This window comes from Hyalangium versicolor, assembly GCF_020103695.1.
GTDB classification, from domain to species: domain Bacteria; phylum Myxococcota; class Myxococcia; order Myxococcales; family Myxococcaceae; genus Hyalangium; species Hyalangium versicolor.
The window spans coordinates 173,015-288,357 of record NZ_JAHXBF010000001.1 but is presented as its reverse complement, the minus strand read 5'-3'; the positions used below and the strand labels follow the sequence as shown (position 1 = coordinate 288,357).

Here is a 115,343-nt window from a genome sequence, read left to right as displayed (position 1 = left end):
CCCTTGGAATCCCGGATCCCTGCTGTTGGCATGGGACGTGTAACGAGAGGAGAAAACTTCCACTCCTTTCAAACGCGAGCCAATCCCATGAAGCGCTTCAACATCGGTGGTCTCGGTAACATCAACCCCTTCCGCGGACCGAAGATGGATGCTCCGCGGCCCTCCACGCCGACGTCCCCGTCCGTCCCCACCGCCAGACCGACCCCGCCTCGGGATGGCTTCCAGACGCCCACCACCACGTCACGAGGGCTGTTCGGGCCCTCGGCGTCGAAGCCAACGGGCCCCCAGAACGTCACGGACGACTTCAAGCAGAATCCAATGGGGTTCGCCACGAACAACCTCCTCAACGTCTTCAACGCGGAGCCGCCGCCGGGCCTGCCCGTGGGCAGGCCCAACGCGCCCTTCGTGCCCGCCTCGCAGTCCATCGTCTCGGTCAACGCCCACCAGCGGCCGGGCGGCAATGCGAACCTGACCTTCAACCCTGCGACGACCCCGGGCATCCCGGCGCACTACCTGCCCTACGAGCCCCAGGGGAGTGGCCGCTTCGCGGGAATCAATGGAGTGCCCCAGCGCCCGGGGCCCAACGATCCGAATATGATCGTCACGGGGCAGCTCAACGGTTGCGCGGTGCACGCCTTCCACGACAAGAACGACCAGACGCTGTCTTTCATGCACCACGCCAACTACTCGGCCAATGGCCCGAATGAGCTGGAGGGCTTCATGCAGCAGAACCCGAACCTGCGGCTTGCCGCCACGCTCGATCCCAAGGATTACGCGCAGTGGAATGGCAAGATCGTCTCCACCTATGACCCGCCGCGGAAGGAGCAGACAGGCGCCACGGCCTTCGCCCATTTCGACCAGCGCACCCAGCAGTGGAGCCTGGTGGCCCAGATGAATGACATCAAGAATGGCGCGGGCCCGGATGGGCGTCCCGAGCTCAAGCGTCCGGACTTCAACCTGGCGCATCAGCCCACGCAGTTCCTGCAGATCCCCATCCTCCCGCCCCCGCTCTAGTCATTCCCTCGAGCGGCGGTGGAGCCCGAGGCGGATGCTCGATCCTGCGAGTCATCCGCCCCGGCTCTTGCACACTGTTGGACCCCTCTCAGAGCGAGTTCACGAAGTCGATCAGCTTGCCGCGCTCTTCCTTTGACAGGGCCTTGAAGCGGTCCCGGCTCGCGCCGCCCTGCCCTCCGTGCCACAAGATGGCCTCTTCGATGGTGCGGGCACGACCATCGTGGAGGAAGCGCACACCGGGATTGGTGTGCTCGAGCAGACCCAGGCTCCACAGCGGCGCCGTGCGCCACTCCTGCCCGGTGGCGACACCTTGAGGGAAGTTGTCTCCCAGCTCAGGCCCCATGTCGTGCAGCAGCAGGTCCGTGTACGGATGAATCGTCTGCTCCCGCAGCTCGGCATAGCGGTGTTCGGTTCCAGTCGTCAGCGTCGCCACGTGGCACGCATTGCAGCGAGCCTGCGTGAACAGCGCGGAGCCAGCGGCGACGCGCTCCTGCATCTGATTCTCGGCCGCCTCGTCCTCGCGCATCTTCGCCAACTCGGCCTGGAGCTTGGACTGGTCCGGATCCTTGACCAGGTCTCCGAAGTCCACGGCGTAGTTCCGGAGCGGCTGCTCACCGGCGAAGTGGCGCTGGGGCGGAACCGCCAGGAGGCTCGTGTAATCCACGATGAGGCGCACGTTCTCGTTGCTGATCTCCGGAGTGGTGGAATTCGCATTGCGGCACTCCACGTCGTCCTTGGCCAGGCCGCAGTTGTGGGTGGGCAACATCGACGTCGTCACGCCCATGTCGTTGTTCAGGGCGCCTGAGACCTGCTCCTCCACGGTCGAAGCCGTGCCGCGCCAGCCGAAGCGACCCACGCGGGTGACCGACGGGGAACGTGGATCCGGAATCAACTGAAGCTTGCCGACCGCACCATCGAGATCGTTTCGGCTCGCTTCGGCAAGGGCCTTCAGCTGCTTCTCCGGCACTGCCTCCAGGAGGCCCATCCCCACCATGTGCGGAGCCGTGTGCACCGACATACGGGCAGGCATCTCCAGCGGCTGGCCCGCCCGATCCGTCAGCGCATAGATGGGCTCTTGCAGCGTGTACGCGGTGCCATCTGGATACTTCCCCGGAATCTCTCGATACGAGGAGATCTTCAGGACCGCGTTGCGTCCGTCGTACTCGGTCTTGCCGTCTTTCACCAATCCCTGCCAGAGGTGCCCACCGAAGCGGCTGTCCGGCACGAGCTTGCCGGTGGCGTCCACGTCCGCGGTGAGAACCACCATCGTCGACAACGGCGTGTTGAGCGCAGGAGAGCTCTTGCCGTTGTTCACGTGGCAGTCGATGCATGAGGCCTGCTGGAACCTGGGGCCCGCCTTGTTCATGGCAGCCGTGACAGGGGGATTGCCAGGCTCGTGGTGGCCACCGGTGATGAAGGAGGTATGGATCAGACGTCGCCCTTCAGTGAAGGCCTGGATGTTGCGACCCGCGATATTGAGGCTCGCCTGCATGAAATTGATGTGAGTGAACCCCGAGGTGTTCTCCTGCAAGGTCATCATCTTGCCGCCAGCCAGAGCACTCTCCGGGATGGCAGTCGAGTCCCAGGGAATCAAGGGGGCATCACAGCAGGGGCCTCGGTACCAGGGCACGATGCCGGGAGAGCCGACGCGGTAGACGAGCGCATCCGAGTAGTAGTTGAAGCGACCGAGCTCGTCGCCCTTGGTGCCGTCCAGGAAGATGCCGAGCTCGAATTCATACAGGTCACCCGCTCGCAGATCCCGATTGAGCGCGGGAGAGCGTGTGATCTGCTTCACCAACACGAACTGGCCATCCGCGAGTGGAGCATTGAGATCCCGATAGGTGCTGGGGCTGTTGTTATCCGGCAAGGCGTCGTAGTTCTCGATCGGAGTCTTCAGTTCCTGGTCCTTCAAGAGGGTCCCGGCAGGCCATTGCTTCATGCCACCGTTGTCACCGTAGAGCGCCACCGACATTGGCAGGTAGGGCTCCTCTCCGCGCCTCCCAATGTACCCACCGCGGAAGTTCGTCCCGTACAACCACCATTGCGGACGCACGACGAGCGTCAGGATGCGGGTACCGGGCTTCTTGGGGTCGGGATTGGGATTGTCGTAGATGGTGATGTCGTGGGTGCGGCGCTCGAAATAGTGCGCCGCGAAGGTCATGTAGTTGTCCCCGCCCATCGGATCGCCCTTCGGTGGCATCTCGCGGGCGTGGCGGTCGCGCGTGCGTCCGCCAACCTTCGTCACGAGAGTGCCACTGGGGAGCGTGTAATGGGTCGTGGGCTGCTGATCGGGCCAGGTCAGCTCGGCATAGCCGTCAGGCCCATTGCCGCCAGGTCCATTGCCGCCAGGTCCATTGCCGTCACCTCCATTGTCCGGCTCTGGCCCGTTGCCGACCTGCGCGCTGCTAGGGCTGCAGGCGGCAACCGCCAGACATACCCAGGCAACCGCCACGAACAGCGCGGGGCGGATGCTCACTCCCTGCTTCGGACTCCGACAAGAGATGGCCATCTGCGAGGAACTGCCCGCGGGGGCGAACACTTCAGGAACGCTGCTCACATTCCGACTCCTTTCAAGACAACGTGCAGCCACAACGACAAGACGCCTGAGCACAAACATCAGCTCAAGGCGCATAGAGGTTCTTGAGCGCCTCGTACGCGGGCCGCGTGTTTCGGTCGACGTCAACGACACCCCACCACTCCTCATTGAAGGTGCTGTCCGGGTAGGGGCCACCGCCGGGGGCCGTGCCACCGTTGTCGTGCTGGGAGGGATTCCCGGACTTCCACCACTCGTCCGACCACTCGAAGATGGTGCCGCCGGAGCACACACCGCCTTTGTTCGCGGTCGAGTGGTCGAGTATCTCCTGGGTCAGATCGTAGGTCGCCTTGCGCTGGCTTTCGGGATCGTATCCGGGGATCTTCGCATTGAAGGCATCCGCACCGTACTCGGCGACAAACATGGGCTTCTGGCTGAGGCCCGTCCACTTGGTGAAGGCGTCTCCGAACGTGATTCCGCGATACATGTTCAGGCCCCAGACGTCGATGTCTGGCATTGCATCGATGGTGGCCTTGGAGGGCACCTCGCCGTAGACGGTCGCGATGGGGTGCTTGGAATCGAGGGCCTTGATCGCGGCGGCGATCTGGTTCAAGCGAGCCATCGAGTCATTGAAGGACAGATTGTTATACAGGCCGTTGTAGTTCCACTCATTGCCAAGGGACCACATGAGGATGGACGGGTGATCCTTGAGCGCCGTGACGTGCTCGGAGGCGCGAGAAGCGGGGTCTCCGCCGTAGGCGTACACGCTCATGATCACGCGGATGCCCGCTGCGTGCAGCTTGTCCAGCACCGTGGTGTCTCGGATGGTGTCGTAGGTGCGGACCACGTTGATGCCCGCGGCCTTCATCAGCGCGATATCCTGGTCAGCGAAAGCGGCGTAATCACCGCTGGGAGGGTGGTTGTGACCCTTGCCGACAGGATTCCAGCAGACGCCCTTCAACTGGACGGCCTTGCCACCTACCTTGATGGCTCGCCCATCCACCGAGATCGCACCGTTGCCCCAGTTGTCTGTGCCACCATCACCGGAACCACCGTCGGGAACTCCGCCATCCGCACGTGGGATCCCGCCATCCGCACTCGGGAGCCCGCCATCCCCGAGAGGCTCGTCCGGCTCGTTGGGAGCGGACGAACAGGACTGGATTGCAACCATCAGGAGGCTCAAAACGAGGACACGAAGCATCATGGGCGCCTTTGAAGTGGTTTGGGTCGGATCTGAAAATACGCGTCAGAAGGATGCGCCTACTGTCCAGGTGAGGCCGGAATAGCTCTCCTGGGAGATGCCTCCCTCGGTCCAGTCCGTTCCCGCTCCTGAGAATGTGTCCGCGTATTTCTGGAAGCGGTAGCGAACGCTGTAGTCGAGCGGCCCGGAGAGATCGCCGCCGACTCCCACCTCGAGCCCGAAGCCGCTGCTCGACACCTCGGGGCCATAACGGTCCTTCTGCTCATGGCCCGGCTGCGGCCGGATGAAGTACAGGAGGCCTGCCTCGACCCGGGCCAGACGGGCCAGGGTCACTGACACATCCAGGCCCAACGACGCATGTGTGCGGCTCGTATTGGGAAACAGCGCCTGGTACTCCTCGGCCACCACGAACGAGTGGGAAATCAGCCCCCCCCGAAGCCCCACGAATGCGGGGATGGGCGTGGCCGTAAACGACAGCGGGAAGTACAAACGGTAGGTGCCAAAGAGCGACCAATACATGTCCGCGGCGCTCGCGGTTCCCCCGAGTCCGCCTCCCTGGACACGGACCTGGGGCCAGCGACGCGACAGCTCGGCGGTGACGCCCAGGCCCTTCAGCGCCGTGTCTCCCAGGAGAACCAGCGGAAACACATCGAGCCTGGCGCTCAAGCCCGAGTACGGACTCGGCGTTCCGAACAACAGGTAGTTCCCCGGCCTCGCTTCCTCCGGCTGCGATTCCAGTTGACCGCACGACGCGATGCCGGGGGCCGCGCAATAGGAGCGCCAGGTGGTGGCCCCACCGAGCCTCACGGAGACCCATCGAGGCCCCATCGTCGGCGCAGGAGCCTTCACCGGCGGCACATCCTCGCCTGGAGCTGCTGGAGCTGCTGGAGCTGCCTCGACCTTGGCCGTGGGTTCACCGAGTGCTTCCGCCGTGGCAGAGGGCTGAGGAGGAACGTCCTGCGGCTTCGAAGCAGCCGGCTTTGCCGCCGCCACCGACTCCTGGGGGGCAACCTCCTCTGTGCCTCCGCGCAACGTCGCCAGGATCGCTTCCGCAGCGCGGAGGGCGTCCTTCTGTGAAAGCTTTCCCTTCTTGAGCGGGTATGTCTCGGTTCCGAGCAACCTTCCCGAGGTGCTCACCACTTTCACGGTGAGCTTGGATCCCGACACGGCTCCCCGGACGGTCGCCGCGAGCCCCAGTTCCCGCGAGAGCGCGGCGATGGCCGCATCCGTGTAGGCCTCGCGTCCCCGGAACCCCAACCGTCGCGCACGGGTTTCATACAGCTTGCCCTTGACGACCTCGGAGCCCTTGGCCTGCAACGAACGTTCGAGCTGTTCCCGAACCGCGTCCCGACGATCCCCGATGAGCTCGAGAACCGTGACCCCCTGCTCCGCCCGAGCCCAGGAGGACATCAAGAGCACGCAGAGGGAAACCACCGCATTGAACCACTGGCCGCGAAGAGTCACTCGTCCCATACCTCTGTCTCGTCGCCTTCAAAAGTGCACCGAACTCGCCGATCACCTGGGCAGCCGCAAGGTCCGGACTGCTTCGACGGTGGACGCTTCCATCTGGGCCGGCAATCCGGGGAGCAGCGCGCCGACCGAGGCGGGAACATTGAGCGGATGGATGACCGCCAACTGGACGGTCCGGCTCGGAACGTCGAGGAGGATCAAGAAGTAGCGATAGCCGGACACCGGACGGCGGAGAGCCGCACCCGGTCCACGAGTGGGGCTGGCGACCGCACCCCGCGCCGCTTCGGCACTCGTCGATTTGTCGATCAGGTCGGCTTCACCGCCCAGAGAGCTGACTTTGCACTTCGAGCCACAGGGGCCCTCGCCGACGTAGCCCGCGTAGCCGAACATGTTGGTGCTGAAGACGTCGAAGTTCCGGAAGTCGTTGTTGTCGTTCACGACCTCGAAGACGTTGAACTGACCGCAGCCGTCAGCCAGGTACCACTTGTCAGGCGCCTTGGCATAACAGTGGCAATCGCCAAAGGCGCCAGCGCGCACGAGCTCTCCATGGCTGAGGCCCACCCACGGGGCATCGAACCAGTTTCCGCTCGAATTCTGCGAGCAGGCATGACCCAGCGAACCTGCGTGGGGCATGGTGGCGAGCATCACGAAGAGCTTTGAGCCAGACCAACCCCAGGTCTTCTTCTTTCCGCTCCCCTGCGGCGGGCAGTACGGCTCGCTTCCCGGACCACACGCGAAGTCCTCGCTCGTCGCGACGTCGACCAGACATTCGGTCCCGATGATGCCGTCGAACCCCTTCTCCTCGGTGCTGTTCCCCTCGAAACGGAGGCCTTGCAGGCTCTTCGGGCTCCGATCGTCCCAAGAAGACACCAGGTTCCAGGGACTCTTCGAATCGCCCGCCGGTTGATACACGGCAAACTGCTTGACCTTCATCGGACCCCGCAGGGTGACGATAAGATCCTCGTCCCACGGGGTCAGCGCATTGCCTTCGATCGTGTGCTTGCTGAGACAACAACCCGAGGCCTGGTAGGCGTCACAGGGCCCCGTCTCGGGATCACGCCGGCTCGGGTACCACCCTGGCGCACCGATGGACTCGAAGGTGATGGTACCTCCATGCGAGGCCGGGTCCTGCTCCGAAGGATCCAGGTCCGCTCCCAAGCCACCATCGACAGGAGCCGGCTTGGGACCGGCATCCGGCGTCTGCGAACCGCCATCCGGCGTCTGCGAACCGCCATCCGGCGTCTGCGGACCGGGACCTTGCGAACATGCACACAGCAGCGCCAGGAGCAGACTCTTCACTTTGAAGTTCATTTGGGTTTCCTCAGCGCTGGCTGCGCCGACGACTCTGGAGGACAACCACCGTGGCGCCGATCAGCGCGAAGGTGGAAGGAGCCGAGGCGGCCGTGCATCCAAAGCCATAGTGAATGGGGGGCGCATCCGATGGCACTTCCCCCGGCGTGCCGCCATCCGTGGGGGCCCCGTAGAAGAGGTCTGAGCTTCCATTCGAGGAGGCCACGTTGGGATTACGACCCGCCGCCAGTTCGTCCCAATCACCGGTGCCGTCGCCATCCGTATCCACGCGATCCTCTTTGATTCCGTTGAGCGCCGTCTGAAGAGACTCAGCGTCGAACGCGCCGGTCAGTCCGTGCTGCCGCAGCGTCTCCACGAAGGGCTGGGTGGCGGTCCCCTTCCCACCAACGGCGGTGGCGTGACAAAGGATGCAGGGCGGCGGGTTCTGCATCCCCGTCGCCGTCCTGACCACGGAGGGGAAATTGCTGGTAGCCCCGGCAGTGGTGCCAAGAAAGAGCGCGACCGTCACCATCGGCCGGGCAAAACGGGAAAGACACAAGGCGCTCGACACTTTCGGGCTCACAAGTAGAAGTGCAGCAGGAGGACGCTGCCCAGGTTGGAGATGGAGGGCTGCCCCTGGACAGGAATCTGCCGGGCAAACCCGTCGAGCCGGACCTCGAAGCCACGCGCCGCGAACCAGCTCATGCCCAGCCATCCACCGAGTTGTGTACCCGCCGCTCCGCGCTGGTCCTCTCGAAGGAGCTCGACAGTCCCCAGGAGGTGCAGGCCACGGACGACCTCCAGATCCGCCTGGGCGTACCCCACCATGCCTGCCCGAAGCCCTCCCTGCTGGCTGCTGCGCACCAACGCGTCCAGCTCCGCTATCAAGGCGAGGTCGGGGGACGGCGCATAGCGGGCAAACAGTCCATGTGCTTGACGCAACGTGTTCGCCTCGGAGTTCAGGCGGTCGTAGCGGGCGAAGGTCACCAGACTGGACACACCGGCGGTCAGGTTCGGCGCGAAGACGTACTCGAAGTAGCCGGAAACCCCTCGTTCGCGATACTCGTCCGGGCCCACCTGGAAGTTGCCGGCAATGGCCATCGCCTCGGTGCGGAAGCTCTCTCCCGAGTAGGCCACTGCCACTCCGTGCTGCTGGCTGTCGTTGAAGTCGGTGCGGGTCACCGTCCTGGCCCAAAGCGTGTGCTCGACCGAGCGGATTCCGAATGGAAGTGTCAAACGCCCTGCCCGGATGAACAGCGCATCATCCAGCAGGGCGGCTCCCAGCCAGTAATCGCGACTGATGAGCTTCGGCCCGTCTACGTCGCCGACAGGGGTCAGGCTGGCCGCGAAGGCGCGGCGGGGTGCCACACCGAGCGAGGCCATGGCCCGGAAGGCTCCCACCACCACCGCGGCGCGAACATCGGAGGCCATCACCACGGGGACCAGCAAGTCGCGGACCTGGCCCTCGTTGCTCGAAGCTCCGAGATTCACCGAGCGCGTGAAGAGGCCACCCGCGCGCACCGACAACTCTGGCAGCAACCACTCCGGGCGCGAGGAACCGAGCGCGCCATAGAGGAACTGGGTGTTGGGGTTCGCTTCACCCTCCAGGTTGGGCGTCCCCCATTGGGTCTCGAGAAGCGTTTGCTGCTGCGCGCGCCCGTAATCAGTCATCACGCCGCCACCGCTGGGGTCGACGTGACACGACTGGCAGCTCGTATAATTGTGCTTGATCATCCAAGGGAACGCCCAGGCTGCCTGCGGATGAATCAGCAGGAACACCGCAAGCGTCCACGTGAGCACTCGAACAGACACGTCTGAGCCCTTCCCTCTGTTCTCAAGCCTGGGTGACTTCGAAGGCAACATCGACGTCGATGTCTGGCTTCACGGTGATGCCCATGTAGTTTGGGACGGCGACGCCGAAGTCCTTGAAATTCAGCTTCACCTGCGACGTCACCTTCGTCGTCTGATCGGCCGCTCGCACCGCGCGGTACTCCAGTACCACCTCTCGCGTCTCGCCGTGCAGGGTGAGCATTCCCTTGGCCTGGCCGGACTTCGTCTCGCCCTTGGCCGGCACCAGCAGCTCGCTACGCTTCACCACGAGTACGGCCTGGGGGAATTTGGCCGTCTCCAGGTACTTCTCCTTCATGTGCCGATTGCGTAGCTCGATGCCCGTATCAAGGGAGTCCAGCGGCACCGTGAGGGTGATGGACTGGCCGTCGTCCTGGAGCGACAGCTTCTCGGTGGTCCCCACCAGCTTGAATCCGGCGGGCCCCTTCCCTACGAATGAAACCTTGGTCGCGCCCTGAAGGGTGAACCCCGCGGCGAAAGCGACACTCGGAGTTCCCAAGGAAAGCCCCAGGGACAGCACCATCTGAACAACCATCGATCGCTGACGCATCATCAGTCACTTTCCGGCCAGTCACGGTGTTTGAAAGCAAGCCGCTGGCAGCGGCGCTCGCAACCCGCGGCGCCGTGCTATCAAGCAATCTCTACAGCGAGTGTTCCCTCGAGGCGGCTCCGTGGTTGAAGGCACGCCCCAAGAGAGAGGTTAGGCGAGGATCTCGGTGAGCTCCGCGTTCGCCACGCCTCGGGCGTCCTCTCCAAACGAGGTCACAGGCATGCCGAAGACATTCCGCATGAGGGTGTACCACATATCGCGGAGCTGCCGGTCGTTGCCCACCGAACCATAAGAGATGTGCGTGTTTTGCTTCAGGGCACCGTTGCCGCCGACGATCAGGACCGGCAGATCGAACGCATCGTGGTCGTGCGTGCGCATCTCGCTGAGGAACACGAGCGTGGTGTGATCGAGCACGGTGCCATCACCTTCAGGGATGGCATCCAGCTTGAGAGCGAGCTCCGCCACCTTGCGGCCCATCCAGGCGTTGATGGCCGCGAAGTCGCGGTTGCTCGGCTTCACGATCTTGTACTTGCCATTCTCCGTCGTATCGGCCAGCTCGCCCTCTCCGTGCTGGCAGCCGTGGTAGTGGAGGCTGGAGCCCGCATTGTACGCGAGCCCCACGCGCGTACGGTCCGCAGCGGGGATGTTGCGATATTCGAACTCGGAACGCGCGTCATCGAGCAGGTGGGTCACCACGCGAGTGCGATCGCACTCGAAGGCGAGTGTGATGAGATCGTTCATCACGTCTGCGTGGAGCTCGTGATCGTACCCGTCCTGCCCCTGGGACAGCCCCTGCTGCGGGCCGGGCGGCTCGGGCACTGCGCTGGGCACGGCAAGCGTACGGCATGTGGCCGCGACCTGATCGGTGGCGATCTCAAGGCTCCGCACGGTCGTCAGGTACTGGTCCAGCACCTGCTGGTCGCGGCTGCTCACGCGCTTCTTGATGCGATTCGTGTCCTCGCGGACCGCGTCCAGCACGCTCTTCTCTCGCGCCTTGAGCCTGGCGAGCTCCGCCGGAGTCTGAGCGCTGCCGCTTCCGACCAACGCGTCGAAAATGACACGCGGATTGACGTTCCGCTTGAGCGGCTCGGTCGGCGACTTCCACGACAGCACCTGGTTGTAGGCGTAGCTGCGGTAGTCGAAGAAGCCGGGCTTGACGCCCAGGCCGGTCTGCATCGAGTTGAGGCCGGTCTGGCCCTGCAGGGTCTGCGCGATGAGCTGATCCACCGAGGTGGTGCTTCGCACCGCGGAGTCGAGGGGGAGTTTCGCCTTGCGCGCGACCTCATCGGCGTCGATGCAGGTGGTGACGGCCGACATGCAACGCGCGTGCGACGGCTCGACGCTCGGGGTCGGCTTGTCGCCGTCGTTGCTCCACGTGTAGTTGCCCAGTCGGCTCACCATCATCAGCTTGTGCTTGATGGGCTGGAAGGGCGTGAGCACGTTGGGCAGCGTGAACGCGTCACCCGAGACGGACGTTCCGAACGCGGGAGCCGTGCTCCACCAATCGTGCGGGGCCCCGTTGGGGAAGGCGCAGATCAACAGACGGCGAGGAATGCTCCCGCCCGCGGCATGGGCGACGCGAGGCGCGAGCGCCTCCAACCAGGGAAGGGAAAGCACGACGCCTGCTCCACGCAGGAGGGCTCGGCGCGACAATGGGGTCTTCATGGAGTCTCCTTGGCGTGCCCACGGAAGGCGGGCGAAATCACGACCTGGTGAAGGAGTTCGCGGAGCGTTCCTGCATTCCAGGTCGATGCCAACCTGGTGACCTCCGGCTCGTCGTCCAGCGCCAGACTGCGACGCATGGCGAAGCTGTACAGCTTCCGCGGTGCGCAAGCACCGAGCCGCGAATCCTGCGCAAGCAGCGGCAACAACTCCGACACGTTGTTGATGGGCGTGCCCTCGTAGACGCCGCTCGCGTCGATGGGCTGCCCCTCGTCCAGGGTGCGGTAGCGCCCCACTGCATCGAAGTTCTCGAGGCTGAGTCCGAGCGGATCGAGCATGTCGTGGCAGCCCGCGCAGGACGGATTGCGCCGGTGCACCTCGAGTCGCTCGCGAACGGTTTTGGGCGTCGGGCCATCCTGCGGCGGAAGCTCCGTGACGACTCCTGGCGGAGGCGTCATATCGGTGCAGAAGAGCGACGTGACGACGCCCTTGGCACGGGCGGTGGGCGAGGTGCGATCGCTGTGGGAGCTGAGCGTCAGGAAGGCCGGCAGCATCAGGAAGCCGCGCCGCTGCAGGGTCGCCGGGTCAGAGGCGAGCAGCGGCTGGACCACTGTGTTCGCCGGGAGAGGGGCCAGGAACAGATCCTTCCAGGGGGTGGTCCCGGTCACGAAGGCAGACAAGAAATCGTTGGCCTGTGCCTCGACCGCCTTTGCCACTGCCGGCGTCCATTGGGGGAAGCGGCTGGTGTCGACGTTGTGGCTCGAGAGACGCACGGTGCCGAGCCACTGGCCGAGGAATTGGGAGACGAAGCGCTGTGATCGAGGATCCTCGAGCATCTTGTCCGTCATGGCGATCAGCGCCGCGTCATCGTCGAGCTTGCCGCTCTCGGCGATATCGAGCAGCTCATCATCGGGCATGGAGCCCCAGATCAGGTAGGAGAGGCGGCTCGCCAGCGCCGTGGACTCGAATGAGCTATTTCCCTTTCCGGGGCGCTCGATGCGAAGGAAGAACGACGGGCTGCTGAGCATCACCCGAAGCACGTGCGCGATCGCGTCCACGTGCCCCATCTCCAGCGACTGCCTCGCCTTGTGGTAGGTCGCCATGTACGCGTCCACCTCTTCAGCGTCGAGGGAGCGGCGGAACGCGTGGCGCCCCAGCGTCTTCACAAGAGACTTCGGACATTCATCATCCGTGTCACTGGTGGGAGTGCAGGTGACCAGGCGCGCGGTGAGCTCGGGCGACTCGAAGGCCTTGGCCACCACGTCGCGGGCGGCGTTGAAGACCGCTTCACTTTGAACCTGCGACAGGGAGGCGAGCACGCCCACGTTCGCGTCGAACTCGGACGCTGAAACCGCTGGGAAGTAGTCAGCCGGCCGAGACGTGACTCCGAGCAGATCCTGAACCGTTGCGTTGTATTCCGACGCGGTCAGCAGATGCGCCGACATCGTCTCGCGCTCGCTTTGACCTTGGTTCGACAGAGTTAGAAAGGAAGAACCCTCGCATGCCGCGAGCCCGAGAAGAACACAGACTCCAACACGTTTGAGAGCCAGGCCTGGACGCATGGTCGCTCCTTGCAGAGACGCCGAAGTGGGCTCTGCCATCACGCGTGTAGAGACTCGTGCGGCTGTATTCGGCTCAACAAATCGACACGACGTGTTCGTTTGCTCGAGGCGTGGAGGCAGGTGGCGCCTGGTGTAGGCGAAGGGAGCACTTGCCCTGCCCTCCACAGGCCTCCCATTCGAGGTTGGCGTGACCTGCTTTTGGGCGGTAGGGTCTCTAAAGGGTCATGTCCGTACCCGGGCGACTCATTCCACTGCACCAGGACGCCACCGAGCGGGAGGTCGACCCGGCCGACTTCACGGCCGTGGTCCGGGCGTACCGCCCTTATATAGCGGGGGTGGTGAGGCGCATGTTGGGGCGTGACGACGAGGTCGACGACATCGTGCAGGACACCTTCGTGCGTGCCCTCGATGGCCTCAAGCGGCTCGAAAACCCCCTACGGGTCAAGCCCTACCTTGTGTCGACCGCGGTGCGGCTGACGTTGAGGCGGCTGAAAAGGCGGCGGCTGCAGCGCGCTTTCGGCCTGTGGGAGCTTTGGCACCCCACGCTGCTCTCCACGCCCCGCGCCAATGGCGAGCACCGAGCGCTGTTGAACGACGTGTACCGGGTGCTCGACGGCAGGTCGGCGGACGAGCAGGTGGCGTGGAGCCTGCGCTATCTCGAGGGTGAGCAGCTCGAGCGCGTCGCCGAGCTCTTGGGCTGCTCGCTCTCGACGGCCAAACGACGCATCTCCGCGGTGGACGCGGCGATGGAGGAGGCGCACCGTGACTAACCTGCATCAGCGTTGGGCTGAGGCGGCGCGCTCGCTCGAACCGCAGTACTCGACCCACGAGTCGACCCTGTTCGAAGCCGAGGTGCGCCGGCGCTACCGCCAACGGGCGGTGCGCCGACGGGTGGCTGTAGCCGGGCTCGGCGTTGCGGCGCTCCTGCTGGCCGGGATTTTCATCCCGTCGAAGCTGCGCGGGCCCGGCCTTCCCGAGGTCGCGATCGGTGAAGACGCGCGGGTGGTGATGCCCATCGGTGCGCCGGTGCGCACCCTCCACTCGGAGCCGGGACTCTTGTGGCTTGAGCTCGAGCACGGCTCCATGCGCTTCCGTGTCGCCCCGCAGCACGGGCGGCTGGTGCGGGTGTCGGCTGGCGCGGTGGAAGTCGAGGTGGTCGGCACCGCGTTTTCGGTCACCCGCGGTGACGAGCAGGTGAGCGTGGTGGTCACCGAGGGCCGCGTTCGGGTGCGCACCGGAGCTCGGGAGACACTGCTGGCGGCGGGCGAGCAAGGCACCTTCCGCGCCGAGGCACTCGCCCCTGAAGCTGTCGGCGCGCCCACCGGGCCTGCCGAGGTGACGACCGAGGCGAGCGAGGACGGGGGTGGGCCCGCGATGCCCCCGGCACCGAGCGTGGCGCCGACACCGCGGCCCCCTGGCAAAAAAAGCGTGCGTCGTCCGGTCACCTGGCGAGCGCTCGCGGAGCAGGGCGATTTCCAGACTGCATGGTCGGCGCTGCAGCGCGAGGGCGCTCCCGATGACGAGCCCGGCGACCTGCTCCGCGCCGCCGACGTGGCCCGTCTCAGTGGCCACCCCGAGGCTTCGCTCGCCCCGCTCCGCCGGGTGCTGTCGCACTTTCGCGGTGACCCGCGCGCGTCGCTCGCCGCCTTTACCCTCGGTCGGGTGCTGCTCGACGACCTGGGCAACCCGCGAGAGGCTGCCGACGCGTTTCTCGAGGCGCACGCGCTGGCCCCGAAGGGCCCGCTCGCCCCCGACGCGCTTGCCCGCGCCGTCGAGGCCCAGGCCCGGGCGGGAGACGCCGCGGCCGCCCGCAGCACTGCCGAGCGCTTCGTCGACGAGTTTCCGCAGTCGCGGCGGGTCGACGCCGTGAGACAATGGGGGAGGCTCGAAGCACCGTGATGTCCCCTCTTCCGTCCGGGTCCCCCGGCGCTGCGCAGGTGGCCCAGGCGTGATGGTTGCTGTGGTGTGGTTGGTGGTCGCCGTCTCGATGCCTGGCTCGGGGCGTGTGGCGATGAGCGCCACCAGTTGCCCACCCGGCGTCGAACCTGAGCTGCGCCGGCTGCTGGCGATCGAGCTCAAGGTGCCCGTCAACGCGGAGTACAGCGAGGGTGACACGCGGGTGACCGTCGACTGCACGGCGCCGCGCTACAGGGTGGCGCTCGAGATGTCGAGCCGAAAGCCCGAGCAGTTCGAGGTCGACATCTCCGACGTCAGCACGTTGGCCGTTCCCCGGACAGTCGCGTTGGTGGTGGCCGAAGCCGTCGCGCGGCTGTGGTCTTCCCCCCCAGCCGAGCCGCCCCCCCCGCCGGTCGAGGCTCCGCCTCCCCCACCGGCCCCGCCCACCCTACCGGCCCCGCCCGCCCCACAGGCTCCGCCCGCTCCCATCGCCGAGCCGGGCCGGGTGCAGCTCGGCCTGTTCGGCGTCGGCCGCTCGGGGGCGGTGCCGCTGTTTGGCGGGGGACTCGCGGCCGACGTGCGGCTTGGGAGCTGGGTGGGCATGCGCCTCGACGTGGCGGCGCTGCGGGGAGAAGCACAGCGAACCTCGGGCTCGGTGTTGGCGACGCTGGTCGATGGGGGTTTCACCTTCGACGCGCGGGCCGAGCGGGCGCGGTGGATGATTCGAGGCGGCGTCGGGCTGCGCGGCGGGATCGGGGTGCTCAAGGGCCGGCCGGCGGAAGGGCATGTGGGGGCTGTCACGCAGGGCGTGCTCTGGGGTCCCCAGGCGGGGGTGAGCGGCGAGTGGCGGCCGTCGGGGTGGCTTGCGCTCGGGCTGGGCCTCGATGGAGTCGTCTGGGCCCCGCGCCTCGAGGGCACCGTGGTGGGCGAGTCGCCCGTTCGGGTCGGCGGTGCCTTCGGCGCGCTCTGGTTCTCGGGCGGCGTGCGCGGGTGGTAGATTGGCGAAGCCGATGCGCAGACGGTCGCCCGACATGCTGGTGCTGGTGCTGGCGCTGGTGCTCGCGGGGTGCGAGCCGATCAAGCTCGGTGGCGGTGGTGGGGTGGTGCTCGGTCCCGACCCGCAGCAGTGCCGGCAGGCATCGCTCCCCCAAGTGACCCCGCTGTTCGCCGAAGGCCCCGCCGAGACCGGCCCCATCATCCTCCACCGGGAGGACGGCGTGCTCGTCACCGAGGTCGCCGGGAGGGTGCGCGGCCGTCATGAGCGCGAGGAGCGCTTCGGTTCCTTCGACACGCGCTCGTTCGAGAACCGGAGCTACCGGCTCGTCGTCGAAGACGCGGTCGCGGCCGGCCGTTCCGAAATCAAGATCACGTACTACCCCAACGCCGACGTCTCGACGTACGGCCCAGTCACGAACTTCCGCAGCTGGAAGATGTACGGCCCTGAGGGAAACCAGAACGGGGGCTACACCTTTCACGTCAACCAGCAGATGCGTCCGGTGTCGCCGCGCCAGCTCGATCAGACGGTGACCAACAACACCCGAGAAGGCCGGCCGCTCCGCGAGGGTGACATCCTCGACTTCGAGCTCGGCATCTACCTTGCCGGCGCCGATCCCATGGACCCCTCCCCCATTGCCGGCGGGTCGGCCTATTTCTCCGACACCTTCCGCTACCAGGTCGGCCGCGGCGGCCTCACGCCCGAGAACTTCGACTCCGCCGGCATGTTGGGGCCTCCTCCCGACGCCCGCCTCGGCGGAGGCACCACCGTGCCCTTCGTCGCCCTCGCCGATGGCACCCCGGTCGCGCCGAAGTACGCGCTCTCGCAGTTGGCGCTCAACATCCAGTGGCCACACCCTCAAGGGTTTCTCGAAGGCCGCCGGCTCTTCTACACCGAGCTCGACACGGGCGCCCATGTCGAGGCGGGCAACCCGCCCCTCCCCTTGCAGGGCGTGCTGGGGCCGATGTTCAACGCCAAGAGCTGCGTCGCCTGCCATGACTTCAACGGCCGCGGCGTGTTGCCGCCGGTGGGAGAGCAGGTGCAATCGCTGGTGCTCAAGCTGACCGGCGAGCCGGAATTCGGCGACCAGCTTCAGCCCCAGGAGGCCCCAGTGCGGCTTTCGCGCATCGAGCCGCAATCGGTGACGCTCAGCGACGGCGAGGTGGTGACACTGCACCGGCCGGTGTTCGACGCCGGCCGGCCACTGCACGCGTCGGCGCGGCTGGCGCCGGCTCTGGTCGGCCTGGGGCTGCTCGAGGCGGTCGACGAATCGACCATCCTGGCGGCCGCCGACGAGACCGACTGCGACGGGGATGGCATCTCGGGCCGCCCTGCGCTGAGCAGAGGCGCGCCGGATGAAGAACCGCGGCTCGGCCGCTTTGGCTGGAAGGCCGAGCACCCGTCGGTCTCCGCGCAGGTCGATGCCGAGCTCGAGGCCCACCTCGGAGTGAGCGTGGCGGCGAGCACGCTCGGCAGCGAAGACCGGAATCGCCTCGTCAGCTATCTGCGGCTGCTCGGGGTCATTCCGCAGCGAGTGACTCCACCGGAGCAGGTCCATCGCGGCGCCGAGGTGTTCGCCGCGGTGGGTTGTGGCGCCTGTCACCTGCGCGAGCTGACGACGGGTGGGCGCCACCCGTTCGAGGAGCTCCGCGCACAGACGGTGCACCCCTACACCGACCTGCTCCTTCACGACATGGGCGCGGGGCTAGCGGACGACTCCGGCCTGCCCGAGGCGAGTGAATGGCGGACCGCACCACTGTGGGGCCTGGGCTTCACCGCGCAGGTGTCTGGCGCCGTCAACCTGCTGCACGATGGGCGGGCCGGCTCGGTGCTCGAGGCGGTGCTGTGGCACGGCGGTGAAGCACAGGCGGCACGGGACGCGGTGGTGGAGCTGCCGCGAGAAGACCGCCTGGCGCTGCTCGCCTTCCTCGACAGCCTCTGACGCGCCGGAACGTGCACAGGCACTGACCCGAAATTCATCCCTTCGAACCAGGTTTCCTAGCCAGGGAGACGGGGCAGATGGCACGCAAGTGGATCCGATGGTGATACACAACAAGATGGTATTCACCCGCAATCGTGATGAAGACCTGACGTGGCGGTTCGGGCTGAAGTGAAAGCCAAGCCTCCGCCTCGTCGCGTGTCTGGAAGGAAGCATGCGGAGCCGGGAGCCCTCCCCGCGTCATTTCGTCCAGATAGAACTCGAGTGCCGGGTGACGAAGCAATCCCCTGAGGTTCCGCTCAGGAGAATACATGACGATGTGGTACTCCCCCGCAATCAGCACATAGGCTTGATCGGGCGGGCGGGGATGAGCGTTGAGCCAGGCCTCCGCCTCCTCGCGTGTCTGGAAGGACGCGCTGAGCAGCGGAGGAGCATTCGCGTCAAGGCTCCTGCGGTACTCTTCAAAATCGGATGACTGACCGGTGGATGTGATGAACCTGAGAGCATCAACCGCCATGCGCAGCTTTTCCTTCTCCTCTGCCGATGAAGCTTGTTCCCAGAGCTGCCCCAACAACTCCTGTGCATCTAGAGAGCGCATTGACATGCCTACCGAACTCCTCCCTCTACCGTGAGTTCGAGCCCAGGCTCCGCTCTTGCCAAGAGCACCACTGGTGCGAGGACGACGAGTCCGGCCCCTGCGGAGACAACGATAAAGGTCACACCCGCGATCACAATGACGCTTCCCACGAGTATGGATTTGCGGTTGCGTTTCAGCCAATCCATCGCACCATCCCAAGCAGAGAATTCTTGGGGCTTGAGCCTTTTCAGCTCTTCACAGTCGTTGTATGGCTGTCTGCACCGCTCCTGGCAGTATTCCAGCTTCCCACCGAGCCCACGTCCCGCAGTGATATGCCCATAGCCCCGAGGAAGCGGGCGGCTCATGCACTCTTCAATGCATTCAAGGTACTCTGCATGGCAATCACGAGGTTGAGCTGCGGTGTGGACGATGCGCCCATCCAGGCCTCCAGGAAGTGACTGAACCGGGTACTGCCCGAGATTGAGTTCCTCGGCACGGAGCCAAGCGTAGGAGACCTGTCCATCAGGATGCTCCCTCATGACGAGCACGAAACGAGAGAGTTCCTGTCCTTCGGCGGGGAGGGAGAGACGGGCGGCACTGCAGGCAACAAGCACCGCCCCCAGAAGAGCGGCGGCCAGCCTTCGCATGATCACACCTCCGCACACCCCACCGACGACGCCTCTGTGCTGCATGGATGCTCTCCTGCCCGGATATGGAACGCGGTGCCGGACACATGTTCGCTACGCTGAGCGAGGGCAGGGATCGTACACGGTGCACGTGGCGCTAGAAACGTCAGCAGCCTGCACCTTAGGGGATGGAAAGACCTGAAGCAGGACGCGCCGTTATCCACCATCCCCTCGATTTTCCTCGGATTCTTCACCCCTGCTGCCCGCCACCACGAAGGGCGCCCTGCCCCAGCGCACGGGAAACAAGACCATCGGGTGGGTTATGGAGCGTCCGCGACGTGATTTCGGGCGGTATCATCATCCAGGCAATGCCCCTCTCGCCTTCCGTAGGACGAATGACAGCATGACCGAAGCCACCGGGCCGTTTCTGGAAGGAGACTCGACCGATCACCCCAGGGAGCTTTTCCGCGCCCTACAGGGAGATGCCGCATGAGCGCCCGGCAGCGGCCGTACTGGCCCTGGGTGCTCACGATCGCCGTGGTCGCCACGTTCGCTGTCATGCGCTGGCAAACCAAGGTTGCCGAGACCGCGCCCATCGACTCCGATCTGGTAGTGACCGCGAAGCGGGAAAACCTCGTCCTCGATGTGCTCGAGACCGGCAGGATCGAGGCCCGGACGAAGATCGAACTCAAGTCCAAGGTGGCCGGCCAGGTGACCCAGGTGCTTGCCGAGGAAGGAGCCCGGGTCAAAAAGGGCGAACTGCTCCTGACTCTCGATCCGACGGACTTTCAGCGGGACATGGAGCGCGCGGAGGCAGAGCTCACCCAGGTCAAGATAGACATCGACTACTCAAAGACCGTCCTCGAGCGGGCGACATCTGGGGCCGAGATGAGTGTGGTGCCCCAGGCAGAATTCGACAAGGCCAAGCACGACTACGCCGCGAAGGACGTCACGGTGAAGTTGGCCCAGATCACGCTCGCCGCAGCACAGCAGCGCCTCAGGGATACGAAGATCGGCTCCCCCATCGACGGGACCGTCGTCGAGCGCAACATCGAACCCGGCGAGGTGGTCACCCCCGGCGTCGAGTCAACCTGCGACGGCAAACCGCTGCTCACCGTGGCCGATCTGTCGAGCTTGATCGTCAAGGTAGACCTCAACCAAATCGATGTCGTGAAGGTCCGGATCGGGACAACCGCGACACTGACGATCGAGGCCCTACCCGGCAAGACATACGAGGCCAAGGTTTCCAAGATCGCGCCTGCATCTGTGCGTCTGCCAGGGAGGGAGGTCGATTTGTTCCCCATCGAGTTGGAGCTCTCCTCCGTGGACGGTCTCCTCAAGCCCGGAATGACCGCAGACGTGCGCCTCTTCATCGAGGAGAAGCCCGGAGTGATTTCACTCCCGGTCGAGGCCTTTGTCAGAAAGAACGGCAAGGCGTTTGTCACCCGCGTCCTCTCCGCACCCGACGGTCAAGTCGCGACCGAGAAGATTGAGGTGACCACCGGTGCGCGCAACGAGCGCGCGGTCGAGGTGCTGAGCGGCATCGAGGAGGGACACCGGATCCTGCTCACGCCTGCCTCCGCTGCCCCTGGGGCGCAGCTGTGATCTGGCTGAGCTACCTCGGGATTGCCGCGAAAGCACTCGCGGCGCACCGGCTGCGCACGCTCCTGACCACGCTCAGCATCACCATCGGAGCGTTTGCGATCGTCCTCATGTCGTCATTAGCCGAGGGCGGTATCACCACCCTGAACCGCGGTATCGAGGAGATCGGCGGCACGAGGCTGATCTTCGTGGTCCCCACGGTGCCCGAGCGCAAGCAGGGGATGTTCACGACCGGCTTCGAACAGCGGGATGCGCGCTGGCTCCTCGAGGGGGTCCCGCACGTCGCCGAGAGCACGGTGTTCGCGGCACTCGGCATGCGGGATGTCACCTCCAACGAGGGCCAGCAGGATCGCACGCACCTGGTCGCTGGCAGCAGCAGCTTCTTCGAGGTGTTCCGGATGCGCGTGGACCACGGAAGGGCGTTCTCCGAGGACGAGGACCAGCGCCACGCCAGGGTCTGCGTTGCTGGCCCCAAACTCGCCGCGAAGCTCTGGCAGGGCGATGCGCTCAACCGGGTCGTCACGATCGGCGGGCTGCGCTGCCGGGTGATCGGAGTGCTCGCGCAGAATGAGCGGTTCGGCATCGATTTCGGCTTCGACTGGTTGGACGTGCTCGTCGCTCCCCTCGGAGCGATCACGGACGTAGAGGCCAGGACCCGGGATGAGACGACGATCGTCGCGAAGACGGTCGACGCCCGCGCCAATGCCCACGTGCAGCGCATCCTCAACGCGCGGTTGATGGAGCGTCATCACGGAGTCATCGATTTCAAGGTCCACGACTTCAGCTCGATCATCTCCCAGCTCGATACGATCTTCGGCCTTGCGCAGGTGCTGGTCGCCGTGATTGCCGGCATCGCGTTGCTTATCGGTGGCGTCGGGGTGATGAACATGATGCTCATCAGCGTGTCCGAGCGAGTGAGCGAGATCGGCATCCGCAAGGCGCTCGGCGCGGCGCAGAGGGACATCAGCGCGCAGTTCCTCTGCGAGGCGGTGATGCTCTCTGGCTTTGGAGGATTGCTCGGAACTCTGAGTGGCGCACTGGCCGCTGCGTTGGCCGCCGCCCTGGTCCGCAGCGCCCTACCAACGTGGGTGGGCTCGGTCTCGGTGCCCGCCGTGATGGTGGCGATGGCGGTGTCGCTCGGTGTGGGCATCAGCTTCGGGTGGCTGCCAGCGCGCCAGGCCGGGCGGCTCGATCCCGTGACAGCGATGCGTCCATGAGGCTCCTCGACCTGCTCCGCTCCATTCGCTTCGTGATCGCGGGCCGCCTCCGAGCCTTGCTGACACTGCTCGGTATTGTGATCGGCACTGGCTCGATCGTGTTCCTCGCATCCGTCTTGCGCGGTGGTGAGGAGGCGCTGATCCGGGCGAGCCAGGAGGTCGTCGAGGCTGACATCATCCAGATACGGCGGGATCAGGTGAGCATTGGGGATCGGAATCGTACCCGAAGGGATCTCTCGCGTGACGACGCGCGCTCACTCGCTGCCTCACCGGTCTTCGGCGGAGCCCTCAGCGAATCGGCGCGGGTGACAGAAGCGCACGTGCACGGAAAGAAGAAGCGAGTCCGCCTTGTCAGTGCCGCGCCGGAGACTGCCGTGCTCTACCGCCTGGAGGTCTCGCAAGGGCGCTTCCTCGACAGCACCGACCTCGACGATCGCCGGCGGGTATGCGTCGTCGGTCACGAGGTCTGGAAAGAGCTCTTCGCCAGCCGCGTCGCACTCGACCCGGCGGCGCCAGGCCCCCGCCTGATGGCTGGGGGCCATACCTGGACGGTCATCGGCGTGCTCGCGAATCGCCCCATGCTGGTGACAACGGACAGCACCGACATGTGGAATCGGAAGGTGATCGTCCCGGAGACGACGTACGACGCGCTCTATGCGCCCTCGCACGAGGTCCATCGCCTCTACATCCGCCGAAACCCCGGCGATATTCGCACCCCGCTGGCGGTGCTCCGCGCCACGATCGAATCAACGCTCCTCCAGCGTCACCTCGGCGTGAAGAACTTCGTGGTCGGTGACGACAACGGCGCGAGCCAGGAGAGGCTCATCATCAGCGTGATCAAGGTGCTCCTCTTGAGCACGGGCTTCATCGCGCTCCTCGTGGGCGGCATCAACATCATGAACATCATGCTGGTGACCGTCACCGAAAGAACGAAGGAGATTGGAATTCGCCGCGCGGTCGGCGCTTCCCGGCGCTCGATCCTGGCTCAATTCCTCATCGAGGCTACCGCCGTCTCGCTCCTGGGAGGCGTGCTCGGGGTGCTCTCCGGCCTCGCCCTCTCCTGGCTCACGATCACGGTGCTCTCGAAGCTCGTAGCCCCCTGGGCCTTCCACTTGGAGATCCGCTCGATCGCCCTCGGGCTTTGTCTCTCGGTGGTGACCGGGGTGGTCTTCGGCTTCTATCCGGCGTGGCGCGCGGCGCACCTCAATCCGATCGACGCGCTCCGCGCCGAGTAGGGCTCACGGCCCCGCGGCGTAGCTCTTGACCCAAGCCGCCACCTGCTCTGGCCAGCCGGTCGGGTCCATTCCCTTCTGACTTAGAAAGCCGTACACCCAGCGCTCGATACCAAAGCCCATACAGGCCGTCTCGGCGACCGCGCCGTCGTGCTGCCGGATATCGTACACCGATGCGTAGAAGTCCCGGTGCAAGTTGAACGAGGCCGCGGCCACATCCATCTCGCGGTGAGGGATCCGCAAGAGCAGCTCGTATTTGACCTCGCCCAACCGCTGGTAGACGATCTTGTGCGAGCTCTCGCCGAGGAAGAACGGATCGTTTGCGAGCGCGAGGCGCGCCGTCAGATCGAGCTCTTCGCAGAGCGCCATGATCGCATCCATGGCCTCCTCGCGGAGGGCCTTGACCTCCTGGTAGGAACCCAGGAACACGATGTCCCGGACCTGGAAGTCCCACAGGCGAGCGAGCGCGTCGTAGCGATTGCCCTCGTGGCGGAACACATGGTTCTGCATGGTGATCCGCACGGCACCGTCGACAGGGAGCCTCGTGCCGCGAAATTGCCCATAGCAGGGCAGGCAAACGGCAGGCTTGAGCGCATGGTGGGCGGCCTCAACGCGCTCCCGCATCTCCTGGGCCAGCCGCCCCTTGTTCGCGGCCACCGACCGGGCAACGGCCTCCAGGATCGGCAGATCCTCGGGAAAGTGGCTGCCGAAGGTGACCTGCTGCGGGAAGTGGCTGAAGTAACCGACCTCCTCGAGGGTCTGCAGCGGCAAGAGGACAGGATAATGGCGCTCCTCGGCGCGGAAGCGGCGCGCCAGGCGCAGGAAGGTATGCTCGAAGAAGCGGAAGAGGCCGAGCACGTTCCCCCGCAGAGCCACGAGCCCGGCGCCGAGGGTATGCACGTCCGCGGAGGCCATGAGCGCTTCGTCGCCCGCAAGGCCGGCGCCACCTGACGCCACGTGCTCGCGCAGAATTTTCGTCTGGTAGGCGCGCTGGGCCGTGCTCATGCCGTCCCCCCAGCCATCGCGTCGGCGCAGCCCAGCTTCGCGATCATGATCTCCAACATCTGGGTGCTCCCCTCGATGATCTCCATGATGCGCGCGTCCCTGAGGTAGCGCTGGATCGGATACCCACTGCCGCACCCATTCGCGCCGTGGATCTGCAAAGCGTGATTGGCCACCTCGTTGAGCATGGTCGACGCCTGGTATTTGGCGATCATGGCCTCGTACGAGGCGCTGTAGAGGCGCTCCGCCCTGGCATGCCCAGCGCGCCAGCAGAGGAGGCGCGCCCCTTGGACGCCCACGAGCATCCGGGTCAGGAGGCGTTGGACGAGCTGGAAATCCTTGAGCGGGGCGCCGAACTGCTTTCGTTGGCCGGCGTAGGCAAGGCTCGCGTCGAGGCATGCCTGTGCCTGTCCGACGCAACCCCACGCCAGATTGTACCGCCCGTTGTCGAGGCCCGCGGCCATCACATGCGAGATGCCGAAGCCTTGTGGGCCGATGCGGTTGGCTCCGAGAATGCGGCACCCGTCGAGCTTGAGACTGGCCAGCATGTAGCCGCGGCAGCCGAGGATGTCCCGGATGGGGTCTCGAGAGAAACCTGGCGTGTTGGCCGGGACGACGAACGCCGTGGGCGCATCCCCCACGCGGGCGAAGAGGACGAACACGTCCGCGATGGCCCCACAGGTGATCCACTGTTTGACGCCGGTGAGCAGATACCCGTCGCCGTCCGGCTCCGCGCGGGTCTCGACCTGGGCGTCGCTCCCAACACCAGGCTCCGTGAGCGCGAAGGCAGCAAGGAGCTCGCCGGAGGCGAGCCGGGGAAGCCATTGCTGCTTCTGCTCGGGAGTGCCCCAGCGCGCGATCGCCGAGCCCGCCATGTGGTGGACATTCACGAGCCCCTGCACAGAGGCGCTCGCATACCCGAGCGCCTCATGCATCGCGCCGTGAACAATCGGATCGGGGTGGCGGCCACCGTACGCCTCGGGCAGACCACTGGCCAGATAGCCCGCCCGGGCCAGCTGCTCGATCACGGTTCGCGGGATCCGCTCCTCGCGATCAATGAGATCCGCGTGGGGCTGGATCTGCTCCTTCGCGAAGGCTTGAAACTCCCGCTGCGCCTGCTCCTGCGCATCGGACAGCGCGACCTTCACGAGCCCCCCTCGCTCCCTTGACGGCCGCCGGACTTGCGCTCGACGAGAGCGGTGACCGCGTTGATGCTCCGGAAATTGTTCATATCGAGATCCTCTGGGCCGACCTCGATGTTGAAGCGCTTCTCGATGAACTCGACGAACTGCATGGCAAACATCGAGTTCACCAGTCCCATGACGAAGATGTCGTCTCCATCCTTCACTTCCACGCCGCGGACGTGCCGTGCGAGGAACGCCTTGACATCAACCTTGATCATATTCTGCGACATACGCCCCCTCTCGGTGCGCGACTCGTGCGGTTACAGAACGTCGTATTGAAAGAAGCCCCGGCCGCTCTTACGGCCCAGGAGTCCCTGCGCCACCATCTCGCGCAACAACGGACAAGGGCGGTACTTGTCATCCTTGAACTCTCGGTGCAGCACCTCGATGGAGTAGAGCACGGTGTCGATCCCGATCAGATCCGCCGTAGCCAGGGGCCCCATCCGGTGGTGGAAGCACGATTGAAAGAGGCTGTCGATGTCCTGGGCTGATGAGACCCCCTCCTGGAGGAGGAAGACCGCCTCATTGACGGTGAGCATCATGACCCGGTTGGTGACGAAGCCAGGGGAGTCCTTGACCACGATGCACTTCCTGCCCATCTGCTCGATGAGCCGCCGGGCGGCGCTCAAGGCGTCCTCACCGGTCGCCTCGCCACGGATGACCTCGACCATCGGCATCAGCGGAACCGGGTTCATGAAGTGCATGCCCACGATGCGCTGCGGCTGCGCATGGAGCGCGGCGAAGCGGGCCATCGGGATGGCCGAGGTGTTGACCGCGATCGGGACCGCGGGCATGTCGAGCCGGTCGATCCCGGCGTGGACCTCTCGCTTGATGTCCCACTTCTCGGGCACGTTCTCGATGATGAAGTCGGCTGCGCGAAGCGCCTGAGGATCGGTGGTGGTCTCGATCCGGGCGAGAGTTCCATCGTCGCTCGCTCCTGCGCCTGTCGCCGACTCCGAGGAGCGCGGCTGCCAGAGGCGATACATGCGCAGGTTCTTGCGAATGTTGCGGCGGGCCTTCTCGAGCTGCTCTCCGCCTACGTCGACGAGGATCACCCGGTGCCCGGACTCGGCGAGCGCGTGGGCGACGCCCGTGCCCATGACACCCGCTCCCAGTACTCCGACGGTCTTCAGATTCGTCACGCTTCCTCCAGTTCTCCAGGCGTTCGCACCACCCAGCGGCTCATTCACTCCCCTCCTCCAAGGCCAGCTCGACGCCGAAGTGCTTCGCGAAGAGCTGGCGGTAGCCCTCCTGGCCCGGTACGCCAAGCTCGAGCCACTCGTCATCGGTCATGGCGAGGCGAGCCGCGAGCAGCGCATGCGCATCAGGCCCCGCAGGCCACCTCAGGCGCGGCGCCTCGCTCGTGAGCGCCTGGTGGATCACCGCGGCGATCACCTCGGGGCGCGAAGCCTTCTTGAGCAGGACAGTGTAGAGGGCGGACATACGCTCGTAGATCGGTCCATAAGCGGAGCCAGCGGGGATTTTCGTCTGCTTGCCGAAGATCGGCGTCACCGTTACGCCCGGCTCGATGATGGAGACGCGGATCTGGAAGGGCGCGACCTCGTTCGCCAGGAGTTCGCTGAAGCCCTCCAGCGCGAACTTGGATACCGAATAGGAGGCCTGGCCCACTGACGCCATGCGCCCAGCCACCGACGAGACGTTGATGATGTGCCCCGCACACCGCTGTCTCATCCTCGACAGAACAGCCCGGCAGCAACGAACGGCACCGAAGAAGTTGGTCTCGAAGACCGCTTTCCACTCCGCGATCGGCGCGTCCTCGGCCGTGCCAATGCTGCTCACGCCAGCGTTGTTGACGAGCACGTCGATCCTGCCATGGGCCTCGTGGATATGCGCGAATGCGCTGTCGACCGAGCCCTCATCATCGACATCGAGCGCCGCGATCTCGATGGCGAGGCCTTCGTCACGAACGGCCTTCCGCAGCGGCTCACCTCTCGCGACATCGCGCATGGTGGCGACCACCTGGTGCCCTTGGCGAGCCAGATGGAGGGCCGTGCAGCGGCCAATCCCGGTCGAGGCCCCGGTGATCACGCTGATTGGCATGCGGGCCCTCCGTTCTCATGTGAGGGTTTCCGGCTCTCCTGAATCTTGCCGTTGCTGAGCCGGATCACGACGTCGGCAAACTGATCGTAACGGTCGTCGTGCGTAATGACCAAGACTGCCTTGCCCTGCGCCCTCAGCTCGGGCAGGAGCTCACGGTAGAAGCGCTCGCGAAAGGGCGGGTCCTGGTTGGCAGTCCATTCGTCGAAGATATAGAAGGGGCGGTCCTCCACGAGCGCGACGCTCAAGAGGAGCCGCTTGCGCTGTCCCTGAGACAAGGCCGTGGTGGAGAAGGCACCGCCCGTCACGTGCACCCACGGGCGAAGCTCGAAGCGCTCAATCTGCTCGCTCACCCGCCCCTCGTCGAGCCCGAGCAGGGGCTGGAAGAGGTGCCCGTCGGTGAACGAGACGGCGAAGAGCTGGCGATAGTCGTCCCATTCACTCTCGCCGACGGGCTTGCCGTCGAGCCGGATCTCGCCAGATGCAGGCGCGTACAGACCGACGATGACCTTGGCCAAGGTCGTCTTGCCACTGCCGTTCCCTCCCGTAATGAACACGATCTCTCCGGGACGGAAGCTGAGATCAATCGGCCCCAGGAGGAAGGGGCTATCCTTCTCGCGACCGACGACATACGTGACACCGGCGAGTTCGAGAGAACTCCACCGTCGGCGCTCAGCACGGGGCGCTGGGACAGGAGCTTCTGCCTCATGGAGCTCGAGTTCGAGCCGCTCCACCTGCTCGAGCGCGATCTGCGCCCGGCGGAAGGCGGGAAGAACCTCGAGAATCACTCCGATCGCCCCGATGATCTGGATGATCCCGAGCACGTAGCCGCTCAAGACGCTCGCTTCGAATGTCTGAAACCGGGGAACCACGAAGAGGACCATGCCGATGAGGAGCACTGTCACGGTCTGCGCCCAGCTCGTGGCGAGAGCGTAGAGCCCACCCCCACGAATGTTCTTGTCGCGCACTGTGTCGAGATTCGGGAGCAGGTACTCGGACACGAGCACCTGCCGGCGGGACCGGCTGAGCTTCAGCTCGCGATTGCCAAGAATGAGGCCATCGAAATCCTTGGCCAGGCGGTCCATCGCCTCACGCGCCACCCGGAGGGCGGCTGAGGCCCACCCGTCGAGAATCGCGTAGATGACGACGACGGCCACCAAGAGGACTACCAGCAGCGCGAGGAGGAGCGGCGAGAGGATCCCGAGATAGACGAGCGTGCCGGCGACGATGACCGTGTTGATGCAAAGCGAGGGCACCAACGCGAGCGCGGAGGTGATCGCCGTGCTGTCCTCGGTCAATGTGGCGAGCAGCCGGGGCGCCCCTGCCGCCTCGATCCGCGAGAGAGAGGCCGCGAGGATCCGCTGGCAGAGCTGCTCCCGGAGATGGTGGACGGCGCGATGCAGTAGCCCGACGAGGAGCAGTCGCGAGAAGAGATACGAGAGAAGCATCGCCATCGCGATGGCGGCGAAGGCGATCACCAGCCCCCACGACGAGGTGCCCGAGGAGGCGAGGCGCTCATTGACCACCGCAAGGAATGCGATGTTGGTGGCCCCCCCGACGATGCCGCACAGGACGGCTCCAAGCAGTGCACCGCGCGCACTCCGGGCGAGGACCATGAGGATCTTCATGCGCCCTCGTTCCCTCGGGCCAGCAAGCTGTAGGACGCCTGGTCAGAGCCGAGCTTGCGCATCATGTGGCCTCGGCGGTGGCGGCGTATGGGAGCGCCTCTAACATCCCGAAGAATGCCTTCATCTCGCGCAGCACGTCGTCGCGGTTGGTGATCCAGATGTAGTGATCCGCGCGCTCGAGCTGCACCAGCCGCCAGTTCGGTAGGCTCTGGATTTCAGCCTCCCGCTGAATCATTCGGGGGTGCACGGTCCGCAGCTTCTCCTGCTGAGGGGGAGGCATCTGGGCGAAGCCATTGTAATCCTCCGCTCGCTCGGGCACGCGATCTCCCGTGTGGATGAAGAGCACGGGCGTCCGGATGGCCGCGAAGTCCACCTGCGAGGCGCTCTTCGACACCTGGGCATCCGCGTCCGGCCGCTTGCGATTGCGCAGGAAGCGCCCGGTCTTTGGATCGAAGTCGACCATCTCGTCGATCTCGTGTTCGGGGAGTGGCCCGCCGATGCTTCGCGCGAGCGCAGCGGCCACCGTGGCTCGCGAGACCAGGTCCGCGGAGCTGGGCTCGAGCGGCGTCGGCTCGGACAGGTCCTTCCGGAGCTCCGCCACCAGATCGCCATTGATCTGGATGTCCAAGAAGACCACCTTCGCCACGCGATCCGGATGGTGGGTCGCCACCCAGGTGATCTCTTCCCCCGCGCGGGAGTGGCCCACGAACACCGCCTTCGCAATTCCCTGGCTGTCCAGCACCCGGACGATATCCGTGCCCAAGGTAGCGGTGTCGTAGCCCTGCTCGGGCCAGCTCGACGAGCCGTACCCCCGGCGGGTGACGGAGTAGACGTGATACGCCGAGGTGAATTCCGGCGCGAAGGTGTCGAAGACGTGGGCCGTGTTGCCCCGGCCCGTCATGAAGACGAGCGCGGGCCCCTGGCCTCCGAAGTCGAGCACCTCGAGTTCGACGCCCTCGGCAACCTTCACCCGCTTCACCTGATGTAACGCGCTGGCACCGACCGGCGCCGCAGCCGCTGAACACGACGAGCCCCTGGCCTCGATGGCCAGGGCCAGTCCGGCGACAGTGGGTGCATCGAAGAGGGTCCGGATCGCGATGTCGATGTGAAGCACTTCTCGTACGCGGGCGAGCACTTGAACGGCCAGGAGCGAATGCCCCCCGAGCCCGAAAAAGTTGCTGTGGATTCCTACCGGTGGCACACGCAGGACTTCGGACCAGATGCCAGCAAGCAGCTGCTCGGTCGGCGTGCGCGGCGCGACGTAGGCATCCGAGATACCCAAAGCAGCCGCATCCTCTGCAGGCAGGGCATTGCGATCCACCTTGCCGTGCGGAGTGAGCGGCAGCGCCGAGAGGGCTACGAACGCCGACGGCACCATGTACTCGGGCAAGTGTGCGCGCAACGCTTGCTTGAGCTTTTCGGGAGCAAGGGCTGGGTGTCCGTCGCGGGGGACGAAATAGGCGACGAGCCGCTTCTCACCCGGTACATCTTCACGCCCGACAACGACGCAGCTCTCGACTCCAGGCAGCCGCGCGAGGGCCACCTCGATCTCTCCGAGCTCGACGCGGAAGCCGCGCAGTTTGATCTGATGGTCCAGCCGGCCGAGGAACTCGAGGGATCCGTCACGGAGAAACCGCCCCTTGTCTCCTGTGCGGTACATGCGGGCGCCCGGTTCGTCGCTGAAAGGATCTCGCAGGAATCGCTCGGCGGTGAGCGCCGGATCATCAAGGTAGCCCCGCGCTACGCCGGCCCCACCAATGAACAGCTCGCCCGGGGTGCCGACTGGGACCATCTGCTGATGGCGATCGAGCACGTAGACCCGCACGTTGGCGAGCGGCTTGCCCAGCACGGGGCGCGGGTGCTCTGGCTTGACATGACAAACCGTCGCATCCACCGTGCACTCAGTGGGGCCGTAGACATTGAAGAAGTCGATGGGCGCGCGGCTGAGTTGCTGCCACAGGGCTTCGTCGATGGCCTCGCCGCCCACGAGCACGCAGCGAAGCGCTCCCGGCGCCGAGAGGATGCCCGCGGAGACCAGTATCCCGAGCTGCGTCGGGGTGCAGTCGAGCACCTCGATGCCGCGCCGGCGGATATGGTCGCAGAACCCGGCTCCATCCAGGCGCAGCGCCTCGGGGACAATGTCGAGCGCGTGGCCGTGGAGGAGCTGGATGATCTGCTTGACGGACGTGTCGAAGGCGATCGTGCCATTGACGCTCACGCGCAGGGGGCGGCCAGCGTAGCGTGAATAGATGGCCGTCTGGAGCGCGTGGAGCAGGTTGACGACAGAGCGGTGCTCGACGACGACGCCGCGAGGCTGGCCGGTGGAGCCGGAGGTATAGAGGACGTACGCAGCGTTCCGCAGTGCGGCGCCTGCCGCGGGAGGCGTATCCGCATAGGCCGCCAGGGTGGACCCGAGCTGTTCGATACACAGCGGCCGAACCGCAAGGGGCACCGTGAGGCGCGCGAGGAAACGCGCGTCCGTGAGCAGCAAGGAGGCCTTGGAGTTCGAGAGGATGAACGCCACGCGCTCGGCAGGGTGGTTCGGGTCGAGGGGCACATAGGCACCACCCGCCTTGAGGATCGCGAGCACCGCAACAATCATCTCGACCGAGCGCTCGAGGCACAGGGCGACGCGCGTCTCCGCTCCCACACCGAGGGCGCGGAGGTGATGGGCGAGCTGGCTCGAGCGGCGCGAGAGTTCTCTGAAGGTGAGCTCCTCCAATCCGCAGGCGACCGCAAGAGCGTCGGGCGTCCGCGACGCCTGAAGCTCGAAGAGTTCGTGCAGGCAATCACCGGCAGGGAAGCTTGTGCGGGTGTCGTTCCAAGCAAGGATGCGGCGCTGCTCGGCGGCTGGGACGATGGATATCTCCGCGAGCCGCATCCGCGGAGTGGCGGAGGCAGACTCGAGCAGCGCCGCGTAGCAGCCGCGCCAACGCTCCACCGTCTCGGCATCGAAGAGATCTTCGTTGTAATTCCAGTCGAGGAGCAGCTCGCCGTTCAGCTCGACCGCGTTGAGGCTGGTCTCAGACAGAGCGAACTCTATCGGCTGAGTGTGCCAGTAACCGACCTCGAGCTGCGCCATCTTCGGCGGGTTTCCGTGGTCCAGGTTGAAGACGACCGACACGAGCGGGATGCGGCTCGGATCGCGCGCCATGGGCAGCATGGCCACCAGCGTATGGATCGAATACTCCCGGTGATCGAACGCCTCGAGCAGCACCGTCTTGGTGCGCTGCAAGAGCTCCGCGAAGGTCTCGCACCCCGCGAGGTTGCTGTGAATGGGCAGGAGGTTCGCGCAATGGCCTACGAGCGCTCGTCCTCTCTCGCCGATCTGCCCCGCCACCGGGACACCCACGATGAGTTCGTCCTGACCAGAGAGGCGGTGCAGGAGCAGCAAATACGCCGAGAGGGTGATCGTGAAGAAGCTCACGTTGTTCTCGCGAGCCACCCGGTGCAGCTCCTTGCAGAGCCGGGCGTCGATGCGATGAGACTGGCGGCTCGCCCGGTAGGTCTTCACCCGCGGGCGAGGGCGGTCCGTCGGCAGATCGAGCTGGGGTGGGTTGCCGGCAAGCCGCTCCCGCCAGAAGTGCTCATGCTCGGCCATCTCCGGCGTGCCGCGCATCGCCTCCCGCGATGCAACGTATTCGCGGAACTGCATGACCTCGGGCAACTGACAGGACTTGCCCTCGTAGTCGGCCGAGTAGAGCTTGCCCATCTCGTCGGCGATGACGCCTATCGACCATCCGTCGCAGAGCGTATGGTGCGTGGAGAGCAGGAGCAGGTGGTGCCGCTGGCTGAACGAGGCCACGCTCGCCCGGAAGACCGGCCCATGAATGAGGTCGAAGCCTTTGCGGCCCTCGGCAATCAGCCACTCCGTCGCGGCGCGATCGAGCTCCTCGGCCCTGGTGGCCGAGAGGTCTGTCACATCGAGCGGCACCGCACCGGACCTCGCGATACGAAAAGCATCCCGGGCCTCGGTGATGGTGGTGCGCAACGTCTCGTGCCGGCTGACGAGCCCTTCGAGGGCCCGGCGCAGCGAATCGAGCCGCAAGGGCCCGCGCATCTCGAAGCAGACGGAGGCGCCGATGGCCGCGTCGGTGGCGGCCAGATCCACCAGCGCTAGTGCCTCCCGCTGGGCGACGGTCAGTGGGACGAGGAGTTCCCCTTCCCTCTCTGTGCTGACCTGGCTCTGACCGAGGCTGCGGCCACCGTCGAGGCCTTTACCGCGGCGATACCGATCCTTGAGCGCAGCGAGGACGGGAAGGCCCTCGCGGGCTGAGCGCTCATCCATGCCGAAATCGACGAAGCAGGCCACCTCGTCGACCCCTACCTCCCGCAGCCGCTCGATGATCTCCTCGCTCGACTCCTGCGTCCCGATGAGCGCGCTCGTGCGCACGTACCGGTCGTAGGCGAGCGAGAGCATGTACCGCCGGTCCTCCGCCGACAGCTTGTCCGGGTCGATGGCCGGGTTGTGGGTCCGGAGCACTCCCTGAAGAAGCCCGAAGTGGGTGTCCAGGTAGTCGCAAAAGGGCTTGCGCGCTTTTTCCCGGGTGGCCTGGAGATCCTCACCGAGGTACGTGTGCAAGAGCACCGTCACGTGCCCGGTCGAGGGATCGCGGCCGCTCCTCTCGAGCGCCTTGCGGTACAGCTCGATGTTGGCGGCGAGCTCCTCGAGCGTCTGGCTCATCAGGTTCGTCAGGACGCCCGCCCCGATCTCCCCAGCCCGTACATAGGTGTCGGGGTTGCCGGTGATGGTGAGCCATACCGGCAGCTCGCGCGGGGTCGGCATCGGAAAGCAGCGCACGTCGATCTCGCGGTTGGCCCCGGCGCGCATCCGAAGCGCCTCGCCGCGCCAGAGCTTGCGGATCGTCTCGATGCCCTCGAACATCAACTCCCGGTGTTTGCCATACGCCTCGGGCGCAAAGACGAAATCGTCCGGGTGCCAACCCGAGGCCACGGAGATCCCTACCCGCCCCCCGGAAATGTTGTCGACCACCGCCCACTCCTCGGCGATGCGGACCGGATGGTGCAAGGGCACGACCACGCTGCCAGCGCGGAGCGCGACGCGCTGGGTCTCCCGCGCGAGAGCCGCGCAGAGGACTGACGGATTCGGCGAGAAACCACCAAAGGGATGGAAGTGACGCTCGGGGACCCAGATCGCGGAGAATCCGTTCGCGTCGGCGAAGCGGGCCCCCTCGAAGAGCAGATCGTACTTGTCCTTCCGGTACGCGGCCTCGTACCTGCCGAAGTAGGACAGGCTGAACTCCAGATCCTCGCGGGACCTGCGCCACCGCGAGGGGCCGCTCTCAGCCTTTCCCCTGGGCGTGTCGCCTGCCTTGGAGCGTGAGACCGGCGCCCGCATGGCAAGCCCCTGACTCCCGCTACCGTTCGTCGAACCCGCGCTCTGGCCGCGATCGGCCGCGGGCCGAGGCCCGCCCGGCGGCCCGGGGAAGAACCCTCCCGCGCGCAGCTCTTCCATGCTGTCGCGGACCGCCTGGAAGATGTAATCGATGTCCGCATCGGTGTGCGCCGTGGAGAGGAAGCAGTTGCGCCCCTCCCAGACGTACACGCCCCGATCGATGAGGTGATAGTAGAAGAGCTCGAGGTTCCCCTTGAGAACGAAGCGGAACAGCGAGCCGAAGTGGACGACCCGCGCCGGCACCGCTTCTCTTTCGAAATACTGGTTGAGCCTCTCGGCCAGGCGGGTCGTGCGCTCGTTGAGTTCCTCCTGCAGGCGCGGACCGCGCTCCCGGAGGTGCCGGAGCACCGCCAGCGCGGTGGCCAGGGCGAGCGGCGGCTTGTTGAAGGTGCCAGCGAAGAAGGTCCGCTCCGCCTGGGGCTGCGAGAGATCTCCGTAGCGCCACTGGCCACCGTCGATGCCGTCCATGAAGCGCTGCTTGCCCCCCACCGCGGCGAGCGGCATCCCTCCGCCCAGGATCTTCCCGTAGGTGGCGAGGTCCGCGCGCACTCCGAAGATGGCCTGGGCGCCTCCCGGGTGGGCCCGCAGGCCGGTGACGATCTCATCGAAGATGAGCGCCGTGCCTGCCGCCTCGGTGATGGCACGGAGTTCGTGCAAGAACGCGCGCGGCTGCAGATCCGGGCGCCGGCTCTGCACGGGCTCCACGAGGACGGCGGCGAACTCGTGGGCGTTCTGTTTCAGGTACTCGATCGCGCTCGACTCCCCGTAATCGAGCACCACAACGTCCCGGACAGCGCCCGCGGAGACGCCCGGCGTGAGTGGGAGCGCCGATTGCTGCGCGAGGACGCCGTCGAAGTGGCCATGGTAGGCCCCTTTGAAGAGCGCAACCTTCGCACGCCCGGTGGCCGTGCGCGCGAGGCGAAGCGCGGTCATGACCGCCTCACTCCCCGACTGGCAGAACGTCACCCGCTCGACGCCGGTCACCTCGACGAAGAGTCTGGCCAGCTCCCCTGCCCGCTCCGGCTGGGGGCCGACGCCAAAGCCGCGCTCAAGTTGCTCCTGGATCGCTTGATGGATGACCGGCGCGCCATGGCCGAAGAGGTGGACGCCAAAGCCCATCGTGATGTCGACGTACTCGTTGCCATCGACATCCCAGATGCGAGCGCCTCGATAGCGCGAGCCGACGATCGGGTAACTGAGCTCCTTGATCTGCAACCGGAACCCGGCCACCGCCCGGCTATCCGCGAGCTCCGGGCGATACTCCGCGGCCGACTCCTTGGAGCGCTTCGTGCGCCGGTTGTAGCGATCCACGAACGAACGCAGGTGGAGGTCCTGCAACGAGTTCATCTCGGATCCCGCCGCGGGCGCGGGCGGGACCTTCGGCAGCATGGGAGCGGGCGGGGGGGCCGGCGGGGTCACCGGCGGAGCCAGCGGCGCCTCTGGAGCGGCTGCCCTCGGAAGGTTCTGGCTGGCTGGCAACGGCACCTCAAGTGCCATGCCGATGCCGCGCAGGATCTCCAGTTGCTTGGAGAGGAGCTGCATCTGCTGCGAAAAGACGCGCTCGATCATGTCAGTGGGTGCGGTCGCCCCTGACGGAGTTGCCACAGCCACCGCGGCTCGTGGGATGAGCACGGGCTCCTGCACCACGGGCTGCGGCGCACGTGGGGACTCGATATGCTGCGGCGCGCGTTCCGGCTCGGCCTTCCGCGGAGCCGCCTCGCTCGGCGCGACTCGCGGCGGCTCGCTCACTTGTGGCGAGGCCGGCTCCGGGGGCAGGTGCTGATCGATGTGATCAGCCAACGCGTTGACTGTGTTCAGACCATCGAAGAGTTCGCGGATGGAAATTCTCTTCCTGTACTTGTAGTCGAGCAGGCGCACCACTTCGATCAGCATGGTGCTATCCGCGCCGAGGTTCAGGAAGCTGACATCGGGGTCGACCTCGTACTGCGAGATCCGGAGCATGCTCGCGACGGTCGAGCTCAGCGTCGACACGATGGCTTGCCGCCGCGCCGAGTTCGTGGCCGCGCGGGCCTGAGGCATGGGGACGCTCTCCCCTGTCCGAGGAGCTTCCTTCTGAACCTGAACCGATGAAACTTGCGAGGGCGCTGGCTCGGGTGGCGTGACCTTCCCTTGCGCCTCGGCCACAGGTGGCGCGACCGGCTCGGGAGGAAGGCGCTGCTCGATATGGCTGGCGAGCGCGTCGATCGTGGTCAGTTCCTCGAAGAGCGCCCGAAGCGAGATCTCTTGCTTGTATTTGGTCTCGAGGCGCTGGACGAGTTCGACGAGAGAGATGGAGTCGGCGCCCATCTCCAGGAATGCGACGTGGGGGGAGACCTCCGACTGCTCGGAATGGAGGATCTCCACCAGCATCTGACGCATCGAGGACACGATCTCGTTTCGCCGCGCAGAACTCGCGGCGACAGGCACCTCGGGATTGAGCATGTTTCCTCTTGCCGCTGGCACGCTGCACAGGGGCACCGCCGGTGCAGATTCGACGGGCGGTGGCATCTCCAGGACGATGGCCCGGGGCGCGGGTGAAGGCGCGGGCTCAATGGCCGGCGGCGCGGGCTCAATGGCCGGCGGCGCGGGCGCAACGGCTGGCGGCGCGGGAATCTTCACCAGCGGCCCGTCCGACGTTGATGCCCCGTCTCCAAACCAGTAACGCTTCCGATCGAACGGGTAGTTGGGTAGCGACAGGACCTTTCGCGGGTACCCCTTGTCGAAACCCTTCCAGTCGACCTCGACCCCGCCCAGGTATAGGGCGGACAGGCTCCCCAGGATGACGCTCCAGTCGCTCTGATGCTCTACCAGCGAGGGCAGCCAACGCGTCTCCCCGTCCAGGACGAACTGGGAGCCGAGGTAGGTCAGCACGGGCGTCGGGCCGATCTCCACGAAGAACTGGCACCCCTCCGCGCGCAGGGACTCAATCCCCGCCTGGAACTGCACGGGGGCGCGCGCCTGCTTCCTCCAATAGGCGGAGTCGAGGACATGGCCTGCGGGGAGCACGCCGCCAGTCACGTTCGAAACCAGGGGAAGGTGCGGCGCCCCAATGCGGAGCGAATTCACCACGCGCTCGAGGTCGTCGAGCATGGGCTCGATCAGCGGCGAATGGGAGGCCTGCGCCACCCGGAGCGGCTGGGTGATGAGGCCCGCAGCCTCGACGGACGCGACGAACGCCCGCACGGCCTCGCGCTCCCCCGAGACCACGACGTTCTCGGGACCATTGATGGCCGCAATGACGGCGCCCTGGCCGTGCTCCGCGAGCATCGCCGAGACCCGCGCCACTGGCGCGAGGATGGCCACCATCGCGCCATTCCGCTGCAGCGCCTGCATGAGGCGAGCCCGCTCGACTACCAGCCGGAGGCCATCCTCCAGAGAGAACACCGAAGCCACGCAGGCTGCGGCTATCTCCCCCACACTATGGCCCAGGAGGAAGGCGGGCTCGACTCCCCATGACCTCCAAAGCTCGGCGAGCGCATATTGCAAGGCGAACAGGGCTGGCTGCGCGTAGAGGGTCTCGTCGAGCAACGAGGCGCGCGTCGGCTTCAGGAAGGTCCGACGCCGCCCGTTGTTCTGAGCCTGGGTCTCAGGTGCGGCCTTTGGGGGCTCCTCCCCTGGCGGGGGATAAAGCAGCGAGAGCAGCGAGCGATCCATCTGCCCGCGCAAGAGTTCGTCGCATCGTTCGAGAGCAGCCCGGAAGACCGGCTGCGTCTCATAGAGCTGCCGCCCCATGCCTTCGTGCTGCACGCCAAGGCCGGTGAAGAGAAAGGCCACCTTGGGCGGCTTGCGCTTCGTTACCTCGGAATATGCGATGCCAGGGATCTCCTCGTCATGCACGAAGGCGCGCAGCCGCTCGCGGAGTTCCTCCATCGACTGGGCGGCCACCGCGATCCGATGCGCGAAGCTCGTTCGACCGGTATTGGCTGAGTAGCACACGTCCGCGATCGACACCTCTGGCTGCTCAGCCAGGAACTCCTGGTGACGCTGAGCAAGTTCCTTCAGGGAGTGCTTGCTCCTCGCGCGCAGGGTGAGCAGGTGCAGCGGCCGCGAAAGGCCACTTCCCGCCTGCACAGCCCCGCTCGCTGCCACCGGCGCTTCCTCGAGAACGATGTGGGCATTGGTCCCGCCAAAGCCAAAGGCGCTCACGCCGGCCAGCCGAGGGCCGGAGACCTCTGGCCACGGCAAGAGGGAGGTCGGCACCCTCAGCGGGATCTTGTCGAAAGGGATGTACGGGTTGGGATTCTTGAAATGGATGCTCGGCGGGATCTGCCGGTGCTGCAGCGCGAGTACGGCCTTGATGAGGCCACCGACCCCGGCCGCGGCCTCCGCGTGCCCAACGTTGCTCTTGAGGGCACCCACCCAGCAGAAGTCTCCAGGCGCGCGTCCCTCTGCCACCACCGCAGCCAGCGACTTCAACTCAATGGGGTCACCGAGCTTGGTGCCGCTGCCGTGCGCCTCGACGTATTGCACGGTCCCCTGGTCGACGTTCGCGTCGAGGTAGGCCGCCCGCAGCACCGCCTCCTGGGCCTTGGGATTGGGCGCGGTCAGTCCATTGCTGCGGCCATCCTGGTTGACGGCGCTGCCCCGGATGATTGCGTAGATCTGGTTGCCGTCGGCGAGCGCCTCGCTCAGGCGCTTGAGCACGACGATGCCGGCACCCTCACTGCGCACATAGCCATCAGCGGAGGCGTCGAATGTCTTGCAGCGGCCCACGGGGGACATGAGCCCCGCCTTCGAGTACGCCACGTTCAGCCAGGGGAAGAGGAGCAGGTGCGCCCCTCCAGCGACGGCCAGGGTCGACTCGCCGGACCACAAGCTCTGGCAGCCGAGGTGGGTGGAGACGAGGGAGGAGGAGCAGGCCGTATCCAGCGCGATGCTCGGCCCGCGGAAATCGAACAGGTAGGAGATGCGATTGGCCGCGACCGCGTGCGTGTTACCCGTGCTGAAATGCGGGCCGATGTTGCGCGTGTCCTGGCACATGAGCGAGTAGTAGTCGAAGGCGGAGATGCCCACGAAAACGCCCGTCTTCGTCCCTGCCAGGTGATCTGGGATGAGCCCCGCGTCCTCGAGCGCCTCCCAGGTCACCTCCAGCAGGAGCCGCTGCTGCGGATCCATGCTGTCGGCTTCGCGCGGTGCGATCTTGAAGAACTGCGGGTCGAAGCGATCGACGTCCTTGAGGAACCCGCCCCAACGGGTGTTCATCTTCCCTTCGACGCCAGGATCCGGATCGTAGAACGCCCGGGCGTCCCAGCGCTCAGGGGGGACCTCCGTGACGGCGTCCACGCCCTCGGCGAGGAGCTTCCAGAGGGCTCTCGGATCCCGGGCCCCCGGGTAACGGCACCCGATCCCGATGATGGCAATGGGCTCGCGCCTCATCGTGCGTCCTGGGCAATTCGGGGGGTGAACGTCATCGGGAGCGACTTCGGTCCCCGGAAGATGACCTCGCTCTCCAGCTCGACGACGTTCGACACGAGCGCGAGGTCATCGAATTCGCGAACGAGGGCGCTGATGGCGATCTGCCCTTCGAGGTGAGCGAGCCCCGCCCCGGTGCAAAAGTGCGTGCCCGGGGCGAACGCAACGTGACGGATGTCCTTGCGCGTGAGGTCGCAGCGATCCGGGTCGGGGAACTGCTGCGGGTCGCGGTTTGCCGCACCGAGCGCGAGGAAGACGATGCTTTTGGGCGGGATCGTCCTACCGCGCAGGGTCACCTCCTCACGGGACAGCCGGGTGATGAGCTGGACCGGGCTGTCGTAGCGCAACAACTCGTCCATGGCGCCAGACGTGATCTCGGGGCGCTCGCGCAGCAGGACGAGCTGCTCCGGGTTGCTAAGGAGCGCGCGCATGCCATTGCCGATGAAGTTGACGGTCGTCTTCTGCCCTGCGGCGAACAGGTTGGTGCACACCGACAGGAGGTCGTTCTCGGTGATCTCCTCTCCCTTCTGATCGGAGACCAGCAAGCTGATGAGGTCGTTCCTGGGCTCGCGCCGCCGCTCCTGGAAGAGCACGCGGAAGTACTCCATGAACTCGCCCGCCACCTGATCCATCTCCAGGTACTCCTCCAGCGAGCGGAGCGGATCGACGATATGAGAGAGGGCCTCCGTCCAGCGGAGGACGCTCTTGCCATCCTCGGGGGGCACGCCAAGGATGCTGGAGATGGTCCCGACCGCCAGCGGGACGGCGAGATCGTTGATGATGTCCATCTTTCCGGTTTGCCGCACCGGCTCGAGGAGCGCCGCCACCGTCCTCTCCACCTGCGCGTGCAGGCTCTTCACGGCCGCCGGGGTGAAGGACCGGTTCACGAGCCGCCGCATCCGGGTGTGATCCGGCGGGTTGAGAAACATGAGCCATTGATCGACTGTGGCCGCGAGCGTATCGAGCGTCTGGTCCTGCCCCAGAAAGCGCTTCTTGCTGCGGAGGTTCCCCGACATGCTGTGGACACCGAAACGGTTGTCCCGCAGCACCGCGGCGACGTCGTCGTAACGCGTCAGCAGCCAGTTCCCCATGGCATTCCGATGGACGGGCTCCGCTTCGCGCAGGCGCGCATAGAAGGGATACGGATCCTCGTGGAACTCTGGGGAGAGAGGATTGAATTGGAGGCGCTGAGTCATGGCTCCTGGACTCTCCAGCACTACGGGGACAGGGATGCGAGGTGCTCAGAAAGCTGCTCGATGCTGGGGTACTCCCAGAAGATCAAGGGTTCCAACTGGACCCCGAGCCTCTTGCCCAGCTCTCCGGTCAGGCTCACTGCCAGCGTGGATTCGAGCCCGTAATGGGCCAGGGGCTCCTGGGTGTCGATCTGGGCCGCGGCGATGCGCAGGCGTGCGGCAACGCGCTCGACGAGCCAGGACTGGATCGACTCCGCGGTGTGAGCTGCCGGGGGAGGCGCTTCGGGTGACGCCTCGGGAGCAGGCCCTGTCAGTGGCACACTCCATTGGCCCACGGCATCGAGCGTGCCGGCCAGGAAATGGGCGCGGCACACGGAGCGCTGCACCTTGCCGCTCGACGTCTTGGGCAGGCTGCCTGGCTTGAGCAGCACCACGGCATGCACCAGGAGTTCGTGCTCCTCGGAGACGGCCTGTCGGATCTGCCCCGCGACCGCCGGCACGTCCAGGACGTTCAAGGCCTCACGCTCCACCTCGTGCACCACCACGAGCACCTCGCTTTCGGGCCCATCGATCGAAAAGGCCGCTCCTTGGCCCGGTCGCAGGACCTTGGAGCTCTGCCCGGCCGTCGCCTCGATGTCCTGGGGATAATGATTGCGGCCGTGGATGATAATGAGATCCTTCAAGCGGCCCGTGACGTAAAGCTGCGAGCCCTCGACGAATCCGAGGTCTCCCGTGCGAAGGAAGGGCTTGTCGCTGTCCGGGACGCGGGCTTGAAAGACTTCCCTCGTCAGCTCCGCGCGATTCCAGTACCCCAGAGCCACACTCGCGCCTGCCAACCAGATCTCTCCGACCTTGCCCGGCGGACAAGGGATGCAGGTGGCCGGATCGACGATCCGCACCTCCTGGCCCAGCCGCGTGTGCCCACAACTCACGATGCGGCGCGCGGGCTGGCCGGTGGCTGCGTCCGCGACCAGGCCTTTCTCGAGGGCCGCCCCGTCCACCGAGCGGATCGAGAGGTCGGTCAAGGCATCGCCGCCCGAGATGATGAGGGTGGACTCCGCCATGCCGTAGCAAGGGTACATCGCGGGGCGCCGGAAGCCGTATGGCGCAAAGCGCCTGGCGAACGCATCGATCACGTCGGCGCGTACTGGTTCGGCACCGTTGTAGGCCACATGCCACGTTCCGAGGTTGATTCCTTCGAGCTGATCGTCCGTGATCTTCCGAGCGCACAGATCGTAGGCGGAGCTCGGTGCGCCGCTCGTGGTGGCTCCGTACGTCGAGATGGCACGCAACCAACGCACCGGCTTTTGGATGAACGCGGCAGGGGGCATCGATATGCACCGGCCCCCCAAGTAGAGCGATTGCAGGACGTTGCCGATGAGTCCCATGTCGTGGAACAGCGGCAGCCACCCCACGTACACCGTCTTGTCCGAATGCTGGAACGCGTCCGCGATCTGGGCCGAGTTGTGCAGGAGGTTGCCATGGCTCACCATGACCCCCTTCGGCGTGCCCAGAGAGCCCGAGGTGTACTGAAGGAATGCGAGGGTCTCGCCTCGGAGATCGGGCATCTTCCACGCATCGGCGGCCCCCTCTCCGACCTCGCTCAGATCGATCCAGCGCGCCGAAGCGAGCACCGGGAGCTGGGTGATCTGTTCCTTGACGCGGCTCGTGATAGCGCGCGTAGCGAGCACCACCTTGGCCTGGGCATCAGCCACGAGCGCTTGCAGGCGCTGAAGGTGATGGGGATTGGAACGGGGGGGATAGGCGGGAACGGCTACCACTCGGGCATAGAGGCAACCGAGAAATGCGATGACGAAGTCGAGGTCGCTCTCGAAGAGCAAGAGGGCGCGCTCACCCTCGGTATTCATGTCCTGTAGCCGGGCCGCAACGGCTCGTATCCGACGATCGAGCTCGTGGAAGGTGAACTCCTGGCTGACGGACTCGCCGTCGGCCAAGAAGGTCATGGCGAGGGAATCCCGGCGGCGCTCGGCATGCTCGCGCAGGACGTGGACAAGGGTTTCGTGATGGGACGGGATGGCCGGTGTCATTCTGTTCATCTCGTTGAGCTCAACGGGCCCTGGGGAGGAATCGCGTCCTGAGCAGCGCGCATGGGCAGCAGTTACTGTTGTAATTGTACGGCAGCGCTGGCCAGGTCGCGTGAAAAATCTAACAGTTCTTGGGAGCCGGAGTCTGTCTTCATCTGGTGAGGCAGTTAGGGGTAAACCCCAGTCCTGCCCAGGTCTCACGAGTGCCATGAGGGGTAATCCCCCCCTGAGCGGTGACTGAAGCGGGATCGACAAGCCCACAGTTGCTGGCGCTGCTGTTGGAGCCAGGCCTCCGACAAGAGCTCTTCGAAGCGAGAGGCCGGAAAGCGGGTGTCGCCGAGCGTGGGCAACACGTCCTTGAGGTAGGCCCACGGAGGTGCACCAGGCGGTGCGGCCGCTGCTGGAGAGACTCAACGGACGGCCCATGCGCAAGCTGGGCAAGAGTCGCCGCGAGCTCTTCGAGGAGGTGGAGCGCGCGGCGCTCAAGCCCCTGCCGGCGCGGACCTACCAGCTGGCCTTCCGGAAGAAGGCGCGAGTGAACATCGACTACCACGTCGAGTTGGAAGGGCACTGGTACAGCGTGCCGTACACGCTGGTGGGCAAGCCGGTGGACATCCGCCACACGGAGGGCTGCGTCGAAGTCTTCCTCGCCGGCCGCCGCGTGGCCAGCCACGTACGCAGCGCGCAGAAGGGTCGCTTCACACGCAGGCCGAGCACATGCCCGCCTCCCACCGGCAGCACGCTGAGTGGACATCCTCGCGCCTCATCCGCTGGGCCGAAGGCGTGGGCCCCTCGTGCGCGAAGCTGGTGGAGGAGCTCATGACGAAGCAGCCCCACCCGCAGCAGGACTTCCGCTCGGCGCTGGGCGTGCTGCGCCTGGCCGACGAGAAGAAGTACTGCAAGGCCCGCGTGGAGAAGGCGTGTGCCCGAGCACTGCGCCACCGCGCCGTCAGCTACAAGTCCGTCGTCGTCATCCTCCAGCACCACTCGGCTGAAATCCTTCCGGCTGAAGGACGAGGAGAAGAAGGACCAGCGGCCAACGGACAATCTGGGCAACTCCACGGTCAACTTCCATCTGTTGTCGCGTTACCATGGGTGCCGACAAGGGCTACGACAGCAAGAGCTCTTCTCGAGAATTGCCGACAGCTCAACGTCACCCTAAAGCCTGCTCATGCTCAGATGTGCCAGCCCAAGAACAAGGGGCATACCCTAGCAACAGGGGGCGCAGGAGCTGCACAGTGAAGCAGTTCACCTCCGAGGAGTGATGCAATTCACAGTCACCCTCAGCTTGAATGGTAATCTGCCTCTACTCTTGAGTTCTCAGGAGCGGAAGTAGGGCGCGTAACCGTCGGCCTTCAACCTTCGCATACGCGATGAGGCTCATCCATGATCTTCTCCTTGAGAGCAGTACAAGCTCGCGAATGCTTGCCTGCCCATGGTGCCCGACTGACTTTGAGGGTGATGCTTGTATATCTATGGTTTAGCATAGCTGCGCCCACGGCCATAGCTGCGGAGGACTTCACCCTCACAGTGAAGCCAAGTGACACCTTGCGCGCGCTGGCAGAGGAGTACCTGGGGGATGCCAATCTCTGGTCAGAAATCGTCAAGGCCAATGGGCTCAGCTCTCCCTTGGACGTCAGGGAGGGAATGCGGCTGAAGATCCCGTCCACCCGCATCTCAAGGGCGCTGCGTCAACTCGAGAAAGCACGTGCGCAACTAGACGATGCCGCGCGCGCCGGCGAGCCGGTGCTGTCCGGGGAAGACTTGCGCCGCGCTCAGGAACTTCAGGAAAAGGCCCTAAGGTACCGCCAACAGATGCAATGGGAGGAGTGCTTTGACGCGGCCCTGCAGGCCGAACAACTCGCCCAAGACGCACTGAAGCGGATGAGCGCACAAAACGATCGTGCCTCTGAGGCTACTCTGGAGTTCGCCACCGGCAAGGTTCAGGCGAAGCGCGGCTCAGAGGCGACCTGGCGCGAGATCTCGCGGGGCGCGCGGCTGTTCGCAGGAGAGACCGTGCGCACCGGACCGGGCGCCTCGGCCGTGCTGCGCATGCGGAACGGTGCCACCACGCGTCTGGGCGAGAAAGACGGGATTGTTATCGAAACATCGCGGATGGACCCAGCGCAGCAGAACCTGCAGCCTCGCATCACTCTTCTGGAGGGTGACGTGCGAACGCAGCGCGGCCCAGGACGCGGGGGTATCCAGATCCGCATCGCAGGCTCGGACACGAGCGTACAAGGAAGCTCGCGCAACTTCTGGGTGGGGCGCGGGGCCGCGGAGCAAGTGCGAATGGTCAACTTCGACGAGGGGAAGATGCGGGTGGAGACGACCATGGGCGCCATTGACGTGGAGCACAACCAGGGGGCCCTCCTTGAGAAGGGCCGCAAGCCCACCGTGCGCAAGCAATTGCTAACAGAGCCCGAGCTGACCTCACCGGAGGCCAACGCGAAGCTTTACGTCCGCACCGTGCGACTGGAATGGCAGCGGGTATCCGGAGCGGTAAGCTATTGGCTCGAGGTGGCCAGAGATGATGGTTTCACTCAGATACATCTCTCCGTGAAGGATCTGTTGGAGCCTACCTACACCCTCGCCGTACCCGCGGGTGGGGCCTTCTACTGGTCGGTGTCGCCCTTCGACGGGGACGGCTTCCCCGGGCCGCGAAGCCGACCGCAGCGCTTCATCGTCCAGGACCCGGAGCCGCCGACCATTGAGATCCAGTCTCCGAAAGAAGGAGAGACGTTCCGAGATCCCTCCATCCTCGTCACCGGTGAACTCACCGGCGAGATGGAGCCAGGGCTCAGCCTCACCCTGAATGGGGAGGCCCTGAGGGTGGAGAAGGATGGGAAGTTCTCCAAGGTGCTGGCACTCATTCCAGGCGAGAGTCTCCTGGAGTTGGTGGCCAAAACTCGAGCGGGCCAAGAGCATCGCGTCAAGCGCACCGTGCGCTACCAACCGCCCGAGCCGATTTCCATGGCTTGGGCCCCAGAGTTGGTGCGCCAGGGAGATGGGCACTTCCTCGGCCGCAATGAGATCCTCGTCCTAAGGGGTATCACCAATCCAGACACAGCCCTCACCTTCACCCGCGAGGGCGGCGAGCTGGTGGCGCGCACGCACGCGGACGGGACAGGGGCATTCCTGGCGCACGTGCCTCTGCACCCAGGCGTGCAGCGCCTGCGCATGGTGCTTGAGCATGCGAAAGGGGGCACGCGCGAGGAGTCCTTCGAGATCGAGCGGGACGATGAGCCACCGGACCTGGTGCTGGAACCTGAGCCGCCGGCTGTCACAGGCTCCGCGTCCCTGGTGTTGTCCGGCGCTGCTCACGGGGCGACAGAACTCTGGCTGGACGGCGTGCGGTTGCCCTTGGCAGGGGAGCGCTTCTCCCACGCAGTGACCCTACGCCCAGGGCTCAACCTCCTGCGCCTGGAGGCCGCCGATGCCGTGGGCAACCGCACTGTCATGGAGCGCCACGTCCAGTTGGATCGTGATGCGCCGGAGTTGCTCGACTGCACCGCCTCCCCCGCCTCGGTGGCACCCGGAGACAGGGTTAGCGTGCGCGTGCGCGCACGCGACGCAAGCGGCCTGCGGAGCGCCGCCGACTACATCCTCCAGATCGGCCACGAGCGTCTACGGGGCCACCTGCGCCTCAACCGCGCCAGCGGCGAGTACCAGGCCGTGATGATTGTCCCCCCCTCTACCCAGGGCGCAGTGCGGCTGCGGCAACTCCGCCTCCAGGATACCAATCAAAACCAGCGAGATTATCCATGCCGATGACTCTTCCCTCCCCGACCTTTCCCATGGAGCCGTCTCGCGTGAGGCCGCATCCGCCAGGCCGCCTCGTCCTGGCCTTGCTGCTGGTGACACTGGGAGGGGTGGCGCGAGCCAATGAGAATGAGCCTGTGTACCTGGTGGCGTACGGCCCTATGGCCAGCCCCACCGAGGGGGCCCATACGCCCTACCAGGTGTTCTTGATCGAGCTGCCCGCGAGCACCGCTTCGCCCGTCTTCCTCCGCCTCTTCGACGCGGACTGTGGCGGCGGACACGACGCGCCGACCGGCCCTTTCGACACGCGAACGCGCTTCGCCCTTTACGGCGGTAGCGCGGCCACCTCGGCCCCCTCGCTGCGCACCCGACAGCCCTCCGTGGAGGATCTGGCCGCTGGCACCCTGCTGAAGGCCTGGGAGGTGGAGAACGATCCTGCCCACAACGATCGCTGGACGGTGTTCGCCTCCCTCCGGGTAGAGCAGGGCGAGCGCGAGGCTGACGTCGTGCGCTTCAAGCTGGTCGTCCAGGGTATGCAGGGTAACGACGGCAATGTCTTTCTGGCAGATCTCAGCGCCAGTGAGGACCGCTTCGAGCCCGTACCCGGTGCCCGGCTGCTGGCCTATGCCCCTACCCTCCATCTCCCCGAAACCCACATGTTGGCTGAACTGCGCGCCCAGTTGCCCGCCTCTTCCCAGGCGCTGACGCTCCACGCCTTCGATCTCGGCGGGGCCACTGCACGTGTAGAGGGCCCTTGGAAGACGGTGCTCACGGTATCCTCGGGAGAGCAAGGGCGGTGGAGCCAAGCGCAGGGGCGGATAGAGGCGGGAGAAGAGGCGCATGTGCTGTCACTGGTCATCGGCGGAGGGAACGAGTTCCCCAACGACGTCGCTGTCCATCTGGAAGCGGGCGAACAGCCTATGGCCCTTGAGTTGCCAGGGCGCATGATCAGTCCCAACCGCCGCCCTCAGCCGCAGATGGACACAACCCTCGTGTCGGACTGCCGCTCCGTCGCCTTTGACTCCTCTGCCTCCAAAGACCCGGACGGACACCTGCAGGACTTCCAGTGGGACTTCGGGGACGCGAGTATCGGCACTGGCCGACGCCTGACCCACGCATATGCCAAGCCCGGGCGCTACACGGTGGTGCTACGGGTGAAGGACAACTCCGGGCAGCTCTTTGGTGGTGCTCAGGAGCGCCGGGAGATCATGGTGCCCACGCCCCCAGAGCCTGATGCGGGAACGTACCGCACAGGAGCCCCGGGCGAAGAGTACACCTTTGACGGCTCCGCCTCGCGGATCATGGAAGGCCTGACGCCCAGCTTCCGTTGGGATTTCGGGGACGGGACGCGCGCTGAAGGCGTGCGGGTACACCGAGCCTATGCCAAGCCGGGACGCTACACCGTCACCCTGCGTGTGGACGACGGCTCAGGTGGGCCTTGCTCCACTGCTGAGAGCCGCGTCGAGGTGCGCGTCAATGCCCCGCCCACGCCGCGCGTAGCGCCCCTCCCATCTGCCGCCGTGAGCCAGACGCTCGTCTTCGACGCCAGCCTCAGCGGGGATTCAGATGGCTCACTGGTACGCTACACGTGGGACTTCGGGGATGGCGAGATTGGTGAGGGAGCCCGCGTCTCGCACGCCTATGAGAAACCTGGGCGCTACGGTGCCACCCTCACCGTCCAGGATGACTCCGGCGCCTCCAACGCTTCCTCCACCGAGCGCTTCACCATGATGATCAACCACCCTCCGCAGGCCCTGCCCCGGGTGGGAGAGGCGCGCGTGGCCGTAGGCCAGGTACTTCGCTTCGACGGCGGCCTCTCGCGCGATGAGGACGGCCGGCTCATCGATTGGCGGTGGGACTTTGGGAATGGGCAATCCGCCGAGGGACCCGTGGTGACGCATACGTACGCGCAGCCGGGCACCTATAAGGTGACGCTGGCGGTGGAGGATGACGTCGGCGCCCGCTCGGAGCAGAGCCTGACAGTCTTCGTCAACGCTCCACCCGTGGCCCGCGCCAGCGCCCCACCTGTCGTCACCTCCAGCGAGGTGCGATTCGACGCCTCAGGCTCAAGCGATCCAGACGGCTCCATCGTCGCCTGGGAGTGGGACTTCGGAGACGGAGGGCAAGGAACAGGTGTGTCCCCTCTTCACGTCTACGCCCGCTCTGGGCCCTGGCACGTGAGGCTGAAGGTGCGTGATGACTCGGACACCACCAGTGGCAAGGCCGAGACCGAGATCCTGGTCGTGGTGAATGATCGCCCTATCGCCGATGCTGGCCCGGATCACACGGTGGCACTTGGTGAGTCGCTGGAGTTCTCCGGGCGGGATTCGGTGGATCCGGATGGAGAGATCGTCGCATACCGCTGGGACTTCGGGGATGGCACCACAGCCGAAGGCCGCGCTGTCACCCATGCCTTCAAGACGCCAGGCGTGTACATGGTGCGGTTGACGGTCCAGGACAACTCGGGTCACGCGGAGGCCGTGGACATGGACGAGGCCCGCGTCACTGTCAACGCGCCACCGGTGGCCCGCGCTGGAACGGACGTGCGCACCGCGCCTGGGCTGAGCGTACGCCTAGATGGCTCCGGCTCGTACGATCCGGACGGCACCTCTCTCTCATACCAGTGGACCTTCAGTGACGGGGCCTCCGAGGTGGCGGGCCCCACGACCACGCGCACCTTCACTCGCCCGGGCATGTACGAAGCCACCCTCACCGTGCGCGACAGCAGCGGCGCGCGCAATGCGCTCTCCCAAGATAGGGTGCGCATTCATGTCAACGCTCCCCCGCGCGCGCGGCCGAGCAAGCCCTCTCCCACCTGCGAGCGCACGGTGACGCTGGATGGCTCCGCCTCGAGCGACCCTGACGGCCAGCCACTCACCTACACGTGGAACTTCGGGGATGGCAGCCCGAACGCCTCGGGTATACGCGTCATGCATACCTTCACGCAGGGAGGAAAATACCCCGTGAAGCTGACAGTGAATGACGGCACGGGACTGCCCAATGCCACTGACTCCGCTTCCTTCACGGTGACGCTGGGCCGGCGGCCCGTGGCCAAGGCGGGCGAAGATCGGAGGGTATGCACCAGCGATGTCGTCCTCTTCAACGCCGGCAAATCGAGGGATCCGGACGAGGGGCCGCTCAAATTCCTTTGGGACTTTGGGGACGGCACCACCAGGCGCGGCCAGAACGTCACCAATGTGTACCGCCAGGAAGGGCGCTACGAGGTCATGCTCGCCGTGGAGAAAGAGCATGAATCAGGGCTAGAGGCATGCAGCAGGGACGAGGATCGGCTGACGGTGCACGTCGCAAAGGCCCCGGTGGCCGAGGCGGGAAGCAACCAGGAGGTGTGCACTGGCCACGAGGTGCACTTCGACGGCTCCGCATCCAAGGACGCGGACGGGGTGGTGAACAGCTTCAGTTGGGACTTCGGCGACGGAAAGCGGAGCGGCGGGGCAACGCCGACGCACGTGTACTCCAAGCCCGGAAAGTACCGGGTAGAGCTCACCATCACCGGCGACCGGGTGGGACAGTGTGACGACACGGACACGGATGATCTCATCGTCAACGTGCAAGAGGCTCCCACTCCGCACCTGTCCGCGCCATCCATGGTGTCCGTGGGGCAAGAGGTGGCGCTAGACGCCTCGGGCTCCATCAGCTCTGGGGAGCCTATTACCTCCTGGCAGTGGGACTTCGGGGACGGCACCTCGGCCGAGGGCGAGCGCGTCACCCACCGCTATGACCACCCAGGCCGCTACACGTTGGCTCTGACCGCGCGCATGGACTCGAAGGCAGCCTGCAACGCGGCCACGACGCGAGCCGTCCTCACCGTCAACGCTCCGCCGATAGCAAACGCCGGCGACGACCTCATCGTGGCCGAGGGTGATGCGGTGGAGTTCAACGGAACGGAGTCGAAGGATCCAGACGGAGTCATCACCTCGTGGCAGTGGGACTTCGGAGATGGTGCCGCAGGCAGTGGAGCGCGCGCACAGCACACCTACACGAAGGCCGGGCGCTATAAGGCCACGCTGCGGGTGCGGGACGACTCGGGTGTAGGCAACGACACGGCTTCCGCCACGCACGAAGTCACCGTGAATGCGGCTCCGCAGCCAGTGCTGACCGCACCTCAGCAGACCTGCGCGCGGGCGCCCGTGGCCTTCAGCGCGGGCGGCTCAACGGATGCGGACGGTCCCATCACTACCTGGCGCTGGGACTTCGGGGACGGTACGGAAACGGAGGAGATGAATACCACCCATGCCTACGCCGCCCCCGGCACGTATCAGGTGACGCTGACCGCGGATGATGGCCGAGGGGTGGGAAACAGCCGCCGATCGGCTGTCCGCCAACTGGTGGTGAACCAGCCACCCCTGGCCATGGCCGGACCAGATCTGCGGGCATGCCCTGGCCAGGTGCTCACCTTGGATGGAAGGCGCTCGCTGGACGCTGAGGGCGCTGCTCTGCGGCTAAGCTGGTGGTTCGGCGACGGGGCGCAGGTAGAAGGGGCGCGGGTGACTCATGCGTGGGAGCGGCCTGGCACCTACACAGCGCGATTGGTGGCCGACGATGGCTCGGGCATCTCCTGCAGCGAGGGCGTTGACGAGGCCCAGGTGGTGGTGAACGCGCCCCCCGTGGCCATGGCGGGAGACGACCGCGAGGCGCTGGTGGGCGGGGTGCACGACGAGCTCACCTTCGATGCGGGCGGCTCAAGTGATCCGGACGGAGGACGTCTCACCTACGAGTGGGATTTCGGAGACGGCCACCGCGAACTCGGAGCGAAGGTACGGCATGCCTTCCGTGAGCCCGGCCGCTACGTGGTGCGTCTGCGGGTCAAAGACGACTCGAAGACAGAGTGCGCCGAGTCCATGGACGAGCTGATAGTCCACGCGCGGCACCGACCAGTTGAGGAAGGAGCAAGCCAGGTCAGTGCTCAGCCGTGAAGAACGGCAGACGCCCATAAGCGCGTTCACATGTTTCGTAGTTTTCCTGGGACTGAGCCTTATCTTCGTCCAGATAGGTCCGCCGCATTTCGGGAGGAAGGCAGTCTGTGTTGGCCTGCTGAAGCAGTTGCTGAAGGTCTGGAATGGCAATAGGCCATACCCGCACTGTCTTGTCCCAGGAGGCGGTGACAATGGTCCGCCCATCCGGGCTGAAGGCCGCAGTCATGACGAAGTCCTCATGCCCGCGCAGAACGAGGGGGGAGCCCCAATCCTCCACCCTCCAGACCCGCACTGTCTTGTCCTCCGAGGTGGTGACGATGCGCTGTCCGTCTTGACTGAAGACCGCGGCAGTAACGGAACCCTCGTGCCCGCGCAGGACGAGGGGGGAATCCGCGCCATTGGTCCTCCACACCCGCGCTGTCTTGTCCTCTGAAGCGGTGACGATGCGCTGCCCGTCCGGGCTGAAGACCGCGGCAGTAACGGAGTCCTCGTGCCCGCGCAGGATGAGGGGGGAGCCTGAGCCATCCACCTCCCATACCCGCGCTGTCTTGTCCCCTGAGGCGGTGACGACTCGCCGCCCGTCCGGGCTGAACGCCACGGCAGTAACGGAGTCCTCGTGCCCGCGCAGGATGAGGGGGGAGCCTGAGCCATCCGCCCCCCATACCCGCACTGTCTTGTCCCCCGAGGCAGTGACGATGCGCTGCCCGTCCGGGCTGAACGCCGCAGTAGTGACAGGCCCCTCATGCCCGCGCAAGACAAGGGGTGCACCCGAGCCATCCGCTCTCCATACCCGCGCTGTCTTGTCCCCCGAGGCAGTGACGATGCGTTGCCCGTCCAGGCTGAACGCCGCAGTGGTGACAGGCCCCTCGTGCCCATGGAGGACAAGGGGTACGCCTGAGCCATCCACCTCCCATACCCGCGCTGTCTTGTCCTCTGAGGCGGTGACGATGCGCTGTCCGTCCGGGCTGAACGCCGCAGTGGTGATTCTGGCTTCATGCCCGCGCAGCACCAGAGGGGGAGCGGAGCCATCTGCCTCCCATACCCGCGCCGTCTTGTCCCTTGAGGCGGTGACGATTCGCCGCCCGTCCAGGCTGAACGCCACGGCAGTAACGGAGTCCTCATGCCCGTGCAGGATTCGAGGAGAACCAAAGCCATCCGCCCTCCACACCCGCGCCGTGAACTCATCAGAGGTAACGATGCGCTGTCCGTCCGGGCTGAACGCCGCGGTGACGATGCTGGCTTCATGCCCGCGCAGCACAAGCGGGGAGGGCGCGCCATCCGCCCTCCACACCCGCGCTGTCTTGTCCTCTGAAGTGGTGACGATGCGCTGTCCGTCCGGGCTGAAGACCGCAGCAGTGATGGAGCCCTCATGACCGCGCAGAACGAGGGGTGGACCCGAGTCATCCAACCTCCATACCTGTGCCGTCTTGTCCCCTGAGGCGGTGACGATGCGCTGTCCGTCCGGGCTGAACGCCGCAGCCGTGACGCGGTCTCCATGCCCGTTCAGGATCAGGAATGAGCCTGAGCCATCCGCCTTCCATACCCGTGCTGTCTTGTCCTCAGAGGCAGTGACAATCTGCCGCCCGTCCGGGCTGAACGCCACGGCAGTGACGGAGTCCTCATGCCCGCGCAGGACGAAGAGGGTTCCCGCGCCTTCCAGTGTCCATACCCGCGCCGTGGCGTCCTCCGAGGCAGTAACGAGACGCTGTCCGTCTGGACTGAAGACTGCGGCAGTAACGGAACCCTCGTGCCCACGCAGGACGAGAGGGGAGCCCGTGCCATCCGCCCTCCACACCCGCGCTGTCTTGTCCTCTGAAGTGGTGACAATGCGCTGTCCGTCTGGGCTGAACGCCGCGGTGATGATCCTGCCCTCATGACCGCCCAGGACAAGGGGGGAGCCCGAGCCATCCGCCCTCCACACCCGCGCTATCTTGTCCTCCGAGGTGGTGACGATGCGCTGTCCGTCCGGGCTGAACGCCGCGGTGATGATCCTGCCCTCATTGCCGCTCAGGCCGACGCGTCGGCCTGTGCCATCGACCTTCCACGACTGCACAGTCCCGTCCGCGCACACGACGGCAACGTGCTCCCCATCCGGGCTGAAGGCAGCCGCTGTCACCTCCTCGCGGCAGTGCACGGTAGCGGAGAGAGATCCTGCCGACACGATATCGAGCGCGAGCTGATCCCACCCGCGCGCCTGCTCGGGATGATTGACCGAGAGGAGAAGCTTCGAGGCCACTGCGGGCCTTGAACTCCCAAGTAGCTCACGCGCGCTCGCCATCAATGCGTGCTCACGCGCTCGCGCCTGCTGCCGCTCAGCCTCCTCCTGCGCCTTGAGCGCCCAGAGAAGCAACAGGCCCATCATCACGGAGACCGCCAAAGCACCTCCCGCCAACCTCGCGAATCTCCGCCTCGCGGCCTGCTCCTCCGCGAGCCTACGAGCCGCTTCCTGCTCCTGCCGGACTCGCTCCTCTCGGAGTTTCCGCGTCTCTTCCTCCTGCCGGGCTCGCTCCTGCCGCAGCCGCTCAGCCTCCTGCTCCCGCCGGGACCGCTCCCGCCGCAGCTCGAACACCTTGCGCGCCAGCCAATCATGCCCCAGCTCGAAGTAGCGGCTACCCTGGTGCTCCTCCGCATGAAGGACGGCTGCCTCTTCCAGATGTCTGAGCACCCGGCCGGCCTCTTCATCAGAGAGCCCCGCCAGGACCTTGCGCGCCGCGTGCTCCATCAGCAGCATCCGGCTCCCATCGCTGTCGATCAGTTGCTCCTCCAGCAGCCGCTGGGCGTGCTCCTTCCATGAGCCAAGTTTCTCCAGTGTCGCCTCCAGATACTGGTGGAGCATGGGCTCGGCCTGCACCGGCCCGGTGCTCCCCCGGCTCGCACGCTCCTCCCAGAGCGTCCGGCAGACGATCTGCGCGAATGCCGCCTGCACCTCGGCATGCTCAGTGGATTCCTGCCCTGCCACCCGCACCTGGAGCAAGAGCTCGCCAAGCTCCCTCTCCTGCCAGTGCTGCTGCGGGTTCCCCACCTCGGCGAGCCGACACGCCACCTTCACCATCTCGCCCACCGTGAGCGGGCCCAGGCGGAAGCCCTGCTCCAGCAGTTCCCTCATGCTACGCGCCCGCTCCCGGAAGCGCCCCAGGTAGTCCTCTCGCAGCGACAGCACCAGTTGCAGACCGCGCACGGGCTTGAGTGACAGCACCTCCAGCCCCTGCAGCAACGCCTCTGTCTGCTCCGCGGCGCGCCCTGGCAAGAACAGTTGCTCGAGCTGATCCAGGTAGATGAGGATGGGCCGCTCAGACTGCTCCCGCGCCAGATCCACCGCCAGATCAATACTCTCGAAGGGCTCGAGTGCCTTCGGGAGTGCTCCCAGGCTGAGGTCCATGAATAGGGCCTGGACCAGACGCTCCACGGGGGCTTCGTCCGCGAGCCACCCATCGATACGAACCGAGCGAAAGCCGTGGGCCTCTTCCAGGTAGGGGATCACCCCTGCCTGCATCAACGAGGACTTGCCCGCGCCCGACTCTCCAAAGAGCGTGACGCACGGATGGGCCAGCACATGGTTGGCCAGCTTCCGGATGAGGTCCTCCCGGCCGAAGAAGCGGTGGCGGTCTGCCGCCCGGTAGGGCTGGGGCCCCAGAAAGGGATTGCCACTCACCGGGCACCTCCTGGCATCTGCGAATCGAGGTACTCAGCCAGCTCCGAGGAGGCCGCCTGGAGCAGCCGCGTTCCGCCGCCCTCGACGCCTCCGGGTAGGCCCTGGCCGCTTCGCCATGCCTCGCTCTCGATGTCTCCGGGCTCCCGCAGCACCGTGCTGCCTTCCGGCAACGGACGTCGGCCATAGAGGCTGTAGAGCAGGTGGCGGTGCTCCCAGGACAGCAGCGACAGCCCCAGCACCAACGCGGGCTGTCGGGCCAAGACGCTCTTGAGGGGAGTGGCAAGTTCGGGGGGCAGCGTCTCTTCCAGCTTGCGCACGTGCAGCAGGAAGTCGTCCTCTGTCAGCAGGGGAGCGCTGAACACCCGGTTGGGCAGGTGTCCTCGGTAGCACCGCAGCACCACGGCCTCCCGTTCGAGGTCGAGTGCTTCCGGTGGCTTCTTGAGCTTCACCCACCCCTGGCCCGGCACCTGCTGGAGGATGAGCACAGAGCGGCTGTCCGAGCGCGCGGGCTGAAGCACATAGAGCGGCAGCGAGGGATGGTGTCGGGCGAGCGCCTCCTCCAGCACGGGCGCTCGCAGGAGCGTGATGTGCACCCCGGGCCCTAGCCGCCGCGCCAGCACATCCACCAGAGGCATGGAGGACATGCCCTCCTGGAATACCGTCTGGAACTGTGTGTTCAGTGCCTCGTCCCCGAACTGCAGCGCGTAGCGCTGTGCCAGGGCGCTCAGTGGCAGTGTGCTGGAGGTCTCCCAGGGTGTGCCTTGGAGCTCGGCATGCAGCGCCTGGCGCAAGGCCTCCATGGAGTTCGGCCCATGGTCCCCCAACAGCAGTGAGCAGGGCTTTTGGAGCATCTCGAGCAGCGCGCGCGCGGCGGGCTCCACCGGGACACTCGAAGCTGCGGGCGCTGACGCGCTCGGGGCCTGCCGGAGCGTTCGCCCCCGGAAGTCGAACAGGATGGGCTCGTGGCCGCGCAGGTACAACACCGGGGAGAACGCCTCGGCGCTCTCCCGGAAGTCGGCCAGCAAGGTGCGCCGCGCGTCGTGAAGGCTGCGCGCCACGTCTCCCCGGTGCGCGGCCGTCCCCGCAAGAGAACGGTAGAAGACCGCCGAGCACCTACGCGCCACGTCCGCTCGCACCGGCCACAAGTGAGCTACCACCGCGCCGACTCCAGCCTGGGCCAGGAGCGCCGCCGCGCTGGCCAGCGCCCCGGGGCGAGCCCCTTCACAGGCCTCGAGGACGACCAAGCGCAGCGTATCCCGGGTGAGGCTTTCCAGTTCCTGGGCCAGCAGTTCCACCTTGAGCCAGGACTCCTGCCCCTCTTTGTCAGCCAGCCGCAAGGTGGGATGGCCCGCCTCGTCAAGGCCCCCATGGCAGATGAAGTGGAGGATGTGCGGGACAGGCGGGTAACGCAACCGGTTGAGGAGAAAGCTCACGCTGGCCTGAGAACCCGTGAGCGGCTTGAGCCACTCCAACTCACCCGTCTCGAGGCTCGGGTGGAGCACCGCTTTGAGCCGCTCGGGCGCTCCCTCGTCCGAGGGAGAGATGACGCGCAGCCGGACCGCGTCCTTCACCTGGCACGGCTCCCAAGGCTTCAGCGAGCTGGCTCCCCGCGCGACGCTCACTTGCTGGGAGGTTCCAAGGAAGCCCACCGTTGTCTCCGGCCGGCAGAGCGCCTCCCAAGGGATGCCGTGCAGGTCCAGGTCTACGGGGTTGAGCCGCAGCAGGATCGGCTCGCCGTGTGCCGAACCCTGGAGCTGATGCAAGGTTTGCTGCAAGCCCTTCTGGAAGAGCGCCTGGTAGAGCTCCTGGGCCAACGTGAGCGGCGTGAGCGACACGCCTTTCAGGGCCGCCTCCTTCACCCACTCGCCAAACTGGCGGACGGCCTCAGGGGAGTGTTGCGGCCCTAGCGTGTGCGCAGGGGGTTCCTCTCCCCGAGAGCTCCTGGAAGTGGTCCGGAGTTCCCCCCCCGCCTGGGAGATATCAATCTGTAGCCATAGCCCGGATCCCAATAGAGGTGCTCCTATCTATCTACCCATCCGAGGCGGAGTTTATGTCCTTTCAGCCTGGGCCGCTCACTTTATGGGGAGCCTCGCCGCCGGATCTCCAAGCAGCAGGTATCCCCGCAGATCATTGCGTAGCATCCACAGGTGGCCCTGCCGCACCGGGTCGGTGGGATCCGGGCTGTCGTACAGTGCTGCGTCTTCTCGAGCCTGGTAGCCCGCCATCAGCTGCTCATTCACCTCCCGGTAGGATCGCATCAGCGCGTCCAGCGCCAAGCCCACCCTGCTGCCCTCCGCCAGCACCTCCAGTGATGAGAGGATCCGTGAGGCGTCGCCGCGTTCCGGGTCATCCTCTTTTGCGAAGGAGGACACCCAGGCCAGATCGCTGTGTCCAATGATGGCCAAAGGGCCTTGCCTGTTGGCGAGCAACGCTTGCGGCAGCGCCGAAAGGAATGGGCGCTCGCCTTCTCGCGGCAGGCTCCTGAGCACTGCCTTGGGATTCCCCGTACGGATGCCTTGCCTTTCCAGATGGGATAACCATGCGTAGAAGGCACTATGGGAGGGTGTCGCCGCCCCAAAGCACGCTACACAGAACCACATGCCGCCGGGCAGGAAGGGGAGCTCACGCACCACGTCCGCCGTGAGCGTCTGGTCGGACCCGAGCGCCAGCGCGCCCTGCTTGTCTCGCTGCTCCTCGGGTGAGGCCCATCCCCTGCGGGGGGCACCCAGCCCGTGCGACACCGAGAGCATCACTCCCGCGCAGAGTTCTCCCGCCGCGCGCAGCAGAGCCTGCGCGTCTGCCTCCGTCTGAGTGACTTCCTGAATGTCCAACGCGAGCCTCTGCTCCTTCCACCTCGAGTGCATCACCTTCAGGCACTGTTTCACCAGAAGCTGGTGCCCCAGCTCCGTCGCCGGAGTGCCATCCCGCGCGGTGTACAGCAGCGCGCGAGCAGCCTCCTCCAGATCCGTGCGCGTCTCGTACACCACCACCTTGTTTGCGTAGGCCGTGTAGCCCACGAGGTCCGGCTCACCGCTTGGGAGCCCTACATGGAGTCGGCCCACGTATGCGCTGTGCGCCAGCACTTGCTGCAGTTCAAGGGAGACGTGGTGCAGATCTCCCAGGATGAGCAGGTATTTGGGCCTCTCCCTCTCAGGGATGGCGCGCAGTACCTCGTTCCTCCACTTCACGGCCGCCGCCGCTCCCTGGCCCGGTGGCACGCGGAAGCGCGCCGCCGGCATGCGGTCCCTGCTGCCCTGTTCCTTCTCCCGGTGCTCGATGAGCGGGGCGATGGCGCGCAGGAGCGAGTCCCCCAGCTCGCCGTCCGGGACGATCACGCCCCAGCGCTGGGCCGCCAAGTCGTTCGGAGGCGCGCTGGGGCGCTCCCAGGATGGCACCTCGACACGGCCTGGGAGCTGGGTGGGTTTGGGCACCTCCCGCGCGGATTCGATCTCGAGCCCTTGATCCAGCACCGGCTGATGATCCTCCGCATGCGCAAGAAGGAGTTGAAAGCCTGGCCCAGGCACGGGATCCACCCCTTTTGGCAATTGACTCATGGAGAAGCTCCTCTCAAGTTCATCAAGTCCCTGACTCAGCGACCTCATAGGACCAAGAGGGCGCGCATATGACTGTGACTCCGCTCACATCTGACGAGTGACCTTCTTCACAGCGCTCCCGCGATCGTTGCTGCAAAGTGATGCTTACCTGGGCACTGGAGAATCGGAGCCTGGGTCAAAACAAATGCGAGGCCTGCTGATATGAGGACTGATTTGAGACTCGTTCATTGGGGTGCGCTCTGTATCAGTTTGATGACTCTTGCAGTTGGCGCGCCCGCTGAGGCACAAACAAGACCCGCGGTTGTCCAGGTACCGGCGAACGCAGCTCCAGCCGCCCCCAAGGGCATGGAAGTGAAGTGCATACAAGGGCCTGATACGTTGGCCCCAGCCACCCACTGCCCTGTACTCAAGTGGAACGGCTACACCTACTGGGCCTTCAGCTATGTCGACAACCGCATCTCCATAGGCATCGTCGCCTATAACTCAGCGGGCGAGGTCGTCGCACAGTGGGAGAAGCCTGGGTCCCGTTACGTGTACGCCATCCCGGTGGATGTCATGACCAAGACGGTGACATTCGCTGGCCAATCGGGCGCGAAGATCACGGTGAAATGGAGCGAACTGCTCCTACAGGAAGTCAAACCCAAACAGCTCTCGACTGGTGGAGAGCCGCTTCCTGCCAAGCGCGCCAGCGCAGACAAAGTCTAGATGCAATGCCAATCAGCTAGAGGTGAAGTGCCGAGAGAGAGGAGATGAGAGCGATGTCACTGGAACTGCTGCTGATGCACGCGGACGACTCCTGTCCGACCCTGGAAGAAGGGCTTCCACTCGAAGCCGCTTCTGACCAGCCTGGACCCGCTGCCAGCGCGATGCCGGAGCACCTCTGGGATTCGGGCGGGAACCCGAATGACCTGCCCGCGCAGCGCTGGGGGCTGGTGGTTCCGGAAGGGCCAACCGGGGATCGGCTCCTGGCACTGATCGAGCCCTTGCGCAGGTTGCGCCAGGAAGAACAAGGTGCTCCGGTCCGCGTCTACCGGGCTCCGCCCAACCTGGATGCCCCCATGGCAGCTCGCTGGAAGAACGGCGTACTCCACGATGAGTCCGTGCCGGAGGCGGATCAGCCACGCTACCTTCTCCTGCTCGGGGACCTGGACCAGCTCTCGCTCGAGTTGCAACAGGTGCTGGGGGGGGATGGGTTCATCGGACGGCTCGCCTTCTCACGGGACGAGGACTACGAGGCCTATGCCGACAAGGTCCTGCACTGGACGCGGAACCCCTCCTCTACTCAGGCGCGCGCGCTCTTCTATACGGCGCATGATGGCACCGGGGCGACAACCGTGGGCTACCGGGACCTGATCACCCCCAGCCTGAAGACCTGCCGCGAGCGCCTGGAGCTAGGCGACTTCCCAGCGCGAGAGATTCTTGAACTCGGGGATCACGCGGACTGGTCCGTGGACAGGTTACTGGAGAATGCGGCGGCGGCCGAGCCGAGCCTGCTGTTCTCCTTGAGTCACGGACTGGGCGCGCCGCGCCAGGGTTGGCGATCCGTGGACGAGCAGCGCGCACTCCAAGGCGCGATGAGCCTGGGCTCCGGGCCTCCGCTGGATGCCTCGGCTCTGGCGAGCCGGCCCTTCCTCCCGGGCGGGCTCTGGTTCTACCTGGCCTGCTTCGGCGCGGGGACCCCCTCGCGGAGCGCTTTCCACACCTGGCTCTCCCAGCTACGCGACGCCGGCCAGTTCTCAGGCCGGCTGGACCGGTTGCTCGCCTCGCTGCCTCGAGAGGGCGAGAAGCCCTTCGTCGCCGCGCTGCCCAAGGCAGCGCTCGCCAATCCCCAGGGCCCACTGGCAATCGTGGGTCACATGGATCTGGCCTGGACGTACAGCTTTCAGGAGCCGGGCAAGGCGATGAAGAACCGGCCCTCGCGCTTCATGGGCCTGATGCGCTCGATGGTCTCCGGGCGCCGCGCCGGGGTGAGCTTGAGTGCGCTCCTGCGCTTCTTCAACGAGGCGAACGTGGAGCTCACCGCGCTCTACGACCAGGAGGCGGAAGCCAGGCTCCAGGGGCGCACGCTCCCAGCGAACATGGCCCAGCGGGCGCACTTGTGGATGCTGCGTCAGGACGTGTCTGGCTACGTGCTGTTGGGAGACCCCGCGGTGAACCTTCCTGTCTCGTCCGAGAAGGCCAAGCCCGCATCTCTCGCTGTGTCAGTCCTCAGTATGCCAGTGGCCTCCGCGCCAACGCTTCCCGCGACCGAGGCAATGGCCGAAGCAGTGCTCGCACTGCTTTCGGGGGAGGAGAGCCCCAAGGATATCGCGGCGCGAGTGGGTGTGCCTCTCAAGCAACTCCGCTCCTGGGAACAGGTCTACAAGGAGGCCGGACAGGCCGCGCTGGCTCGCCTTCGGGCGAGCGGCTGAGGCCGCACAGTGCCAAGGAGCCCGCATCACGAGCCGTCTCTCGAACTTGTATGGGTAGAACGTTGTGACAACGATTGAAAGAGGTTTGACATGCGTACGGTGATTCTGAGTGATCTGCACCTGGGGAATGGCCCGGAGTACGAAATCTTCGCGGGAGCCAGGGAGCTTCCCGAGTTTCTCGACACACAGAGCGAACCCACTCGGGTCGTGCTGAATGGAGACGCGGTCGACTTCCTGATGAACGATGATCCGCTCGTGCTCGACACGCAGCTAGCGGTGGAGCAGGCGCAGGCTCTGGCCTGCTGGCCCTCTACGGCGGACGTGTTCGCCGCACTCGGGCGCATCCTGGCCAGGGGCGGCGAGGTCATCATTCGCCTGGGCAATCACGACATCGAGCTGGCCCTGGCCGAGGTCCAGACAGTGTTTCGCGAGGCACTTCGCCAACCGCCCGAGATCGCTGCGAGGCTCGCGTTCATGCGCGGGGACTCGCCGCTGCTGCTGGACGTGGGCGGGGCGCGGCTGCTGATGGCGCACGGCGACCACACCGACAACTGGAACAAGGTCGAGTACGCGCACCTGCCTGGACCCGGGGCTCCGACTGGCGCTGCGGCGAAGGATTACCAGTACGCCGCCGGCTCTGTGCTGGTGAAGACGCTGCTCAATCCGCTGAAGGCCCGGTACAGCATGAAGTTCGCGAATCTCCTGGCACCCGACTTCCAGGGGGCGGTGCTGGCGGCGCTGGCGGTCAATCCTTCAGCGGTCAAGCTGCTGTTCCAGAGCACTTCCCTCGACATCCTCTGGCAGTTGTTCCGCAAGTCGCGGATGCCGCTCAACTTCGATCCCGGCGAGCCGGGGCCAGTGGACCTGGGGTTGGCCAGCACGCTGGATGGGGCGGGCCTCTCCAACGTGGAGCGTGAGGAGTTGGAGGCGGCGTTGAGCGACACAGCGATGAGCTTCGATGGGGACGAGGGCGCGCTGAGCCAAGCCCGCCTCAAGGTAGCTCGAACCGTTCTGGGGGCCTACGCGCGCGTGCAGCGGCTGATCGTTGGCCAGAGCGGTGAGCGGCACTTCAGCCTGGAGCCTACCAATGAGGAGACCCAGGAGGCCCAACGTCTGGCGGAGAAGTTCGGCGCGGGGGCTGTTATCAGCGGCCACACCCATGCGGCGCGCTGGAAGGTGGACTCCAGTGGGGTTTATGCGAACTCCGGCACATGGATCTGGCTGATGCGGCTGCCGTCGCCGGATGCGTCCGATGAGATCTGGGCGGACTTCCTCGAGGAGTTGCAGCGCAACCCCGGACTGGATCCCGCGCGGCAGCACCTGGCGAAGCTGGAAAAGCGATTCACCGGGATTCTGGCCGAGCCGGACCCGAAGGGTGGAGCGACGGTGTCGTTGGTGCAGTGGGAGCACCCGGATGATCCTCCCAGGACGCTCAGAGCGCTGGCCTCTACGCACGTGCCCGCAGCCTGAAACGCCAGCGGCCGGAACCCTTTGAAGGATTCCGGCCGCCGGACTTCATTCTGGAGCGGGAAAAGGGATTTGAACCCTCGACCCTCGCCTTGGCAAGGCGATGCTCTACCGCTGAGCTATTCCCGCATCTGTCTGCCCCGCCGCCGCGTCACCGCGCCGTCGAAGTGAGCGCGGATATACCCACCCGCATCCGGCACGTCAAGCGTTCTGTGTGTCGGTTCCTCCACCTCGCCTGGCCAGCATGGAGAGGAACGCTCGGAAGTACACCACCGCGCTCCACACCGAGAACGCTCCCGACAGGTACACCAACACCTTGCCCACCTTGTTGTAGTCCACCGTCACCACCTGCCACCCCAAGTCCAACGGATGCACGTAGTGGACGCAGAGTGAAATCACCCCCACCAACTGCAGGCTCGTCTTCCACTTCCCCTCCTGCCCCGCCGCAATCACCATGCCCTCGCTCGCCGCGATGGTCCGCAAGCCGCTGACGATCAGCTCCCGCGCCAGCAGCACGATCACCACCCACGCCGCGATCCGACCCAGCCGCACCATCATCACCAGCGCCGCCATCACGATCAGCTTGTCCGCCAGTGGGTCCATGAACTTCCCCACCACCGTGATCAGGTTCCACTTACGCGCCAGGTACCCGTCCACCACGTCCGTGATGGCCGCCACCGCGAACACCACCCCCGCCATCAACGAGTAGTACGGGTCCGCGTCGTACGTGAACCACACGAACACCGGGATCAGCAGGATCCGCCCCAGCGTCAGCATGTTCGGCAGGTTCCAGAACTCCTGCACGAGGACGCTCGGCTTGCGCGCCGCCTTGCGCCTCGCCCGCTCCTCCCGCTTGCGCTGCCTCTTGGTGGCTCGGTCCATGAGCCCCCCTTCTAGCGGACTGGCAGGCTGATGAGGGCAAATCCTTCGCCACTCAACTCCACTGCCGTCTTCAGGACTTCTCCTCCCACCCCCTCCAACAGGCTCACCACCTTCGGCGTCAGGTTCCCCTGCCAGCCCACCAGGTAGGCCAACGGCACCGTCACCGCCGCCTCCATGCCCACCCGCACCGAACGCAGAGGCCCCGACAGGCTCAACAGCACCTTCCCGTTCCCCCTCAGGTGCACCAGGTCCAGGTCCGGAGCCACCTCCGAGGGCACCCGTCCGTTCTCGAACATCACCGGCTCCTCGAAGGCGAACAGGCACTCGTCCCGGAAGTAGGCCGACTCATCTCCCAGGTCCACCGCGTGGAACGTGCGCTGCTCGGCCGGCTCGATGAAGAGCACACCCCGACCCGTGGCTCGCACCACCCGCGCCGAGCCCTCTCCGAAGGGCTTGTCCGTCGTCCTCCCCCGGAAACGCTTCATCTCCGGCTTGAAGGCCAGCGAGCCCGTGAAGGCCACCAATCCATCCAGCCGCGTGAGCAGCTCTCCCTCCACTCGGGCCGAGAAGCCGCTGGCCCCCACCGTGAAGGGGCTCTCCGCGCTGGCGCCTCCCAGTTCCACCCCGAGTGCCAACTCTCCCAGGACCGGCACCGCCCCACCCCGCCAGGCTTGCTGCCCGGTCCCTCCCGAGACGGCAGCCAGGGGCATGGGCGGAGGCGTCGGTACCGCCGGCTCCACTCCCGCAAGCTGCTCCGGATGCGCCTCCAGGATCTCGGCCGTCTCGGGAGACGCCAGAACGGCACCCTCCACCTCGCTGACCGGCAACGGAGGAGGAACTGCTTCGACGGCCGCCTCGGGCGCACTCTCCAGTGCAGCCTCGGGCAACGCGAACTCAGTCGTCTCGATGGAGGGGACCTCCTCGACGGCCGCCTCGGGCACGCTCTCCAGTGCGTTCGCCGGCACCGCGAACTCTTCCGTCTGACCGCCGGGAGTCTCCTCATGCTGCGCGATGGCAGCCAGATCCTCCGGGTTCTCGGGCTCCGCAGTCAGCACCGGCATCCCGTCTTCCGAGACATCCTCCACCGAGAGCATCGGCAGGTTCGGCGCTGGGACCGGAGCCGTCTCGGCGATCTCCGCCATCGGAATGCCCGGCTCCTCGTCCACGGAGATGGCGAAGTCCGTGCCCTGTCCCGCGGCGGCGTTCGATGCGGCCATCACCGGGCCCTCGGCACCGGAGTATTCGCTCTCGGGAGCAGGCGGTGGGGCCTCCTCGGCGGCCATCGCGGCCTCAGCGCTCGGAGCAACTTCCTCGGGGGAGGCCTCCTGCGCCGGAACCGCGCCCTGCTGCGAGGAATCATCCAGCCCGAACTGCGCGCCCCAGTCGTCTTCGGCGGCCTGTGCGGGCGGCTCCTCGGGTACCGGTACCGGTGTACTCGACACTCCAGACTGCTCCGCAGCGGCCTGCTGCGCCGGAGGCTCCTCCACCACGTCGATCACCAGATCCGCGCCCGTGGGCGGTGGCGTCTCGTGCGTCGGCCCCCCACCCTGCCCCCGGCCCTCCTCAGCGCCCTCCGCGCTCCCTCGCGCCTTGACTGGCTGCGCCGGCGACGGCGCACGGCTGTAGCCCTCGCCCTCGATGGCACGGCCCATCTTCTCCGCCATCGCGTCGCTGCCGGCCTGGATGAAGTGCTCGCGCGCCCGGCCGTACTCACTCTGCTGCGCCAGCGCCAATCCCAGGTAGTTGTGCGCCTTCTTGTGGTCCGGCGCCAAATCCACCGCCACTTCGAACTCGCGCACTGCCCGCTGCAGCGCGTTCGTCTTCAGGTACACCAGGCCCAGGTTGACCCGCAGTGTCGGATCCACCGGGTTGTCGCGCACGAGCATCTCGTAGAGCTCCGCCGCCCGATCGAATTGCCCCAGCTTGAAGTACGCCAGCCCGAGAAGGTTCTGCCCCTTCTCGTTCTTCGGCTGCAGCTGGTGGGCGCGCTCGAGGAAGTCCTTGGCCTCGATCAGCTTGCCCGCTGCCAGCAGCTCTCCCCCCTGGTAGAGGAGGTGCAGGAACTCGTCGTCAACGGGACCCGACTCCTGCCCCGTCGCTCGCGTCGTCGCCATCGTTGGTCGCTTCGCGGGGCTCGTTCTGGGCGAGCCGCTCGCGCTCTTTGTAGTGGTAGTAGAGCTGGAGGACCTTGCGCACGTACTCCTGCGTCTCCTCGTAGGGAGGAATGCCCCCTCCGTTCCGGCGCACCGCGTCCGGCCCTGCGTTGTACGCGGCGATCATCTTCACCATGTCCCCTTCGAACTGGTTGGCGAGCACCCGCAGGTACCGCACCCCCCCGTCGATGTTCTCCTTCTCGTCGAAGATGTCCTTCACGTACATCTCCGTCGCAGTCTGGGGCATGAGCTGCATCAGCCCGCATGCTCCCTTGGGAGACACGGCGTTCGAGTCGAAGTTGCTCTCCGCGTGCATGATCGCGCGCACCAACGGAGCAGGAATCCGGTAGCGCTTCGCCGCCGTGACGATGTGCGGCTCCAGGTCCGCCGGAGCGCTCGCACGGCCTCGAACCGGAGCCGAGGGCGCCTGCGCCTGGGTGAAGGTGCCCTTGAGCCGCTTCGCTCGCTTGCCCCCCGGCGGAGGCACGTTCGTGTAGACGATCGTCCCGTCTTTCTCGACGTAGCGGTAGATGCCCTCGGCGGCAGCGGCCCCCATGGGGAGCATCAGCAAGGCTGTCAGGAGGGCGAGGCCAGGGCGCATGGCCCCCAAACCTTAGACGGCTGCTCGAAAGTCCTCAAGAAAACGCCTTGTTTCCAGCACTTACACCCATTAAGGCTCCGCCCATGCCCCAGCGCTTCGATTTCCTCGTCCTGGGTGGCGGGGTGGCCGGCCTCTCGTTCGCTCTCCAGGCTGCCCGCCATGGCTCCGTCGCGGTGCTCACCAAGCGCGAGCGCTACGAGAGCAACACCCAGTATGCCCAGGGGGGCATCGCTAGCGTGCTGGCCCCCACGGACTCCTTCGAGGCCCATGTCCAGGACACTCTCGTCGCTGGCGCCGGAATCTGCCACCAGGACGCGGTGGAGGTGACGGTGCGCGAGGGCCCTGATCGCATCCGGGAGCTCGTGGCGCTCGGCGCGGAGTTCAACCGGGCCGTGTCGGGCGAGTTCGATCTGACGCGCGAGGGAGGCCACTCGGCGCGGCGCATCATCCACTCCGGAGACATCACCGGCCGAGAGGTGCAGCGGGCCCTGCTGGCCGCGTGCGACGAGCAGAAGAACATCACCTTCTTCCCGAACACCGCCGCCATCGATCTGATCCTGGACCGGCGCCCCAGCCCGGGCAGCGGCAGCCGGTGCCTGGGCACCTACGCCCTCTCCGAGAGCGGGCACATCGAGACGTTCCTCGGCAAGGTGACGGTGCTGGCCACGGGCGGCGCGGGCAAGGTGTACCTGTACACCTCGAATCCGGACGTGGCGACGGGGGACGGGGTGGCCATGGCGTACCGGGCCGGCGCGAAGATCGCCAACATGGAGTTCTATCAGTTCCACCCCACCTGCCTGTACCACCCGGAGGCCAAGAGCTTCCTGATCAGCGAGGCGCTCCGAGGCGAGGGCGGCAAGCTCCGGCTGCGCAACGGGCAGACCTTCATGGAGCGCTACCACCCGCTCGGGGCGCTGGCGCCTCGCGACGTGGTGGCCCGAGCCATCGACGCGGAGCTCAAGCGCACCGGTGATGACTGCGTCTTCCTGGACATGACGCACCTGGGGCGCGGCTTCCTCTCCGAGCGCTTCCCCAACATCTACGCCACCTGCAAGGCCTTCAACATCGACATGGCCGTGCAGCCCATCCCCGTGGTGCCCGCGGCCCACTACATGTGCGGCGGCGTGGTGACGGATCTGAATGGCCGCACCTCGGTGGCCGGGCTCTACGCCATTGGCGAGGTGGCGCAGACGGGACTGCATGGCGCCAACCGGCTGGCCTCCAACTCGCTGCTGGAGGGGCTCGTCTTCGGGCACCGCGCCGCCCAGGTCATCGCCGAGGAGGCACGCAGCCTCCCGACGCTCCAGCACGAGCCTCCCGAGTGGGATCCCGGCAGCGCGGTGGATTCGGACGAGAGCGTCGTCGTCACCCATAACTGGGACGAGATCCGCCGCCTCATGTGGAACTACGTGGGCATCGTCCGCACGGACAAGCGGCTCATGCGCGCCCGGCGCCGGTTGGATCTGCTGCGCGAGGAGATCCGGGACTACTACTGGCGTTTCAAGGTGACCCGGGACGTCATCGAGCTGCGCAACATCGCCGACGTGGCCCACCTCATCGTCGACTGCGCCAGCCGCCGCAAGGAGAGCCGCGGCCTGCACTTCACGCTCGACTACCCGAACACGGACGAACATCACTGGCAGCGGGACACGGTCGTCTCGCGGGAGATCTGAGGACCGATGGCGCGCTCGCCTCGCATTCTCGATCCGTCCCCCGGGGAATCCCCGCCGCCGGAGCAGCCACAGTCAGCCCCACAGCCCCGTCCTCGCTGGACGCCGGTGTGCGGCACGCTCATCGCGAGCTGCGTCGTGCTGTACCTGCTGGGGCACAACCACCTGCTGCCCGCCCTCTCCTCCAAGCCGGATGGGATGGAGCTGGCTCAGAGCGGTATTCCGCTGGCGCTCTATGGCCCGCTCGTCCAGCAGGGTGAGTACTGGCGGCTGCTGAGCTGTGTCTTCGAGCACGGCAGCCCATTCCACCTGCTGTTCAACATGATGGTGGTGTACTCGCTCGGGTTCATGCTGGAGCGCAGCATCGGGAGCTGGCGCTTCCTGGGCCTGTGCTTCGTCACGGCGCTGGGAGGCTCGGCGCTCTCGCTCTTCGTCGACTTCGATCGGCCCATGGTGGGGGCCTCGGGGATGATCCTGGGCTGGGCAGGCGTCATGCTGCCCATCGCCACCGAGCAGGGACGGCGGCAGCTGGGCATCTGGCTGGTGCAGATGGTCGTCATCAGCCTGATTCCGGGCGTGAGCTGGGCGGGCCACCTCGGGGGCTTTCTGTTCGGGCTGCCCTGCGGTATCGCCTTGAAGCTCGGGCGAGCGGTCTATGCACGAGCGCTGCCGCTCATTCTCTTCATCACTGCGGTGGTGGCGATGTTCGCCGCCCACCCGGAACGGCGGTGGGGGTTCTGACATGGACGTGCGAACGGTGTGTGTCTTCTGTGGCTCGCGGCCAGGCTCGCGGCCCGAGTTCCTTGCCGCGGCCCAAGCCCTGGGTGAGGAGCTGGCTCGCCGCAAGATGACGCTCATCTATGGAGGGGCCAGCGTGGGCCTCATGGGCGCCTTGGCGGATGCGGCGCTCTCCGCGGGAGGACGGGCGGTGGGCGTGCTCCCCTTGAGTCTGCAGCAACGGGAACTCGGCCATCAGGGGCTGCACGAGCTGCACCTGGTGAACTCCATGCACGAGCGCAAGGCGTTGATGGCCAAGCGCGCGGATGCGTTCGTCGCGCTGCCGGGGGGCTTCGGCACCTTCGACGAGCTGTTCGAGATCATCACCTGGGGACAGCTGGGGCTGCACCAGAAGCCCATCGGGCTGCTGGACGTGGGCGGCTACTTCCAGCCGCTGATCGCCATGGTCCGCCGCGGCGTGGAGGATGGCTTCGTCCCCGAGGCGCACGAGCGCCCCTTCGCCGTGAGCGGCTCGGCGGCGGAGCTACTGGACCGGCTGCAGGCCGGCCCGACCATGCAGGTGACGGAAAAGTGGATACGCCGGACCGAGGAGACGTGAGCCTGGTCACGAGAAGAGGAATCTCCGCTTCTCAGTTCGTGTCTGCTTGCCTGGCACGGGCGATCTCCGCGCGGATCCACTTCCCGTAGAAGGACACGCTCGTGTACTCGGAGAGCTCCACGGAGCTGCCGTAGTACGTCTTGGCGATCCCCACCAGTTCCAACGTGCCTCCCTTCTCGCGCAGGCATGGCCCACCGCTGTCACCTTTACGGCTGTAGGCGGCCTTCTCTCTCACCAGCACGCGTTCCTTGGCTCTGTAGGGCTGCCGGAACAGGACCGGCTTGCCCACCAGGAACGTGCTTCCGCTCTCCTCAACACTCGCGATCTCGTTGGTACCCGAGCGCCGCAGCCCACGCCCTCCAAGCCCGTCATCCCCATAGCCGACCAGAGTCACGGGCTGGTTGTATTGGACCTGTTCCATCGCCAGCGGCACGGGCTTCACGCCAGCAGGCTTGTCCGCCAGGACGAGCACGGCGATATCCGCACGGCTCGACAGTTCCTTGTTCTGGCCGTCGTAGCGAACCTCGAGCTGATCGTGAGGCCTGACGGCGCCCATGTGCTCATGGGCCCGCGCCACCCCATCTGGTTCGTAGGTCACGATCTTGATCGTCGCCGTTGGCGAGCAGACGGTCGTATCAATCATCGTCCTGCCCTCACCGTCTGCGACAGGCAACGAATGGGGAGAACAGACGCAATGCCCCGCCGTCAGGACCAACCTCGGAGCCACGAGCACACCGCTGCAGGGCCCACGCCCCCCGTCAACGAGCACGGTCGCCAGATAGCGATTCCTCGTATCCACGGTGCTTTCCGAGACGATGGATTCGCCGGGGCCTGGCTGAATCTCGGCAGGAACATATTCTCGCGATGAACCGCCCGTGCCCGGCGCGGTCGCACGACAGCCTGCTCCCAGCACCAGCGCGGTGAGCATCCCTATGCAGGCGATCTTCGATGGCTTCCCAGGCATGTTCCCGCCCTCACGGCGTTGTCGTTGACCGTCGGAGCTCTTTTCGCAGCCAGTCTCGGTAGGGGTACGTGCTCGTGAAAGTCGCTCCCTCGCCGAGATTCCTGCTCGAGATGCCTACCAACTCGAGCCCAGCGGTGCTCGCTCGGAAACAGGGCCCTCCACTATCACTCCGATAGCGATGTCCTCCGGGCTGCGTGACCTGGACTCGCTCCGCTCCCGGTTCGAGGAACTTCTCCACCCTGTTGACGCAGAAGCGGCGCTCACTCCCGAAGAAGTCGCTGACCTCATCGTAGCCGTACCCCACGATGATGACGGGGGCGCCGACCTGAACCTCCTCATCCGCTAGCAAAGCCGTGGGCACCTCTTCTCCCAGCGGCTTCTCCAATTGAATGAGCGCCAGATCCGCACGGCTCGACACCACATGCCCCTGCCCGTCCATGAGCACTTCGAATGAGGGATGGGGATGAATCGAACCTGAGTACGTCCTCCCCTCCCCTCCCGATTGCTCCCGCCCTCCCTCCTTCCACCGCAGATAGCGAAAGGCCTCCACCGTGGCCGCCGTCGCACATGCGGAGCTATCGATGATCGTCCCTTTGTCGGCCTGGGGCGTGACAGTGCTCCTCCGCTCGCACACACAATGGCCAGCTGTGAGGACGAACAGCCGCCCGATGGCAACCCCTCCACAGGTTGTCCAGAACCCATCCCGAAGTCGGGCCTTCACCATCACCGCCGATGCGTAGCGATTGTCGACGTCGATCTGGCCCGCGAGCTCGATCAGCCGCTGCTCGACGAGCAGGGATTCAGGCTGCCCCGGCCCCAGATTCTCGAGCGCGACCACGGACTTCGAAGGGACACTCGATGCATCAGACGCTTCGGACCTGGAGGAGGGACACCCCTGGCACCCCAGGAGTCCCATCAGCAGCAGGATTGGGAGCTGCAGGAAGCAACCGGAGCTCCGCACGACCGCCTCAGCGCGCGTGCACTCGCAGCTCGGCGTGGCCCAGCGTGGAGGCCAGTCGCAGCTGCACGTGCGTGGCGCTGTCCGGAATCACCGGCGTGCCGTCCGGCAGAACCTTCGGGAACCGCACCCGGTAGGCCACCCAGAACACTCCCAGGTACGGATACATCGACCGCATGTCCAGGTTCGCCCGGCCAATGCGCTCGATGCTCACCGGCTCCACCTCCACCGATGGCGTCAGCATCACAATCCGCCAGATCGACTTGCGCTGCGCCAGATCCTCGAAGCGCAGATCGTTGACGTGCACGCCCAGGTAGAACTCATTGAACTGAGCCTCCTCCGCGTGCTCCTTCGCCAGCAGCTCCTCCACCCTCGCCTTCGGCAGGAACTGGAACTCCGCCAGCCGCCGCACCCGCGCCTCGCGGAACGGCGCCGTCTGGAACGTCGCCCCCGCGAACAGCCGCGTGTCAAAGCCGTCGTAGATCTCCGCCCGGTCCGAGAACCGGTTGAAGATCTCCTGGTACGCCTGCTCAGCCCGCCGATCATTCAGCTGCGGAGCCGGATCGCCAATGGTCGGAGGCGTCGTGGTGCAACCCGACAGCAACCCCAGCAACGCCGCGACGCGGAACCCCTTCTTCACGGGATGAAGTCCTTGCGGTTGAAGAGCGTGAAGAGCCGGTAGCCCGCGGCCTCGACCGCCTCGCGACCACCCTCGAGCCTATCCACCAGCGCGAACGCGCCCAGCACCTTCAAACCCTCGGCCTGTGCCCGCTCGATCGCCTTCAGCGTCGAAGCCCCAGTCGTCACCACGTCCTCGACGATCGCCACCGGCGCGTTCTGCCCCAGTGCGCTCAACCCCTCCACCCACTGCCCTGTCCCATGCCCCTTGGGCTCCTTGCGGACAATGAACGCCTCCAGCGGCGTCCCCGCCAGGTAGCTCGTCAGGCTCACCGCCGAGGCGATCGGATCCGCCCCCAACGTCAGGCCTCCGACGCCCACCGCCAGCGGCGCCTCGCGGATGATCGCGTCCAGCAGCAACCGCCCCACCAGGAAGTGCCCCTCCGCCAGCAGCGCCGTGCGCTTGCAGTCGATGTAGAAATCCGACTCCTTGCCAGAGGAGAGCACCACCTTGCGCTGCTCGAAGGAGCGCTCGGTGAGCAGCTCCAGGAGCCGCGCCCGATCCCGAGCCAGCGCGCTGTTCATCTACAGTCCCTCCAGGTACGCCACCAGCTCCGCCGAGTACCGCAGCTGCATCAGCAGCTCCGCCCGGCGGGACTCATCCAGCGAGGTGAACACGTCCGCCAACAGCGAGAGATCCTGGTTCAGCGACCCCAGCCGCTGCGCCGCATCCGCCGCCAGCTCGTCCGCGTCGACCTCTTCCTCCATCGACTCGGGCGCCAGCGAGTCGTCCGTCGCCAGCGCCTTCTCCAGCATGTCCCGCGTGGCCGCGCTCAGCCGCCCTTCCGCCTCCAGCTGATCACGCGTGGCCTCGAGCTGCTCGCGATCCACCGGGCTGGCATGGATGGCCGCCGCCAACGCCAGCAGCAGCGCATCCTCGTCCGACAGCGCCGTGTGGATGCGCACCTGCACGCGATCCCTCTTGAGGAACCGCAGCGCCGCCACCCGCCGGAAGCCGCAGACGATCTGATAGCGGTTCAGCCCGCTGGGACGCACGTCCACCGGGAACAGCAGCCCCAGCCGCGCCACATCCGTGGCCAACTTCGCAATCTCCCCCTCCGGACGGATCCGGAAGGTCGTGTCCCCTTCAATCTGCTCCAAGGGGAGCGAGGCCAGGATCATCTGGTTCGCAATGCGCGGCGGTCCTTCGGGAGCCCCGGAAGCCGACTCCTCCGAAGAGGCCTCGGACTCCTCCTGCGAGCCGTCCGCGGACGGCTCCGCGCCCGCCTCGGGCTGCCCCGGAGTGGATTCTCCGGCGCCCAGCAGAATGGCCTTCCCCGAGGGCTCGTCGGACCGTGCCTCCGAACCTGCAGGCACACCCTCACCCTCTCCCGGTGCCGGGGATGACTCCCCCGGCGCGTCCGGCTTCCCGTCCTCTCCGTCGTCCCTGTTCTCGGCGTCCATCGGCACCCCTGGCTCGATCCGGCGCCGTGCCGCTCACGTCACGGTGCCGGCAAGACGAAAGCCCGTTCTACCGGGCCTTCTTCTTCACCACGACCTTCTTCTTGGCACCAGCGCCCACGACGGGCGGGACTGGCGCGGTGGGCTCTCCCTTGGCCGGCGTCCCAGCAGCCCCGGCGGCCGTCCCGCTCCCTGCGGCGAGAGCAGGCGGCGGAGGAGGCGGCACGGGCTTGGCGGCAGGACGCGCGGCCGGAGGAGGCGGCGGCGCAGGACGGCTCGCGGCAGGACGCGCGGGAGCCGCCGGACGAGCCGGCACCGTGCTCCCTGGCCGAACCGTGGGACGCGTCACCGCCGGGCGCGAAACCGGCACACGGCCCGGCTCCACCTCACCCATGTCCACCCGGCCGCGGAAGCTGGCGCCGTCCACGATGATGACGCGCGGGGCGTGGATGTCGCCCACCATGCGGCCCTCGCGGGTGAGCTCCACGCTCTCGGTGGCGTTGATGTTGCCCACCACCACCCCGCTGACGATGGCGTTGCGCACCGCCACGTTCGCCTTCACCACGCCCGTGGTCTCCACGATGAGGGTCTTGCTGAGCGTCAGCTCGCCCTCCACGCGGCCACGGACCGTGAGATCCTCGTCACCCGTCAGCTTGCCGCTGATGAGGATGGACGGGCCCACCACCGTGTTGTTGCCGGCCGAGCCGGCCACGTCTTTCGCTATGGCCACGCGTCATCGCTCCTTCTGATCCATGTCGACGTTGCCCTTGAAGGAGGCGCCGTCGGCAATGAGGATGCGAGGGGCCTTGATGTCGCCCACCACGCGGCAGTCCTGCTTGAGCTCGACCTTGTCGCTGGCGACGATGTTGCCCGTCACCCGGCCGGCGATCTCCACGTTCTGCGTCTCGATGTCCGCCTCGACGACGCCGCTGCCCTCGACGTAGAGGCTCTCCTTCAGGGAGATCTTCCCCTTCACCGTGCCCTGGATGACCAGATCCTCGTCACCGGAGATCTCCCCGTCGATGACGATGCTCGAACCAATGACCGTATTCGCCATGAGTGTTGCACCCCTCCGAAGGGTTGTGCTTCGTCGTCCCTCGACGGCCGGGACTTGCTAGATGTCGTCCGGCAGCTTCACTTCCATCTCGATGGAGCCGTTGAACACCGCTCCATCCTCGATGACGACGCGCGGAGCCTTGATGTCGCCGGCCACCTTGGCCGACGCGTTGATGGAAACCCGGGCCGAGGCGTCGATGTTGCCGCTCGCCTCGCCGTTGATGGTCAGCTCCTCGGCACGGATGTCCGCCTGGACCTTGCCCGTGCTCTCGATGGTGAGGTGGTTCTTCAGGGCGATCTGCCCCTCCACCCGGCCCTCGATCACGAGATCTCCGCCTCCCGTGAGGCTGCCCTTGATGACGATTCCCTTGCCGATGATGCCCGTTTCGCCCTGTGCCATGCGGTGACCCTCGGAAGCGCCAATCGCTAAGTCCGCGCCCTGATTATGTCAGAGATGAGCGGAGATCCAGCCGGAGATGTCCCGGAACACCTCCTCGCGCCCCAGCTCGTTGAGAGGCTCGTGCAACATGCCGGGATACTCCTTGAACTTCTTGTCCGTGGACCCCACCGTCTCGAAGAAGGACCGCGCTGCCGCCGGCGCGGCCACTGCGTCGTTGGATCCGCAGAAGATGAAAATGGGTGCTGTCACCCGAACGGCCTGGGCCAGGGCCTCGGCCTGGGCCCGGGTGGATTCGACGAACCAGCGCGGCGTCACCGTGCGGATGTAGAGCGGGTCCTCCGCCGTGGCGCGGACGATGGCCGTGTCCCGCGTGAGGTGCTCGGGCTTGAGCTCGTTCTGGATGGGCAGCCAGGGAATCACCTTGCCTACCAGCTTCGCCGCCAGCAGCTTCGAGGCGGGGGGGACGATGGCCAGCTTGAGGTAGGGGGCTGACAGCACCAACCCCGCGGCCGAGTCCAGTCCGCCCCGCTCCGCCAGATGCGCCGCCATCAGCCCGCCGTGGCTGTGCCCGAGCAGGAAGGACTTCTGTCCGCCCGCCGCCTTGCGGACCCGCTCCCAGAAGAGCGCCAGGTCGTCCAGGTAGTCCGGCCACTTCTCGCAGTAGGCCCGGCGCCCGTCCGCCCGGCCGTGGCCGCGGTAGTCGAAGCCGTGGACGGCGAAGCCCTCGGCCACCAGCGCCTCGGTGACGGGGCGGTACCGGCCGATGTGATCGGCATAGCCGTGCGCGATGGCCACATGGGCCCGCGGCGCGGCGTCCGGAAGGTCCAATGTCCAGAAGAGCCGGAGGCGGTCCTTCGCGGTGAAGAAGCCCTCGTCGTGGCGCGCCATATCGGGCCGTGAACTTAGCGGCCCGCAGCCTCCGTGGACAGCATCTTCAGCTTCCGTTCGAGCTGCATCCGCTGGAGGGGGGGCTCGGCGGCCTCCGGGTCCAGCGTCAGCACGTCGATGGCACGGCGGAAGGCGGACACCGCGTCCGCACGCCGGGAGACCTGCCGGTAGGCATCCCCCAGGTGTTCCAGGATGACGGGCTCGTCCGGTTCCAGTTGCGTGGCCCGCTCCAGTGCCTCCACTGCGCGTTGGTACTCCCCGCGCTGGAAGTACACCCAGCCCAGCGAGTCCAGGAAGGCCCCCGTGTCCGGCCGCAATTCCAGAGCCCGGAGCACCAGGCGCTCGGCCTCAGGGAGATCCCGGCGCTTCTGCGCGAGCAGGTACCCGATGAAGTTCATGGCCGCCGCGTGCTCCGCGTTGATCGCCAGCACGGAGCGCATCTGCGCCAGGGCCTTGTCCGCGTCCCCCTGCAGATCGTAGGCGGAGGCCAGCGCATACAGGAGCGCCTCATCCCGAGGGCTTCGGGAGACGGCCTCGCGCAACAGCGTCACGGCCTCCGCGGAGCGACCCCGCCGGTGCAGGGTGGCGGCGAGCGCCTCGTACAGATCGGAGCCGGGGGTACGCGCCACGGCCTCTTTCAGCACGGCCTCGGCCCGTTCCGCGGCGCCGCTGCGCTCCAGCGCCCGGGCGTACTGCACCCTCAGGCCGGCATCGTCCGGGGAGTCCGCCAGGGAAGCCTCGAAGAGTGCGAGCGCGTCAGCATGCTGTCCCGCTCGAGAGAGACACCCTGCCCGGCGCGCACGCACCTCATCATAGAGCTCGGAGGACTCGGGGACCTCGGCATAGGCGGCCGCAGCCTGGGAGTAGTGCCGCTGCCGCTCATGCACCAGCCCCGCATAATAGGAGATGCGGGGCTCCTTCGGCCGCCCGCGCCGGGCCATGTCCAGCACGTCGGCGGCGGCCGCCGTCTCCTTCGAGGCGAGGAAGGCAAAGGCCACCCGCACCGTGAGTTCGGGATCGTCGGTGATCGACAGCAACCGGTCGAAGTACGCCCGCGCCCGAGTGGCGGAGCCGAGCTTGAGGGCAATCCGCCCCGCCGACAGCAGCACCTCACGGTTGTCCGGGTCATGCTCGAGCGCCCGGGCCAGGCACTCCTCGGCCTCGGCGGAGCGCCCGCTGGCGTCGTACAGCCGCGCCAGGGTGATGGAGACCTCCACATCCCCCGGATCCCGCTCGAGAGCGTGGGCAAGCAGCTTCTCCGCGCGGTTCTTGTCCCCGCGCTCGGCCAGCGCCAGTCCCAGGCGGCGATACCCGGAGGCCTCCCCCGGGAGCGCCGCGGCCAGTTCCTCCACCACCTTCACCGCCTCCTCCGGCTGCTTGGCTTCCAGGTGGAGCTGGGCCAGGACGAGGTACGCCTCGGGCTCGCGAGGCTTGAGCGCCAGGGCCCGGCGCAGGTGCATGCGGGCCTTCGAGTATTTCCCTGCCTCCAGCAGCACGCGGCCGAGCATCACGTGGGCCGGGTAGTACCGGGGCGACACGTCCACGGCGCGGCGCAGCTCGCTCTCCGCCTTGGAGAGGTCCCCCAGACGGGCGTACTCCTCGCCGAGCTGGGTGAGGAGGTACGGATTGCCCTCGTCCGTGGCGAGCGCCATGCGCAGTTCGTCCGCCGCCGCGCGATGCGAACCCGCGTGGTGCAGCAACTGGGACTGAAGGAAGTGCGCGTAGCTGGCGGGCGAGGAGAAATCATCCCGCTCGGCCCCCGCATCCACGGCCTCACGCATGGCCTCGCGGTCCACCTTGGGGCGCTTCGGCGGCGCGGCGGCCGCGGAGAGGCCCGCGAGGAAGAGCAGCGGCACGGCTCGGATGGCACGAAGGGAGCGCACGCTGGTCCTCATTGTAGCGCGTGCGCGCCCGCTGCGCAGTCCGTCAGCTCAGGGTCGCGATGGGAGCCCCGAGCCTGTCCAGAATCTTATCCACCGGATCGCTGTCCAGGCTCACGTCCGCGACCGCCTGCTGGTACGCCAGCCCCGTCACGTGCTGCATCTCCGGCAGCAAGCGGTGGATGACGGTCCGCGCCCCCTCCACATCGCACTCGGGGAGCATGATGGCGAACACCCCCGAGCCCATGTGGGCCACGGCATCCGGGGTCCTCAAGAGCTTGCGCAGCACATCCGTGGCGCCTTTGGGCATGTCGGCCTGAGGCCGCTCCGGCCGCAGCACAGCCACGCACATGTGCCGGTGGTAGCGGCGAGCCTTGGACACCTCCACCTCCAGCTTCACCAGCAGGCCGCGCTTGTCGTACAGGTTGGTGCCTGGATCGCCTCCCATGCGCACGGACAGCGCGCCGCTCCGGTCGGGCTCACCCAGTCCGCCGGGAGGTGCCTTGAGCGCCCGCTCGGTGCGATTGAGCAGCTCCATCGCATTGAAGGGCTTGCTCATGTAGTCCACGGCGCCCAGGTTGAGCGCGCGAACCTTCTCGGCCACACCCTGATGCGCCGACAGGAGAATCACCGGGATGTGCGCCGTGTCCGTGGAGGACTTGAGCGCCACCGTGGCCTCCAGGCCGTCCAGCTTGGGCAGGAACACGTCCATCACCACCAGATCCGGCCGCAGGTTGCGCGCCTTGGCCACACCTTCCTGGCCGTCGCGCGCCACCTCCACGCGGTAGCGCGAGCGCAGCACCTCCGCGAGCACTGCGGCGATCTCCGCCTCGTCCTCCACCACCAGCACGCGCGGCTGCTGCGGCTCCATCAGCGGCACCGGCGTCACCGACTTGCGCGGCGCCTCCTGGGCCATGGGCAGCGTGAAGACGAAGATGCAGCCGCCCTCCGGCGAGTTCTCCGCCCAGATCTCTCCGCCGTGCAGCTCGACGAACTCCTTGCAGATGGCCAGCCCCAGCCCCGTGCCCTTCGGCCCGTGGCGGTAGCGGTCGAACACCAGGTGCACCTCGTCCGGAGGAATGCCCGGTCCATCGTCCTGCACGGTGATCTTCACCGCGTCCCCGTCCGGACGCGTCAGCCGCACCGCCCGCACCACCACCTGCCCCTTGTCCTTGGCGTGGTGGATCGCGTTCGTGATGAGGTTCTGCAGCACCTCGTGCAGCTTCACCTCGTCGCCAATGAGCATCAGGCTCACGCTGGCTTCCGCGCGCAGGATGATGCCCCGCTGCGCGGCCAGGATGTTCAGCTCCGTGGTGCTCTCGCGGCACAGCTGCGCCATGTCCAGCTTGCGCGGCTCGATGGACAGCCGCGCCGCCTCGCCCTTGCCCTTCTCCAGCAACGACTCGACCAGGCCGAGGATCTTCCGGCCCTGGCGGATCATCGCCTCCACGGACATCTTCTGATCCGCGGTGACCTGGCCCTCCAGCAGCAACCGCCCGTGGCCCAGCAGCACCTGCAGCGGAGCGCGCAGGTCATGGCTGCACACCGCGATGATCTCGTCCTTGAGCCGGTTCAGTTCCTTCAGGCGACGGTTGGCATCCGAGAGCTCGCGGTAGCGCTCCACGTACGCCAGCTCCAAATCCTCGCGCTTGCGCTTGACGGCCGTGTGCAGGCGCGCGTTGCGGATGGAGTTGGCCAGCACTCCGGCCACCGCCTGCGCGAAGGCCTGCTCATCCCGCCCGAACGTCGTGCCCGCCCGCGAGTGCCGCAGGAAGAGCGCGCCCAGCAGCTCGTCCTGGCACACCAGCGGCTGCACCAGCACCGAGTGCACTCCCACCGCCAAGATGTTGGGCCGCACCTCGGCCATCAACGGATCGTTCTCCGCCCGCTCGATGAGCACCGGCTGGCGCGTCTCCAGCGCGCGGCGCAGCTCCGGATAGCGTGAGATCTCGATCTCGAGCTGCACCAGCGTCGGATCCTCCTGCGTGGCCACCACCGTGCCGGTGCGAGCGTGCGAGCCCTCCACCAACACCACCGAGCAGCGATCCGAGCCCGTGACGCGCCCCACCTTGTCCACCGCGATGCGGAGGATGGCGTCCAGCTCCAGCGAGCTGGTGGCCGCCTCGGTGATCTCCAGGAGCATCCCCATCCTCAACCGGGTGCGCTCCTCCGTCTCTCGCAGGCGGCCCGCTCGCAGCGCAGCCTCCAGCCGCGGCACCATCTCCTCCGAGCCGCGAATCACTCCATCCAGCGCCAGCTTCTTCAGCGCATCCGCCGAGCGCGAGCGCGTCCCGTCCGCCAGCACCGGCACATTGCGCAATTGGGCGATGTTGCGGATGCCCTCCAGCGTCTCCGCCGCGCGCTTGGCCGCCGTGGTCAACAGGATGACCTCCGGCTGGAGGCTGCCCGCCACCTGGGGCACGCCCTCCATGTCATCCGCGATGGCGCACTGGAAACCGCTCTCGGAGAGACGCGAAGCCAGCACCTCACTGGCCGTTCGCGCACCGATCACCAGGACTCGACCGCGCTGCTCCGGCGACACGGTGACTCTCAAGGCATTCCCCGACGAGAAAGAAATGGACTCCGGGCATTCCGCGCGTGAGCCCTCATGTTGACGAATCGAATCATGCCGTTGAACCCGCTCGCGGACTAGCGGACGGCAAGGTGCCGTCCGTGGACCAAGAATTGAGAGGGTGGACGCGAAGCGTATACTCCGCCGCCGTGCGTCCTTCGCGAATCTTCCCGCCGCTCAGTCTCATGCGGACCCCGCTCCTCGCGGCGACCCTCGTGTTTGCGTGCCTCGCCCGCGCACAAGCCAAGAACACAGGGGACACTCTTCCCCCTGTTTCCCCACCCACCTCGGCAGTACCGACAACAGTAAAATCCGCTCCGGCTGGCAATGACAAGCAGGCAGGCTCTCAACCGTTCACTGCTCCCGCCCCTTCGGAGGGACACAGCCCCTCCACCCTGCACAACGCGTGGACGGCGCCCGCCAACCTGCGCCTCACCTCCAGCGCGGTGGGAGGCGTGGGCCTGCTGCGCGTGGCAGGGGCCGACCTGGGGGCCCGAGGCCTGCTGCGCTTCTCGCTGACCGGTGAGTACTTCAAGAATGGCAGCTTCCCCGTGCGGGACGCGGACAACAAGCGCACGGCTGGCACCTTCGCGCTCGCCTATGTGCCCTTCGAGTTCCTCGAACTGTCCGCCTCGTACACCGCTTCCTCCAACAGCAACTCGCGCTCGTCCCCCAACCTGATCCAGGCACTGGGAGACGTGACGCTGGGCGCCCGCGGCTCGCACGAGTGGATCCCCGGCCTGTGGGCCGGCGTCGATCTGCGCGCCCTCTTCTTCTCCGGCGTGGGGGACCAGAACGTGGATCGGGCGGCCTTCGGCTTCGCGCCGAGGGTGATCGCCACCTATGAGCTGCGCAGGCTCAACCCGAAGCTCCCGCTGCGGGCCCACGGCAACCTGGGCCTGGTCCTGGACGGGACGGGAGATCTCGTGAGTGACACCCGCCTCAATGCCTCCGAGGAGTACGCGCTCAACGTCAACCGCTTCAACCGCCTGGCGCTCGCGCTGGGAGTGGAAGCTCCGTTGCGCGGGGTGACACCGTTCCTCGAATTCAATCTGGCCTATCCGCTGGGCGTGGGCGGTGATGGGCTGGTGGCTCCGGACGGGCAGACCGTCTCCGCGGCCAGCGCGGCCTTCAAGACATTCAACCTGGGCGCCAAGGTCACCGCCGTACGCGATGTCACCTTCAGTGTGGGTGCCGAGTTCGGGCTCACGCGCGCCGTGGGCCTGGGTGTACCGGCCACTCCGCCCATCAACCTCTTCTTCGGCGCTGCCTACACCGTGGATCTGCTCGACCGTCCCGAGACGCGGCTCGTTGAGGTCGTCCGAGAGGCGAAACCGGATGCCACCCAGGTGGTCCAGAAGACTCCGACGACTCCTCCTCCTTCCCCCACTCCAACGCCCCAGGCGCCTCAAACGGGGCAGGTGTCGGGCGTGGTCCTCGACTTCACGACCCGCAAGCCGATCGCGGGCGTCCTGGTGACGGTGCCTGGCGCCGGACTCCCTCCGGTGGCGACCGAGGCAGGGACCGGACGCTTCCTCACCCATCAGCTGCCAGCTGGCCCCATCCGGCTCTCCGCCCAGAAGGAAGGCTACCGGCAGTCCGAGCAGGACCTGCGGGTCACCGCGGGCGACACCGCCACCGTGGAGATGCTGCTGGAGGCCGAGGCCCGCCCGGCTGTCTTCACCGTCTCCACCACCGCGCAGAAGAAGCCGGTGGCGGCCACGGTGAGCTTCCAGGGTCCGAAGAGCCAGGAGCTTCCCACGTCCGACTCTGCCTCCGCGCCCGCGAAGATCGAGCTGCCCGCCGGCCACTATGTGGTGAACGTCGTGGCGAAGGGATTCCTCGCACAGACACGGGACGTCCAGGCCTCCGACGGCGCCACCCAGGCGCTCTCCTTCGAGCTGGAGCCGGAGCCGAAGAAGAAGCTGGTGGAGGTGAAGGAGGACCGGATCGAGCTGGCCCAGCAGATCCAGTTCGGCGCCGGCAAGGCGGTCATCCTCGCGGAGAGCCAGCCGCTCATCTCGCAGGTGGTGGACACCCTCGTGCGAGGGGGCATCAAGCGCGTGCGCATCGAAGGCCACACAGACAACCAGGGCGACCCGGCAGTCAACCTGCAGCTCTCCAAGGATCGGGCGCAGGCGGTGGCGGCGGCGCTCACGAAGGCCGGAATCGACGCGTCGCGTCTGGAGGTCGCGGGGTTCGGAGACACGCGCCCCATCGCCCCCAATCTCACCCCCCGAGGGCGGGAGCTCAACCGGCGCGTGGAGCTGCTCATCCTGGAGAAATGATCCCGAGGCCCGGCACGCGGTAGAGTCGGGGGCCATGAAGGACACCCTCCGACTGACGCCCTGGCGTGCCGCGCTCCTCCCCTTGTCGTTTCTGGCCCTCTCCTGCGGAGGCGGTACCCCCAAGCCGCCCCCGAAGGATCCCCCCCAGGCCACACTGACGGTGCCCAAGCCCAACACCGCCGGGCAGAAGCTCACGGTGATGGTCAGCGCCACCGGCTGTGACACGATCCAGAGCCTGTCCATCTACGACCGGGAGGACTTCCTGAAGTCCGTGGCCTACAGCGGGCCCGGTGCCGTGTCGGTGGATCTGGCCATCAACGAGATCAAGTACACCCGAGGCATCGCCGCCAAGCTCTCGCTCTACGCGCGGGTGGTGTGCTCCGACGGAAGGCAGAATGACTCGCAGCCGGCCGCGGCCACCTTCTTCCCGGCCGCCGAGGTCATCGAGGCCCCGCTCAACACCCAGTTGGTGACCGACAACTTCGTCACCGAGGGCACCCTGCCCCTCATCTACTTCCTGGGCTGCGGCAACCTCGAGGGCGGCATCCCCACGCTCTTCCTCGTCGAGAAGAACAACGGCGTGCGCAAGCAGAAGAGCATGCCGTTCCTCTGCACCAACAGCACCGTCATCACCCCGAAGAATCCGACGACGAAGAAGCGCTGGGTGTGGACGCCCCAGGCGGGCGCCATCGCTATCGACGAGAACCTGAACATCTCCGGCCAGATCGACATCCCCCTGGATCAGCTCTCCGTGGCGGAGGATGGAGACGCAGTCATCACCGATACGGGCTCCGGCGGTGGCGAGAATCTCGTGTACCGCATCAGCCATCAGAACGGCGCCATCAAGTGGACCTATACGCCCCGGGGCTTCGTCATCTCCCCGCCCCTGACGCGCGCGGACGACGTGATGATCGCCAGCATCACGACGACGGGAGCGCCGTCCGGCCGGGCGAACATCTACGTGTCGCGCGTGGACTATGGCCGGCAGAACCCCGCGACGGGAGGCATCGAGCTGGGCGCCTTCATCATGAAGACGGTGGCCAGTGACATCACTCCCACCTCGGCTCCGCCGACCGCGTTCAACGCGAACGGCAACCTGCTGTACATGGCCTTCGCCGGCGTGGGAGGCATCACGCAGGTCTTCGCGTGCAAAACCGAGGCGAATGGGTGCACGGACACAGCGCAGCTCTGGGCGGAGCCCCCCACGCTGAAGAAGCCCATCGTCGCCCTGGTGCCCTACGGCGCCGGAAGCCGGATCGCGGCCATCGCGGCTCAGCAGGTCTGGTTCCTCGACGCGAACAACGGCGCGATACTCAACAAGGGAGGAGTCGACAACCCGCTCATCCCCAATGGCGGCCTGGTGGTGCTCGGAGTCCAGTCCGGCGGCCCTCCGTATGCCCAGTCCTTCTACTTCCTCACGGGCTCGGCGCCGACGGAGAACCTGCCGTCTCCGCAGCCGCTGGAGATCGTCGCCACGGATGATCCCGCCAAGGGCGAGCTCTATCGCTACGAGATCAATTCCGGCAGCATCTCCGTCGCGATCGATGACGCCGGTACGCTCTGGATGCGCCGGGGCGGAGATATCGTGCGCCCGCTGTTGCCTCCCGAGTACCGGCAGGTCAGGCCCGTCACACCGTAGGCGGGCGGGCGAGGTGCGAGAGGGTTGAAGTACGCTCTCGCCAGGGTCCCTCCTGGAAAGAACTCGTGAGAAAGGTCTCTCTCGCACTCGCCCTGGCGCTCGTGCACTGGGCCTGTAAAGCCGAGACGACTCCCAGCCAGGGACAGCAGGGAGTCGTCGACCTGAGAGGCTGGCACTTCGAGCGCCAGGGAGCGGTGACCCTTGGCGGTGAGTGGGCCTTCGATTGGCTGCGGCTCGAGGACGAGCCCTTGCGCGAGCGAATCCACGACGGCTACGTCCCGCCGCTCACGTGGAGCGGGCTCTCCTTGCGCGGCACCGAGCTCCCCGTGGAGGGCTACGCGACCTACCGGCTGAAGGTGCTCCTCCCTTCCGAGCCGCAGCACCTGCTCCTCGCGACCAGCCCCGCCGACAGCGCGTATCGCCTGCGCGTGCTCGACTCACGTGGCAATACCTTGAGCATCTTCGAGTCCGGCACCGTCGGCACGACACGCGAGTCCACGCGGATGCTCGCGCGCCCGGGGCACATCCCGATCGATGCCTCGGACGAGATCACCCTGATCCTACAGGTCAGCAACTTCCAGATGGCGCGAGCCGGGCTGTGGCTGCTGCCCGTGCTGGGAGATCGGCCCGCGCTCGAACGAGCGTGGGAGTACGAGCGCTATCTCGAGCTGGTCCTGGTCGGCATGTTGCTCATGATGGGGCTGCATTTTCTCACGCTGTTCTCCATGCGCCGGGACGAGCGGGCCCCGCTCTGGTTCAGCCTCTTCTGCTTCTCGATGGCGTTCCGAACCCTGCTGCTCTGGCGCTACTTCGAGGAGGTCCACCCCGAGACAGAGCTCGGCCTCTTCATCCTGCGGCTGGAGTACCTGGATCTCCCTGGCATCGTCGCGTTCTTCGTCCTCTTCCTGTCGGAGATCTTCACGATCCGTCCCAGATGGTTCGTGCGGATGACGGTGGTGGTATGCCTGGGGTTCGCGGCGCTCGCGGTGGTCACCCCACCCCAGGTGTTCACCGCGGGCCGGAACGCGCTCCAAGCGTTCCTGCTGTTCGGACTCGGGTGCCTGGCCGTGTCGCTCGTGCTCGAGGCCGTCCGTGACAAGAACCGTCTGGCCGCGGTGATGCTGGGCGCGCTCGCGATCTTCATCACCGCCGTGCTCCATGACATCCTCGCCGAGCACCAGATCATCCACAGCAGCTTCAGCGCGCACGCGCTCGGCGGGAGCTGCTTCCTGTTCATCCAGTCCGCGCTTCTGTCGATCCTCAACCAGCGCATGCGCCGCGGCCTGGAGGATGCGTCCTCCCGCCTCAGCTCCCAGAACCGCGAGATGGCCGTGCTCAACGAGGATCTCCGCGTGCAGGTGGCGGTCCGCTCCCGATCGCTGGCCAGCACCCTCCACGCACTCCTGGTCGCGACACCTCGGGCCGTCGAGCCCAAACCCGGCCTGATCGTCGCCCATCGCTACGAGCTCGAGCGGCACCTGGGCACGGGCGGAATGGGGATGGTGTTCTCGGCGAAGCGGCTCTCGGACCAGCGCCGCGTGGCGCTCAAGCTCATCGCCAACTCCTACGTGAGCAATCCCACGGCGCTCGCCCGGCTCGCGCGGGAGGCCGAGACCGCGGCGGCCATCGATCATCCCAATGTCGTGCGAGTGCTCGACATCGATCTCGATGAGCAGGGCGCGCTGTTCCTGGCCATGGAGCTCGTGGAGGGTCGGGATCTGGAGTCTCAGCGCTCGCGCTTCGGCGAACTCGCGTGGGCACTTCCCCTGCTACCCCAGATCCTCAAGGCGCTGCGGGCGATCCACTCCGGTGGCGTGCTCCACCGCGACCTGAAGCCGAGCAACATCCTGCTCTCGGACGGAGTCGTGAAGGTGGTGGACTTTGGCATCGCACGCCCGATGCGGGAGGAGTCGGGAGGCCGCGTCACCGTGGAGATGACCCAGGAGAGCTCCACCCACGAGATACAGTTGACCCGTGCCGGGAGCATCCTCGGCTCCCCGCCCTACATGGCTCCCGAGCTGGCCGATGGCATGGAGAACTCGTCCAAGGCCTCGGACATCTTCTCGTTCGGCTGCATCGCCTATGAGCTCCTCTGTGCCAGGCGCCCCTTCGAGAAACCGCTCGTGCTCGAACGGCCGGTGGAGCGACTGGAGCAGACAGCGCCTCCCCTGGGCTCGCTCTGTCCGAGCCTCGACGGGCACCTCGCGAAGTTGATTGATTCTTGCCTGCAACGAGCAGCCCAGCGCCCTTCGATCGAGGAGCTGCTCGCGGCCTTTGCACTCTCGGACTCGGTTCAGGCTCGTCCGTAAATGGGATCGGAAGTCCCGATTTCGAGCAGATTCATCCAGCGGACTGGCCTCGGAATGATGGGCCAGTCGTGGCACTCTCCTTGCCTGTCCCCACCTGCGCATGTCTCTCTTCCAGGAAGTCCGGCTCGCCCTCCGCTCAACGCTCCGAGAGAAGGCGTTCACCACCGTCGTCGTGACCACCCTTGCGCTGTCGATCGGTGCGACCACGACCGTGTTCAGCGTCGTGTACCAGGTGCTCTGGCGGCCCTTGCCGTACCCGGAAGCATCCCAGCTGGTTCGGCTCTTCCAGACCACCACGCCTGGCGCGGGAGCAGGTCCGCACAAGGACCGGATACGCATCACCCTGCCTGTCTGGAACGCGTGGCGGGCAGAGGCGCGAAGCTTCTCCCGGATCGAGGGCTTTCGAGCGGAGAGCTCCTCTCTGAGTGGGACGGATTCCGATGAGCGGCTCAAGGTGGGGCGGGCATCCGCCGGACTCTTCCCCATGTTGGGAGTCCAGCCTGTCCTGGGACGGCTCTGGGAGGCGGACCTCGAAGTGCCAGGACGCGACCGCGAGCTCGTCCTCTCCCATCCGATCTGGCAGCACCTGTACGGAGGAGATCCCTCGGTCCTCGGCCGCAGCGTCCTGCTGAACGACCAGGTCCACACGATCGTCGGAGTCCTCCCCGACAGCTTTCTGTTCGAGCCGGAGATCGATGTCTGGAAGCCGCTGGCGCTCGACCCGAAGACAGAGCAGTCCAGCGCGCTGCGCGTCGTGGGGCGTCTGCAACCGCACGTCTCTCCCGAGCAGGCCCGGGCCGAGCTGGTCCAGTTGGCCCTGAGCGCCGAGGGCGTTCCCGGAGAGAAGCTCACCGGGGCGAGCATGGAACCCCTCCATCAGTTCTGGGTCGAGCAGTCCTCCTCCCAGTTGGAGATCCTCACCGGAGTGGCTGGGTTGCTGCTGCTGCTCGGGTGCGCCAACCTCACCAACCTGCTGCTCGCGCGCGGCAGTGCTCGTGCGCACGAGATGGCCGTGCGCATCGCCCTGGGCGCGAGCAGGGCGCAGCTGATCCGGCTGCTGCTCATCGAGAACCTGGTCCGAGCACTGCTCGGTGGCGCTGCGGGGTTGCTCGTCGCACTGTGGGGGCGGGGACTGATGGACACGTTCATACCGTCCCAGTTCGTGTCGGGTCCTGGCCTCGAGCCCTTCGTCCTGGTGACTGCCGGGCTGATCTCGATCGCCACTGCTGTGCTGGTGGGGTTGCTACCTGCGCTCCACGCGACCCGAGGAGACGGACAGGCGGCGCTCGCTCCCGTGGCACGGGGCTCCCGGAGTGCCTCGGTAGGCGTGGCCAGGTCCGTGCTCGTCGTCGTCCAGTTGGCGCTGGCCCTGGTGCCGCTGGTGGGCACCGGCCTCATGCTCCGCACGGTCTGGAAGCTCCAGGATGTTCCCCTGGGCTTCGAACCGGAGGGTGTCACTGTCGGCGAAGTCTTCGTTCCCGTGGACCAGTACGCCAACGAGGAGGCGGCGGTCACCGTCGCCCGGGATCTCCTTGCCCGGATCGAAGCACTCCCGGGCGTGACAGCGGCGGGATTCACCGTCAACCTCCCCTTCTCCGGGGAGATCTGGCGGCAGGCCACGAACTTCCGCGTCCTGGGCGATGCCGCCTCCAGCGAGACGACAGCCCAGGCCGGGTATGTGCCCGCCACGGACGGCTACTTCAAGGCGCTCGGCATTCCTCTAAAAGAGGGCCGCCTTCCGAGCGCCCTGGACACGATGCACAGCCCCCGCGTCGTCGTCGTCACCGAAGCCTTCGTGCGCCGCTACCTCCCCAGCCGGAGTGCGCTCGGGACCCGGATCCAGCTGAACGTGGATGGGGACGTCGAAGAGCCTCGCGAGATCGTCGGCGTCGTCGGGGACGTGCCCATGGAGCGGCTCTCGGTGGCTCCGGCGGGGGACATCTACGTCCCCCTGGGACAGGACATGCGCAGGACCCTGGGTCTCGCCGTGAAGTCCCAGCTCCCCACCGGTCAGCTCATGCCGCTGCTGCACCAGCAACTGCGCGCGGCGGACTCCCGGCTCCGGCTGGTCAGGGTACGCCCGATCGCGAACATCGTGGAGGACAGCTACGCCCGGATGCGCGTGGTGGGTGAACTCCTGGGCGCCTTTGCGCTGCTGGCGCTGGTGCTGGCAGCGGTCGGCCTCTACGGAATCCTCGCCTTCTGGGTGGCACAACAGACCCGCGAATTGGGGATCCGTCTGGCGCTGGGAGCGACACCCTCAGGACTGCTTCGGAGGGTCATCGGGCAGGGACTGCGGCTCACTGGCTTTGGCCTCGTCGCAGGGCTGGTGGGCGCGGGGCTCCTGGCACGGGCCCTCTCCGCGATGCTCTATGGCGTCTCCACATATGATCCGCTCATCTTCGTATGTGCGCCCGCGATGATGCTGCTCATCGCGCTGGCCGCGAGCTGGCTCCCAGCCACGGCCGCCATGCGCGTGCCTCCGAACGAAGCGCTCAAGCGGGACACGTGATCCGCTGGGCATCAAAAGGCCTCGCCGAGGTTCAGGTAGAACGACAGCTCGCTGCCGTACGCGACATCGAGCCGGAGGTTCACCGGCACGTCGGCCATGGGCGCCAACCGCAAGCCCGCACCCGCCGCAGGCTTGAGGTTCGACAGCATCGCCCCATCCAGGCTCCGCCCCACGTTGCCGACCGAGGCGAACACCACCCCTCCCACGCGCCAGAACAGGGGACTGCGGTATTCGGCCTGCAGGGCCAGGTGCTGCCTGTCTCGGAAGCGGCCCTCGAAGTAACCACGCATCATCTCGCTGCTGCCGAGCTTCCCCGTGTCGTAGAAGGGCGGCTCACCGCTTCGCAGCTCGACGAGCGCGTGCAGGGCGACGACGTGCTGGGCGTAGGGCATCGTCCAGTAGCTTCGGCCGTCGATGCGCACCACGTTGAACTCCGTGGTCGAACCCCACGCTGGCAGGGCCATGCGCGCCTGCACTCGAATCAGCGCGCCGCTCCGCGGGTACAGCGTGCTGTCCCGCGTGTCCCAGAGCGCCGAGACGCCCAGCTGAACCGTCGTTCCTCCACGAGCTCCGGTCACGCCGCCCTGATCGAGCTGTCCTCCCTGAACTCGGCCGTCAATCTCCGCGACCTGGAGGCGGCCACTCGGCCCCACGTACAACGAGGGAAGCACCCGCCACTTCGGGCTGAACTCGAGCTCGTAGTAGGTCGGGGTGTAGGGCTCCTCCGCCTCCGCCCGGGTCTCGCTCCCCACTCCGAAGAACCGATCCGGGAACTTGGCCGCGCTGAGCGTCCCTCCCAGGTGCAACCGGTCATCCAGGGCGTACACGTCGGACGAGAGAATGATCGAGAACTGCTTGCGCAGGCTGGCCGCACCCGCCAGGAGGACCTGTGACTCACGGCGCCCGCTGTGCTCCGGCGGCTGGTACACGAGCGCGGCCGCGCCCCCGAGCAGCCAGCTCGTCTCCGGTTGATACGCAGGGAGCGCGAAGGGCACCACGCCCAGCCGGCCACTCCCCTCTTCCTGCCTCTCCAGCGCCGGCTCCTCGGCCCATGCGACGGCGCATAGGAGCAGGACGGTGACGATCGTTCCCCTCATGTCACGCTCCCTCTCCACTCAGACGTTCTCGTCGAGCCAGTCGAACAACCGCTGTGCCGCGAGCGCGACCGATCCCGCCTGGCAGTGCAAGGGCGCGGCCTCCTCCTCCGTGAACATCATGAGGTGCTTCGGCCCCTTCAGCGCGTCGTACAACTTCTGGGACTGCCCGGGGCTCGCATCCTCCGCGGTGCCCTCCATGATCAGCACGGGGCAGGAGATCTTCTCGATGATGGGCGTGTTGTCGAACTCGGAGAGCTTCTGGAAGACCTGTGACGGAGAGCCTGCTCCGTGCTTCCACTGCACGTCTCGCAGCCAGTACGCCGCCGTTGGCCACCCATCCGCGAGCCGGTGGATCGCCCGATCGAACAGCTCCGGCTGCGAGCGCAGCAGGGAGAGGACTCCCGGTAGGAAGCGCTCGAAGTGGGCGCACGTTGCCTCCCACCAACTCAGGACTCCCGGGTTCGCGATGCACAGCGCGATCCGCTGATCGAACGCCGCCGCACGCGGAGCCAGCGCGCCTCCGAAGGACAGGCCCATGAGGAGGATCCGCTTGGGATCGACTCCCGCGATCCGCTCCGCGACATCGACCACCGGGCTCACCGCGCGCTCCCAGTCCGGGCGGAAGGTCAGCCCCTTCTCACGCAGCGACCTGCCCTGTCCTGGCCCGTGAAAGATGAGCGCGTGGTAGCCCCGCTTGCAGGCCCCGTCGTAGACCCACTTCGTCTCCTCGGGCCAGGCGTGCAGCCCCTGATGCATCAGGAGCACCGGAGCGGACGGCTTCGCGTGCGGCGAGCGGATGAAGTAGGCCGGCAGAGAGCTGCCTTCGTAAGGAATCTCGATCGGCTGGGCCGGGTAGTTCAGCAGCGCATTGGCCCGTTCGAAGGTGGCCGAGGCCCGATGCGTGGCCTCCAGGAGCCGAGGATCGCCCCGGTCGGTGTAGTGCATCGTCGCCGCCCGGTAGTAGTTGGCCGCGCGCGCGTAGGTCTCCCCCGCGCTCAGCACATGCCCTCGCGCCTGAGCTTGATCCGCGACCCGGTGAACTCGCTCCGCCGTTGCCAGCCACGCGTCGAACCAGCTCTTCTCCTCGCCGGCCTGGATCCGCTTCGCCGTCTCGAGGCACTCGCCGATGTCGCTCGTGCCCGTCGAGGCGTGGCCGAGGAACCACAGCAACTGGTTGTCCATCAGCCCGTCGCCGGTGAAGTTCAGGTCGTACCAGGCATCACTGCGTGGCTTGATGCCCGGAACCTCCTTCGGCGGGCGGGCGAAGGCTCGCTGTCCGCCCAGCGCCGCGAGTGCACCTCCCAGGAACAACCCCGCCCCACCGAGTGCCCCGCGCCGCGAGAGCCGTTCGGGTGTAAGGCGATCCGCGCTAGTCTCACTCCTGCTTGAACCCATGGATTTACTCCGCCGTTTCAATCAACTGATTAAATCAGTAGATCAAAAACCTTTGCCGGGTCAAGGCATGGGTGAAACCTCAGCAGTTATAGGGATTTGAGTGACATGGCAGAGAAGAACCCACAGGTCCGTGGCCGGATCCTGGAGGCAGCGATTGCGTGCATCGAGCGCGAGGGTCTGGAGGCCACGGGGATCCGGGAGATCGCGCGCGAGGCCGGCGTGAACAGCGCCGCCATCAACTACTACTTCGGGAGCAAGGAAGACCTGATCGCGCGGGTGCTGGAGAGCACGCTCGATCAAGCGTTCGGAGCGCTGCTCGGCGACTTCGACAAGCTGCGCGAGAGTGGGCTCGAGGTGAAGGCTGCCCTCGAGAAGGTGCTCGAGGATCACCTCGTACACTCGGCGCGATACCCGCGCATCGCTCACGCGCATCTGCGCGACGCACTCGTGAAGCAGAAGTACGACGGCCCGGCGGTGAAGCGGCTCACCGCGTTCCTGACGGAGCTTGCCCCTCGCATCGCTCCCGCCACGCCGCACCTGTCAGACGAGCAGTTGCGGATGGCGCTCTCTCAGATCTGGTCGACGATCCTCCTGCCGGGGATGCTGCCCCACCTCTTCGAAGCCTTCGCGCCCATCGACTTCGCTCATGAGGAGAAGCGCCGTGCCTGGGTGCGGCAGATCCTGAAGGTGCTCGATCGATAGTGAAGGAGGAGGAGCCTCTGCTGCCTCAAGGGCTCTTCGTATCGGCCGCCTGGACCTGGCGCGGGTCCTTGGGGATCTGGATCTCTCCCGCGATGAGCCGGGCCTTCAAGGCGTCCACCTTCCGCAGCGCCTCCTCCTTGCCGGGGAAGTCCAGCCGGACCGGAGCCAGGGCAATGCCTCCCTCCTTGACTCCCAGCGCCACGAGCCCTCCCTGGAAGCGGCCTTGGAGCCGATCACGCACGCCCTCGTAGATGGTCAGGTCCACCCGCTTCAGCACGGTCGTCAGCATCGCCTTCGGAGCCAGGTGGAACTGATCCGAGTCCACGCCGATGACGAAGACGGCCTTGCCCGCATCACTCGCCTCCTTGACGGCCTGGATGGCGCCGAGCCCGTCCACTCCGGCGGCGGCGAAGATGACGTCCGTGTTCTTGGCCAGCAGGTCCTGCCCCACCTGCTTGCCGAGGGCGAAGTTCGTGAAGCTCCCGGTGTAGTTGGAGAGGATCGTGGCCTTGGGATTGGTCGCGGCCACGCCAGCGCGGAAGCCGGCCTCGTACTGCTTCACGAGCGGGATCTCCATGCCGCCCACGAAGCCAATCCGTCCGTTCTTCGTCGCCAGGCCCGCCAGTGCTCCGGCCAGGTAGCAGCCCTCCTCGGCGCGATAGATGACCGCGCGCACGTTGGGCAGCGAGTACGGCTCGTTCTGGGCGTTGAGCAGCGGGCTGTCGACGAAGAGGAACTGCTGGTTCGGGTTGCGCAGGGCCACCGTCTCCACCGCGTTCTCCAGCATGAAGCCCACGGCGACGGTGAGGTCCACCTTCTGATCCACCATGAGCTGCAGGTTGGGCTCGTAGTCCTCCGCCACCCGGCTCTGCACGATGGTGGGGGTAATGCCCAGCGGAGTGATGGGCGGCTCGTGCCGTGCCAGCTCCGACCCCAGTGAAGCCTGGAGCTCCTCGGGCGACGCCTCTTTATAGGAGGTCTGCTCGTACTTCAGGCCCGCGCCCCAGAGTTCCAGACCACGCAGTGCCGAGTCGTTGAAGGACTGGTCCCCTCGCCCGCCCAGCCCCAGCACGAGTCCGATCCTCGGCTTCTCGGCGGCCGGAGCCGAGGTTGTTCCCGTCGCTGGCGCCGCTGCCGGAGGTGCCTTCGCCGCGGCAGGAGGCTCCTCCTTGTGGCTCTTGCAGGCCAGGACCAGGGACAAGACGACCACAACCAGGGACAGGGGGACGTGCCGAGCGGTCATGTCTTCCCTCTCTAATCCCATTCAGCGGAGCCCTGAAGAGGGACGTGCGCGGAGAAGGAGTCCTTCACCTGTGCGCCCGAACTCTTACACCCCTCCTGAGAACAGGAGGCCCTGCCGGGCGCGGTTCGTCCGAACCTGTCCAACTGTCAGACAGGTTTGGAACAAGCGCGCCCGACGGAGGGACACCGGCCGTTCACGGCTTCTCGGCGACCAGCAGTGCCTCCACGTTGCCGGCCGGTCCGGGGACCGTCGAGTCCATCAGTCCGCGCACGGTGAGCCCCTGCTCTCGGGCAAAGGCCACCACCGCATCGATGGCCTCTTGCCGAGCGGCGGCATCCCGCACCACGCCGCCCTTGCCGATCCGCTCCCGCCCTACCTCGAACTGCGGCTTCACCAGCGCCACCAGCAGCCCACCAGGATCCAGGAACGGCAGGACGGCCGGGAGCACCTGGGTCAGGGAAATAAAGCTCACGTCGATGACCACCACGCCCACCTTCTCCGGGAGATCCTCCTCGGTGAGGTAGCGCGCGTTGACGCGCTCGCGCGAGCGCACCCGTGGGTCCTTCCGCAGCTTCTCGTGGAGCTGGCCGTAGCCCACGTCGATCGCATGCACCCGGACGGCGCCCTCTTGCAGGAGGCAATCGGTGAAGCCGCCCGTGCTCGCGCCAATGTCCGCGCCCACCCGCCCTCGCACGTCCAGCCCGAAGCGGTCGATGGCTCCCTTGAGCTTGAGCCCACCGCGAGACACATAGGGCAGCACCTCACCCTTGAGCCGCAGCTCCGAGTCCACGGGCACCTGCGCGCCGGGCTTGTCCACCCGCTGGTCGTCCACCACCACCTGGCCCGCCAGGATGAGCGCCTGGGCCTTGGTGCGAGACTCGGCCAGCCCGCGCTCCACCACGAGCACGTCCAAGCGCTCCTTGCTCGACTTCACCGCTTCGCTCCCAGCAGCTCATGGCCCGCACGCCGCAGCCCCTCGGCATCCAGCCCCAGCTGCGACCGCTGCACGCGCGCATCCCCATGCGGAACGAACGTGTCCGGCATGCCCATCAGCTTCACTCGCGGCGAGCGCCCGTGCGCGGCGTACAGCTCCAGCACCGCGCTTCCCAGGCCTCCACGCGTCGTTCCCTCCTCCACCACCACCACGTGCCCGCTGTCCGCAGCCTTGAGCAGGGCCGACTCGTCCAGCGGACTCACACAGCGTGCGTCCAGCACGCTCCACCCCGTCTCCGTCTTCGCGGCGGCCAGCGCGCTGAGCCCGAGCGGCCCGAGCGTCACCAACGTGAGGTGCGGAGCCTCCGCCCTCCACAGCCAACGAGCCCCTTGAACGGACCCCACCTGCGGCTGAAGTTCTGGCGGCACGGAGGGTAGCGTGCCTCGAGGGAACCGGATGACGGTCGGGCCCGAGGCCTCCAGCGCCGTGGCCAGCATGGCGGGAATGTCCTCGCCCACCACGGGCGCCATCAGCCCCAATCCCGGCACCGCCCTCAGCGAGGAGACGTCATACGTGCCCTGGTGCGTGGCCCCGTCCGCGCCCACCAGGCCTGAGCGGTCCACCGCGAAGACCACTGGCAGCCCAGGCAGGCACACGTCATGGATCACCTGATCGTACGCGCGCTGGAGGAACGTCGAGTAGATGGCGCACACGGGCCGAGCCCCCGCGGCGGCCAGCCCCGCGCAGAAGGTGACGGCGTGCTGCTCGGCGATGCCCACGTCGTACACGCGCTCGGGGAAGCGGGCCTTCAGCTCCACCATCGCGGAGCCCTCCAGCATGGCCGGCGTCACCGCCACCACGCGAGGATCCCGCACCATGGCCTCCTCCAGAGCCGCGGAGAAAGCCTCGCTGAAGGTGCGCTGCCCCTTGCGCGAGCGCACCAGCTTGCCGTCACGCCACTCGTAGGGCCCCATGGCGTGGCCGCGCGTCTGCGTATCCTCCTCGGCGGGAGGGAAGCCGCGCCCCTTCTGCGTCAGCGCGTGCACCACCACCGGCCGCGACGAGGCCCGAGCCTCCCGGAGCGCCGCCATCAGCGGGCCCAGCTCATGCCCGTCCACCGGCCCCAGGTAGGTGAAGCCCAGTCCCTCGAAGAAGGCGCGGGCCTCCCGGGTCCTCAGCAGCGCGGGGATCGCTCCCACGTTCGCGGAGATGGACATCTGGTTGTCGTTGAGCACCACCACCAACGGCAACCGGGGGCCACCCGCGTTGTTGAGCCCCTCGAACGTGAGCCCTCCGGTGAGCGCGCCGTCCCCCACCACCGCTACCACGTGCCCCTTGCGGCCCAGCACCCGCCGCCCCTCGAGCATCCCCAGCGCCGCGGACACCGCCGTGCACGCGTGCCCGGCCAGGAGCGCGTCATGAGGGCTCTCCTGCGGATCCAGGAAGGGAGAGATGCCCTCCGCCTGCCGCAACGTGCCCATGCGCTCGCGCCGCCCGGTGAGCAGCTTGTGCGCGTACGCCTGGTGCCCCACGTCGAAGAGGATCGAGTCCTGCGGCGAGTGGAACACCCGGTGCAGTGCCACCACCAATTCCACCGCTCCGAGCGAGGCGCCCAGGTGGCCGCCCACCCGTCCGCAGATGGAGACGATCTCCTCTCGAAGCTCCTCACACAGGCGAGGCAGTTCCGACTCGGGCAGGGCTCTCAGGTCCGCGGGCGAATGAATGCCCGGGAGCAATTGCGTCACGAGTTCCGCTCCACCATGTAACGCGCCAGCACCGACAGCGGGCCGCCCGGACCCTCAATGGGCTCCACCGCCGCCACCGCGTCCGCCACCATGCGCTCGGCCAGCACCCAGGACGCCTCCAGACCGATCACCGCGGGGAACGTGTACCGCCCCGCCGCCGCGTCCGCGCCCACCGGCTTGCCCATCAGCTTCGCATCCCCCGTCACATCCAGGATGTCGTCAGCGATCTGGAACGCCAGCCCCACGGCCTCGCCATAGGAGTCCGCCCGACGCAGATCCTCGGCGCTGCCACCGGCGGCAAGCACACCCATGCGGCACGCGGCGCGAACGAGCGCCCCCGTCTTCTTCCCATGCATGCGCGTCAGGTAGTCCATCTGCGCGGGCCGATCCTCGGCGATGTCCAGCACCTGCCCGCCCACCATGCCCGAAGAACCCGACGCCATGGCCAGCTCGCGACAGAGCGCCACCCGCACCGGCTCGGGCCCCGAGGCCAGCAGTCCGAACGCCTCCGTGAGCAGCGCGTCCCCGGCGAGAATCGCCATCGCCTCGCCATACACCTTGTGCGAGGTGGGCCGGCCCCGGCGCAAGTCGTCGTTGTCCATGGACGGCAGGTCGTCATGAACGAGCGAGTACGTGTGGATGTACTCGAGCGCGCACGCCGCATCCTCCGCGGCGCGCAGCGCGGTGCTCTGCTGGGCAATCGCGTCCGCGAAGGACAGGCACAGCACGGGCCGCAGCCGCTTGCCTCCCGCCATCAGCGAGTAGCGCATGGCCTCGGCCAGCATGGACGGCGTGCCCGAGGGCTCCAGGCGGGCCGAGCGCGCGTGCAGCAGGGCCTCCACCCGGGCCTGCTGCGCCTCCAGGAAAGACTTGAGATCGAAGGTGCTCACGGGCTCAGTGCTCCTCCGGCGCCACGGCCGGGACCAACTCTCGAATACGGGCAAGCAAACGGTTGAGATCCAGCGGCTTCACGAAGTAGTCGGCCGCGCCGGCCTCTATCCCCTTGCGCCGGTCCTCCGGCTCTCCGCGGCCGCTCACGAAGATGACGGGGATGTCTCGGAAGTTCTCGTTCTTCTTCACGGCCTTGCACAGCTCGAAGCCATCGATCCAGGACATGTTCACGTCCAGGAGGATGAGGTGCGGGCGGCGAAGCTGCAGCGAGGAGATCAACCGCAGGCCATTGGCCGCGCTTGCCACCTCGAAGCCCTCCGTTTCCAGCGCCATGGCGAGCAGCTCGCGCGTGTCGCGATCGTCATCGACGATGATGATTCTGGGCTTCTCCATGCTGACCCCGCGCGTTGCGCCCGTCAGAACGGAACGTCCTCTTCCACAGGTGCCTTGTTCGCCGCAGCCGCCCGAGGCGCCGCCGAAGCCGCCGGCCGCCCCCCCACCGCCAACGGCGCCACCGCCTCCCGCCCCTCCTCATCCACCAACAACTGCTCGATGCGCTGCTCCGCCTCGTTGAGCAGCTTCTCTCCCTTGCGTACCAGCCGGATGCCTTCCTCGAAAGCCTTGAGGGACTCCTCGAGCGACAGCGAGCCGCTCTCCAGCTTCGCCACCATCTCTTCCAGCCTCGACACCACGTCCCCGTAGGGCTCGGGCGCTGGCTCCACCGCCTTGGCTGACTTCGACACGTCCGACTCCTCCGACCCCTAGAAGATTGGGCGCGCGACTCTAAAGGACGCCCTCGCTGGGAGCCAGCCTGGACTGCCGTTCCGTCAGCAGTCCACCGGTCCCTTCACTGCCGTCACGGTGGCTTCGATCTCCTCACAGCCGTCCAGCGTCTTCGCGCCCCCCGTGGCGAGTTTGATACCCAGCAATTCTCCCGGCCGCACGTCGGAGATGGTGCGGACCACCGCCCCGTCCCTCCGCCGGAAGGTCACCGAATACCCACGGGACAGCACCTTCAATGGACTCAGGGCATCCAACCGGGCCTCCAGGCGCTGGAAGCGCCCCTGGGCCTCCGAGAACACCTGCCGCTGCAACGTCACCAGGCGGGCCTTCTTGTCCGCGAGCTTCGCCCGCTCGGCCGCCACCTGGGCGACCGGAGAGGCTCGCTCCAGCCCCAATTGCCCCCGCGCCAGCTCCGCCCGCCGGGAGGAGATGCTCGTGCGCGCCGCCTCCTGGAGCCGTGCCGCCAGCCGCAGCAGGTGGGAGCGCTGCTCGCCCAGCCGCGCCTGGGGCCGAGCCCGCTGGAGCCGCTCGTGCAGCCCTCGCAGCTCTTCCCGGCGCGTGCGCAGGGCGGGCCGCAGCGTCCGCATCATCTCGTCCAGCTTGTCGGAGAGGAACAGCCGCTCCTGCCCCATGCGACGGCGGGGATCCACCAGCCGCCCGGCCAGGCTGCCCTGGCGCTCGCGCAGCTCCACCAGCCGCCGGCTCATCGCATGGCGCAGCCGTGAGGCGTGGGTGGCCAGCGTCAGCTCGAGATCGCTCAGCACCGGAGACAGCCGCTCCGCCGCCGCGCTGGGCGTGGGCGCCCGCCAGTCCGCCACGAAGTCCGAGATGGTGAAGTCGATCTCGTGGCCAATGGCCGAGACCACCGGCACGGGCGAGGCGTGGATGGCCCGCGCGACGATCTCCTCGTTGAACGTCCAGAGATCCTCCACCGAGCCACCGCCGCGCGTGACGACGATGACATCCACGTCCGTGCGGCCCAGCCGCTCGATGGCCTCCGCCACCTCGTCCGCCGAGCCCTCGCCCTGCACGCGCGCGTCGCACAGCAACACGCTCAGCCGCGGGTTGCGCGAGTGCAGCACGCGCAGGAAGTCCTGCAGCGCCGCGCCGGTGCGGCTCGTCACCACGCCGATGCGCCGGGGAAGGAAGGGCAGCAGGCGCGGAGGCCGGACGCGCCGATCGCCGATGAGGCCCTCGGCCGCCAGCCGCTCCTTGAGCTGCTCGAAGGCGAGCGCGCGGGCACCCTCGCCCACCGGCTCCAGCCGCTGGACGATGAGGCTGTAGCGACCCTGCGGCGCGTACACGTCCACGCTGCCCTCGGCCACCACCTCCAGCCCATCCCTCAGGGCGAAGCGCAGCCGGCCCGCGGTGGAGGCCCACACCTTCGCGTCGATGCAGGCCTCGGCATCCTTCAGGGTGAAGTACAGGTGGCCACGGGCGTTGACGCCTCGGAAGCCGGACACCTCGCCCCGGACAAAGACGCGCGGGTAGCGCGCCTCGATGGTCTCCTTGAGCTGCCGCGTGAGCTCACCCACCGTGAGCACGGTGCGAGCGGGCCGGGTTGGCGCACCCGGGAGGGACGGCAGCGACGCCGACACATCCTGCGCGATGGCCACGGGCCGCTCGGCCACGACGGGCCGCTCAGCGGGAGACGCCTTCTCCGGAGTTGGAGGAGGCGCAGGTGGAGCGGGCGGCTCGGGAGGAGCCACCACCGCGAGCGGCTTGGGTGCAAGCTCGACCGTGCCGAACAGGTTCCCCTGCACGGTGGCCGCGGGCGGCTCTTCACCCGCCTTGCGGCGCCGCTTCATTTCGAGAGCTCATCCAACCGCTTCAGAGCCTTCTCGTGCCACTCATCATCCGAAGGCGTCATGGCGATCACGTCCTTGAACTTCGGGATCGCATCCTCCGGATTGGAGCTCCTGAGGGCATAGGCCTGGAGGTAGACCTCCTTCGCCTTCGTGCGCAGCTCGTTGAGGATGTTGGAGGCACCCGCGTGAGAAGGATCCGCCTGAAGGGTGCGCCGCGCGTACTCCACCGCGCGCGCCCACTGGCCCGAGGCCTTCGCCGCCGAGGCGCTCTTGTAGAAGATGTTCGCCGCGCGCGTGCCGGCATTGCGCGCCATCTTGCTGGGCCCGCGCGCTCCGGTGATGTCCTTGTCCAGCGCCAGCAGCCGCGCCAGGCCCTTCGCGTCCAGATCCTCCATCCTCTTGTAGAGGTTGTTGAACTCGGTGATGTCCTTGAGGAGATCCTTGCACTTGGGCGACTTCGTCAGGCAGTTGTTGACCAGCGCCACCGCGCCGGACACGTCCGCGTCCACGAAGCGCGCCACGGCCTGCTCCCAGGGCGGCGCGGTGGGCGGCGGCGGCGGCGGCGCCACCGGCGTGTCCCGGATCTTGATGTTCCGGACGGCCTCGTCGTTGATCAGCTTGGCGTCGCGGCCCTCGGGGAAGGCCGCCAGCACGTCGTCGGTGATGGCCTTGGCCTGATCCAGCGACTTGTTGTCCAGCAGGACGCGCGCCTCCTTCGTCCGAGCGTCCGCGACGTCCTGCAACTGGCGCCGCAGCTTGCCCAGCTGCTCGAACATCGTCGTGTCCTGGGTGACCTTGTCCAGCTCCGCCTTGGCCTGCCCCAGCTGCTTCTGGGCGAGCGCCGTCTCGGCCGCCGCCACGTGCTCCTGGTTGGGGATCTCCTTCTCCACCCGCTCCAGGTAATCCTTCAAGCCGCCGTACTCGGGATCGGCCGCCTTGAGTTCCTCCAGCTTGGCCTTGGCGTCGGTCCACTTGCCCAGACGGATGTGGTTCTTGGCGTCCTGGAAGATCCCCGCGAGCCGCTCGTGCTCCTTGATCTCGACCATGCGCTGGGCCATCTGGACTTCCATCTGGGCCTTCTTGCGCATCTGCAGGACGATCAGGCCCGAGGCGAGCATGAGCACCACCGCGGCGGACGCCAGCACCACCATCTTCTTCTTCTTCTGGGCGGCCGGATCCACCGGCTTCGCCATCGCGCGGCCGGGCCGGACACGCTCCGCGCCGCGACCGGGACGCTGCGGCACACCACCGGAGGGACGCGGGCGCGAGGGGCCCGGCGTGATGGCCACCATCATCGTCGAATTGGCCACGTCCGTGAACGTCACTTCCGAGTCGCCCATGGTGATGACGTCACCATTGGCCATCACCGTCTCGTCGGTGATGGGCTCTCCGTTGACGAGCGTGCCGTTGCCCGAGCCCAGATCGCTCACCGTCCAGCCATTGCCCACGCGGCGCAGCATGATGTGCTTGCGCGACACGGAGGAGTCCTGGATGCAGATGGGGTTGTCCGTCGCGCGGCCGACGACGTACTCGGCGTCCTCCAGGTTGAACTCTTCACCCGCCTTGGGGCCTGCGGTGACCACGAGCTTGGGGCCGCTGAAGGGCATTGGCTCGGAGCGCACCGCGGGAGCCGTGGTCCCCGCCTTCCGCACGGGGCGTTGCTGTCCCGTGCCGCCGCCAGGAGGGCCGCCAGAGGTTGATGTGGGCCGACGTCGCGCCGGGGGAGGGTTCGCCATGGGAAATCACCGCTTCCTACGAGAGCACGAACTATAGCGGAAGCTCGTACTGATTCGCCTTCTCCAGGGCCAGATTGTGGCAGCGATGCTCGGTGGTAGGGAAGCGCCTCATGACCTCCTCCACGGTGGCCCGGGCTTTGTCGCCATCCCTGAATTGCAGGCTGCGTTGAAAATCGAGCATCAGCAGGCGGCACGTCTGGTCCAGCTCCCTCGCTAGCTGGGCGAGCTGGAAGAGGACTTCGTTGTACAGGTCCGGCTTCTGGTCGAGCGCCTCGAGCGTGAGCCACGCCGAGCGGAACAGCTTCCAGGCCTTGAACAGGTTCTCCGAGCCCACATCCTTCTGCTCGTAGAAGCGGCGGCCCGCGGCTGCCTCCTCACGGGCCTTGGCGAGCAGCTGCTCGACTGGCAGCTCGGGCACGGGGATGACCTCGACATACATGTTCCAGATCCGCCAGGGATCCTGCCCCGGCGGGTTGTGCACGTTGTCGAAGATGAGCTCGTTGGGCGCGTCGCGTCGGAGTCCCTGCAGCGGGAGCAGCACCTGGAGTTCCCGCTCGTCGGTCTCCTGGCTGTCCGGGGGCACCCAGGCGACCGGAGCTCCGTTCAGGCTGATGCTCACCTCCTGCGGCGTGGCGATGTCCCGTGCCTGGTAGTGGAGGACTGCCACAGCGCGCGTGGGGGAAGCGAACTGGAAGTGGAACAGCTTCTGGTCCGGCTGGGACCAGGTGACGTCCTGGCCCAGGCCGAAGGAATCCGCGACCGGGTTGAGGTCCAGCTCGGTGGGCTCCGTCCCCCGGGGCCTGGCGCGCCGCTCCGGAAGGAAGGCGGTCACGAGCCCGCCCACCAGGGCCACGATGGCGAGCCCCGCCACGACTCCGGCGACGGACTTCCGGCGGGGAGTGAGCTCCGACCACCAGTTCGCGATCCGCCCGCCGAGCGTCCCCGAGCGCTGCCGGCGGAGCCGGGCCTTCTCGGCGGCGGACAGCGCGGCATTGGAAGCGAGAGCGGAGGCGCCGCGTGCGAGAAGTCGGCTCGCCGACTCAGCGGACTGGGTGACGGTGGTCTCGGAGTCGTCGTCGGGCTCGGGGAGCTTCGCGAGCGGTGACGGCCTGATCACCGTCGCCTGGGGAATGATCGACGTGGGAGAGGACGTGGGCGCAACCACCGGCGCGGCCACCACGGCCGGCATCTCCACCTCGGTGGCGGCGATGCGGTGGCGGCCCGTGTCCTCCCGCTCGATGGCCTGCATCTCCTGCTCGGTCTGAGCGCGGGTGACGCGGGTGCTGGAGCGCGGCCGCACGGACACCGCCGGAGTCTCGAGGAGCGTGGCCGAGGGCGCAGGCGTCAGCGGACTGAAGACAAACTCCACCGCCCCGATCGCCAGCCGATCGCCGCCGCGAAGCTCGTGCTCCCGGTCCTTGCCCAGCGCCTTGCCGTTGCAGAGCGTGCCGGCGCTGCTGCCCAGATCCACCAGGAAGAGCCTGCCGCCCCGCGTGAAGATGCGCGCGTGGCGGCGGGACACTCCGTGGTCGTGCAGCACCAGCTCGTTCTCGGAGGCGCGACCTATCCGGATTTCTTCATCCTCGAAGGTGATCTCCCTGCCCTCCTGGAGCCCCTTCGCGATGGTCAGCCGAAACCCCAGATCTAGCCTCCGACGTTACCGAACATGAACTGGAACACGATGGGCCCGAAGAGCACCATGAACACCGTCGGGAAGATGCAGGCGATGAGCGGGAAGAGCATCTTCACCGGGGCCTCGCCGGCCAGCTTCTCGGCGCGCTGGGTGCGGTCGATGCGCATCTGCGTGGACTGGATGCGCAGCACCTTGCCCAAGCTGGTACCCATCTTGTCCGCCTGGATGAGCGCGGTGACGAAGGTGGTGAGCGGCGGAAGGTCCACGCGGGCGATCATGGCCTTGAGGGCCTCTTCACGCGTCTTGCCCATCTTCAGCTGCTTGAGCACCAGGGCCAGCTCATCCTTGAGCGGACCGGCCTTGCCCTTCTCCACCACCTTGGCGAGCGCGCCCGTGAAATCCAGACCCGCCTCCACCGACAGCGTGAGCAGGTCCAGGTTGTACGGCAGCGCGCGAGAGATGAGCAGGTGGCGCTTCTTGACCTGATCGTTCACCCAGATCTGCGGGTAGAACATGCCGAAGAAGGCAAAGGCCAGCGACCACACCAGGTTCAGGCCCAGACCGTTGGAGAGGATGAGGCCCATCAGCAGGCCCACCACCCAGCCGATCTCCTGCAGGGCCATGATGTCCTCAGGCTTGTACGCCTGTGGCTCGCCGGCCTTGATCAGGTTCTTGCGCATCTTGGCTTCGTAGCCAGGCCACATGATGCGCCGGTTCGCGGCGCCCAGCTTGCGGATGGCCACCGAGCCGATGCCGCGCATACCACCGGCGGACTCCTCGGCGACCTCGGTGACGAAGCGCTCGAAGAAGTTGTTGTAGATGCCGACGCCCAGGAAGGCCGCCGCCGCCGCGGCGAACAGTGCCGAACCACCCAACAGGAACGAGGTGATGATTTCTTGCACGATCGCCTCCTCAGATGTCGATGTTGACGATGCGCCGGATGATCAGGATGCCCAGGATCTCCATGATGGCGATCAGGGTCACCAGGATGTAGCCGAACAGATGGTTCATCATCGGCTCCATCAGGTCGGGACGCATCGAGTTGAGCACCATGCCGAGCACCGCCGGCATGGAGGCGACGATCCAGCCCTGCAGCTTGCCCTGCGAGGTGAGCGCGTCGATCTTGCCCTCCAGACGGAAGCGCTCGCGGATCACGGTGGAGATCGTCTCGAACATCTCCGCCATGTTGCCGCCCAGCTGGCGCGCGATGTTGGTGGACACCACCACCAGCTCCAGGTCGTCACTGCCCACGCGCTTGGCCATGTTGACCAGCGCCTCTTCCATGGGAACGCCCAGCTTCATCTCCTTCACGAAGAGGCCGAACTCCTGGGACAGCGGCGGCAGCGCCTCCCGGGCCACGTGCTCCACGGCCTGGGGGAACGTGAGGCCGGCCTTGAACGCGTTGGCCATGGCCTGAAGCGCGTCCACCAGCTGCACGTTGAACTTCTTGATGCGGCGCTTGCGGTAGTACTTCACCAGGAGCATCGGCAGGAAGAAGCCGAAGATCGTGGCGCCCACGCAGAGGATGGGGTTGAAGATGATGTAGCTGAGGATGCCCAGAAGGCACATCGACGCGATGTTGAGGACCAACATCTGCCGCGGGTCGATGAACAGGAACATGTCGCTCAAGTCGTTCATCGACTTGGCGACGTAGCGCTCCTGGTATTGCTCGTACGCCTTCGCGAGCACGGTGAAGATCACCAGGCTGAAGAAGAAGACCGAGCCGGTGACGAGGAGTAGGACTATTCCTGGCAGCATGCGCTGAGGCTCCCTGGGGGGCTTTGCTCAGACGAGGCGCCTTACGGCGACCCCGGGGACGCGGTCTTCTCGGCCGAGTTGCCCTTGATGATCTGGATGATCTCCGCGCGCTTCTTCTCCAGCACGCGGGTGCGCTCGCCGGACAGCAGCGTGCTGATCGTCGCGCGGCCGCGCTCCTCGATGATGTCCACGTCGTCATCGTTGCGCAGCGACAGCGTGAGCGCGCCCAGCTCCTGCGCGAGCACCAGGATCTCCGCCTCCTCCGGGATGACCATCAGCGAGATGTTGGCGTACTCGCGCTGGTTCTCCGGGATGAGGTTCACGTTGGTGGTACCGGTGATCTTACCGGTGGCCAGCACGATCACGTTCTGCAGCAGCGTGACGGCGACGCTCTCGTCCGTCTGCGGATCGCGGAAGGTGCCGATCACGTCCACGTGATCGTTGGGCCGGATCCAGCCGCCCACCGCCGTGGCCGACTTGGCGTCGATGGTGATGGCGCGCGTCTTCTTCTGCACCTTGGTGGACAGGCGCTCGGCGGCCTTCGTGGTCTCGAACTGGCTCCAGAGCAACGGGTCGCCCGCCTGCAGCGGCACGAGCACCTTCTGGTTCACGACGTAGGACGCGGAGTCCGGCTTCACCACCGACGAGGTGACGAACTGCTCCGGCACCGAGCGCTGGGAAATCATGTCGAAGGTGACGACCGTTCCCTCGGGGATGTCCTGGGACGCCACTACCACCGGCACCAGGTTCCAGCCGCGGCGGACGTCCGCTTCCTTCTTCTTGATGGCGGAGTACGCGACGACACCGGCCAGCAAACCGAGTACCAGTGCGACGACGAGTGGAGTCTTACCCTTCAGCATTGCTCAAGACCTCCCAAGGGGGGGCGTGGGAACGCCATGCGGCGATTGAAAACTTGTCGAGGGAACGGAACGCGCAGTTACACGCGAGCCCGAAAACGAGGTGCGATGTTATCCGCGTGACGTATCGGGTGTCAAAACGACCTCCCGGGAGAAGCTGGCAAACCCTGGACTTCCAGAACGATCTTGAGGGTTTGCAGCGCGAGGCCGAGTCTCTTCCCGGGTCTCACTGCGCGCCAGCCTACCTGCTGGGGGGGCAGGAGGCTACATGATCCTCACGGCAAGGGGATCCGCGCGGGCAGATCGGGGTTGTAGAGCCCCTGCAGCACCACGGGAGCGCCGGTCTCATCCCCGAGGACCTGGGGAAGGCCCTGGGGAGAGAGCCCCACCAGGCGGATCTCGAACGAGGCGCCATCCGGAGACACGTAGAGCAGCAGCGTGCCGGGGATGAGAGGCTCGGGGCGGGCCTCGGGCGTTTCCACCCGAACCACCCGAGGCGGTACCTGCTGGAAGGTGCGCGTGCGGATGGGGCTCTCGGAGGGAGCAGCGCGCGCGAGCGCTTCCTGCCAGGGCTCGAGCGCCACCGGCACCTCGCCGCGCTCCTGGAGCCGGCCCACCATGGCGGTCTGCACGCTCTGACCGAGCTGGATGAGCCGGGTGTTGATGGCGAGCTCGGAGGGGTTTTCCCGGGGCGGACTGCCCGCGGCCCCGAGCACCACGGCCCCTGCCCCACCAAGGACGAGCCAGGAGACACCGAGCGGAGCGGAGCGGCCACGCGCGAGCGCCACCAGGAGTGCGGCGGCCCCCACGGTGGCCAGCGCCGAGCCCAGCAGGAGGAGGGCTCGAGGCGGCGGGCCTGCATGATAGGGGCGCCCGAGTGCGAACCACCCATGCCGCCACTCGGGTACGGCCGCAGCCACCACCCCCGCCACGATGGCGAGGAAGATGGCCGCATGAACCAGGCGCAGGGCCAACGGAGAGCGGCCGGGCGCCTCGCGACGCTCCGTCACGGGAACGGCAGGTTCAGCACGAAGTAATAGGAGTCGTAGTAGATTTGGTACGCCTCGAGGAACAGGTCGAAGACGTTCTTGTCCTGCCCACCGCCCCAGTCCATCTTCACCGACGAGGCGATGATGAGGGCGACGATCAAGACCCAGTTGATCATGGAGTACTCGACCATCGCCTGACCGCGCTGACGGCGGCGAGAGGTCCAGGTCTTGTTCACGTCACTCATGGGTTTCCTCCTCCAACCAGGGGAGCTGGGGGAACGCCTTCTCCGCATACTCCAACTTCACCTGCGGTGTCTTGGGGTCTGGCAACAGCATACGGGACCTGGCGTTCACTCCATACTCGACGACTTCCATCGCGTGGGAGATGCGGGGGATCTCGATCTTCGCGAGCTGGAGGATGGGAATCTCCCGGCTCATCCACGTTCGCTTGACGACAGTGCTGCGATAGAGGACCTCGATGGGCACGGCGGTCACCGTGCCTGCCGGGGTCATGAGGCGTGTCTCCTGGCCCGATCTTACCACGGGGGGCTCGGGCAGCCGCCCGGCGGGAGCGGCCGGAGGGGCCTGCGGCGATGGATGCTTCGTGAGTGTCCAATCGAGCGCCTCCTGCGAATACTCCTGGGGCTTGTCGAAGCCCATGGCGACGACGAGGCGGGTGATGCCCTCCGGATCGAAGGCCGTGCCATTGCCCCGGGCGATGAGCATGCGGATCTGCGACAGGGGCGCGCGCATGGCCGGGTGGGTGCCGGTCTCCATCTCCAGCCAGAGCGCGTCGCGGCCCTTCTTGTCCTTCTCCTCGCCGACCACCGCGAGGCGCCAGTAGTGAACACGGGCTCCGCCGCCGTCGAGCTTGTACGTCACCCAGTCCCCGACCTGGGTGGTGCGCAGGCCCTTGGACAGGTGGTCCATCAGGCTCTTCCCGGGCACGGACGCCGGGGCGGGAGTGGCCCCGAGCAGGACGAGCACCAGCGCCAGGGCCCTCATGGCGAACCCTCCGCGCGAGCCTTCTTCGCCTGCTGTTCGCGCTCCCAGGCCGCGCGGCTCTGGCGCACCGCCTCGTCATTGGGCAGCGCATCCGGACGATCTGAGCCCACCCACATCTGGAGCACCGCTGTCACCTCGCTGTCCACGCGGCTGAGCGTGGTGAGCACCTGGGAGCCCTGCCGGGAGTGCTCCAGGGTGAAGCGCGGCCCATCGTCCCGCTTGAGGCCCGCCTCGCGAATCAGGGTGTAACCCTGCTGGGTCATCGAGTCGACCACCTGCTGGCGTACGCTCTCGACACTCCCCTTCACCAGCGAGGAGCGATGCTGCGAGCCGCCCGGATCATCGCGCGTGGTGATGTCCTGGCTGAACAGGGTGCCCTCCAGCTTCACCAGCCCGCCGCCGGGCTTGCGCGGAGCATGGACCCAGAGATCCCTCAGGGCGGTGAACCCCACCGTCTTCCCCAGATACCGGCGCAGCACCACGCCGCGCTGCAGGCCCTCGCGGGTGTAGAGGGCGGAGACCACGGCCTCCTCGCGCAGATCGCCCTCCACCACCGTGGGGTAGCCCAGCTCGCGCCAGTGGTCGGCGAAGTAGCCCGCCACCTTCTCCAGCGAGTCCTCCGTGGTGAAGTAGGCCAGGCGGTAATACTCGCCGGCGATGACCAGATCGTTCCCGATGCGCGTGTGCACGGCGCCCGGGTACATGGGCAGTTCCTGCTCGGCGCTCGCGGCCATCGCCACGAGGAGCACGCTCCACAGCCCGGCCTGGGCCAGCGCTCTACTCGCAGTCGATCGCATACGCCTTGCTCTCATCGCCCTTGGTGCCCTCGTCACTCTTGGGCGCGGAGGGATCGGTGGCCTGCGCGTTCTTGCAGCCCATGAAGTGGTCGCCGCGCGCCTTGAAGATCTGGATGTACTGAGACTTATCGTAGGGCTGGTCCCGGAACGGCGCGGTCTCGAAGCACGTGGGCCGCGGCCAGTCGATCTGGGAGAACTTGTTCAGGTTGTTGAGGCCACCCTCGGCCTGCGCGGGATAGGACTCGATGCCCGTGTCCTCGCCGATGCACTCGCGGCCCCAGGTCGAGGCGGAATCTCCGCTCGGGCTGGGTCCATAGTTGTGCGAGACCACGAAGGTGCCCAGGAACGCCGGGGAGAAGCTCTGGAGGAACTGCCGGAACTGACCGATGCCTCCGACCGCTTCCTCCAACTCGCTGCGGAGGCCGAGGAACACCATCCGGTCCACCTGCTTGTAGAGACCGTGAGGCATGTTCTCGGGCCCGCTGCGGTGGGCGCCCGCGCGCCGGCCTCGGATGGTGGCATCGGCGCCGTCATCCATGGCCCACGGATCGGCGTACATGGAGAAGCGGGACTGGAGCGCGAGGCTGCGAATGTTCTTGCCCCCGAGGGGATCCACCTTGAAGAAGCCGCCCTGGCCGCCCTGGTCCAGGTAGCTCTGGGGGATGAGCACGTCGTTGAACTTCATGCTCACCTCGGACTGCACCCAGCCCTTGGTATTGAAGTCCCAGACGTTGCCGAGCAGCTGGTTGGCGCCGGCGTTCACCGCGCCCACCACCGAGCTGCCGAGCCCACCCGCGTCATTGCCGAGCACCAAACCCTGCTCGAAGAACGGCACTTCCTTGTTGTGCACCGTGCCTTGCACTTCGGAGTAGCGCGCGACGAAGTTGCCCGGCGGAGCGTTGGACTCCACGGAGTCCAGGTCCTTGTAGCGCTCGACGGCCTCTTCCATCATTTCTCGCTGCGCGTCGGTGAAGGCCTCGTCGTGCTTCGCGTTGGCGAAATCGCTCAGGGTGTAGCTCGTCATCTCCCAGACGGTGTAGCGCGCGAACTCCTGGAGCTTGAGCTTCGCCCTCACCAGTTCGGTGAGGTACATGCTGAACATCAGGATCATCACCAGCACGGGGATGATGAGCGCGAACTCGACCGTGGCGGCACCACGCCGGGCGTCTGAGCGCTGGGCTAGGGGTCTCATCGGTCGGGCCTCAGTGGGTGATGATCTTCGGCGGGATGTTCTTCAACGGGCCTGGGAGCCTGTCCACCACGTCGCCCACGAAGGGCAGCGAGTGCCGCCCCTGGTAGACGGAGGCCAACCGGGGCCGCCAGTACGGGTTGAAGAAGTTGGGCTGCTCGGCCCAGTTGCCCGGCCGGTGGTAGTAGGTCTGCCCGCGCGAGACGACGTTCAACCCCTCGATGGCGGAGAGGAACTTCATCCGGTTGTTCTTCATCTCCAGCGTGGGGGTGGAGTTGGAGAACTTCCACTTCACCTTGCCGTCCTGGTTCAGGAGCGCGATGTCGTTCGAGCCCGTGCCCTCGTGGTCGGTGTGGCCCGCGTTGGTGAGCTGATCGGCCGTCTTGTTGAGGATGGCCCACGTGGAGGGCTGGTTGAAGTCGTGCTTGTAGCGAGAGGCCGCCGCATCGTTGTTCACGGCGCTGCCACAGGTGTCTCCGTACTGGCCCGGCTCGAAGTGCATGAAGGGGGTGATGCCCTTCCACGGGTGGTTGCCGTCCTCGGCGGGCATGACGTTGGCCGTGTAGACGCTCATCTCGACCGGACAGAACCCCAGGATCTTGACCACGCAGACCTTGCTGCGGTGGACCCCGACGTCCGCCTCCGATCCCGAGGGCTTGTACACCTTGCGCCAGGAGTCACCCACCGGCTGGGTGTTGTGGTGGATGCGCCAGTGCACGCCGCCGTCGTTGTATGAGTTCTCCTTCGCGTTCATCGCCCAGATGCTGGTCTTCATCGTCGTCTTGAAGGTCAGCTTGTTGCTGCCGGCCTCGCCGTAGCCCTTGCGCGGATCGCCCCAGCACTCGCGGGGGTTGTCCTCCTTCTTGCACGCGAGCGGGTTGCGGAACGGGCCCAGGTTCGAGGGGCCGAACTTGATCCAGTACAGATCGTCCGAGCCCAGGTTGTCTCCCTGAGCCAGCCGCCCGAGCGTGGGCTCGATGCCGTCGTTCCAGTCCCGGATGGTGTTGCGCGCCTTGCTGGAGTCATTCACCTCGGTGGCCTTGGCGACGCCGGGGTTGTTGGCCGTGAGCAGGCGCGTCTGCCCGTACTTGGCGAAGCTGAACACGGGCGTGTCGATGTCCTTGCTGAGCAGATCGCGGATGGGGCCCAGGCCATCCGGCAGCGGGATGAGATCTCCCAGCTTGCGCGAGGTGATGAAGCCCTCGGGGCAGATGCCGCCCTCCGCGTCACAGGCGTAGCGGGTGGCGTTGGCGATGCCCGCCATGGAGCGCTTGGCGCGCGCCTCCTTGTCCGTGTGCTTCTTCTTGAGCGGATCGATGGGGGTCAGCGGGTTGACGCCCGGAGCGAGCGGACTGCCTCCCGCTTCACGGAAGTGCGCCTGATCAAAGAGACATGCGCTGAGCGCGCCCGAGGCGAACTGGCCCAGCTTTGAGTCCACGTTCTTGTCGTTGTCGTAGATGACCGAGTCCGTGGTCTGCCCCACATGGGACACTGTGGACAGCATCACCGCCTGCGAGGCCATGAACATGGCCGAGTTGAGCAACTGGTGGGCGGGTATCACCCCGCGGCCTATCCATTTGTCCGGGTTGGCGGTGCGTAAGACGGTCTGGAAGGCCTTGATCAGGTTCTTGAAGATGCCGATGAATTTGTCGATCGCCTTCAGGATCTGACTCACGTACGGCACCACGTTCTCGAGGATGGGACAGGCCACCTTCCAGAAGGGTCCGTCCGCATCTCCCGCGCAGGGGTCCAGCGTCTTCATGAACCCATAGATGTCGGTGACGAAGGCCTCGGCGAAGTAGATGAGCGACAGCAGGGACTGCCACATCATCGCCGAGACGTAGTGCGACACCTGGGTGCGGTTGGCGTACGCGTAGAAGTTGAAGGCGCGCGCCTCCATGGCCGCCATGGAGTAGGCCGCCGCATCCGCGGTGTTCTGCAGGCGGACGCGCTCGTGAATGGTGTGGCCCAGGTTCACCGTGGTGAGCACGGCGATGGACATCAGCAGCACGAGCAGCGCCGCCATGACGAGGGCCTGGCCCTCCTGGCGGCGGAAGCTCTGTCGCAAGACACGGGTGAACATGGCCTAGAGGCCCCAATCCGGGTTGAGGTGCAGGATCCACTTCCGGTGGAAGTTGGACTGCATGCGCATGGAGTAAGTGGCCGTCAGCGGCAGGAAGTAGCGCTTGCCCACCAGGTCCGAGACGAGCGGGATGCTCCCGGTGGCCAGCCCCCAGAGGACCCACATCTCCGGGGCGTACACGGAGTTGTAGCCGCGCTCGTGGGACATGCCCTTCGCCTTGCCCATGAGGGAGGCCAGGTCCGCGTTCCGGTTGAGCATGTTGGCCTTCTCGAGCGTGGGCCGGTCGATGGCGCCGTGGAGCGCCACCTGGGCGTTGGAGGCGTACCACGCGGTGAAGATGACCCAGTTGGCGAACGGCACGCGCATCTCGTACCAGTAGCGCAGGCGGATCGTCAGCCGTGTGGCCTTGCGGTACACCGTCTCGGCGTCATCCGGCTCGGGCAGGTTGAAGAACTTGCGGATCTTGTCCTCGAGCGCTGGCACTTCCGGGAAGCTGTCCGGCCCGTCGAAGTCCAGCTCCTTCCAGTTGTACCCCTCGCGCAGCTTCCAGATCGTGTCGATGGGCGTGAAGTAGGCCGGGTTGATGGTGTCCACCCGGATCATCCCGAACAGGTTGGAGCCGTTGAACGACGAGGGCGGCTTCACCTCGGTGGCGCTCCAGGCCAGGGTGCGCAGCGCCGTGTCGTACGTCTGGTGGAGCGCCCAGGTGGTGCCCAGGCTGGCCAGATCATTGGTGCGGCCCATTGTCGGCAGCAGGGCGATGATGGCCGCGTCGTGCATGCGCTCGTTGTTGCCGTTCCACACGATGCCCGCCCGCGCCGCCTGGAACGCCGCGTACTCCGTCATCAGCTTCGCGTGCTGGATCATCGTGAGCTGGATGATCCCCAGTGCCATGAAGACCATGAGCGGCAGGATCAACGCTGCCTCCACGGCCACCTGGCCCGACTCCCGACCTGACTCCCCAACTTGCATGTCGTCCATTATCGGAGCAAGGAGGGGGCGGTCGCATCGGTCAATTGGACCGTGCCCTCCCCTGCTTCCGCCGAGACTGGAATCGGCCTTGTCACTGGGCCTGCGCTGGAGCCGAAGCCGGGGCTTCCGGCTCCGCGGCCTTCTTGGTGGCCTTCTTGCCGGCTCTGGGGGAGGGTTGAGGCTTGGCTTCACTCTCCTCGAAGTCCTGGCTGCTCAGGCGCTTGCGAGCCACCTGGGCGGCACTGGAGCCTGGAGCCTCCTGGATCACCTGGTTGCAGGCCTCACTCTGGCCGAGGGCGAGCTCCGCCTGGCACAACCGGTCGAGCAGCCCCAGACGCACAGTGCCAGTGACACCGGAGTCCAGCGCCCGGCGCAGGAGTTGAGCCTCGCGGGCCCGGTCACCCGAGCGTCGGGCGCCTTCCGCCAGCTTGGACAGCTCGGACGGTGAGGGCTCCTCGGCCTGGCGCTTCGGCTCGGGACGCGCCGTGGATGCCGCGGGCGTCGAGGGCGAAGGCATGGGAGCAGCTGCGACCGGAGGAGGCGGAGGCGCCGCGGCGGCCACCTCGGCCGTCTGCTCGCGCCGAGCCGTGGACTTCTTGGCGACGAAGACATCATCGAAGTCATCACCGGGGGCGCTCTGCCCAGAGGCAGCACCCCCAGGAGCGGAGCCGGTCGGGAGCGAGCCAGCCCTGCTGTTGTTCAACCGAAGCGGCTCTTGCGCGGGCGCCATCTGTTGGAGGTCACCCTGAGCCACTGGCCCGTTCGCATCGGCGGGAGCCGCTTCTTGCTTGGGCAGGGCTGTGACCATCTCGGGCATGGGCTCCGAAGGAGCTCCTTCGGATTCCGAGTCCACTGTCGTCGCCCGGGGCTTCTTGAGCGGTCCCACCTGGGTCATCGCGTCGCGCGACTCGTACGAGTAGCTCTTCGACTTCTTTCTCTCGTAGGCGTCCTTCGAATCATCGGACACGCGGCCCAGCTCGTCGTTCGCTCTATAGCGCTCCGAGGCGACACCGGCGCCCGCGTTGCTCCATTCCTCTCGGGGCGCCTTGGCACTGGACGAGACAGAGCCCTTGCGAGAGGACTCCTTGGCCAGCACGGTTCCATCCAGCTTCGCTGGCGGGGCGGACGGTGGAGGCGTCATTGTCGCTGTGGGCTGCGCTGCCTTGTCCTGCTCATCGGAGACCCCATAGCCGTCGGCATTCATCGCCTGGGCCAGGGCATCCTTCCTGGCGGGAGGCGGCGCGGCAGGGCCGGCCCTGGGAGAGGGCGCGGGAGCGGCAACCGCCGGAGGAGGCTCGCGAAAAGCGCTCTCGGACTTGGCGACGACCGCCTTCTCGCGCACGGAGTCGCTCTGCTTCGCGAGCTCGGGGCTGAGGTTGACCGACTTGCTGACCTGGATCGACACGATGCCGAAGAGGCACACCGCGGCGACGCTGGTCAGAGGCACCAGCCAGCGCCGCCACCACGTGGGCTTGGGAGCGGGACCCTCAGCCGCGTTGCGAGCCGCCTGCTGCGCGTAGGCCAGCAGCGACTCCAGCCCCGCATCCGGAGCGGGCTCCATGGGGAGCTGCGCCATGGTGGTCCGCACGCCGCGAATGTCCGCGAGCAGCTCGCTGCACCGGGTACAGCCTTCGAGGTGGGACTCCACCGCGCGGGCCTCGAGCGGAGGCAGCTCGCCGTAGACGAAGTCGAGGAGTCTGTCCTCTTGAGCGTGGGAGTTCTGGGGCTTCATCCCGCCACCGTCCTTCCGTCCTCGGCCAGATCGCCGTCCACGCCCATCTCCGCCAGCCGGCGCCGCAAACCATCGAGGGCATAGCGCATCCGGCTCTTCACCGTGTTCTCGGAGACTCCGGTCACCTCGGCGATCTCCTTGAAGGCAATGCCGCTGTACTCACGCAACAGGAAGACCTCGCGCTGCTCTTCCGGAAGGCTGGCCAGGGCACGCTCGATCAGCGGACGGAGGCGGGCGTTGAAGGCGCCACGCTCGGGGCTGGCTCCGCCGTCCGGGAGTCCTTCTCCCAGTGGCCGGCCCTCGTCGCCGCCGGCCCCATTGCCCGTGGGTGCCTCCAGGGAGGAGGCCTGCCGGTAGCTCTCTTTGCGCGCGCTGTCCACGCAGAGATTCCTCGCGATCGTATAGAGCCAGGTCGTGAATTTGGCCTTGGCTTCGTATTCCTTGGAACTGCGTACCACCTTCAGCCACGTCTCCTGCAGCACGTCCTCCGCCCGTGCCCGGTGCCCCGTGAAACGGAGGATGAAGTTGAAGACCGGCGTCCGGTGCCTTCGCACCAGCGTCTCGAACGCACGAGCGTCTCCCGCCTTGAAGGCGAGCATCAGCCGTTCGTCTGGGATCTCCGGTCCCACCACTCCCCCGTCACGAGGCCACGGGTCTTCCCCGTCCCCTCCCACCCTCGCCTTGAACGGGCGAAGCAGCGGTTGGGTCTAGCCGGGGCGTGGCCTTCGGTAAGTGGCGAGAATGACAGGGACGGCGACGGCTGTCACGAGGGCTGCCTGTGCCAGCAGGACGGCCGGCAGGGGCCGCTGGACATGGACGTAGAGCGACCGGCCGAGCGCCAGCCCCAGCAGAACGCCCGTGACGGTGCGCACGAGG

Annotated in this window: 84 protein-coding genes and 1 tRNA gene (1 of these 85 cut by a window edge); 23 read left to right on the top strand and 62 right to left on the bottom strand. The window is 66.7% G+C overall.

The window, feature by feature from the left end:
• Nucleotides 1-87 precede the first annotated feature (87 nt).
• Nucleotides 88-1,014, top strand: a complete 927-nt coding sequence (locus KY501_RS01085) for a hypothetical protein (RefSeq protein ID WP_224360454.1) — start codon at nucleotides 88-90, stop codon at nucleotides 1,012-1,014.
• Nucleotides 1,015-1,102: 88 nt separating this feature from the next.
• Here the strand turns inward: KY501_RS01085 and KY501_RS01080 are convergent, their stop codons facing one another.
• The 9 genes from KY501_RS01080 to KY501_RS01040 form a co-directional block, all read right to left on the bottom strand.
• Entirely contained in the window at nucleotides 1,103-3,571 is a 2,469-nt protein-coding gene (locus tag KY501_RS01080) for a di-heme oxidoredictase family protein (protein ID WP_224360453.1), read from the bottom strand.
• A 64-nt stretch (nucleotides 3,572-3,635) separates the two neighbouring features.
• Nucleotides 3,636-4,718: a glycoside hydrolase family 2 TIM barrel-domain containing protein gene (locus KY501_RS01075; protein ID WP_224360452.1), complete on the bottom strand. Its 1,083-nt coding sequence runs from the start codon at nucleotides 4,716-4,718 to the stop codon at nucleotides 3,636-3,638.
• Nucleotides 4,719-4,793: 75 nt separating this feature from the next.
• Nucleotides 4,794-6,221 (bottom strand): hypothetical protein, encoded by a 1,428-nt coding sequence (locus tag KY501_RS01070; RefSeq protein WP_224360451.1) that lies wholly within the window; start codon nucleotides 6,219-6,221, stop codon nucleotides 4,794-4,796.
• A gap of 42 nt (nucleotides 6,222-6,263) precedes the next feature.
• On the bottom strand, nucleotides 6,264-7,529 hold the full coding sequence (locus tag KY501_RS01065; protein ID WP_224360450.1) for a DUF2403 domain-containing lipoprotein: 1,266 nt from the start codon (nucleotides 7,527-7,529) through the stop codon (nucleotides 6,264-6,266).
• 10 nt (nucleotides 7,530-7,539) lie between these two features.
• Entirely contained in the window at nucleotides 7,540-7,959 is a 420-nt protein-coding gene (locus KY501_RS01060; protein WP_224360449.1) for an MYXO-CTERM sorting domain-containing protein, read from the bottom strand.
• Between the two features lie 128 nt (nucleotides 7,960-8,087).
• Nucleotides 8,088-9,242, bottom strand: coding sequence for a hypothetical protein (locus KY501_RS01055; protein ID WP_224360448.1), 1,155 nt, complete (start codon nucleotides 9,240-9,242; stop codon nucleotides 8,088-8,090).
• A 100-nt stretch (nucleotides 9,243-9,342) separates the two neighbouring features.
• On the bottom strand, nucleotides 9,343-9,909 hold the full coding sequence (locus KY501_RS01050) for a YceI family protein (protein WP_224360447.1): 567 nt from the start codon (nucleotides 9,907-9,909) through the stop codon (nucleotides 9,343-9,345).
• 147 nt (nucleotides 9,910-10,056) lie between these two features.
• Nucleotides 10,057-11,571, bottom strand: a complete 1,515-nt coding sequence (locus tag KY501_RS01045) for a DUF1552 domain-containing protein (RefSeq protein ID WP_224360446.1) — start codon at nucleotides 11,569-11,571, stop codon at nucleotides 10,057-10,059.
• Nucleotides 11,568-13,013 carry a DUF1588 domain-containing protein gene (locus tag KY501_RS01040; RefSeq protein WP_224360445.1) on the bottom strand — a complete coding sequence of 482 codons (1,446 nt, stop codon included), beginning with the start codon at nucleotides 13,011-13,013 and terminating at the stop codon, nucleotides 11,568-11,570. The genes KY501_RS01045 and KY501_RS01040 overlap by 4 nt, the downstream gene beginning before the upstream one ends.
• Before the next feature lie 341 nt (nucleotides 13,014-13,354).
• Between KY501_RS01040 and KY501_RS01035 the strand changes: the two genes are divergently transcribed.
• Genes KY501_RS01035 through KY501_RS01020 form a run of 4 tightly spaced genes read left to right on the top strand, consistent with a single transcriptional unit; the run spans nucleotide 13,355 to nucleotide 17,962 of the window.
• The gene (locus tag KY501_RS01035) at nucleotides 13,355-13,900 is read left to right on the top strand and encodes an RNA polymerase sigma factor (RefSeq protein ID WP_224360444.1); all 546 of its coding nucleotides are present in this window, start codon (nucleotides 13,355-13,357) and stop codon (nucleotides 13,898-13,900) included.
• Entirely contained in the window at nucleotides 13,893-15,029 is a 1,137-nt protein-coding gene (locus tag KY501_RS01030) for a FecR domain-containing protein (protein ID WP_224360443.1), read from the top strand. The genes KY501_RS01035 and KY501_RS01030 overlap by 8 nt, the downstream gene beginning before the upstream one ends.
• A gap of 49 nt (nucleotides 15,030-15,078) precedes the next feature.
• Nucleotides 15,079-16,023 carry a hypothetical protein gene (locus KY501_RS01025; protein ID WP_224360442.1) on the top strand — a complete coding sequence of 315 codons (945 nt, stop codon included), beginning with the start codon at nucleotides 15,079-15,081 and terminating at the stop codon, nucleotides 16,021-16,023.
• Nucleotide 16,024: 1 nt separating this feature from the next.
• Complete coding sequence (locus tag KY501_RS01020; RefSeq protein WP_224360441.1) at nucleotides 16,025-17,962, top strand: di-heme oxidoredictase family protein; 1,938 nt, start codon at nucleotides 16,025-16,027, stop codon at nucleotides 17,960-17,962.
• A gap of 34 nt (nucleotides 17,963-17,996) precedes the next feature.
• Here KY501_RS01020 and KY501_RS01015 read toward each other — a convergent pair whose 3' ends face one another.
• Entirely contained in the window at nucleotides 17,997-18,563 is a 567-nt protein-coding gene (locus tag KY501_RS01015) for a head protein (protein ID WP_224360440.1), read from the bottom strand.
• A gap of 2 nt (nucleotides 18,564-18,565) precedes the next feature.
• Nucleotides 18,566-19,228: a hypothetical protein gene (locus tag KY501_RS01010; protein ID WP_224360439.1), complete on the bottom strand. Its 663-nt coding sequence runs from the start codon at nucleotides 19,226-19,228 to the stop codon at nucleotides 18,566-18,568.
• Between the two features lie 423 nt (nucleotides 19,229-19,651).
• Between KY501_RS01010 and KY501_RS01005 the strand changes: the two genes are divergently transcribed.
• From KY501_RS01005 to KY501_RS00995, 3 genes are read left to right on the top strand one after another with little or no spacing between them, the layout of a single operon-like run.
• Nucleotides 19,652-20,767 carry an efflux RND transporter periplasmic adaptor subunit gene (locus KY501_RS01005; protein WP_224360438.1) on the top strand — a complete coding sequence of 372 codons (1,116 nt, stop codon included), beginning with the start codon at nucleotides 19,652-19,654 and terminating at the stop codon, nucleotides 20,765-20,767.
• Nucleotides 20,764-21,981 carry an ABC transporter permease gene (locus tag KY501_RS01000; protein WP_224360437.1) on the top strand — a complete coding sequence of 406 codons (1,218 nt, stop codon included), beginning with the start codon at nucleotides 20,764-20,766 and terminating at the stop codon, nucleotides 21,979-21,981. Before KY501_RS01005 ends, KY501_RS01000 begins: the two co-directional genes overlap by 4 nt.
• Nucleotides 21,978-23,216 (top strand): ABC transporter permease, encoded by a 1,239-nt coding sequence (locus KY501_RS00995; protein WP_224360436.1) that lies wholly within the window; start codon nucleotides 21,978-21,980, stop codon nucleotides 23,214-23,216. The genes KY501_RS01000 and KY501_RS00995 overlap by 4 nt, the downstream gene beginning before the upstream one ends.
• A 3-nt stretch (nucleotides 23,217-23,219) precedes the next feature.
• On the opposite strand, the gene KY501_RS00990 is transcribed toward KY501_RS00995, so the two are convergent.
• From KY501_RS00990 to KY501_RS00950, 9 genes are all read right to left on the bottom strand, one after another.
• Nucleotides 23,220-24,218 carry a class-II aminoacyl-tRNA synthetase family protein gene (locus KY501_RS00990; protein WP_224360435.1) on the bottom strand — a complete coding sequence of 333 codons (999 nt, stop codon included), beginning with the start codon at nucleotides 24,216-24,218 and terminating at the stop codon, nucleotides 23,220-23,222.
• Entirely contained in the window at nucleotides 24,215-25,363 is a 1,149-nt protein-coding gene (locus KY501_RS00985; protein ID WP_224360434.1) for an acyl-CoA dehydrogenase family protein, read from the bottom strand. Before KY501_RS00985 ends, KY501_RS00990 begins: the two co-directional genes overlap by 4 nt.
• Nucleotides 25,360-25,629, bottom strand: a complete 270-nt coding sequence (locus KY501_RS00980) for an acyl carrier protein (RefSeq protein WP_224360433.1) — start codon at nucleotides 25,627-25,629, stop codon at nucleotides 25,360-25,362. The genes KY501_RS00985 and KY501_RS00980 overlap by 4 nt, the downstream gene beginning before the upstream one ends.
• 30 nt (nucleotides 25,630-25,659) lie before the next feature.
• Nucleotides 25,660-26,541: a 3-hydroxyacyl-CoA dehydrogenase family protein gene (locus KY501_RS00975; RefSeq protein WP_224360432.1), complete on the bottom strand. Its 882-nt coding sequence runs from the start codon at nucleotides 26,539-26,541 to the stop codon at nucleotides 25,660-25,662.
• 40 nt (nucleotides 26,542-26,581) lie between these two features.
• Entirely contained in the window at nucleotides 26,582-27,460 is an 879-nt protein-coding gene (locus tag KY501_RS00970) for an SDR family oxidoreductase (RefSeq protein WP_224360431.1), read from the bottom strand.
• Nucleotides 27,445-29,085 (bottom strand): cyclic peptide export ABC transporter, encoded by a 1,641-nt coding sequence (locus KY501_RS00965; RefSeq protein WP_224360430.1) that lies wholly within the window; start codon nucleotides 29,083-29,085, stop codon nucleotides 27,445-27,447. The genes KY501_RS00970 and KY501_RS00965 overlap by 16 nt, the downstream gene beginning before the upstream one ends.
• A 61-nt stretch (nucleotides 29,086-29,146) precedes the next feature.
• On the bottom strand, nucleotides 29,147-39,877 hold the full coding sequence (locus KY501_RS00960; protein WP_224360429.1) for a non-ribosomal peptide synthetase/type I polyketide synthase: 10,731 nt from the start codon (nucleotides 39,875-39,877) through the stop codon (nucleotides 29,147-29,149).
• On the bottom strand, nucleotides 39,874-41,109 hold the full coding sequence (locus KY501_RS00955) for a cytochrome P450 (protein WP_224360428.1): 1,236 nt from the start codon (nucleotides 41,107-41,109) through the stop codon (nucleotides 39,874-39,876). Before KY501_RS00955 ends, KY501_RS00960 begins: the two co-directional genes overlap by 4 nt.
• Nucleotides 41,110-41,129: 20 nt before the next feature.
• Nucleotides 41,130-43,154, bottom strand: a complete 2,025-nt coding sequence (locus tag KY501_RS00950) for an AMP-binding protein (protein WP_224360427.1) — start codon at nucleotides 43,152-43,154, stop codon at nucleotides 41,130-41,132.
• A 373-nt stretch (nucleotides 43,155-43,527) separates the two neighbouring features.
• Between KY501_RS00950 and KY501_RS00945 the strand changes: the two genes are divergently transcribed.
• The 4 genes from KY501_RS00945 (at nucleotide 43,528) to KY501_RS00925 (ending at nucleotide 51,847) form a co-directional block, all read left to right on the top strand.
• Entirely contained in the window at nucleotides 43,528-43,974 is a 447-nt protein-coding gene (locus KY501_RS00945; RefSeq protein ID WP_224360426.1) for a Mu transposase domain-containing protein, read from the top strand.
• Nucleotides 43,971-44,393, top strand: a complete 423-nt coding sequence (locus KY501_RS00940) for a hypothetical protein (protein WP_224360425.1) — start codon at nucleotides 43,971-43,973, stop codon at nucleotides 44,391-44,393. Before KY501_RS00945 ends, KY501_RS00940 begins: the two co-directional genes overlap by 4 nt.
• Before the next feature lie 642 nt (nucleotides 44,394-45,035).
• A complete protein-coding gene (locus KY501_RS00930; protein ID WP_224361054.1) occupies nucleotides 45,036-46,925 on the top strand; it encodes a hypothetical protein in 1,890 nt (629 codons plus the stop codon).
• A 38-nt stretch (nucleotides 46,926-46,963) separates the two neighbouring features.
• A complete protein-coding gene (locus KY501_RS00925) occupies nucleotides 46,964-51,847 on the top strand; it encodes a PKD domain-containing protein (RefSeq protein ID WP_224360424.1) in 4,884 nt (1,627 codons plus the stop codon).
• On the opposite strand, the gene KY501_RS53840 is transcribed toward KY501_RS00925, so the two are convergent.
• From KY501_RS53840 to KY501_RS00910, 3 genes are all read right to left on the bottom strand, one after another.
• Nucleotides 51,831-55,499: an nSTAND1 domain-containing NTPase gene (locus KY501_RS53840; RefSeq protein WP_224360423.1), complete on the bottom strand. Its 3,669-nt coding sequence runs from the start codon at nucleotides 55,497-55,499 to the stop codon at nucleotides 51,831-51,833. The two genes, KY501_RS00925 and KY501_RS53840, sit on opposite strands and share 17 nt — an antisense overlap.
• On the bottom strand, nucleotides 55,496-57,358 hold the full coding sequence (locus tag KY501_RS00915; protein WP_224360422.1) for a CHAT domain-containing protein: 1,863 nt from the start codon (nucleotides 57,356-57,358) through the stop codon (nucleotides 55,496-55,498). Before KY501_RS00915 ends, KY501_RS53840 begins: the two co-directional genes overlap by 4 nt.
• A 213-nt stretch (nucleotides 57,359-57,571) precedes the next feature.
• Complete coding sequence (locus KY501_RS00910) at nucleotides 57,572-59,053, bottom strand: hypothetical protein (protein WP_224360421.1); 1,482 nt, start codon at nucleotides 59,051-59,053, stop codon at nucleotides 57,572-57,574.
• A gap of 345 nt (nucleotides 59,054-59,398) precedes the next feature.
• Between KY501_RS00910 and KY501_RS00905 the strand changes: the two genes are divergently transcribed.
• The 3 genes from KY501_RS00905 (at nucleotide 59,399) to KY501_RS00895 (ending at nucleotide 62,934) form a co-directional block, all read left to right on the top strand.
• Nucleotides 59,399-59,758, top strand: coding sequence for a hypothetical protein (locus KY501_RS00905; RefSeq protein WP_224360420.1), 360 nt, complete (start codon nucleotides 59,399-59,401; stop codon nucleotides 59,756-59,758).
• Between the two features lie 53 nt (nucleotides 59,759-59,811).
• Complete coding sequence (locus tag KY501_RS00900) at nucleotides 59,812-61,464, top strand: helix-turn-helix domain-containing protein (RefSeq protein ID WP_224360419.1); 1,653 nt, start codon at nucleotides 59,812-59,814, stop codon at nucleotides 61,462-61,464.
• Between the two features lie 90 nt (nucleotides 61,465-61,554).
• Complete coding sequence (locus KY501_RS00895) at nucleotides 61,555-62,934, top strand: metallophosphoesterase family protein (protein ID WP_224360418.1); 1,380 nt, start codon at nucleotides 61,555-61,557, stop codon at nucleotides 62,932-62,934.
• A 51-nt stretch (nucleotides 62,935-62,985) separates the two neighbouring features.
• On the opposite strand, the gene KY501_RS00890 is transcribed toward KY501_RS00895, so the two are convergent.
• From KY501_RS00890 to KY501_RS00875, 4 genes are all read right to left on the bottom strand, one after another.
• Nucleotides 62,986-63,060: transfer RNA gene (locus KY501_RS00890), tRNA-Gly, on the bottom strand.
• A 72-nt stretch (nucleotides 63,061-63,132) separates the two neighbouring features.
• On the bottom strand, nucleotides 63,133-63,813 hold the full coding sequence (pgsA, locus tag KY501_RS00885) for a CDP-diacylglycerol--glycerol-3-phosphate 3-phosphatidyltransferase (protein WP_224360417.1): 681 nt from the start codon (nucleotides 63,811-63,813) through the stop codon (nucleotides 63,133-63,135).
• A gap of 11 nt (nucleotides 63,814-63,824) precedes the next feature.
• A complete protein-coding gene (locus KY501_RS00880) occupies nucleotides 63,825-65,927 on the bottom strand; it encodes a tetratricopeptide repeat protein (RefSeq protein WP_224360416.1) in 2,103 nt (700 codons plus the stop codon).
• The gene (locus KY501_RS00875; protein ID WP_224360415.1) at nucleotides 65,884-66,567 is read right to left on the bottom strand and encodes a lytic transglycosylase domain-containing protein; all 684 of its coding nucleotides are present in this window, start codon (nucleotides 66,565-66,567) and stop codon (nucleotides 65,884-65,886) included. Before KY501_RS00875 ends, KY501_RS00880 begins: the two co-directional genes overlap by 44 nt.
• A gap of 83 nt (nucleotides 66,568-66,650) precedes the next feature.
• On the opposite strand from KY501_RS00875, the gene nadB reads away from it, so the two are divergent.
• Genes nadB through KY501_RS00860 form a run of 3 tightly spaced genes read left to right on the top strand, consistent with a single transcriptional unit; the run spans nucleotide 66,651 to nucleotide 69,573 of the window.
• The gene (nadB, locus tag KY501_RS00870; RefSeq protein ID WP_224360414.1) at nucleotides 66,651-68,240 is read left to right on the top strand and encodes an L-aspartate oxidase; all 1,590 of its coding nucleotides are present in this window, start codon (nucleotides 66,651-66,653) and stop codon (nucleotides 68,238-68,240) included.
• A 6-nt stretch (nucleotides 68,241-68,246) separates the two neighbouring features.
• On the top strand, nucleotides 68,247-68,978 hold the full coding sequence (locus KY501_RS00865; protein ID WP_224360413.1) for a rhomboid family intramembrane serine protease: 732 nt from the start codon (nucleotides 68,247-68,249) through the stop codon (nucleotides 68,976-68,978).
• Nucleotide 68,979: 1 nt separating this feature from the next.
• Complete coding sequence (locus tag KY501_RS00860; protein ID WP_224360412.1) at nucleotides 68,980-69,573, top strand: LOG family protein; 594 nt, start codon at nucleotides 68,980-68,982, stop codon at nucleotides 69,571-69,573.
• Between the two features lie 31 nt (nucleotides 69,574-69,604).
• On the opposite strand, the gene KY501_RS00855 is transcribed toward KY501_RS00860, so the two are convergent.
• The 11 genes from KY501_RS00855 to KY501_RS00805 all read right to left on the bottom strand — a co-directional run bounded on the left by KY501_RS00855 (nucleotide 69,605) and on the right by KY501_RS00805 (nucleotide 80,340).
• Nucleotides 69,605-70,501 (bottom strand): trypsin-like serine protease, encoded by an 897-nt coding sequence (locus KY501_RS00855; protein WP_224361053.1) that lies wholly within the window; start codon nucleotides 70,499-70,501, stop codon nucleotides 69,605-69,607.
• A gap of 46 nt (nucleotides 70,502-70,547) precedes the next feature.
• The gene (locus KY501_RS00850; RefSeq protein WP_224360411.1) at nucleotides 70,548-71,375 is read right to left on the bottom strand and encodes a trypsin-like serine protease; all 828 of its coding nucleotides are present in this window, start codon (nucleotides 71,373-71,375) and stop codon (nucleotides 70,548-70,550) included.
• A 130-nt stretch (nucleotides 71,376-71,505) separates the two neighbouring features.
• Entirely contained in the window at nucleotides 71,506-72,135 is a 630-nt protein-coding gene (locus KY501_RS00845; RefSeq protein ID WP_224360410.1) for a hypothetical protein, read from the bottom strand.
• Nucleotides 72,132-72,698 carry an orotate phosphoribosyltransferase gene (gene pyrE / locus KY501_RS00840; protein ID WP_224360409.1) on the bottom strand — a complete coding sequence of 189 codons (567 nt, stop codon included), beginning with the start codon at nucleotides 72,696-72,698 and terminating at the stop codon, nucleotides 72,132-72,134. The genes KY501_RS00845 and pyrE overlap by 4 nt, the downstream gene beginning before the upstream one ends.
• On the bottom strand, nucleotides 72,699-73,577 hold the full coding sequence (locus KY501_RS00835; protein WP_224360408.1) for a ParB N-terminal domain-containing protein: 879 nt from the start codon (nucleotides 73,575-73,577) through the stop codon (nucleotides 72,699-72,701).
• A 67-nt stretch (nucleotides 73,578-73,644) separates the two neighbouring features.
• Nucleotides 73,645-74,304, bottom strand: a complete 660-nt coding sequence (locus KY501_RS00830) for a bactofilin family protein (protein ID WP_224360407.1) — start codon at nucleotides 74,302-74,304, stop codon at nucleotides 73,645-73,647.
• A 3-nt stretch (nucleotides 74,305-74,307) separates the two neighbouring features.
• Nucleotides 74,308-74,631, bottom strand: coding sequence for a bactofilin family protein (locus KY501_RS00825; protein ID WP_224360406.1), 324 nt, complete (start codon nucleotides 74,629-74,631; stop codon nucleotides 74,308-74,310).
• 57 nt (nucleotides 74,632-74,688) lie between these two features.
• Nucleotides 74,689-75,030, bottom strand: coding sequence for a bactofilin BacN (gene bacN / locus KY501_RS00820; RefSeq protein WP_224360405.1), 342 nt, complete (start codon nucleotides 75,028-75,030; stop codon nucleotides 74,689-74,691).
• Nucleotides 75,031-75,078: 48 nt separating this feature from the next.
• Nucleotides 75,079-75,918 (bottom strand): alpha/beta hydrolase, encoded by an 840-nt coding sequence (locus KY501_RS00815; RefSeq protein ID WP_224360404.1) that lies wholly within the window; start codon nucleotides 75,916-75,918, stop codon nucleotides 75,079-75,081.
• Between the two features lie 14 nt (nucleotides 75,919-75,932).
• Nucleotides 75,933-77,801, bottom strand: a complete 1,869-nt coding sequence (locus KY501_RS00810) for a tetratricopeptide repeat protein (RefSeq protein ID WP_373691538.1) — start codon at nucleotides 77,799-77,801, stop codon at nucleotides 75,933-75,935.
• A gap of 43 nt (nucleotides 77,802-77,844) precedes the next feature.
• The gene (locus KY501_RS00805; RefSeq protein ID WP_224361052.1) at nucleotides 77,845-80,340 is read right to left on the bottom strand and encodes an ATP-binding protein; all 2,496 of its coding nucleotides are present in this window, start codon (nucleotides 80,338-80,340) and stop codon (nucleotides 77,845-77,847) included.
• Nucleotides 80,341-80,555: 215 nt separating this feature from the next.
• Here KY501_RS00805 and KY501_RS00800 point away from each other — a divergent pair, with 215 nt between their 5' ends.
• The 4 genes from KY501_RS00800 (at nucleotide 80,556) to KY501_RS00785 (ending at nucleotide 89,118) form a co-directional block, all read left to right on the top strand.
• Nucleotides 80,556-82,658 (top strand): OmpA family protein, encoded by a 2,103-nt coding sequence (locus tag KY501_RS00800; protein ID WP_224360402.1) that lies wholly within the window; start codon nucleotides 80,556-80,558, stop codon nucleotides 82,656-82,658.
• A gap of 34 nt (nucleotides 82,659-82,692) precedes the next feature.
• On the top strand, nucleotides 82,693-84,297 hold the full coding sequence (locus tag KY501_RS00795) for a hypothetical protein (RefSeq protein WP_224360401.1): 1,605 nt from the start codon (nucleotides 82,693-82,695) through the stop codon (nucleotides 84,295-84,297).
• Between the two features lie 65 nt (nucleotides 84,298-84,362).
• Complete coding sequence (locus tag KY501_RS00790; RefSeq protein WP_224360400.1) at nucleotides 84,363-86,606, top strand: protein kinase domain-containing protein; 2,244 nt, start codon at nucleotides 84,363-84,365, stop codon at nucleotides 86,604-86,606.
• A gap of 100 nt (nucleotides 86,607-86,706) precedes the next feature.
• Nucleotides 86,707-89,118 (top strand): ABC transporter permease, encoded by a 2,412-nt coding sequence (locus tag KY501_RS00785; protein WP_224360399.1) that lies wholly within the window; start codon nucleotides 86,707-86,709, stop codon nucleotides 89,116-89,118.
• Between the two features lie 11 nt (nucleotides 89,119-89,129).
• Here KY501_RS00785 and KY501_RS00780 read toward each other — a convergent pair whose 3' ends face one another.
• Together KY501_RS00780 and KY501_RS00775 are read right to left on the bottom strand one after the other, a co-directional pair.
• On the bottom strand, nucleotides 89,130-90,215 hold the full coding sequence (locus KY501_RS00780; RefSeq protein ID WP_224360398.1) for a BamA/TamA family outer membrane protein: 1,086 nt from the start codon (nucleotides 90,213-90,215) through the stop codon (nucleotides 89,130-89,132).
• A gap of 18 nt (nucleotides 90,216-90,233) precedes the next feature.
• Complete coding sequence (locus KY501_RS00775) at nucleotides 90,234-91,526, bottom strand: alpha/beta hydrolase family protein (RefSeq protein WP_224360397.1); 1,293 nt, start codon at nucleotides 91,524-91,526, stop codon at nucleotides 90,234-90,236.
• A gap of 189 nt (nucleotides 91,527-91,715) precedes the next feature.
• On the opposite strand from KY501_RS00775, the gene KY501_RS00770 reads away from it, so the two are divergent.
• Nucleotides 91,716-92,312: a TetR/AcrR family transcriptional regulator gene (locus KY501_RS00770; protein WP_224360396.1), complete on the top strand. Its 597-nt coding sequence runs from the start codon at nucleotides 91,716-91,718 to the stop codon at nucleotides 92,310-92,312.
• Nucleotides 92,313-92,337: 25 nt separating this feature from the next.
• Here the strand turns inward: KY501_RS00770 and KY501_RS00765 are convergent, their stop codons facing one another.
• From KY501_RS00765 to KY501_RS00660, 22 genes are all read right to left on the bottom strand, one after another.
• Nucleotides 92,338-93,555, bottom strand: coding sequence for a BMP family lipoprotein (locus KY501_RS00765; RefSeq protein ID WP_224360395.1), 1,218 nt, complete (start codon nucleotides 93,553-93,555; stop codon nucleotides 92,338-92,340).
• Nucleotides 93,556-93,748: 193 nt separating this feature from the next.
• Nucleotides 93,749-94,489 (bottom strand): TlyA family RNA methyltransferase, encoded by a 741-nt coding sequence (locus KY501_RS00760; protein WP_224360394.1) that lies wholly within the window; start codon nucleotides 94,487-94,489, stop codon nucleotides 93,749-93,751.
• Nucleotides 94,486-96,234: a 1-deoxy-D-xylulose-5-phosphate synthase gene (locus KY501_RS00755; RefSeq protein ID WP_224360393.1), complete on the bottom strand. Its 1,749-nt coding sequence runs from the start codon at nucleotides 96,232-96,234 to the stop codon at nucleotides 94,486-94,488. The genes KY501_RS00760 and KY501_RS00755 overlap by 4 nt, the downstream gene beginning before the upstream one ends.
• Nucleotides 96,231-97,124 carry a polyprenyl synthetase family protein gene (locus KY501_RS00750; RefSeq protein WP_224360392.1) on the bottom strand — a complete coding sequence of 298 codons (894 nt, stop codon included), beginning with the start codon at nucleotides 97,122-97,124 and terminating at the stop codon, nucleotides 96,231-96,233. Before KY501_RS00750 ends, KY501_RS00755 begins: the two co-directional genes overlap by 4 nt.
• A gap of 4 nt (nucleotides 97,125-97,128) precedes the next feature.
• Entirely contained in the window at nucleotides 97,129-97,518 is a 390-nt protein-coding gene (locus KY501_RS00745; protein WP_224360391.1) for a response regulator, read from the bottom strand.
• A 23-nt stretch (nucleotides 97,519-97,541) separates the two neighbouring features.
• A complete protein-coding gene (locus tag KY501_RS53590; RefSeq protein WP_224360390.1) occupies nucleotides 97,542-97,868 on the bottom strand; it encodes an exodeoxyribonuclease VII small subunit in 327 nt (108 codons plus the stop codon).
• Nucleotides 97,869-97,952: 84 nt separating this feature from the next.
• Nucleotides 97,953-99,716: an exodeoxyribonuclease VII large subunit gene (gene xseA / locus KY501_RS00735; protein WP_224360389.1), complete on the bottom strand. Its 1,764-nt coding sequence runs from the start codon at nucleotides 99,714-99,716 to the stop codon at nucleotides 97,953-97,955.
• A complete protein-coding gene (locus tag KY501_RS00730) occupies nucleotides 99,713-101,452 on the bottom strand; it encodes an FHA domain-containing protein (RefSeq protein WP_224360388.1) in 1,740 nt (579 codons plus the stop codon). The genes xseA and KY501_RS00730 overlap by 4 nt, the downstream gene beginning before the upstream one ends.
• A gap of 31 nt (nucleotides 101,453-101,483) precedes the next feature.
• The gene (locus KY501_RS00725; protein WP_224361051.1) at nucleotides 101,484-103,076 is read right to left on the bottom strand and encodes an FHA domain-containing protein; all 1,593 of its coding nucleotides are present in this window, start codon (nucleotides 103,074-103,076) and stop codon (nucleotides 101,484-101,486) included.
• Nucleotides 103,077-103,096: 20 nt separating this feature from the next.
• Nucleotides 103,097-103,987, bottom strand: coding sequence for a type II secretion system F family protein (locus KY501_RS00720; RefSeq protein ID WP_224360387.1), 891 nt, complete (start codon nucleotides 103,985-103,987; stop codon nucleotides 103,097-103,099).
• A 10-nt stretch (nucleotides 103,988-103,997) separates the two neighbouring features.
• Nucleotides 103,998-104,843, bottom strand: coding sequence for a type II secretion system F family protein (locus KY501_RS00715; RefSeq protein WP_224360386.1), 846 nt, complete (start codon nucleotides 104,841-104,843; stop codon nucleotides 103,998-104,000).
• 41 nt (nucleotides 104,844-104,884) lie between these two features.
• Nucleotides 104,885-105,703 carry a Flp pilus assembly protein CpaB gene (gene cpaB, locus KY501_RS00710; protein ID WP_224360385.1) on the bottom strand — a complete coding sequence of 273 codons (819 nt, stop codon included), beginning with the start codon at nucleotides 105,701-105,703 and terminating at the stop codon, nucleotides 104,885-104,887.
• 272 nt (nucleotides 105,704-105,975) lie between these two features.
• Nucleotides 105,976-106,710, bottom strand: coding sequence for a hypothetical protein (locus KY501_RS00705; protein ID WP_224360384.1), 735 nt, complete (start codon nucleotides 106,708-106,710; stop codon nucleotides 105,976-105,978).
• Nucleotides 106,707-106,934 (bottom strand): hypothetical protein, encoded by a 228-nt coding sequence (locus KY501_RS00700; protein WP_224360383.1) that lies wholly within the window; start codon nucleotides 106,932-106,934, stop codon nucleotides 106,707-106,709. The genes KY501_RS00705 and KY501_RS00700 overlap by 4 nt, the downstream gene beginning before the upstream one ends.
• On the bottom strand, nucleotides 106,927-107,694 hold the full coding sequence (locus KY501_RS00695) for a hypothetical protein (RefSeq protein ID WP_224360382.1): 768 nt from the start codon (nucleotides 107,692-107,694) through the stop codon (nucleotides 106,927-106,929). Before KY501_RS00695 ends, KY501_RS00700 begins: the two co-directional genes overlap by 8 nt.
• Nucleotides 107,691-108,491 carry a hypothetical protein gene (locus KY501_RS00690; protein WP_224360381.1) on the bottom strand — a complete coding sequence of 267 codons (801 nt, stop codon included), beginning with the start codon at nucleotides 108,489-108,491 and terminating at the stop codon, nucleotides 107,691-107,693. The genes KY501_RS00695 and KY501_RS00690 overlap by 4 nt, the downstream gene beginning before the upstream one ends.
• On the bottom strand, nucleotides 108,472-109,683 hold the full coding sequence (locus KY501_RS00685) for a TadE/TadG family type IV pilus assembly protein (protein ID WP_224360380.1): 1,212 nt from the start codon (nucleotides 109,681-109,683) through the stop codon (nucleotides 108,472-108,474). The genes KY501_RS00690 and KY501_RS00685 overlap by 20 nt, the downstream gene beginning before the upstream one ends.
• Before the next feature lie 10 nt (nucleotides 109,684-109,693).
• Nucleotides 109,694-111,763: a pilus assembly protein TadG-related protein gene (locus tag KY501_RS00680; protein WP_224360379.1), complete on the bottom strand. Its 2,070-nt coding sequence runs from the start codon at nucleotides 111,761-111,763 to the stop codon at nucleotides 109,694-109,696.
• A 3-nt stretch (nucleotides 111,764-111,766) separates the two neighbouring features.
• Nucleotides 111,767-112,735 carry a TadE/TadG family type IV pilus assembly protein gene (locus KY501_RS00675; protein ID WP_224360378.1) on the bottom strand — a complete coding sequence of 323 codons (969 nt, stop codon included), beginning with the start codon at nucleotides 112,733-112,735 and terminating at the stop codon, nucleotides 111,767-111,769.
• 91 nt (nucleotides 112,736-112,826) lie between these two features.
• Nucleotides 112,827-114,467, bottom strand: coding sequence for an anti-sigma factor family protein (locus KY501_RS00670; RefSeq protein WP_224360377.1), 1,641 nt, complete (start codon nucleotides 114,465-114,467; stop codon nucleotides 112,827-112,829).
• Nucleotides 114,464-115,099 carry an RNA polymerase sigma factor gene (locus KY501_RS00665; protein ID WP_224360376.1) on the bottom strand — a complete coding sequence of 212 codons (636 nt, stop codon included), beginning with the start codon at nucleotides 115,097-115,099 and terminating at the stop codon, nucleotides 114,464-114,466. Before KY501_RS00665 ends, KY501_RS00670 begins: the two co-directional genes overlap by 4 nt.
• 75 nt (nucleotides 115,100-115,174) lie before the next feature.
• Nucleotides 115,175-115,343 carry the 3' portion of a DUF2085 domain-containing protein gene (locus KY501_RS00660; RefSeq protein ID WP_224360375.1) on the bottom strand. 239 nt of this gene lie beyond the right edge of the window, so only the last 169 of its 408 coding nucleotides appear in the window; its start codon lies beyond the right edge, outside the window; it ends in the stop codon at nucleotides 115,175-115,177.

Bases quoted from the DNA above. Each gene is read 5' to 3' on its own strand.
- KY501_RS01085 (WP_224360454.1), top strand. From the start codon at position 88: ATGAAGCGCTTCAACATCGGTGGTCTCGGTAACATCAACCCCTTCCGC.
- KY501_RS01075 (WP_224360452.1), bottom strand. From the start codon at position 4,718: ATGGTTGCAATCCAGTCCTGTTCGTCCGCTCCCAACGAGCCGGACGAG.
- KY501_RS01070 (WP_224360451.1), bottom strand. From the start codon at position 6,221: ATGGGACGAGTGACTCTTCGCGGCCAGTGGTTCAATGCGGTGGTTTCC.
- KY501_RS01065 (WP_224360450.1), bottom strand. From the start codon at position 7,529: ATGAACTTCAAAGTGAAGAGTCTGCTCCTGGCGCTGCTGTGTGCATGT.
- KY501_RS01060 (WP_224360449.1), bottom strand. From the start codon at position 7,959: ATGCAGAACCCGCCGCCCTGCATCCTTTGTCACGCCACCGCCGTTGGT.
- KY501_RS01055 (WP_224360448.1), bottom strand. From the start codon at position 9,242: ATGATCAAGCACAATTATACGAGCTGCCAGTCGTGTCACGTCGACCCC.
- KY501_RS01050 (WP_224360447.1), bottom strand. From the start codon at position 9,909: ATGATGCGTCAGCGATCGATGGTTGTTCAGATGGTGCTGTCCCTGGGG.
- KY501_RS01045 (WP_224360446.1), bottom strand. From the start codon at position 11,571: ATGAAGACCCCATTGTCGCGCCGAGCCCTCCTGCGTGGAGCAGGCGTC.
- KY501_RS01040 (WP_224360445.1), bottom strand. From the start codon at position 13,013: ATGTCGGCGCATCTGCTGACCGCGTCGGAATACAACGCAACGGTTCAG.
- KY501_RS01035 (WP_224360444.1), top strand. From the start codon at position 13,355: ATGTCCGTACCCGGGCGACTCATTCCACTGCACCAGGACGCCACCGAG.
- KY501_RS01015 (WP_224360440.1), bottom strand. From the start codon at position 18,563: ATGTCAATGCGCTCTCTAGATGCACAGGAGTTGTTGGGGCAGCTCTGG.
- KY501_RS01010 (WP_224360439.1), bottom strand. From the start codon at position 19,228: ATGCAGCACAGAGGCGTCGTCGGTGGGGTGTGCGGAGGTGTGATCATG.
- KY501_RS01005 (WP_224360438.1), top strand. From the start codon at position 19,652: ATGAGCGCCCGGCAGCGGCCGTACTGGCCCTGGGTGCTCACGATCGCC.
- KY501_RS00995 (WP_224360436.1), top strand. From the start codon at position 21,978: ATGAGGCTCCTCGACCTGCTCCGCTCCATTCGCTTCGTGATCGCGGGC.
- KY501_RS00990 (WP_224360435.1), bottom strand. From the start codon at position 24,218: ATGAGCACGGCCCAGCGCGCCTACCAGACGAAAATTCTGCGCGAGCAC.
- KY501_RS00980 (WP_224360433.1), bottom strand. From the start codon at position 25,629: ATGTCGCAGAATATGATCAAGGTTGATGTCAAGGCGTTCCTCGCACGG.
- KY501_RS00970 (WP_224360431.1), bottom strand. From the start codon at position 27,460: ATGCCAATCAGCGTGATCACCGGGGCCTCGACCGGGATTGGCCGCTGC.
- KY501_RS00965 (WP_224360430.1), bottom strand. From the start codon at position 29,085: ATGAAGATCCTCATGGTCCTCGCCCGGAGTGCGCGCGGTGCACTGCTT.
- KY501_RS00960 (WP_224360429.1), bottom strand. From the start codon at position 39,877: ATGAGGCGCGAGCCCATTGCCATCATCGGGATCGGGTGCCGTTACCCG.
- KY501_RS00955 (WP_224360428.1), bottom strand. From the start codon at position 41,109: ATGACTCAGCGCCTCCAATTCAATCCTCTCTCCCCAGAGTTCCACGAG.
- KY501_RS00950 (WP_224360427.1), bottom strand. From the start codon at position 43,154: ATGACACCGGCCATCCCGTCCCATCACGAAACCCTTGTCCACGTCCTG.
- KY501_RS00940 (WP_224360425.1), top strand. From the start codon at position 43,971: ATGACGAAGCAGCCCCACCCGCAGCAGGACTTCCGCTCGGCGCTGGGC.
- KY501_RS00930 (WP_224361054.1), top strand. From the start codon at position 45,036: ATGAGCGCACAAAACGATCGTGCCTCTGAGGCTACTCTGGAGTTCGCC.
- KY501_RS00910 (WP_224360421.1), bottom strand. From the start codon at position 59,053: ATGAGTCAATTGCCAAAAGGGGTGGATCCCGTGCCTGGGCCAGGCTTT.
- KY501_RS00905 (WP_224360420.1), top strand. From the start codon at position 59,399: ATGGAAGTGAAGTGCATACAAGGGCCTGATACGTTGGCCCCAGCCACC.
- KY501_RS00900 (WP_224360419.1), top strand. From the start codon at position 59,812: ATGTCACTGGAACTGCTGCTGATGCACGCGGACGACTCCTGTCCGACC.
- KY501_RS00895 (WP_224360418.1), top strand. From the start codon at position 61,555: ATGCGTACGGTGATTCTGAGTGATCTGCACCTGGGGAATGGCCCGGAG.
- pgsA (WP_224360417.1), bottom strand. From the start codon at position 63,813: ATGGACCGAGCCACCAAGAGGCAGCGCAAGCGGGAGGAGCGGGCGAGG.
- KY501_RS00880 (WP_224360416.1), bottom strand. From the start codon at position 65,927: ATGGCGACGACGCGAGCGACGGGGCAGGAGTCGGGTCCCGTTGACGAC.
- KY501_RS00875 (WP_224360415.1), bottom strand. From the start codon at position 66,567: ATGCGCCCTGGCCTCGCCCTCCTGACAGCCTTGCTGATGCTCCCCATG.
- nadB (WP_224360414.1), top strand. From the start codon at position 66,651: ATGCCCCAGCGCTTCGATTTCCTCGTCCTGGGTGGCGGGGTGGCCGGC.
- KY501_RS00865 (WP_224360413.1), top strand. From the start codon at position 68,247: ATGGCGCGCTCGCCTCGCATTCTCGATCCGTCCCCCGGGGAATCCCCG.
- KY501_RS00860 (WP_224360412.1), top strand. From the start codon at position 68,980: ATGGACGTGCGAACGGTGTGTGTCTTCTGTGGCTCGCGGCCAGGCTCG.
- KY501_RS00855 (WP_224361053.1), bottom strand. From the start codon at position 70,501: ATGCTCACCGCGCTGGTGCTGGGAGCAGGCTGTCGTGCGACCGCGCCG.
- pyrE (WP_224360409.1), bottom strand. From the start codon at position 72,698: ATGAACAGCGCGCTGGCTCGGGATCGGGCGCGGCTCCTGGAGCTGCTC.
- KY501_RS00835 (WP_224360408.1), bottom strand. From the start codon at position 73,577: ATGGACGCCGAGAACAGGGACGACGGAGAGGACGGGAAGCCGGACGCG.
- KY501_RS00825 (WP_224360406.1), bottom strand. From the start codon at position 74,631: ATGGCGAATACGGTCATTGGTTCGAGCATCGTCATCGACGGGGAGATC.
- bacN (WP_224360405.1), bottom strand. From the start codon at position 75,030: ATGGCACAGGGCGAAACGGGCATCATCGGCAAGGGAATCGTCATCAAG.
- KY501_RS00815 (WP_224360404.1), bottom strand. From the start codon at position 75,918: ATGGCGCGCCACGACGAGGGCTTCTTCACCGCGAAGGACCGCCTCCGG.
- KY501_RS00800 (WP_224360402.1), top strand. From the start codon at position 80,556: ATGCGGACCCCGCTCCTCGCGGCGACCCTCGTGTTTGCGTGCCTCGCC.
- KY501_RS00795 (WP_224360401.1), top strand. From the start codon at position 82,693: ATGAAGGACACCCTCCGACTGACGCCCTGGCGTGCCGCGCTCCTCCCC.
- KY501_RS00785 (WP_224360399.1), top strand. From the start codon at position 86,707: ATGTCTCTCTTCCAGGAAGTCCGGCTCGCCCTCCGCTCAACGCTCCGA.
- KY501_RS00780 (WP_224360398.1), bottom strand. From the start codon at position 90,215: ATGAGGGGAACGATCGTCACCGTCCTGCTCCTATGCGCCGTCGCATGG.
- KY501_RS00770 (WP_224360396.1), top strand. From the start codon at position 91,716: ATGGCAGAGAAGAACCCACAGGTCCGTGGCCGGATCCTGGAGGCAGCG.
- KY501_RS00765 (WP_224360395.1), bottom strand. From the start codon at position 93,555: ATGACCGCTCGGCACGTCCCCCTGTCCCTGGTTGTGGTCGTCTTGTCC.
- KY501_RS00745 (WP_224360391.1), bottom strand. From the start codon at position 97,518: ATGGAGAAGCCCAGAATCATCATCGTCGATGACGATCGCGACACGCGC.
- xseA (WP_224360389.1), bottom strand. From the start codon at position 99,716: ATGAAGCGGCGCCGCAAGGCGGGTGAAGAGCCGCCCGCGGCCACCGTG.
- KY501_RS00730 (WP_224360388.1), bottom strand. From the start codon at position 101,452: ATGGCGAACCCTCCCCCGGCGCGACGTCGGCCCACATCAACCTCTGGC.
- KY501_RS00715 (WP_224360386.1), bottom strand. From the start codon at position 104,843: ATGCTGCCAGGAATAGTCCTACTCCTCGTCACCGGCTCGGTCTTCTTC.
- cpaB (WP_224360385.1), bottom strand. From the start codon at position 105,703: ATGCTGAAGGGTAAGACTCCACTCGTCGTCGCACTGGTACTCGGTTTG.
- KY501_RS00700 (WP_224360383.1), bottom strand. From the start codon at position 106,934: ATGAGTGACGTGAACAAGACCTGGACCTCTCGCCGCCGTCAGCGCGGT.
- KY501_RS00695 (WP_224360382.1), bottom strand. From the start codon at position 107,694: ATGAGGGCCCTGGCGCTGGTGCTCGTCCTGCTCGGGGCCACTCCCGCC.
- KY501_RS00690 (WP_224360381.1), bottom strand. From the start codon at position 108,491: ATGCGATCGACTGCGAGTAGAGCGCTGGCCCAGGCCGGGCTGTGGAGC.
- KY501_RS00685 (WP_224360380.1), bottom strand. From the start codon at position 109,683: ATGAGACCCCTAGCCCAGCGCTCAGACGCCCGGCGTGGTGCCGCCACG.
- KY501_RS00680 (WP_224360379.1), bottom strand. From the start codon at position 111,763: ATGTTCACCCGTGTCTTGCGACAGAGCTTCCGCCGCCAGGAGGGCCAG.
- KY501_RS00675 (WP_224360378.1), bottom strand. From the start codon at position 112,735: ATGCAAGTTGGGGAGTCAGGTCGGGAGTCGGGCCAGGTGGCCGTGGAG.
- KY501_RS00670 (WP_224360377.1), bottom strand. From the start codon at position 114,467: ATGAAGCCCCAGAACTCCCACGCTCAAGAGGACAGACTCCTCGACTTC.